111 protein-coding genes, 1 tRNA gene, 1 other RNA gene and 1 riboswitch (2 of these 114 running past the window's edge) are annotated in these 112,878 nt (G+C 66.5%); of the genes, 42 read left to right on the forward strand and 71 right to left on the reverse strand.

The genetic code is table 11. From position 1 onward, the window contains the following. From ACVT6V_RS23235 to ACVT6V_RS23245, 3 genes are all read right to left on the reverse strand, one after another. Positions 1–1,680: the 5' portion of a class I adenylate-forming enzyme family protein gene (locus ACVT6V_RS23235; protein WP_489896452.1), read on the reverse strand. Its footprint begins 48 nt before the window's first position; 1,680 of the gene's 1,728 nt are visible here — the first part of the coding sequence; its start codon is at positions 1,678–1,680; the stop codon falls past the left edge of the window. Positions 1,681–1,803: 123 nt separating this feature from the next. Continuing rightward, entirely contained in the window at positions 1,804–2,580 is a 777-nt protein-coding gene (locus ACVT6V_RS23240) for an SDR family NAD(P)-dependent oxidoreductase (RefSeq protein ID WP_489896453.1), read from the reverse strand. A gap of 48 nt (positions 2,581–2,628) precedes the next feature. Next, positions 2,629–3,291, reverse strand: coding sequence for a TetR/AcrR family transcriptional regulator (locus ACVT6V_RS23245; RefSeq protein WP_489896454.1), 663 nt, complete (start codon positions 3,289–3,291; stop codon positions 2,629–2,631). A gap of 107 nt (positions 3,292–3,398) precedes the next feature. Here ACVT6V_RS23245 and ACVT6V_RS23250 point away from each other — a divergent pair, with 107 nt between their 5' ends. Continuing rightward, positions 3,399–4,751: a cytochrome P450 gene (locus tag ACVT6V_RS23250; RefSeq protein WP_489896455.1), complete on the forward strand. Its 1,353-nt coding sequence runs from the start codon at positions 3,399–3,401 to the stop codon at positions 4,749–4,751. A gap of 11 nt (positions 4,752–4,762) precedes the next feature. Here ACVT6V_RS23250 and ACVT6V_RS23255 read toward each other — a convergent pair whose 3' ends face one another. Further along, entirely contained in the window at positions 4,763–7,027 is a 2,265-nt protein-coding gene (locus tag ACVT6V_RS23255; RefSeq protein WP_489896456.1) for a glycoside hydrolase family 3 C-terminal domain-containing protein, read from the reverse strand. Between the two features lie 109 nt (positions 7,028–7,136). On the opposite strand from ACVT6V_RS23255, the gene ACVT6V_RS23260 reads away from it, so the two are divergent. The 4 genes from ACVT6V_RS23260 (at position 7,137) to ACVT6V_RS23275 (ending at position 10,932) form a co-directional block, all read left to right on the forward strand. Beyond that, positions 7,137–9,437 (forward strand): carbon starvation CstA family protein, encoded by a 2,301-nt coding sequence (locus tag ACVT6V_RS23260; protein ID WP_489896457.1) that lies wholly within the window; start codon positions 7,137–7,139, stop codon positions 9,435–9,437. Beyond that, entirely contained in the window at positions 9,434–9,628 is a 195-nt protein-coding gene (locus ACVT6V_RS23265; RefSeq protein WP_489896458.1) for a YbdD/YjiX family protein, read from the forward strand. Before ACVT6V_RS23260 ends, ACVT6V_RS23265 begins: the two co-directional genes overlap by 4 nt. A gap of 72 nt (positions 9,629–9,700) precedes the next feature. Beyond that, entirely contained in the window at positions 9,701–10,336 is a 636-nt protein-coding gene (locus tag ACVT6V_RS23270) for an HhH-GDP family DNA glycosylase (protein WP_489896459.1), read from the forward strand. A 278-nt stretch (positions 10,337–10,614) separates the two neighbouring features. Next, positions 10,615–10,932, forward strand: a complete 318-nt coding sequence (locus ACVT6V_RS23275; RefSeq protein WP_489896460.1) for a transglycosylase family protein — start codon at positions 10,615–10,617, stop codon at positions 10,930–10,932. Between the two features lie 36 nt (positions 10,933–10,968). Here the strand turns inward: ACVT6V_RS23275 and ACVT6V_RS23280 are convergent, their stop codons facing one another. Further along, entirely contained in the window at positions 10,969–12,210 is a 1,242-nt protein-coding gene (locus ACVT6V_RS23280) for a cation:proton antiporter (RefSeq protein ID WP_489900971.1), read from the reverse strand. A gap of 107 nt (positions 12,211–12,317) precedes the next feature. Here ACVT6V_RS23280 and ACVT6V_RS23285 point away from each other — a divergent pair, with 107 nt between their 5' ends. Together ACVT6V_RS23285 and ACVT6V_RS23290 are read left to right on the forward strand one after the other, a co-directional pair. After that, complete coding sequence (locus tag ACVT6V_RS23285; RefSeq protein WP_489896461.1) at positions 12,318–13,052, forward strand: hypothetical protein; 735 nt, start codon at positions 12,318–12,320, stop codon at positions 13,050–13,052. A 79-nt stretch (positions 13,053–13,131) separates the two neighbouring features. Continuing rightward, positions 13,132–13,629, forward strand: a complete 498-nt coding sequence (locus tag ACVT6V_RS23290) for an acyl-CoA thioesterase (RefSeq protein WP_489896462.1) — start codon at positions 13,132–13,134, stop codon at positions 13,627–13,629. 93 nt (positions 13,630–13,722) lie between these two features. Here ACVT6V_RS23290 and ACVT6V_RS23295 read toward each other — a convergent pair whose 3' ends face one another. The 3 genes from ACVT6V_RS23295 to ACVT6V_RS23305 form a co-directional block, all read right to left on the reverse strand. Next, positions 13,723–14,109, reverse strand: a complete 387-nt coding sequence (locus ACVT6V_RS23295) for a hypothetical protein (RefSeq protein WP_489896463.1) — start codon at positions 14,107–14,109, stop codon at positions 13,723–13,725. Positions 14,110–14,264: 155 nt separating this feature from the next. Then, positions 14,265–15,317 (reverse strand): PHP domain-containing protein, encoded by a 1,053-nt coding sequence (locus ACVT6V_RS23300; protein WP_489896464.1) that lies wholly within the window; start codon positions 15,315–15,317, stop codon positions 14,265–14,267. Further along, entirely contained in the window at positions 15,314–15,499 is a 186-nt protein-coding gene (locus ACVT6V_RS23305; RefSeq protein WP_489896465.1) for a YtxH domain-containing protein, read from the reverse strand. Before ACVT6V_RS23305 ends, ACVT6V_RS23300 begins: the two co-directional genes overlap by 4 nt. A 39-nt stretch (positions 15,500–15,538) precedes the next feature. On the opposite strand from ACVT6V_RS23305, the gene ACVT6V_RS23310 reads away from it, so the two are divergent. After that, the gene (locus tag ACVT6V_RS23310) at positions 15,539–16,249 is read left to right on the forward strand and encodes a guanylate cyclase (RefSeq protein ID WP_489896466.1); all 711 of its coding nucleotides are present in this window, start codon (positions 15,539–15,541) and stop codon (positions 16,247–16,249) included. A 26-nt stretch (positions 16,250–16,275) separates the two neighbouring features. Here the strand turns inward: ACVT6V_RS23310 and ACVT6V_RS23315 are convergent, their stop codons facing one another. Continuing rightward, a complete protein-coding gene (locus tag ACVT6V_RS23315; RefSeq protein WP_489896467.1) occupies positions 16,276–17,334 on the reverse strand; it encodes an oxygenase MpaB family protein in 1,059 nt (352 codons plus the stop codon). A 110-nt stretch (positions 17,335–17,444) separates the two neighbouring features. On the opposite strand from ACVT6V_RS23315, the gene ACVT6V_RS23320 reads away from it, so the two are divergent. Further along, complete coding sequence (locus ACVT6V_RS23320) at positions 17,445–18,041, forward strand: TetR/AcrR family transcriptional regulator (RefSeq protein WP_489896468.1); 597 nt, start codon at positions 17,445–17,447, stop codon at positions 18,039–18,041. A 134-nt stretch (positions 18,042–18,175) separates the two neighbouring features. Beyond that, complete coding sequence (locus tag ACVT6V_RS23325; protein WP_489896469.1) at positions 18,176–19,492, forward strand: S1C family serine protease; 1,317 nt, start codon at positions 18,176–18,178, stop codon at positions 19,490–19,492. Positions 19,493–19,648: 156 nt separating this feature from the next. On the opposite strand, the gene ACVT6V_RS23330 is transcribed toward ACVT6V_RS23325, so the two are convergent. Beyond that, positions 19,649–20,620, reverse strand: coding sequence for an isopenicillin N synthase family dioxygenase (locus ACVT6V_RS23330; RefSeq protein ID WP_489896470.1), 972 nt, complete (start codon positions 20,618–20,620; stop codon positions 19,649–19,651). Then, positions 20,617–21,141 (reverse strand): nucleoside deaminase, encoded by a 525-nt coding sequence (locus ACVT6V_RS23335; protein WP_489896471.1) that lies wholly within the window; start codon positions 21,139–21,141, stop codon positions 20,617–20,619. Before ACVT6V_RS23335 ends, ACVT6V_RS23330 begins: the two co-directional genes overlap by 4 nt. Positions 21,142–21,227: 86 nt before the next feature. Between ACVT6V_RS23335 and ACVT6V_RS23340 the strand changes: the two genes are divergently transcribed. After that, positions 21,228–22,847: a PucR family transcriptional regulator gene (locus ACVT6V_RS23340; protein ID WP_489896472.1), complete on the forward strand. Its 1,620-nt coding sequence runs from the start codon at positions 21,228–21,230 to the stop codon at positions 22,845–22,847. A gap of 3 nt (positions 22,848–22,850) precedes the next feature. Here the strand turns inward: ACVT6V_RS23340 and ACVT6V_RS23345 are convergent, their stop codons facing one another. Both ACVT6V_RS23345 and cynS read right to left on the reverse strand, forming a co-directional pair. Next, positions 22,851–24,272 carry a purine-cytosine permease family protein gene (locus ACVT6V_RS23345; protein WP_489896473.1) on the reverse strand — a complete coding sequence of 474 codons (1,422 nt, stop codon included), beginning with the start codon at positions 24,270–24,272 and terminating at the stop codon, positions 22,851–22,853. A 102-nt stretch (positions 24,273–24,374) separates the two neighbouring features. After that, positions 24,375–24,827, reverse strand: coding sequence for a cyanase (gene cynS / locus ACVT6V_RS23350; protein WP_489896474.1), 453 nt, complete (start codon positions 24,825–24,827; stop codon positions 24,375–24,377). A gap of 117 nt (positions 24,828–24,944) precedes the next feature. Here cynS and ACVT6V_RS23355 point away from each other — a divergent pair, with 117 nt between their 5' ends. Next, positions 24,945–25,412, forward strand: a complete 468-nt coding sequence (locus ACVT6V_RS23355) for a PNPOx family protein (RefSeq protein ID WP_489896475.1) — start codon at positions 24,945–24,947, stop codon at positions 25,410–25,412. 15 nt (positions 25,413–25,427) lie between these two features. Continuing rightward, positions 25,428–26,804 carry a diacylglycerol/lipid kinase family protein gene (locus ACVT6V_RS23360; protein ID WP_489896476.1) on the forward strand — a complete coding sequence of 459 codons (1,377 nt, stop codon included), beginning with the start codon at positions 25,428–25,430 and terminating at the stop codon, positions 26,802–26,804. 18 nt (positions 26,805–26,822) lie between these two features. Here ACVT6V_RS23360 and ACVT6V_RS23365 read toward each other — a convergent pair whose 3' ends face one another. Beyond that, complete coding sequence (locus ACVT6V_RS23365) at positions 26,823–28,724, reverse strand: multicopper oxidase family protein (RefSeq protein WP_489896477.1); 1,902 nt, start codon at positions 28,722–28,724, stop codon at positions 26,823–26,825. 138 nt (positions 28,725–28,862) lie between these two features. Here ACVT6V_RS23365 and ACVT6V_RS23370 point away from each other — a divergent pair, with 138 nt between their 5' ends. Continuing rightward, entirely contained in the window at positions 28,863–29,216 is a 354-nt protein-coding gene (locus ACVT6V_RS23370; RefSeq protein WP_489896478.1) for a Fe-S protein, read from the forward strand. A gap of 38 nt (positions 29,217–29,254) precedes the next feature. Here ACVT6V_RS23370 and ACVT6V_RS23375 read toward each other — a convergent pair whose 3' ends face one another. Then, positions 29,255–29,869, reverse strand: a complete 615-nt coding sequence (locus tag ACVT6V_RS23375; RefSeq protein ID WP_489896479.1) for a TetR/AcrR family transcriptional regulator — start codon at positions 29,867–29,869, stop codon at positions 29,255–29,257. A 57-nt stretch (positions 29,870–29,926) separates the two neighbouring features. Between ACVT6V_RS23375 and ACVT6V_RS23380 the strand changes: the two genes are divergently transcribed. The 3 genes from ACVT6V_RS23380 (at position 29,927) to ACVT6V_RS23390 (ending at position 32,134) form a co-directional block, all read left to right on the forward strand. Continuing rightward, positions 29,927–30,310 carry a cytoplasmic protein gene (locus tag ACVT6V_RS23380; RefSeq protein ID WP_489896480.1) on the forward strand — a complete coding sequence of 128 codons (384 nt, stop codon included), beginning with the start codon at positions 29,927–29,929 and terminating at the stop codon, positions 30,308–30,310. A gap of 129 nt (positions 30,311–30,439) precedes the next feature. Continuing rightward, positions 30,440–31,330: a formate/nitrite transporter family protein gene (locus ACVT6V_RS23385; protein WP_489896481.1), complete on the forward strand. Its 891-nt coding sequence runs from the start codon at positions 30,440–30,442 to the stop codon at positions 31,328–31,330. Positions 31,331–31,351: 21 nt separating this feature from the next. Further along, positions 31,352–32,134: a maleylpyruvate isomerase family mycothiol-dependent enzyme gene (locus ACVT6V_RS23390; RefSeq protein WP_489896482.1), complete on the forward strand. Its 783-nt coding sequence runs from the start codon at positions 31,352–31,354 to the stop codon at positions 32,132–32,134. 15 nt (positions 32,135–32,149) lie between these two features. Here the strand turns inward: ACVT6V_RS23390 and ACVT6V_RS23395 are convergent, their stop codons facing one another. From ACVT6V_RS23395 to ACVT6V_RS23405, 3 genes are all read right to left on the reverse strand, one after another. Further along, the gene (locus ACVT6V_RS23395; RefSeq protein ID WP_489896483.1) at positions 32,150–33,163 is read right to left on the reverse strand and encodes a YihY/virulence factor BrkB family protein; all 1,014 of its coding nucleotides are present in this window, start codon (positions 33,161–33,163) and stop codon (positions 32,150–32,152) included. Positions 33,164–33,240: 77 nt separating this feature from the next. After that, positions 33,241–33,735, reverse strand: coding sequence for an HIT family protein (locus tag ACVT6V_RS23400; protein WP_489896484.1), 495 nt, complete (start codon positions 33,733–33,735; stop codon positions 33,241–33,243). Positions 33,736–33,742: 7 nt separating this feature from the next. Continuing rightward, positions 33,743–34,450, reverse strand: a complete 708-nt coding sequence (locus ACVT6V_RS23405; protein ID WP_489900972.1) for a class I SAM-dependent methyltransferase — start codon at positions 34,448–34,450, stop codon at positions 33,743–33,745. 318 nt (positions 34,451–34,768) lie between these two features. Here ACVT6V_RS23405 and ACVT6V_RS23410 point away from each other — a divergent pair, with 318 nt between their 5' ends. Next, on the forward strand, positions 34,769–35,638 hold the full coding sequence (locus ACVT6V_RS23410; RefSeq protein ID WP_489896485.1) for an IS5 family transposase: 870 nt from the start codon (positions 34,769–34,771) through the stop codon (positions 35,636–35,638). Between the two features lie 156 nt (positions 35,639–35,794). Here the strand turns inward: ACVT6V_RS23410 and ACVT6V_RS23415 are convergent, their stop codons facing one another. Together ACVT6V_RS23415 and ACVT6V_RS23420 are read right to left on the reverse strand one after the other, a co-directional pair. After that, entirely contained in the window at positions 35,795–36,679 is an 885-nt protein-coding gene (locus ACVT6V_RS23415; protein WP_489896486.1) for a M56 family metallopeptidase, read from the reverse strand. Next, on the reverse strand, positions 36,676–37,059 hold the full coding sequence (locus tag ACVT6V_RS23420) for a BlaI/MecI/CopY family transcriptional regulator (RefSeq protein WP_489896487.1): 384 nt from the start codon (positions 37,057–37,059) through the stop codon (positions 36,676–36,678). Before ACVT6V_RS23420 ends, ACVT6V_RS23415 begins: the two co-directional genes overlap by 4 nt. Before the next feature lie 670 nt (positions 37,060–37,729). Here ACVT6V_RS23420 and ACVT6V_RS23425 point away from each other — a divergent pair. The 3 genes from ACVT6V_RS23425 (at position 37,730) to ACVT6V_RS23435 (ending at position 43,456) form a co-directional block, all read left to right on the forward strand. Beyond that, the gene (locus tag ACVT6V_RS23425) at positions 37,730–38,494 is read left to right on the forward strand and encodes an amino acid hydroxylase (protein WP_489896488.1); all 765 of its coding nucleotides are present in this window, start codon (positions 37,730–37,732) and stop codon (positions 38,492–38,494) included. Between the two features lie 112 nt (positions 38,495–38,606). Beyond that, positions 38,607–42,500 carry an amino acid adenylation domain-containing protein gene (locus tag ACVT6V_RS23430; RefSeq protein ID WP_489896489.1) on the forward strand — a complete coding sequence of 1,298 codons (3,894 nt, stop codon included), beginning with the start codon at positions 38,607–38,609 and terminating at the stop codon, positions 42,498–42,500. A gap of 206 nt (positions 42,501–42,706) precedes the next feature. After that, complete coding sequence (locus ACVT6V_RS23435; RefSeq protein WP_489900974.1) at positions 42,707–43,456, forward strand: O-methyltransferase; 750 nt, start codon at positions 42,707–42,709, stop codon at positions 43,454–43,456. A 313-nt stretch (positions 43,457–43,769) separates the two neighbouring features. Here ACVT6V_RS23435 and ACVT6V_RS23440 read toward each other — a convergent pair whose 3' ends face one another. Both ACVT6V_RS23440 and ACVT6V_RS23445 read right to left on the reverse strand, forming a co-directional pair. Then, on the reverse strand, positions 43,770–44,744 hold the full coding sequence (locus ACVT6V_RS23440) for a glycoside hydrolase family protein (protein ID WP_489896490.1): 975 nt from the start codon (positions 44,742–44,744) through the stop codon (positions 43,770–43,772). A 103-nt stretch (positions 44,745–44,847) separates the two neighbouring features. Beyond that, positions 44,848–45,477, reverse strand: a complete 630-nt coding sequence (locus ACVT6V_RS23445) for a class I SAM-dependent methyltransferase (protein WP_489896491.1) — start codon at positions 45,475–45,477, stop codon at positions 44,848–44,850. Positions 45,478–45,570: 93 nt separating this feature from the next. Between ACVT6V_RS23445 and ACVT6V_RS23450 the strand changes: the two genes are divergently transcribed. Further along, positions 45,571–46,617: an alpha/beta fold hydrolase gene (locus tag ACVT6V_RS23450; protein ID WP_489896492.1), complete on the forward strand. Its 1,047-nt coding sequence runs from the start codon at positions 45,571–45,573 to the stop codon at positions 46,615–46,617. Positions 46,618–46,670: 53 nt separating this feature from the next. Here ACVT6V_RS23450 and ACVT6V_RS23455 read toward each other — a convergent pair whose 3' ends face one another. From ACVT6V_RS23455 to ACVT6V_RS23480, 6 genes are all read right to left on the reverse strand, one after another. Continuing rightward, positions 46,671–47,108 carry a VOC family protein gene (locus tag ACVT6V_RS23455; RefSeq protein ID WP_489896493.1) on the reverse strand — a complete coding sequence of 146 codons (438 nt, stop codon included), beginning with the start codon at positions 47,106–47,108 and terminating at the stop codon, positions 46,671–46,673. Positions 47,109–47,290: 182 nt separating this feature from the next. Further along, complete coding sequence (locus tag ACVT6V_RS23460) at positions 47,291–47,578, reverse strand: putative quinol monooxygenase (protein WP_489896494.1); 288 nt, start codon at positions 47,576–47,578, stop codon at positions 47,291–47,293. Next, the gene (locus tag ACVT6V_RS23465) at positions 47,575–47,886 is read right to left on the reverse strand and encodes a HigA family addiction module antitoxin (RefSeq protein WP_489896495.1); all 312 of its coding nucleotides are present in this window, start codon (positions 47,884–47,886) and stop codon (positions 47,575–47,577) included. Before ACVT6V_RS23465 ends, ACVT6V_RS23460 begins: the two co-directional genes overlap by 4 nt. Positions 47,887–47,954: 68 nt before the next feature. Beyond that, complete coding sequence (ychF, locus tag ACVT6V_RS23470; RefSeq protein WP_489896496.1) at positions 47,955–49,034, reverse strand: redox-regulated ATPase YchF; 1,080 nt, start codon at positions 49,032–49,034, stop codon at positions 47,955–47,957. A 312-nt stretch (positions 49,035–49,346) separates the two neighbouring features. Continuing rightward, complete coding sequence (locus ACVT6V_RS23475; RefSeq protein WP_489900976.1) at positions 49,347–50,510, reverse strand: AI-2E family transporter; 1,164 nt, start codon at positions 50,508–50,510, stop codon at positions 49,347–49,349. A 188-nt stretch (positions 50,511–50,698) separates the two neighbouring features. Beyond that, positions 50,699–51,016, reverse strand: a complete 318-nt coding sequence (locus tag ACVT6V_RS23480) for a hypothetical protein (RefSeq protein ID WP_489896497.1) — start codon at positions 51,014–51,016, stop codon at positions 50,699–50,701. A gap of 122 nt (positions 51,017–51,138) precedes the next feature. Between ACVT6V_RS23480 and ACVT6V_RS23485 the strand changes: the two genes are divergently transcribed. From ACVT6V_RS23485 to ACVT6V_RS23500, 4 genes are read left to right on the forward strand one after another with little or no spacing between them, the layout of a single operon-like run. After that, positions 51,139–52,842 carry a DNA-3-methyladenine glycosylase 2 family protein gene (locus ACVT6V_RS23485; protein WP_489896498.1) on the forward strand — a complete coding sequence of 568 codons (1,704 nt, stop codon included), beginning with the start codon at positions 51,139–51,141 and terminating at the stop codon, positions 52,840–52,842. Next, a complete protein-coding gene (locus ACVT6V_RS23490; RefSeq protein ID WP_489896499.1) occupies positions 52,839–53,438 on the forward strand; it encodes a methylated-DNA--[protein]-cysteine S-methyltransferase in 600 nt (199 codons plus the stop codon). Before ACVT6V_RS23485 ends, ACVT6V_RS23490 begins: the two co-directional genes overlap by 4 nt. A gap of 57 nt (positions 53,439–53,495) precedes the next feature. Next, a complete protein-coding gene (locus ACVT6V_RS23495; RefSeq protein WP_489896500.1) occupies positions 53,496–54,701 on the forward strand; it encodes a DNA recombination protein RmuC in 1,206 nt (401 codons plus the stop codon). Between the two features lie 34 nt (positions 54,702–54,735). Further along, positions 54,736–55,734, forward strand: coding sequence for a DUF6542 domain-containing protein (locus ACVT6V_RS23500; RefSeq protein ID WP_489896501.1), 999 nt, complete (start codon positions 54,736–54,738; stop codon positions 55,732–55,734). Positions 55,735–55,779: 45 nt separating this feature from the next. On the opposite strand, the gene ACVT6V_RS23505 is transcribed toward ACVT6V_RS23500, so the two are convergent. The 6 genes from ACVT6V_RS23505 to trhO all read right to left on the reverse strand — a co-directional run bounded on the left by ACVT6V_RS23505 (position 55,780) and on the right by trhO (position 61,309). Next, positions 55,780–56,346, reverse strand: a complete 567-nt coding sequence (locus ACVT6V_RS23505) for a nucleosidase (protein ID WP_489900978.1) — start codon at positions 56,344–56,346, stop codon at positions 55,780–55,782. A gap of 16 nt (positions 56,347–56,362) precedes the next feature. Further along, on the reverse strand, positions 56,363–57,136 hold the full coding sequence (locus ACVT6V_RS23510; protein ID WP_489896502.1) for a fructosamine kinase family protein: 774 nt from the start codon (positions 57,134–57,136) through the stop codon (positions 56,363–56,365). Beyond that, a complete protein-coding gene (locus ACVT6V_RS23515; protein ID WP_489896503.1) occupies positions 57,133–58,068 on the reverse strand; it encodes an SDR family oxidoreductase in 936 nt (311 codons plus the stop codon). The genes ACVT6V_RS23510 and ACVT6V_RS23515 overlap by 4 nt, the downstream gene beginning before the upstream one ends. A 45-nt stretch (positions 58,069–58,113) precedes the next feature. Beyond that, a complete protein-coding gene (locus ACVT6V_RS23520) occupies positions 58,114–59,235 on the reverse strand; it encodes an N-acetylmuramoyl-L-alanine amidase family protein (protein WP_489896504.1) in 1,122 nt (373 codons plus the stop codon). A 146-nt stretch (positions 59,236–59,381) separates the two neighbouring features. After that, positions 59,382–60,428, reverse strand: coding sequence for a CobW family GTP-binding protein (locus ACVT6V_RS23525; RefSeq protein ID WP_489896505.1), 1,047 nt, complete (start codon positions 60,426–60,428; stop codon positions 59,382–59,384). Continuing rightward, positions 60,425–61,309 (reverse strand): oxygen-dependent tRNA uridine(34) hydroxylase TrhO, encoded by an 885-nt coding sequence (trhO, locus tag ACVT6V_RS23530; RefSeq protein ID WP_489896506.1) that lies wholly within the window; start codon positions 61,307–61,309, stop codon positions 60,425–60,427. The genes ACVT6V_RS23525 and trhO overlap by 4 nt, the downstream gene beginning before the upstream one ends. Before the next feature lie 996 nt (positions 61,310–62,305). Between trhO and ACVT6V_RS23535 the strand changes: the two genes are divergently transcribed. The 4 genes from ACVT6V_RS23535 to ACVT6V_RS23550 all read left to right on the forward strand — a co-directional run bounded on the left by ACVT6V_RS23535 (position 62,306) and on the right by ACVT6V_RS23550 (position 66,164). After that, a complete protein-coding gene (locus tag ACVT6V_RS23535; protein ID WP_489896507.1) occupies positions 62,306–62,644 on the forward strand; it encodes a histone-like nucleoid-structuring protein Lsr2 in 339 nt (112 codons plus the stop codon). A gap of 21 nt (positions 62,645–62,665) precedes the next feature. Beyond that, positions 62,666–63,361 carry an alpha/beta fold hydrolase gene (locus tag ACVT6V_RS23540; protein WP_489896508.1) on the forward strand — a complete coding sequence of 232 codons (696 nt, stop codon included), beginning with the start codon at positions 62,666–62,668 and terminating at the stop codon, positions 63,359–63,361. Positions 63,362–63,456: 95 nt separating this feature from the next. Next, on the forward strand, positions 63,457–65,982 hold the full coding sequence (locus tag ACVT6V_RS23545; RefSeq protein WP_489896509.1) for a patatin-like protein: 2,526 nt from the start codon (positions 63,457–63,459) through the stop codon (positions 65,980–65,982). Then, positions 65,979–66,164, forward strand: coding sequence for a hypothetical protein (locus ACVT6V_RS23550; RefSeq protein ID WP_489896510.1), 186 nt, complete (start codon positions 65,979–65,981; stop codon positions 66,162–66,164). Before ACVT6V_RS23545 ends, ACVT6V_RS23550 begins: the two co-directional genes overlap by 4 nt. A gap of 67 nt (positions 66,165–66,231) precedes the next feature. On the opposite strand, the gene ACVT6V_RS23555 is transcribed toward ACVT6V_RS23550, so the two are convergent. The 4 genes from ACVT6V_RS23555 to pgm form a co-directional block, all read right to left on the reverse strand. After that, a tRNA-Ala gene (locus ACVT6V_RS23555) sits at positions 66,232–66,304 on the reverse strand. 92 nt (positions 66,305–66,396) lie between these two features. Continuing rightward, positions 66,397–67,143 (reverse strand): DsbA family protein, encoded by a 747-nt coding sequence (locus ACVT6V_RS23560; RefSeq protein WP_489896511.1) that lies wholly within the window; start codon positions 67,141–67,143, stop codon positions 66,397–66,399. Next, the gene (locus ACVT6V_RS23565) at positions 67,140–67,493 is read right to left on the reverse strand and encodes a hypothetical protein (RefSeq protein ID WP_489896512.1); all 354 of its coding nucleotides are present in this window, start codon (positions 67,491–67,493) and stop codon (positions 67,140–67,142) included. Before ACVT6V_RS23565 ends, ACVT6V_RS23560 begins: the two co-directional genes overlap by 4 nt. Before the next feature lie 48 nt (positions 67,494–67,541). Then, on the reverse strand, positions 67,542–69,182 hold the full coding sequence (gene pgm / locus ACVT6V_RS23570) for a phosphoglucomutase (alpha-D-glucose-1,6-bisphosphate-dependent) (RefSeq protein ID WP_489896513.1): 1,641 nt from the start codon (positions 69,180–69,182) through the stop codon (positions 67,542–67,544). 139 nt (positions 69,183–69,321) lie between these two features. Here pgm and ACVT6V_RS23575 point away from each other — a divergent pair, with 139 nt between their 5' ends. Continuing rightward, positions 69,322–70,005 (forward strand): alpha/beta fold hydrolase, encoded by a 684-nt coding sequence (locus ACVT6V_RS23575; RefSeq protein ID WP_489896514.1) that lies wholly within the window; start codon positions 69,322–69,324, stop codon positions 70,003–70,005. A gap of 79 nt (positions 70,006–70,084) precedes the next feature. Continuing rightward, positions 70,085–71,587, forward strand: a complete 1,503-nt coding sequence (locus tag ACVT6V_RS23580; protein ID WP_489896515.1) for a carboxylesterase/lipase family protein — start codon at positions 70,085–70,087, stop codon at positions 71,585–71,587. 68 nt (positions 71,588–71,655) lie between these two features. On the opposite strand, the gene ssrA is transcribed toward ACVT6V_RS23580, so the two are convergent. Next, positions 71,656–72,026: a transfer-messenger RNA gene (gene ssrA, locus ACVT6V_RS23585) on the reverse strand. An 87-nt stretch (positions 72,027–72,113) separates the two neighbouring features. Continuing rightward, positions 72,114–72,635, reverse strand: coding sequence for a TetR/AcrR family transcriptional regulator (locus ACVT6V_RS23590; protein ID WP_489900979.1), 522 nt, complete (start codon positions 72,633–72,635; stop codon positions 72,114–72,116). 186 nt (positions 72,636–72,821) lie between these two features. Between ACVT6V_RS23590 and ACVT6V_RS23595 the strand changes: the two genes are divergently transcribed. Further along, positions 72,822–73,142 (forward strand): hypothetical protein, encoded by a 321-nt coding sequence (locus ACVT6V_RS23595; RefSeq protein WP_489896516.1) that lies wholly within the window; start codon positions 72,822–72,824, stop codon positions 73,140–73,142. Between the two features lie 9 nt (positions 73,143–73,151). Here the strand turns inward: ACVT6V_RS23595 and ACVT6V_RS23600 are convergent, their stop codons facing one another. The 8 genes from ACVT6V_RS23600 to ACVT6V_RS23635 all read right to left on the reverse strand — a co-directional run bounded on the left by ACVT6V_RS23600 (position 73,152) and on the right by ACVT6V_RS23635 (position 79,685). Further along, positions 73,152–74,399 (reverse strand): glycoside hydrolase family 27 protein, encoded by a 1,248-nt coding sequence (locus ACVT6V_RS23600; RefSeq protein ID WP_489900980.1) that lies wholly within the window; start codon positions 74,397–74,399, stop codon positions 73,152–73,154. Between the two features lie 45 nt (positions 74,400–74,444). Beyond that, entirely contained in the window at positions 74,445–74,918 is a 474-nt protein-coding gene (smpB, locus tag ACVT6V_RS23605; RefSeq protein WP_489896517.1) for an SsrA-binding protein SmpB, read from the reverse strand. Between the two features lie 21 nt (positions 74,919–74,939). Continuing rightward, positions 74,940–75,848 (reverse strand): permease-like cell division protein FtsX, encoded by a 909-nt coding sequence (gene ftsX / locus ACVT6V_RS23610; RefSeq protein ID WP_489896518.1) that lies wholly within the window; start codon positions 75,846–75,848, stop codon positions 74,940–74,942. Positions 75,849–75,928: 80 nt separating this feature from the next. Next, entirely contained in the window at positions 75,929–76,615 is a 687-nt protein-coding gene (gene ftsE / locus ACVT6V_RS23615; RefSeq protein ID WP_489896519.1) for a cell division ATP-binding protein FtsE, read from the reverse strand. Between the two features lie 67 nt (positions 76,616–76,682). Beyond that, positions 76,683–77,147, reverse strand: a complete 465-nt coding sequence (locus tag ACVT6V_RS23620) for an Rv3103c transmembrane domain-containing protein (protein ID WP_489896520.1) — start codon at positions 77,145–77,147, stop codon at positions 76,683–76,685. Next, the gene (locus ACVT6V_RS23625; RefSeq protein WP_489896521.1) at positions 77,144–78,100 is read right to left on the reverse strand and encodes a mechanosensitive ion channel family protein; all 957 of its coding nucleotides are present in this window, start codon (positions 78,098–78,100) and stop codon (positions 77,144–77,146) included. The genes ACVT6V_RS23620 and ACVT6V_RS23625 overlap by 4 nt, the downstream gene beginning before the upstream one ends. 1 nt (position 78,101) lies before the next feature. Next, positions 78,102–79,217 (reverse strand): peptide chain release factor 2, encoded by a 1,116-nt coding sequence (prfB, locus tag ACVT6V_RS23630; protein WP_489900981.1) that lies wholly within the window; start codon positions 79,215–79,217, stop codon positions 78,102–78,104. 66 nt (positions 79,218–79,283) lie between these two features. After that, positions 79,284–79,685, reverse strand: a complete 402-nt coding sequence (locus ACVT6V_RS23635) for a hypothetical protein (protein WP_489896522.1) — start codon at positions 79,683–79,685, stop codon at positions 79,284–79,286. 96 nt (positions 79,686–79,781) lie between these two features. On the opposite strand from ACVT6V_RS23635, the gene hisN reads away from it, so the two are divergent. Next, positions 79,782–80,603 (forward strand): histidinol-phosphatase, encoded by an 822-nt coding sequence (gene hisN, locus ACVT6V_RS23640; RefSeq protein WP_489896523.1) that lies wholly within the window; start codon positions 79,782–79,784, stop codon positions 80,601–80,603. Between the two features lie 79 nt (positions 80,604–80,682). Next, entirely contained in the window at positions 80,683–81,081 is a 399-nt protein-coding gene (locus ACVT6V_RS23645) for a VOC family protein (RefSeq protein ID WP_489900983.1), read from the forward strand. Between the two features lie 371 nt (positions 81,082–81,452). On the opposite strand, the gene ACVT6V_RS23650 is transcribed toward ACVT6V_RS23645, so the two are convergent. From ACVT6V_RS23650 to ACVT6V_RS23690, 9 genes are all read right to left on the reverse strand, one after another. Beyond that, positions 81,453–82,112 carry an MBL fold metallo-hydrolase gene (locus tag ACVT6V_RS23650; protein WP_489896524.1) on the reverse strand — a complete coding sequence of 220 codons (660 nt, stop codon included), beginning with the start codon at positions 82,110–82,112 and terminating at the stop codon, positions 81,453–81,455. Between the two features lie 73 nt (positions 82,113–82,185). Next, entirely contained in the window at positions 82,186–82,671 is a 486-nt protein-coding gene (locus ACVT6V_RS23655) for a DUF2752 domain-containing protein (RefSeq protein ID WP_489896525.1), read from the reverse strand. Positions 82,672–82,818: 147 nt separating this feature from the next. Further along, positions 82,819–84,225 carry an aldehyde dehydrogenase family protein gene (locus tag ACVT6V_RS23660; RefSeq protein WP_489896526.1) on the reverse strand — a complete coding sequence of 469 codons (1,407 nt, stop codon included), beginning with the start codon at positions 84,223–84,225 and terminating at the stop codon, positions 82,819–82,821. Between the two features lie 50 nt (positions 84,226–84,275). Continuing rightward, entirely contained in the window at positions 84,276–85,079 is an 804-nt protein-coding gene (locus ACVT6V_RS23665) for an HpcH/HpaI aldolase family protein (RefSeq protein ID WP_489896527.1), read from the reverse strand. Further along, positions 85,064–85,849 (reverse strand): 2-oxo-hept-4-ene-1,7-dioate hydratase, encoded by a 786-nt coding sequence (gene hpaH, locus ACVT6V_RS23670; protein ID WP_489896528.1) that lies wholly within the window; start codon positions 85,847–85,849, stop codon positions 85,064–85,066. Before hpaH ends, ACVT6V_RS23665 begins: the two co-directional genes overlap by 16 nt. Before the next feature lie 260 nt (positions 85,850–86,109). After that, positions 86,110–87,273: a 3,4-dihydroxyphenylacetate 2,3-dioxygenase gene (gene hpaD, locus ACVT6V_RS23675; protein ID WP_489896529.1), complete on the reverse strand. Its 1,164-nt coding sequence runs from the start codon at positions 87,271–87,273 to the stop codon at positions 86,110–86,112. Between the two features lie 63 nt (positions 87,274–87,336). Continuing rightward, complete coding sequence (gene hpaE, locus ACVT6V_RS23680; protein ID WP_489896530.1) at positions 87,337–88,854, reverse strand: 5-carboxymethyl-2-hydroxymuconate semialdehyde dehydrogenase; 1,518 nt, start codon at positions 88,852–88,854, stop codon at positions 87,337–87,339. A 48-nt stretch (positions 88,855–88,902) separates the two neighbouring features. Next, positions 88,903–89,616, reverse strand: coding sequence for a GntR family transcriptional regulator (locus tag ACVT6V_RS23685; protein ID WP_489896531.1), 714 nt, complete (start codon positions 89,614–89,616; stop codon positions 88,903–88,905). Further along, positions 89,598–91,091 carry a fumarylacetoacetate hydrolase family protein gene (locus ACVT6V_RS23690; protein ID WP_489896532.1) on the reverse strand — a complete coding sequence of 498 codons (1,494 nt, stop codon included), beginning with the start codon at positions 91,089–91,091 and terminating at the stop codon, positions 89,598–89,600. Before ACVT6V_RS23690 ends, ACVT6V_RS23685 begins: the two co-directional genes overlap by 19 nt. A gap of 180 nt (positions 91,092–91,271) precedes the next feature. Between ACVT6V_RS23690 and ACVT6V_RS23695 the strand changes: the two genes are divergently transcribed. Both ACVT6V_RS23695 and ACVT6V_RS23700 read left to right on the forward strand, forming a co-directional pair. Next, a complete protein-coding gene (locus ACVT6V_RS23695; RefSeq protein WP_489896533.1) occupies positions 91,272–92,651 on the forward strand; it encodes an MFS transporter in 1,380 nt (459 codons plus the stop codon). Between the two features lie 3 nt (positions 92,652–92,654). Continuing rightward, the gene (locus ACVT6V_RS23700) at positions 92,655–94,592 is read left to right on the forward strand and encodes an FAD-binding monooxygenase (RefSeq protein ID WP_489896534.1); all 1,938 of its coding nucleotides are present in this window, start codon (positions 92,655–92,657) and stop codon (positions 94,590–94,592) included. Positions 94,593–94,697: 105 nt separating this feature from the next. Here ACVT6V_RS23700 and ACVT6V_RS23705 read toward each other — a convergent pair whose 3' ends face one another. Then, positions 94,698–95,702 carry a hypothetical protein gene (locus ACVT6V_RS23705; protein WP_489896535.1) on the reverse strand — a complete coding sequence of 335 codons (1,005 nt, stop codon included), beginning with the start codon at positions 95,700–95,702 and terminating at the stop codon, positions 94,698–94,700. A gap of 296 nt (positions 95,703–95,998) precedes the next feature. Between ACVT6V_RS23705 and ACVT6V_RS23710 the strand changes: the two genes are divergently transcribed. Together ACVT6V_RS23710 and ACVT6V_RS23715 are read left to right on the forward strand one after the other, a co-directional pair. Next, entirely contained in the window at positions 95,999–97,384 is a 1,386-nt protein-coding gene (locus tag ACVT6V_RS23710) for an acyl-CoA dehydrogenase family protein (protein ID WP_489896536.1), read from the forward strand. A 29-nt stretch (positions 97,385–97,413) separates the two neighbouring features. Then, positions 97,414–98,637 (forward strand): acyl-CoA dehydrogenase family protein, encoded by a 1,224-nt coding sequence (locus tag ACVT6V_RS23715; RefSeq protein WP_489896537.1) that lies wholly within the window; start codon positions 97,414–97,416, stop codon positions 98,635–98,637. Between the two features lie 293 nt (positions 98,638–98,930). On the opposite strand, the gene ACVT6V_RS23720 is transcribed toward ACVT6V_RS23715, so the two are convergent. The 13 genes from ACVT6V_RS23720 to ACVT6V_RS23780 form a co-directional block, all read right to left on the reverse strand. Continuing rightward, positions 98,931–99,473 carry a universal stress protein gene (locus ACVT6V_RS23720; RefSeq protein ID WP_489896538.1) on the reverse strand — a complete coding sequence of 181 codons (543 nt, stop codon included), beginning with the start codon at positions 99,471–99,473 and terminating at the stop codon, positions 98,931–98,933. 31 nt (positions 99,474–99,504) lie between these two features. Continuing rightward, entirely contained in the window at positions 99,505–99,873 is a 369-nt protein-coding gene (gene crcB / locus ACVT6V_RS23725; protein WP_489896539.1) for a fluoride efflux transporter CrcB, read from the reverse strand. Then, the gene (gene crcB, locus ACVT6V_RS23730; RefSeq protein WP_489896540.1) at positions 99,870–100,373 is read right to left on the reverse strand and encodes a fluoride efflux transporter CrcB; all 504 of its coding nucleotides are present in this window, start codon (positions 100,371–100,373) and stop codon (positions 99,870–99,872) included. The genes crcB (ACVT6V_RS23725) and crcB (ACVT6V_RS23730) overlap by 4 nt, the downstream gene beginning before the upstream one ends. A 19-nt stretch (positions 100,374–100,392) precedes the next feature. Then, positions 100,393–100,479: riboswitch (Fluoride riboswitch) on the reverse strand. A 72-nt stretch (positions 100,480–100,551) separates the two neighbouring features. Further along, entirely contained in the window at positions 100,552–101,619 is a 1,068-nt protein-coding gene (locus ACVT6V_RS23735) for an ABC transporter ATP-binding protein (protein WP_489896541.1), read from the reverse strand. A 21-nt stretch (positions 101,620–101,640) separates the two neighbouring features. After that, entirely contained in the window at positions 101,641–102,666 is a 1,026-nt protein-coding gene (locus ACVT6V_RS23740) for a LacI family DNA-binding transcriptional regulator (RefSeq protein WP_489896542.1), read from the reverse strand. Next, a complete protein-coding gene (locus ACVT6V_RS23745; protein ID WP_489896543.1) occupies positions 102,663–104,114 on the reverse strand; it encodes a GH1 family beta-glucosidase in 1,452 nt (483 codons plus the stop codon). The genes ACVT6V_RS23740 and ACVT6V_RS23745 overlap by 4 nt, the downstream gene beginning before the upstream one ends. After that, a complete protein-coding gene (locus tag ACVT6V_RS23750) occupies positions 104,111–104,941 on the reverse strand; it encodes a carbohydrate ABC transporter permease (protein ID WP_489896544.1) in 831 nt (276 codons plus the stop codon). Before ACVT6V_RS23750 ends, ACVT6V_RS23745 begins: the two co-directional genes overlap by 4 nt. Continuing rightward, positions 104,938–105,960, reverse strand: coding sequence for a carbohydrate ABC transporter permease (locus ACVT6V_RS23755; RefSeq protein WP_489896545.1), 1,023 nt, complete (start codon positions 105,958–105,960; stop codon positions 104,938–104,940). The genes ACVT6V_RS23750 and ACVT6V_RS23755 overlap by 4 nt, the downstream gene beginning before the upstream one ends. A 4-nt stretch (positions 105,961–105,964) precedes the next feature. Continuing rightward, positions 105,965–107,254 (reverse strand): ABC transporter substrate-binding protein, encoded by a 1,290-nt coding sequence (locus ACVT6V_RS23760; protein WP_489896546.1) that lies wholly within the window; start codon positions 107,252–107,254, stop codon positions 105,965–105,967. A gap of 198 nt (positions 107,255–107,452) precedes the next feature. Then, entirely contained in the window at positions 107,453–107,947 is a 495-nt protein-coding gene (locus ACVT6V_RS23765) for a DUF6790 family protein (protein ID WP_489896547.1), read from the reverse strand. A gap of 6 nt (positions 107,948–107,953) precedes the next feature. Next, entirely contained in the window at positions 107,954–109,834 is a 1,881-nt protein-coding gene (locus tag ACVT6V_RS23770) for a propionyl-CoA synthetase (RefSeq protein ID WP_489896548.1), read from the reverse strand. Positions 109,835–109,979: 145 nt separating this feature from the next. Beyond that, positions 109,980–110,228, reverse strand: a complete 249-nt coding sequence (locus ACVT6V_RS23775) for a DUF2630 family protein (RefSeq protein ID WP_489896549.1) — start codon at positions 110,226–110,228, stop codon at positions 109,980–109,982. Positions 110,229–110,269: 41 nt separating this feature from the next. Then, a complete protein-coding gene (locus tag ACVT6V_RS23780) occupies positions 110,270–110,881 on the reverse strand; it encodes an MSMEG_1061 family FMN-dependent PPOX-type flavoprotein (RefSeq protein WP_489896550.1) in 612 nt (203 codons plus the stop codon). A gap of 126 nt (positions 110,882–111,007) precedes the next feature. On the opposite strand from ACVT6V_RS23780, the gene ACVT6V_RS23785 reads away from it, so the two are divergent. From ACVT6V_RS23785 to ACVT6V_RS23795, 3 genes are all read left to right on the forward strand, one after another. Next, positions 111,008–111,460 carry an SRPBCC family protein gene (locus ACVT6V_RS23785; RefSeq protein ID WP_489896551.1) on the forward strand — a complete coding sequence of 151 codons (453 nt, stop codon included), beginning with the start codon at positions 111,008–111,010 and terminating at the stop codon, positions 111,458–111,460. A 77-nt stretch (positions 111,461–111,537) separates the two neighbouring features. Beyond that, positions 111,538–112,062, forward strand: a complete 525-nt coding sequence (locus ACVT6V_RS23790) for a hypothetical protein (protein WP_489896552.1) — start codon at positions 111,538–111,540, stop codon at positions 112,060–112,062. A 40-nt stretch (positions 112,063–112,102) separates the two neighbouring features. After that, positions 112,103–112,878, forward strand: the 5' portion of a protein-coding gene (locus ACVT6V_RS23795) for an alpha/beta hydrolase (RefSeq protein ID WP_489896553.1). 22 nt of this gene lie beyond the right edge of the window; only the first 776 of its 798 coding nucleotides appear in the window; its start codon is at positions 112,103–112,105; the stop codon falls past the right edge of the window.

Here is a 112,878-nt window from a genome sequence, read left to right on the forward strand (position 1 = left end):
CAACACCTTCTTCGCGACCTTTCCGGTCGCCGTTCGTGGCACGTCCACCGTGATATACAGCGCCTCCGGGCATTTGAAGGTCGCCAGACGAACATCGGCGAACGCACGGAGCTCGGCGAGGTCCGGCGTCGCACCGGGACGAGGCACCACCACCGCGCACACCCGCTCGCCCATCATCGCGTCGGGGAGTCCCACGGCGGCGACATCCAGCACGTCGGGGTGCTCGTACAGCACCGCCTCGACCTCGGCGCAGTAGACGTTCTCGCCACCACGGATGATGACGTCCTTGACCCGGTCGACGACGTAGATGAAGCCCTCGTTGTCGATGTAGCCGAGGTCGCCTGTCCGAAACCAGCCGTCCACGAACGACTCCGACGTGGCCTCGGGGTTGCGCCAGTAGCCCTTCGCCACCTGTGGCGACCGGAAACACAGTTGGCCCAGTTCGCCGACTCCGCACGGTTCGCCGGCCAGTCCCTCGATCCGGAGCTCGGCGGTCGGGTTGAGGCGGCCGACGCTGTCGGGGTGGGCCGCATATTCGTCGCCGACGTTGCTCACCACGGCCGAGGTCGTCTCGGTGAGCCCGTAGCCGTTGACGATCTGGACCGACTCACCGAGGACCGTCCGGGCCATGCGCGGCAATTCGGGCGGCACATTCGAGGCGCCGCAGGTGAATGATGCGACCCGGCCGGCGAACTCGCGAGATCGCGGATGTTCGAGGAACTCTCGCGCCTGTGTCGGTACGCCACCCAGGCCGGTGACGTGCTCGGCATGGGCGCACCGGATGAAGTCCTCGACATCCCATCTGGGCAAGAGCACGGTCTTCGTGCCGCCCATTCCGCTGCCGACCACCGCGGCGATGCCGCCGATGTGGAACAGCGGGGCCACCATGATCCCCGACATCTGTCCGGACAGCGGTGGGGTCTGCCGCGCGGAGATCATCTGCTCGCGCAGCGCCATGAAGCCCATGTTCATGACATTCGTGATGATGCCGCGGTGGGTGATCATCACCCCTTTGGGTCGTCCGGTCGTCCCCGACGTGTAGAGGATCGCGGCGACGTCGTCGGGATCGACCCGGGTGGCCGCCGGGCACCCGGTGGGCGCGTCATAGGCCAAGGCCGGATAGGGCGCGTCCCCGGCAACCGCCGTGCTCGCGGTGCGCACACCGATGATCGGGACCATCCGTGGACCGGCTGCGTCGAGGCGGGCGATCCGCTCGGCGTCGGCGATCACGACTGCCGCGTCGGCCTCCGCTATCGCCGCTCGCAGCTCGGTGCCCTTCCACCACGCGTTCATCGGCACACAGATCGCGCCGAGCACCATCGCGGCCCACCAGCCCGTGACGAACTCCGGGACGTTGCGCATCGCCAGGGCCACCCGATCACCCGGGCGCACGCCGAAGTCGGCGGCCAGATGCGCGGCCAGCGAGCGGGCCTGTGCGCGGACGTCATCGAATGTCAGTCGGTAGTCCCGATGGACCAGGTGCTCTCGGTCACCGTGTGCCGCCATGGCATCGAAGATGTCGGGAAGAGTTGCCGGAACGTTCGGATAGGTCCGGACCGGCGTGCCGTCAACCACGATCTCGGCGATCTCGAACGGACCACCGGGGCCCATGAACGGTTCCAGCAGCGGGTCATCGAGGTAGGTCGCGGCGAATGTACCGGCGGCAGGACTGAGGGTCACGGCAGTGCCTTTCAGGGGGTGATGCGCCACACCCTAGAGCACCCGCAGAGGACTTGTCATCGATATGGAGGGAATTATCAGAACAATTACTGTTGCGGCAACTGTAATGATTAGAAAGGCGGGTCAGAGGGCGAAGGAGTAGCCACCGTTCACGGGGATGGTCTGGCCGGTGATCCACGAGCCCTGGTCGCCGGCGAGCAGGACAGCGAGATGGGCGACGTCATCCGGGGTCCCCGGACGGCGGATCACGTAGTTCTGCAAGACGGCCTTCGCTCGCGGCGAGTCCGGTTCCGCCCAGAGGGACTCGGTGAGCGGTGTCCGCATGGTCCCCAGCGCGAGACTGTTGGCCGTGACACCGTGTCGGCCTCCTTCCATCGCGATCGAGCGCATGAACCCGGCGGCCCCGGCCTTTGCGGTCGCATAGACGGCGCCGTTGCGATCGCCGGTCCGCGCCGCATCGGACACGATGGTGATGATGCGGCCCCAGTTCTGCTCGATCATGCGGGGCAGGACGGCGTGCGTGCAGTGCAGCACCCCGTAGAGATTGACCTGCAGGAACGGCGCCCAATCGATCGGCGCCGTCTCATGGAAGCCGCGCGGAACCGTGAAGTCCGACGCGCCCGCATTGCCGGCGTTGTTGACCAGGATGTCCACCCGGCCTGCCGCCGTCACGGCATCGACGACCTCATCGTGCGCCGTGACATCGAAGGGAACGCTCTGCGCGGCACCGCCATTCGCCGTGATCTCCTCGACCACCTCGCGCGCCCGTTCGGCACGCAGATCGTTGACCACGACCTCGGCGCCGGCTTCGGCGAAGGCCAGTGCCAGCCCTCTGCCCACCCCCTGGCCACTTCCGGTGATCAGGACACGCCGCCCACCCAGGTGCAATCCGATACCCATCGGCGCCAATATAGTTGGCCGCTCGGTCGAGATCCAGAGATCGTCGGATCATCCGGTGATGTTGGCACCGATCAGGGCAATGCACGCGGCGACCGCCGGCTCGACGATGGTGTAGAGCGAGCGCTTCTGCTCGACGGCCGAGGCGGCCAGCTCGCGAATCCCGCCCCAGATCATCACGCCCGTCTCATAGGTCATCGGCGAGATTCCCGCGGCGCGCATCCGGGGCGTGTCCGTCAGCGGGACCAACACCGCGATCAGTGACTCCATCGCCTCGATCTGAACCTGCCGAGCCGACTCCCCCAACGCCGGCAACTCGCGAATCCAGCTCCAGGTGACCTCAGGATGCTCCTCACTGACCGCCACATAGGCCTGCACGGCCTGACGGATCTGCACCCGCCACTCCTCGTCGGGATTCACCTCGGCCGCGATCGCCGCGATCATCGCGTCGTTGGTGGTGGTGAGCAACGCGATGAAACACGACTGCTTGTCACTGAACTCGCGATAGAAGGAACGCCGCGATGTCCGCGCCACCCGCACCACGTCCGCGACGGTCGTCTCTCGGTAGCCGCGCTGCATCAGGCACGTGGCCATCGCGTCGAGCAGGCGTTGGCGAACGTCCGGCTCCGACACACCGGCGTCGGACTGGTCTGTCGCAACGTCGGACGAAGCAACGTCGGTGGAAGCAACGTCGGTGGAAGCACTGTGGGACACAAGTCAAAGATACGACGTGGTCCCCCTTGCCCGACCGCGGTACGCACGCGTACCGTCAGATTGGTACGGGCTTGTACCACGAGCTTCCACCGGGGAGGACGCAGGAGATGCACACCACACGACCAGTCGAGGATTCCGCCGGCACCACGGCCCGTGGCGGCCACAACCCGGTCGTACCACCTGGCCCGCACCTGCCGAGGATGCTGCTGGGCGCCGGCTTCATGACCCGCCGCCGGCAGATGGTCGCCGCCCTGGGCCGCAGGTACGGATCTGCGTTCACGATCCGTGTCCCGGTGTTCGGGGACGTGGTCGTCGTCTCCGACCCGGGATTGACCAAGCAACTCTTCACCACCCCGACCGATCAGGTCATCAACATCCAACCGAACCTCGGTCGTATCCTCGGGCCCGGTTCGATGTTCTCGCTGGAAGGCACCGATCACCGCCGACGCCGACGGCTGCTCACCCCGCCACTGCACGGGCGACGGATCAAACAATACGAAACCGTCGTCGCCGAGGAGTTCGCGGCGGAGTCACGGACGTGGCCGATCGGCACACCGTTTCGCACCCTCGAGCCGATGATGCGGGTGACGCTCAATGTCATCCTGCGCACGGTCTTCGGTGCGCAGGGCCAGGAACTGGCGACCTTGCGCGAGATCATCCCGCCGATGGTGACGGTCGGCTCACGCCTGGCAACGTTGCCCGACACGCGGGTGTCCTTCGGCCGATTCGATCCTCGCCGGCGGTTCGGTGCGCAGCGCGACACCTACGCCGCGGCGATCGACGCGCTGATCACGAAGGCCCGCAACGATCCCCGCCTCGCGGAACGCGACGACATCCTCGCGCTGATGCTGCAGAGTCGCTACGACGACGACTCGGTGATGACCGACGATGAGATCGCCGACGAACTGCTGACGCTGCTCGCCGCCGGACACGAGACCACGGCCACCACACTCGCGTGGGCGATCGAACGCCTGCAACGGAATCCCGCGGTGCTCCACGAACTCGTCGCCGAGCTCGATGCCGGTGGACACGATTTCCGGCTGGCCACCATCATGGAGACCCAGCGCAGCCGCCCGGTCATCGACTTCGCGGCCCGCCACGTCGTCGCCGCGGAGGTGGAGCTGGGACCCTATCGAATCCCCAAGGGGTACAACATTCTGGTCGCGATCTCGCTGCTCCACGATGACAGCCGCGAGTTCGCCGATCCCGAGCGATTCGATCCGTCCCGGTTCGTCGGAACCACCCCGTCCCCCGCGTGGTTGCCGTTCGGCGGGGGCACCCGGCGCTGTATCGGCGCGGCATTCGCCCACATGGAGATGGACGTCGTCCTGCGGGAAATGTTGCGCGACTTCACCATCGAGCCAACCAGGGCCAAGGGCGAGGCCTGGCACTCGCGCGGGGTCGCCTACTCCCCACGACGTGGCGGGATGGTCACGCTGCAACGGCGGCACGCACCCTGACAGTCGCCGGACTACTCCTGCAGACCGGCAAGGGTGGCCTCGTCGAGACCCAGCATCGGTGCGATCCGACCGATGGGGAACGACGACACGAGCATCAGCAACGTCGGGTCGAGGTCGTCGACGCCCATCGTCGCCGCCAGGCGGGACCGCAATTCGGGTCCCGCCGTCGGATGCTCGAGGATCTCACCGAGTGTCGATGACGGACCCACCGCGACAATGCGGTCATCGCCGACCACCTCGATCGTGGACCTCAGGCACAGGTCACGGCTGGATGCGCCGACCTCGACGCGATACACACCGCCCTCGACCACCCAGTCGTCCGCGACCCGATCCCAGTAGCCGAGTTCTGATCTCGGAATCTCGAGTTCGAGGCGTCGGTCGGTCCCGGGTTCGAGGTCGGCGATCCCGATCGCCTTCAGTTCCCGGTGCGGCCGCGCCACCGCGGACTCGTCGAGACCCAGGTAGACCTGGGCCAGCGCCCGTCCGGCCCGCTCACCGGTGTTGCACACCGTCACCCGAACCCTCAGCCCGCGCTCGGTGACCTCGACGTCGATGTCGCGGTAGTCGATCGTGGTGTAGGACAACCCGTGGCCGAAGGGATAGCGCACCGGTAGTGACCGTGCGTCATACCAGCGATACCCGACGAACACGCCCTCGCCGTACCGGACGTGCAACTGCTCGCCGGGAAAGTCCAGAAATGCGGGGCTGTCCTCGATACGCAGCGGAATCGTCTCGGCCAGACGTCCGCTGGGATCGGTACGGCCGTACAGGATGTCCGCGACGGCGCCACCGCCGGCCTGCCCCAGCAACCACGCTTCGAGCACGGCGGGCGCCTCGTCGACCGCCGCGAGGTCCACGACTCCGCCGTTCGAGAGGACCACCACGGTGCGCGGATTGACCTCCAGGATTCGCGCGATGAGCTCGCGCTGCGGTGCCGGCAGTCGCCAGTCGGCGCGATCGAAGCCCTCCGACTCGTCGTGATCACCGAGTCCGAGGAAGACCACGGCGACATCGGCGGCGCGTGCCGTCCGCGTCGCTTCGTCGACGAGCTGCGGGTCGGATTCGGTTGCGTCGACGGCGAATCCAGGAGCAAAGGTGACGGTGTCGGGAGCGGCGAGAGCGCGCATCTCGTCGAGGGCGTTGTCCACGCGGTACGCGTTGATCTTGGAACTCCCGCCGCCCTGGTATCGGGGAGTGCGAGCGAATTCGCCGATGACTGCGACCCGGGCCGCACCCGCCAGAGGCAGGACCGGGCCGCCGGCGCCGACCGCGTCGTTCTTCAGCAGCACCGGGCAACGCCGCGCCACCTCGCGGGCCAGCTGGTGGTGGGCATCCCGATCGTAGGTCGCATCCGCGGATCGGTTGTCGGAGGCGGCGAGGGCCATCGCGACGATTCGTCGAGCCGATTCGTCCAGCGCGGCCTGTGACAGCACCCCGTCGGTCACGGCGTCGCGCAGCGCACCCGGGCCGGTGTCACCGCTCGACGGCATCTCCAGATCGAGCCCGGCGGCCAGCGCCGCGACCCGGTCGTCGACGGCCATCCAGTCCGACACCACCAGACCTTCGAAACCCCACCGGTGACGCAATGTTTCGGTGAGCAGCCACGAGTTCTCGGTGGCGTACACCCCGTTGATCCTGTTGTAGGAGGCCATCACGGTCCAGGGCTGCTCGGTCGCGACGATGTGTTCGAACGCCCGCAGATAGATCTCGTGCAACGGCCGTGGGTCGATGTCCGCACTGACCCGCATCCGCTCGTGTTCCTGGTTGTTGACCGCGAAGTGTTTGATCGAGGTCCCCACGCCGTGACGCTGTACACCGCGGACCAATGCGGCGCCCAGACGGCCGGTGACATACGGATCCTCCGAGTAGTACTCGAAGTTGCGTCCGCCCAGAATCGATCGCTTGATGTTCAGGCCGGGACCGAGGATCACCGCGACCTGCTCGGCGAGGCATTCAGATCCGATCGCGTCTCCCACACGCTCCACCAGGCCCTCGTCGAAGGTCGATGCCATCGCCACCGCGGGCGGGAAGCACACCGCCGGAATCGAATCGTTGAGCCCCAGCGCGTCGGGATCGCCGCCCTGTTTGCGGATTCCGTGCGGGCCGTCGGTCAGCATGAGCGAGGCAACCCCGGCGTCGGCGAGTTCGGCGGTGTACCAGAAGGAAGCACCCGTGGTCAGCGATGATTTGTCGGCGGCCGACAGGCCGGCGACGATGTCGGCGGCCTCCCGCCGACGGTCCTCGGGACGTGACGGTGGCGGCGATGTATTCGGCATCACGTCAGATTGCCGCAGTCGACATCTCGATTCAATGTATCGCGCAAGGCCACCTCGAACCACGCGTATAGTGACCCGGGCCACACTCGAATCGAGGGAGGTAGCGCTGATGACGATGACCGACGATCGCGCCGACGATCCGAACATCGAGTACGTGAAGACCGACCCAGATCTGCCGCCCGTCGCGATCATCGATCGCTCGCCGATGACGACGCCGAAGAAGATCCTGTTCGCCGTCATCGGTGTCATCGGCGCGATCTCGTGGGCGATCGTCGCGTTCGTACGCGGCGAGAACGTGAACGCCGTCTGGTTCGTCCTGGCCGCGGTCTGCACCTACGTGATCGCCTACCGCTTCTATGCGCGGCTCATCGAGATGAAGGTCGTCAAACCCCGCGACGACCACGCCACCCCGGCCGAGGTCCTCGACAATGCGCAGGACTACATGCCCACCGATCGGCGAGTCCTCTTCGGTCATCATTTCGCGGCGATCGCCGGCGCCGGCCCGCTCGTGGGTCCGGTACTGGCCGCCCAGATGGGCTATCTGCCGGGCACGATCTGGATCATCATCGGCGCCGTACTCGCGGGCTGCGTGCAGGACTACCTGGTGCTGTCGATCTCCACCCGGCGACGCGGTCGAAGCCTCGGGCAGATGGCGCGTGACGAGTTGGGTGCGTTCGGTGGAATCGCCGCGATCGTCGCGGTGTTCGTGATCATGATCATCCTGATCGCGGTCCTGGCGCTGGTGGTCGTCAACGCCTTGGCCGACAGCCCGTGGGGTGTCTTCTCGATCGCGATGACCATTCCCATCGCGCTGTTCATGGGCGTCTACCTTCGCTTCCTCCGGCCCGGCCGGGTCAGCGAGGTGTCGGCCATCGGCGTGGTGCTGCTGCTCGCGGCCATCGTCGCCGGACGCTATGTCGGCGAATCCGGCTGGGGCCAGGACTGGTTCAGCCTATCGCCGGTGGTCCTGAGCTGGGCCATCATCATCTACGGCATGGCGGCCGCGATTCTGCCCGTCTGGCTGCTGTTGGCCCCCCGCGACTACCTGTCGACATTCATGAAGGTCGGCACGATCGCACTGTTGGCGTTGGGCATCCTGCTGGTCCGGCCGGTGATGCAAGCGCCGGCCGTCAGCGACTTCGCGTGGAATGGCCGGGGTCCCGCGTTCGCCGGAGCGCTGTTCCCGTTCCTGTTCATCACCATCGCCTGTGGGGCGCTGTCGGGTTTCCACTCGCTGATCGCCTCGGGCACCACACCCAAGATGCTCGCGAAGGAGGGCCAGGCGCGCATCATCGGCTACGGCGGCATGCTCACCGAGTCGTTCGTCGCGATCATGGCGCTGATCACCGCCTGCATCATCGACCAGCACCTCTACTTCGGGATGAACGCACCGAAATCGGTCACCGGCGGAACCCCCGACGGCGCAGCGGAATACGTCAACGGCCTGGGCCTGGGCGGAACACCGGTATCCGGCGAGTACTTCCAACAGGCCGCCGACGCGGTCGGTGAGCCCACCATCGTGTCCAAGACCGGTGGCGCACCGACACTCGCGATGGGGATGGCCGACACGCTGCAGGATGCGATCGGTGGCGAATCACTGCGCTCGTTCTGGTACCACTTCGCGATCATGTTCGAGGCGTTGTTCATCCTGACGACCGTCGACGCCGGCACGCGGGTCGCACGCTTCATGCTCTCCGACGGACTCGGCAATCTGCCCGGCGCCAAGCGGTTCAAGGATCCGTCGTGGCGTCCGGGCGCCTGGCTGTGCACCGTGATCGTGTGCGGGCTGTGGGGATCGATCCTGTTGATGGGAGTCACCGACCCGCTCGGCGGCATCAACACCTTGTTCCCGTTGTTCGGCATCGCCAATCAGCTCCTCGCCGCGGTCGCACTGACCGTGGTCACGGTGGTCCTCTTCAAGCGGGGGCAGGTCAAGTGGGCCTGGGTGCCGGGGCTCCCGTTGATCTGGGATCTCATCGTCACGATGTCGGCGTCGTGGCAGAAGATCTTCTCCGACAACGAGTCGATCGGATACTGGGCGCAACACAATGCCTTCGTCAACGCCAAGGATCAGGGCCTGACGACCTTCAAGACGGCGACGTCGACCGATGAGATAGACGCGGTGATCCGCAACACCTTCATCCAGGGCACCCTGTCGATCGTCTTCGCCGTGCTGGTGCTGATCGTCGCCGTCGTCGGCGCGGATATCTGTGTACAGGCGGTCCGCAAGGGCGGCCTGCCGACCACCGAGGACGAGGTCGTCGCGTCGCGAATCTTCGCACCCAAGGGATTGCTCACGACACCGGCGGAGCGCGAACTACAGAAGGAGTGGGACGCCTACCTCGCCGAGCAGCACGGGCCGCACCGTCGCGAACCCGCGGGGGCGAGTGGGGAGAGCGGATCGCCGTGATCCGCCGACTGCGTCGCGGCGCCGCCGCACTCTCCTGGTACGTCGGCAGCGTGATGGGTGACCGTGCCTATCGGGACTATGTCGATCACATGGCCAGGACGCACCCGGACCGGCCGATAGTGTCCGAACGCGAGTACTGGCGCCGGCGCTACGCCGAGCAGGATCGCAACCCCGGGGCGCGCTGCTGCTGATCGCCAGGCGGTTCGGCACGCAGGCGGGAAACAGTCACGACGAACGGCACTGTTCAGGACAATGGACAGGCGATGACGACGAAGCAGCAACGGATCGCGTCGACACTCGTCGAACGCGCCGGGCAGACCTATGCCGATGAAGCGGGTATCACGCTCAAGGACACCCCCGCGCCCCTGTTCCAGCTCCTCGTGCTGTCACTGCTGCTGAGTGCGCGCATATCCGCCGACATTGCCGTCGCCGCCGCCAGAGAACTCTTCGCGGCCGGCTACCGCACGCCGGAGAAGATGGCCGCGGCGCCCTGGCAGGACCTCGTCGACGCCCTCGGACGCGGTCACTACGTCCGCTACGACGAGAGCACGGCGACCCGCCTGGGTGAGGCCAGTCAGAAGGTCCTCGACGACTATCGAGGCGACCTTCGCCGATTGGCACGGAAGGCGGACCGGGACGTGAGCACAGCCGCTGACTTGCTGCAGGAATTCACCGGCATCGGCCCGGTCGGCGCGGACGTGTTCCTCCGCGAGGTACAGGACGTGTGGGAGTGGGTGCCGCCCTACTTCGACAGCCGCGCGCGGTCCGCCGCGACCGATGTCGGACTGCCCGACGACCCGGCCGAACTGGCCCGCCTGGCCCACGGCCGACCTGTCCTGCTGGCCGCCGCGCTGGTGCGCGCGTCGCGCGACGAGAGCCTGCGCGCGGATCTGGACTGAACGGATCACCTGCGGCCCGAAATGCTGTGACGGACCGCACTCTTTGGGTGTGTTCTTCGTCACCATGAATTCACTTTCAGCATGTGACGGTTTGCCGCCGACATAGCGCCATGCGCAGGGAATTCACAGGAATCTCATGCCTGTTATCCACCCGTGACAAAAATCCCGCAGGTCATCGACCTGGCGTGACCTTTCCGTTATCAGCTTGTACGGTCGCCACCGATCCACAGATCAGCCGCCCAGCCCGATACGGGGCGGCGAATGGAGGAACGAAGACCATGAGCATGAAGAAACTCGCAGTGCGTGCCGGCATCGTCGGCGCCCTGACCCTGGCCCCCCTCGCTGCCGTCGCCGGCACCGCTTCCGCTGCAGGCAACTGGGACGCAGTCGCCCAGTGCGAGAGCGGCGGCAACTGGGCCACCAACACCGGCAACGGCTACTACGGCGGCCTGCAGTTCTCGCAGAGCACCTGGGAGGCCAACGGCGGCTACGGCAACCCGGCCAACGCCTCGCGTGCCGAGCAGATCCGCGTCGCCGAGAACGTTCTGGCCAGCCAGGGCCCCGGCGCGTGGCCGACCTGTGGCGCCTACCTCTGAGGCACAGACCTCGTAGGCTTGGCACCGAACACGCGATCAACTGTGGCCGTTGCCCCCGCTCGTCGGGGGCAACGGCTGCACGCGTTCTCGGGGCGTGATGAGACGGGCCACGAGCGGGAAGACCAGCACCGTCGTCGCCCCGGCCGCCACGAGCGTGGAAGCGAGGCCGACCGACATCAGATCCGATGACGTGGCCACCTCGGTCACCGCGACGATGATCGGCAGGCCTGTCGCGGCATAGAGCGCGAGTTGAGCCCGCTCCCGCCGCTCCACCAGATTCGTCCCGTGCGGTATGTACCGTTCACTCAGCCACACCGGCAATCCACGCGCGACAGCGATCGCCGCGACGAGGCCCAGCCACAACCACGGTGTGCTGAGCACGGCCGAGATGTCGATTCCCATGCCGGAGCTGATGAAGAAGATCGGGATCATCACACCGAAACCGATCACCTCCAGTGACTTGCCGACCTCGTGATTCGCCGGCCCGATCAATCGCTGCAGGATGAGCCCGGCAGCGAACGCACCCAGCACGACGTCGAGATCGAAGACGGCGGCGACCGTCATCAACGCCACCAGCAACAGGAAGACCACACGGATCGGCAGCTGGAGCGTCCCTCCGCTCATGTCGTAGACGGCATAGCGCAGTCCGGGGATGCGCTCGAGAAGCCGCTGCGGCACCGCGCCGATCAGCAGGGCCGCGATCCCGAACAGTACGAGCACCACGACGGCGCCGCCGATGCTGCGGCTGGTGAGCAGCAGCGACATCGCCAGGATCGGACCCAACTCCCCCACCGCGCCGTGAGCCATCACCGACTTGCCGAGAGGTGAGTCGAGCAGCCCGTCCTGTTTGATGATCGGCAGCAAGGTGCCGAGGGCCGTCGACGTCAACGCGATCGCGACCGCGATGTGCGCCGCGAAGTCCTCGTCCGGGATGGCGAACGTCGCCGCGATCAGCGCGATGCCCAAACCGGTTATCCAGGTCAGTCGGGCCACCCGCCCGGACCTGCCGCCCAACAGTTTCGGGTCCAGCTCATAACCGGCGAGCAGGAACAACATCCCGAGCCCGAGTTCACTGAGGATCGCCACACTGTCCTGGGTGGCCCAGCCGAGCACATTGGGACCGATCGCCAGACCGAAGACGAGCAACACGACGACGTCCGGCACGTAACCGCGGAAGATGCGTGACACGATCGGCGCCACCGCGGCGGCAGCGGCGATCCAGAACAACGAGACGATCGCGTCGGTATCCGTGGCCGAGGAAGCCTCGGCGATCACCATCATGCGGTCATCGTGGCATACCCGTGTTCATCGGACCCATCCATGGTCACCTCCCACCCGAACCCCCAGTGCCAGTGAACTGTTCTCCAACGATCCGGAGGTAGAAGATGGGTACGCGCGCACAGGGACGACACCGCCACGTCACGCACAACCGAACGCGCATCGCGACGTGGGTCGCTGCGGGATCGGTGCCCGCGATACTCGCGTTCGCCGGCGCAGGAGTGGCGTCGGCGGCAAGCAGCCCGACGCCCCCTGCGCCGGGTGGTCTCGTGCATCCGGCTGCCGGGCAGGGCGATCACCGTGTCGGACCGGGTGTCCGCGAGCTGCCCCGCCACCGCCCACTCCCGCCGCTCGACGTCGGTGCGCTTCATGCGCCGGCGCCGACCGCGCCGGTCCGACCGATCACCGCGCCCACCGGCACCGTACGCTTCGGCGACGTCGAAGCTCCGGCGCCGCAATGGCTCTCACCACAGCAGAGCGGGCAGGTCAACACCGCGGCCGCGGGCGCCGAGGCGCAGATCGCGACCGCGGGCGATTCGGTCGGTCTGGACCCCGCGCGTTCTGACCGCGTCGCCGCGGCCACCGTCGGCGGCGCGACCGCGGGTGCTGCCATCGCCACCGCCACCGTGGGCGCACCGCTTGCCGTCGCCGGCGGCACGGTGGGCGCCGTCGCCGGCCTGGTGGCCGGCGTCCCCTTCCTGCCGGCGGGCCTGGTCGTCGGCCCCGTCGTGGGCGCGGCGATCGGGGCGGCGACGACCGCCGCACCGTTCACGGCCCTCGGCGCCGGGGTCGGTGCCGGTGTCGGACTTGCCCAGGGGTTGGCGGCACCGCCGCACGCGTGACCGATCTCGGTACATATCCGACATGACCGGCGGGTAGATGAAAGGGTGATAGCACAGGCCAGGCGGATGGGAGTTGCGGATGGAGACCCTCGACGACACGGGCGCGGTCTCACCGGCCGACGACACCGACGACGATCGGATCAGTCTGTCGATGTCGTTGCTGATGACACCGGACATGGCGAACTTCACCGGCAACGTGCACGGCGGAACGCTGCTGAAACTGCTCGATCAGGTCGCGTACGCCTGCGCCAGCCGATACTCGCGGCGCTATGCCGTCACGTTGTCGGTCGACCGGGTCATCTTCCGCGAACCCATCCGCGTGGGCGAGGTCCTCACGCTCTCCGCATCGGTGAACCACACCGGCCGGACGTCGATGGAGGTCGGGATCCGGGTGGAGACCGAAAATGTCCGCACCGGGGAACGTCGGCACACGAACAGCTGCTATTTCACGATGGTCGCCACCGACGACGACGGGCGGCCGCACCCGGTGCCGCCGCTCGAGCCGAAGACCGAGGTGCAGAAGCGTCGCTTCCGGGAGGCCCAGGACCGACGCGCCGCGCTGCGTTCCGCGCAGTAGAGGGACGCTGTCGCAGTTCTTCCCCCGCATCCCGCTTTGTCCCCCGACTGCCGTTGGGGGACAAAGCAATACCCGGGGGAAGAACCCGCGGAATCACTCGTCCACGTCTGGGGAATCGTCCTCGTCGAGTGCACTGACGGTGATCCCGTAGGGCAGGAACCGCACCTTCCGGCGCGGGTCGGTGTTGTGCTTGTTTGCCCGCAACGCATCGAGTTCGGTGGCATACACCTGCTCCACGCGAGCGCCGCCGTCGTCGCTCACGACGAAGACCGCCCACACCCCGGTTCCGGTCTCACCGGTGGTCTCCGGTTCGTGTCGGGTCCGTCGCCCGGCGTCGGAGAAGATCGCCGACCACGCACCCTGGCCGCCCGGGCTGGACATGAACTTGTCGACCATGTCCCGGACACCCTCGGTTGCCTCGCGGGCGAATCGGTCGAAATCCTCCGGATTGATCCCGAATGGTCCGTTGTAGTCCGCCATGGGGTCCTCCTGAGAAAGCGGGACGGCGTCGTATGCCGTGTGGCTTCCAGTGTCCACAGAATCCGACGTCTGTGCCACCACGCCACGGGAGCCGGCCCCTGACGGTGTCGAAACCGTCGTCGTGAACGCCGTCGGTCGTCAACCTGCCAGAGCCGTCACCGAATCGATGAGCCGGTCCACTCCAGCACCCGATCCAGCGGCCAGGTCGTGACGATCCGGTCCGCCTCGATACCGAGAGCGGCCGCTCGTTGCGCGCCGAGCACTTTGAAGTCCAGTTGGCCCGGCGCGTGCGCGTCGGAGTCGATGGTGAACAGACACCCGATGTCGCGGGCCAACTCGATCAGGTCGTCCGGCGGGTCGACTCGTTCCGGACGAGAGTTGATCTCGACCGCGGTGCCGTGTTCGGCACAGGCCTCGAACACCGAGCGGGCATCGAAACTCGACGGGGGACGTGCGCCGCGGCCGGTGACCACGCGCCGACCGGTGCAGTGCCCGAGAACGTTCACCCGTGGATCGGAGACCGCTGCGACCATCCGCCGTGTCATCGGGCCGGAATCCATCCGCAGCTTGGAATGCACGGACGCCGTCACGACGTCGAGGCGGTCGAGCATCGCCTCGGTCTGGTCGAGCGAGCCGTCGTCGAGGATGTCCACCTCGATCCCCGTGAGGATTCGGCACCCGAGGCCGGGGGTCTGGTCGAGCGTCTCGATCTCGGTGATCTGTCGTGCGAGCCGCTCGGCACTCAACCCGTTGGCCACGGTCAGTCGGGGTGAATGATCGGTGATCGCCAGCCATTCGTGTCCGAGAGCGTTCGCCGCGGAGGCCATCTCGTCCAGCGGCGCTCCGCCGTCACTCCAGTCGGTATGCGCGTGTAGATCGCCGACGATGGCGGTATAGAGGCCCAGTCCGTGCTCCGGCGAGTTGATTGCGGCGTCCTGCAGGTCGGCAAGGTAACCGGGCAGATCACCCGCAACCGCCTCCGCGATCACCGCTGCCGTGGTCTTGCCGACGCCGTCGAGGTCGGTGAGGGTGTGAGCGCCGGCGCGTCGCCGGAGTTCCTCTGCACCGGCGTCGGCGGCCGCTCGGGCGGCCCGACGGAATGCCTCGACCCGATAGGTGCTCTGCCGATCTCGCTCCAGCAGCCAGGAGATGCGTTGCAACGCGACGACCGCGTCCACCGGCGCGTCGAGCGGACGGAGCGGATTCACGGATGATCGCCGACGCCCTCGTCGGCCCTCTCCAACGCTTCGGCATGACGTTTGTGCAAGCGTTCGCGCACGTCGTCGGCGGTGTAGGAGTTGCGCTGACGCTGATCCCTTGCGATCAGCACGCCACTCGCGGCCACACCGACGGCACCGGCCAACCCCACCCATTTCCATGCGCTGTGCATGAGCCCGAGGATAGTTGCTGTCGCCTCTATGCTGCTCACGTGCGCAACAGAACCGAGCTCGGTGGTCGCCCGGGTGGCGTCCGCCTCGACGAGGCACTCGAGGAGACCCGTACCGGGGACATCTGGCTGTTCCGCGGCAGGTCCGGACCGGACCGCGCGATCCAGACCCTGACCAACTCGCCGGTCAACCATGTCGCGATGACCGTCGCCGTCGACGACCTCCCTCCTCTGCTGTGGCATGCGGAACTCGGGGACAAACTGCCCGACGTATGGACCGGCGGCAATCATCGGGGCGTGCAGCTCCACGATGCCCGCGCGGCGGTGGAACAGTGGATGAACCGATACGGTCAGGACTGCTGGCTGCGGCAACTCGGTCCGGACGTCACCACCGCGCAGGAAGACCGACTGCTCCAGGTGATCGCGCGGCTCGACGGCACCCCGTTCCCCGCCACCGCACGGCTGGCCGGCCGGTGGTTCCGCGGTCGGATGCCCAACAGCGTCGACATCGTCCGCGGCATCCCCTACCTCGACCGGGTCGTCCGCGATCGACGCGCGAAACGCCGGCAACATGATGCCGGGCTGCAGGCCGCGTACTGCGCAGAGGTCGTGGCCGTCACCTATCGCGACATGGGTCTGCTCTCGGCGGACAAGGACTCCAACTGGTTTGATCCGGGCCGGTTCTGGAGCGGCGACGTTCTACCGCTGGCTCCCGGTTACCGCCTCGGCGACGAGGTCGCTGTGCGCGGTTGAGCTTCTCGACGTCGACGGCGGTGCCCTCAGAGCGCCGCCTCCACCTCCGCGCGATCGAGCTGCGGATCGGTGCCGAGCACATAGCGTGGCTCCGTGTGCGCGACGGTCGTTCCCTGGGCGACGCGCGATCGCGCGGCGGCGAACTCGGCCGGCTCGCCCATCGTGGTGCGCAGACCGTTCAACGCCGTCCAGACGACACTGCGGCGTGCCCGGCGCTCGATCGGGTTCGGATGCCGATGCATCACGAGCTGACAGGCCCATTCCGGCATCGTGTCGCGGATCGCCCAGTCGACGGCCGCCTGTGCGGCGTTGGTCAGATTCGGTCCCGTCGCGACCGCATTGCCATGTGTCAGGGCCAGTTTCGGGAGGTACTCGGCCAGGCACGTGAGCGTGTCGGCCTTCGTGGCCGGTAGGTCGGTGCCACCGAGTGCATGGCCGACGCGTACGAATTCCCCGTAGTACCGGTCGAGTTCGGCACCCCGCAACGGCTTCGGGTGATAGATCTCGTGAGCGGTGGCGATCCCCCACACCACGGTCGCGTAGTTCCAGCGCAGCCACGACGGATCGTCGGCATCGTAGGCAAGACCGTCGGGGCGGGTGCCCTTGATCGTGTGGTGCATCGCCCGCACCGTCCGCGCCAGTCGCTCGGCGGTCTCGGTCGAGCCGTATGCCGTGCCGATGAAGAAGGCGACCGAGTGCCCCAGACGCACCGCGGCTCCCGCCGGGTCGATCCGGCCGGTCGGCTCACCGTTCTCGGCCTTCTCGACCAGGCGCGAGTGGTCGACGCCCATCCAGAAGATGCTCGGGTCGAGACGTTCCAGGTACGACGCGCACTGTAGGCCGAAGATCAGGGCGGGTAGGTGCGAATGCACATGCCAGGTGGCGCTGTCGGGACCGAACCATCCGGGATCACCCACGGGTTCGGCGAATTCCATGCCGCGGAAGTACTTTGCCCGGATGTTCTCGTCGAAGCGGTCGTTGAGCCACATCCCGGCGAGTTGATGCGGCAACGGGAACGGAAATGGCATGACATCCAGGCGGCGCACGGCATCCAGGCCTGGCAGGGCACCCAGTGAGAGTGACATCGCAATCGTCCTCGCGGTCAGTGTGGTCACGGTTGTGACCAGACTACAGTCTGGTCACAGTCGTTACCAGACTTGTTGGACGATCGCCCTCGCCGTCGTACGCTGGTCCGATGTCCAGCACCACCCGATGGGCCGGCGTATCGCTGACCGATCGCCGTGCGGAACGACGCGGCCTGCTCCTCGAGGCCGCTTTCACCCTGTTCGGTGTCGGCGGCGCAGCGGCACTCTCGGTCCGCTCGGTGTGCCGCGAAAGCGGACTGAACACGCGCTACTTCTACGAGAGTTTCACCGACACCGACGATGTGCTCGGCGCCCTGTACGACGACGTGGCGCGAGAACTGGGCACCGTCGTCGAGAACTCGATGGCGGAGGCGGATTCGACCATCCGCTCCCGCACCACCTCGGGGATTCGAGCGGTCCTCGGCTTCGGTTCCGAGGACTCACGACGAGGACGGCTGCTCTTCACCGAAGGCCGCGCCCACCCGGTGCTCGCCGCCCGCCGGGCACTCACCCAGGATCTGCTGATGGATCTCGTCCTCGCCGAGACCAGCGCGGCCCGGCGAAGCCCGGACCCGCTCGCCGGTCATGTCGGCGCGACGATGTTCACCGGTGCGATGGCCGAGCTCGCCCAACAGTGGCTGGCCGGCCATCTCGGTGACGATCTCGACGCCGTCGTCGATCGTGCCGTCGCCCTGTTACTGCGCTGATCCTCGGTTACTGCGCTGATCCTCGGTTACTGCGCTGATCATCGGAGTTTCCTGAGATTTCCGGCAGGAACTTGCCAGGAAACCCGTAGCCCGTTTCTTGCATTCCTCACATCCTCGCCCGGCATCGTGGTGACGTGAACGATTCTCAGCCGACCGACGGTGAAACCGGCCCGGTCACCGAACCCTTCAACCCGCAGTATGGGCAGATGCCACCGCATCAGCCGTGGGCAGCGCAGCCTGTCGGCACCTACCCGCCACCCACCCCCACCCGATCGCGCGGTGGGGTCACCAAGCCGATCATCGCGACCGCACTGCTCGCCGGGCTACTCGGCGGCGCGGTAGGCGTCGGCGGCAGCGCCCTGCTACGCAACGACTCGAACTCCGCTGCGCCCGTGCTGAACTCGGCTCCCGCGGCAACGGCGAACGCTGCCGACGTGAAGCCCGGGTCGGTCACCTATGCCGCCCAGGTCGCGTCCAAGTCGACCGCTGACATCAAGGTCGCCAGCAGCCAGGGCACGGCAGTCGGCAGTGGGATCGTGTTGTCGCCGGACGGCTACGTGTTGACGAACAACCACGTGGTGGCCGCGGCCGGCAACGGCAGCACCATGCAGGTCACCACCAGCGACGGCAAGACCTACGACGCGAAGGTCACCGGTACCTCGCCGTCATACGATCTCGCCGTCATCAAGCTCGACGGCGCGTCCGGGCTCACCCCCGCGACACTCGGCGACTCGAGCGGACTGCAGGTGGGCGAGCAGGTGGTCGCCGTGGGGAGCCCCGAGAACCTCTCCAACACAGTTACTTCGGGAATCGTCAGCGCATTGTCGCGCACCGTCACCGCAGGCGACGAAAGCGGATCCGGGGTCACCGTATACAACGGGCTGCAGACCGACACCCCCATCAACCCGGGCAACTCCGGCGGCCCGCTGGTGAATCTCAAGGGCCAGGTCGTCGGCGTCAACTCGGCGGTCGACACCGGGCAGAGCGCAAACGGCGGCGTGCAGGCCTATGGCCTCGGATTCGCCATCCCGATCAATGCGGCCAAGCGCATCGCCAACGAGCTGCTCCAGGACGGCCAGGCGACCAAACCTGTTCTGGGCGTGTCCGGTTCGCTGGCATCCTCCAGCGATGCGGTGACCGGGGCGAAGATCTCGTCGGTCCAGCAGGGCGGCCCCGCAGCCGACGCCGGGATCAAAGCGGGCGATGTCATCACCAAGATCGGCGACACGCCCATCAGCGACTACGCCGATCTGATGGCCCAGGTGCTGACGCACGCTCCCGGCGAGACCGTGCCGGTCACCGTGGGCTCGGGCAATGACGCGCGGACGGTCCAGGTGAAGCTGGGAAGCACCGTCGACAAGGAACAGACGACGATTCCCGAGTCGGGCGGCCAGTCCGACGGGCCTCGACTGCCCTTCGGTGGCGGCAGCCCCTTCGGCCTGGTCCCCTGAAACCCCTCAAACCCCCCGGGGAACGGGACGGCTCCGTCGATCACTTGATCGACGGAGCCGTTTTGATCAACGGCGCATTGTGATCAACGGGCCGTTTTGATGAACGGCGCGGTTTTGATCAACGGGGCCGTTGCGCCGCTCGATCGCCCCCCGACATCACCCGACGGTGATGGCGTCGAGTCGCTCCTTGATGAAGTCCCCGGCGGTGACCGGCGGCAGTTCCTCGCGACGGCCGATCGGCGGGCCGACGGGTGTCACCACGGCATCATGATTCAACTCGTAGAAGAAGATCAGTGACACCAGATCCTCCTCGGGTGCATCCGGTTGCGGCGGCAGGACGCGGTGTCGCCCGGCCGGCCATCGACCTCCGGACCAGTACTCCAGCAGGTCACCGATGTTGATGGTCAGGGCGTCCGGATCGTATGGCGCATCGGCCCATCCGCCCTCGGCGCTATACACCTGCAACCCGCCGGCGCCCGGTTCACGGTCGAGGACGGTCACGGTCCCGAAGTCGGTGTGCGGCCCGATCCGGAACTGCCCGGGCTCGGGCTCGCCCACCACCGCCATCGGCGGATAGTGATTGATGTTCGACGTCCAGGTCGCGTTGCCGGCCAGCCCCCGGAACGGGTTGGTGTCACCGGCAAATCCCAGCGACGCCGACATCAGCGCCAACAGATCGTCGGAGAGCGCCTTCACCTGAGCAGTCCAGGCGGTGAACAGCGAGGCCAGGCCGGGCGTCTCGGCCGGCCAGACGTCGGGCGCGAACCAGTAGTCGTCGATCTCCGGAACGCCCACCGGGGTCTGCGCGCCCGAGTTGTAGGTCTCCTTGAGGTCGGGCGGTGTGTCGGTGCCCTCGGCGTAGCCGTTGGCCTCCATGCCCGGACCGATCCATCCGCGCCCACCCACGCCGACGGAGTACTGCTGCTTGACCTCGGCGGGCATCGCGAAGAACTCGCGTGCCGCCGCCCGCAGCTGCGCAGGCAGCGCGGGCTCGATCCCGTGGCCGGTCACCAGTAGGAAACCTGCCTTCTGCAACGAGTCGTCAACCGCGGCGCAGACCTGATCGGCCGCCGCGCCGCCGGCCCGCCACTGCTCCAGGTCGACGGTGAGGATCGGGCTGTCGGTCATGCTGTCTCCTGAATCGCGTTCCCGGTGTGATCGGGGGTGCTGCCGGCGTCCGCGACGCCGATGTCCTCATTCCACAGGGTCGGGTGGGTGGAGATGAAATCAGACATCATCGCAACGCACCGGTCGTCGTCGACCAGGGTCACGGCGACACCGAGTTCCGCCAGCCACTCCTCACCGCCGCTGAAGGTCCGGTTCTCCCCGATCACCACGGCTCCGATCCCGAACTGCCGGATCAGCCCGCTGCAGTACCAGCACGGCGCCAGAGTGGTCACCATGATCGTCGAGGAGTAGTCGCGCTGGCGTCCGGCAGCCCGGAATGCGTCGGTTTCCCCGTGCACCGACGGATCGTCGTGCTGGACCCGGCGATTGCGACCTTCGCCGAGCAGGGTGCCGTCGGCAGCGAAGAGCGCCGCACCGATGGGGATGCCGCCTTCGTCGAGTCCGATACGGGCCTGACGGTAGGCGGTCTCGAGCAGAACGGCCGGATCGATGTCGGAGGCGGCGCCGGTACGGATCGTCATGAGACGAGCCTGCCGCGCCATCACCGCCCGGACAACTGACAGTTCGTCGCGCTGCACGCAGACTCTGGCGTGCATATCGTCATGGCATGTCTGCTGTTTTTGCGACCTCGCTCCGGTTGCGTGATGTCATCGAAAGCCATCTTCGCGAAGCCGACCCGCATGTGCTGACCGCGCACGATCGCCTCGACGAACCGGTCGGATGGGTGCACTCCAGTGAGATCTTCGAGATCGGACCGCTCCTGTCCGGCGGTGAGCTGCTGCTCACCACCGGCCTCGGGCTCAGCGGGCTGGACGCGGGCACCCGGCGGCACTATGTCCGGGACCTGGCCGAACGCGGCGTCGCCGGCCTCGCGTTCGAGGTCGGCCGGACCTTCGACGCGATCCCGGAGGAGATGGTCCGGGAAGGGTCCGCCGCCCGGCTGCCGATCATCGAGCTGCGGCGCGTCCTGCCGTTCATCGAGGTCTGCCGCAACGCCAACACCGCCATCGTCTCCGGTGAACTGGGCGAGCTGCGACTGCGCGCACGGCTCGACGAGGCGCTGCACGGCGACCTCGTCGCGTCCGGCGGCGTCGCCCGCATGCTCGAACATGTCGCCGAGGCGACCGGTCGGCCGATCGTGCTGATCGGCTCCGGCGGGGCGTTGCTCGCCGCGCACGGCGTGGACGACGATCGGTCGGCGTGGCGCATCGTCGACACCGCCGCGACATCGGTCCCGATCGTGGTGCGCGACCGCGAGATCGCCCGGCTCGTCGCCGGCGGCCTGGTCATGCCGAAAGCCCCCGTCACCGGAGACCCGGCCCCCGTCGGTTCACCCGCTCCGGCACTGCCGACGCGCGTCCTCACCGCCCTGCTCGAGGTGGCGTCCGGACCGGTCGCGGCGACACTCACCCGTTCCGGCACACGAGGTTCCGCGGTCGGCACCCGGCTCGTGGAAGAGATCGTCGGAGGCCGGGCGATCCGACGATCGGATCTGTTCGCCCGACTGGTCAGCTCCGGGATCCCCGTGGGGCAGTCGACCCGCCTCGTCACGGTCGCCGCCGAGGCCCCCGACCCGAGGATGGCCGAGGCGGCACTCGCCCGGGCCGGTTCGTCGTTGTCCGGTCTGGTCCAGGCAACCGTCGACGCCACCGTGTACGCCCTGGTGCTGTCGACGTCGGCCGACGATCCGGTGGCCGATGTGGCCTCGTCGATCCTCCGGGTCGGCCTACCACCCGGACGGCTGACCGTCGTGGTCGGCGACGGACATCGGTTGGACACGATGCCGGCCGGCAGCGAACTGTCGGCCGCGATCGCCCGATCACTTCGCCGTAGCGGTGAACGTCTCGAGATCGCCACCACGCTCATCCGCGATGGGGTCACCTCGCAGCGCGTGTTCACCGGCCGTGAGCTCGTCGCCGAGGCCGCCGCCCGAACCCTCGATCGGCAGATGCGCGATGAGCTCGTGGATCTGATCGCTCCCCTGGCCGCGCATGACCACAGCCAGTCGGCCCACCTGCTGACCACGCTGGAAACCCATCTCCGTCACGGTTGCAGCGCCACGCGGTCCGCCGGGATGCTGCACATCGGCAGGCAGAGCCTGTATCAGCGACTCGAGCGGATCCGCGGCCTGCTGGGCTTCGATCCAACCGACCCGGGCACCTACCCGTCGGTGCTGCTCGCGATCAGCGCGCTGCGCGCGCAGTCGGCGAGCTCGACCGACTGCTAGCGCTCAGCGGTACTCGCGCTGTGACTCCTCGACGCGTCGGCGGGCCAGGATCAGATAGCCGACGAACGCGATGACGAATCCGACGAACGCTCCGATGTCACCGAGCTCGGGCACCGCGCGTACCACGTACCCGACGAACTTCTCCTGGTTGCAGAACAGCAGGACCGACACGACCAGCGCGATGACGAAGGCGGCGACCCCACCCCAGTTGCGGTAGCGCGGATCGTAGAGCATCGCCAGCGAGGGCGGTTCCTTGCGAAGCAGCCGGTCGGCGAACACCACGCCGAGCCAGGGGCCGATCCAATAGGCGACCAGCAGCAGGAACGCCTCATACGAGGCGGCGGCGTCGGCGAGGGCCCACCAGGCGACGAGGAACCCGACCACGCCGAAGAAGACGGAGACCAGCGCGCGCTGGAGTCCGACGTGCAGCTTGAAGCCCATGGTCACGAACGCCATCGCGCCGGAATAGACGTTGATCGCATTGGCGGCGACCGCGCCGACGGCGATCGCCAACAGGGTCAGGTCGGCGACGGCGGACGGGAAGTTCGCGGTGAAGGCCTCGGTCGGATTGTCCGACGTGGGATCGCCGATGGTGACCGACGCGGCGCCGACGATCATCAGGAAGGTGCACGAGACGAACAGGCCGGCCGACGCGAAGAGCCCGGTCGCGCGCTTCGACACGGTCGGCGGCAGGTAACGGGTGTAGTCGGCCGCGTACGGCGTCCAGCCGGCCGTGTAGCCGAAGGCGGCGCCCATGGTCAGCAGGAACCCGGCGAGCGAGAACCCGCCGTCGGCCGACGGTGCGGAGACGTGTGACTTGCTGAAGATGATCACCGCACCGATGACGAAGACCACCGCCAGAACCGGCGCGGCCAGACGCTCGAACCGCTGCACGAGGTTGTGCCCGAAGAACGCGAACGCCGTCTGGGCGATGACGATCACGATCAGTCCGACCAGTGGGGTCATGCCGAAGAGAGTCGACAGGGCGAATGCGCCGCTCACACTGTTGGTCGCGAACCAGCCGACGCCGCACATGATCGCCATGAAGGTCGCCGGCAGCACGTTGCCCCGGTAGCCGAAGGCGAGCCGGCCGAGGACCATCTGCGGGACTCCGTGCAGCGGCCCCTCGGCGGAGAGCAGGAAGTGCGCGATGGCGCCCAACAGATTGCCGAGCGCCATCGCGGCGACGGCCTGCCAGAACGACAACCCGAAGTAGAGCACCGAGATCACACCGACGAAGATCGTCGCGAACTCGAGGTTCGGCGCGGTCCAGGTCCAGAACAGACCGCGCGGTTTGCCATGGCGCGCGTCGAGCGAGATCGGCTCGTTTCCACCCGGCTCGACAGCCAGGACCTTGTCGCCGTAGCCGGCCTGCGGAGCGGTCGGGGCCGCGTCGGAGTTGTCGGTGGGTGTGCCGATGGTCATGACGCCAACTCTGCTGCGCGGCGCCTCGCGGAGGCAACTGACGAAATGTCAGGCGCGCTGCCCGTTCGACACGACATAACGACGCGCCTCGACCTCTCGGATCTACCACCGATAGTCGAGGAATTTCCCGTCGAAGGTGACCACGACCCGGTCGCCGTCGGGATCGGCGCGGCGGGAGAAGTCGACCTTGAAATTGATCGCGCTCATGATCCCGTCGCCGAACTCCTCGTGGATGAGTTCCTTGAGGGCCGGACCGTAGACGGCGAGGGCCTCATGGAACCGGTAGATCGTCGGGTCCGACGACACCGAGTCGTCGGCGATCCGCATGGGCTGTCGCGCCAGGCTCTCGGCGACACCCTCCCCCAGTCCGAGCAGTTCGCATACGATCATGGCCTTGTCGATCGGGACCGGATGCTGACCGAGTAGTGCCGCCACCGTCCAGACCACCGGGGCGTCGATCCGTTCGGCGATCGCAGCCCACGAGAGCCCCTGTCGTGTGCGAGCGGCGATGATCAACTCGGCGGCGTCGGACTTGGGCATGATCGGTGCGGTCATCACAATCTCCTGGATATCTGGACAGCGGACGGACATCTCCACCTTGCGCCCACAGTTCCGCTCGCGCCACGCGAGAGATCAGCCGTACCGCCGTCTGACCTCGGGTAGCCTGACAGCGTGAGCGGCTCCACATCCCAACGGGCGCAGACGATGAAACTGCAGAACGTGGCCAACCATGTCGTTCGCGTCATGCTGGCCACTCCGTTGCTCAACCGCGCAGTCGGTTCCCGTCTGATCACGCTGTATGTCGTCGGCCGGAAGTCCGGTCGCCATTTCTCGGTACCTGTGGCGTACACCGAATACAGGGGGAAACTCCTGCTCGGCACCCCGTTCGCCTGGGGCAAGAACCTCCAGACCGGCACACCTGTGGAGATCAGGTTCCGGGGAGATCGCCGCACCGCGGACGTCGAGGTGTTCACCGACGAGGCGAGCGTCGTCGAGCACTACACCGTCATCTGTCGTGGCAACGAACAGTTCGCGAAGTTCAACACGATCGGGATCGATGCCGACGGGGAGCCGAATGCCGAGGATCTCCGTGCGACCTGGCAGGCGGGTGCGCGTTCATTTCTGCTCGAACCACGCTGAGCCGCTGGAATCACAGTGACGCAGACCTATCCGGCGTCTGACCGTCCCACCGCGACACCGGCACCCGCACGTCGGATCAGCGCGATCATGGCGCTCGGTGCAGTCGCCGTATCCGCTGTCATCATCTTGATGTTCCTGATCCACAGCGGCTTTCACATTCTCCTCGGCCTGGCCGGCCTGGGCATCGCGGCCGCGGGCGCGTGGTGGATGGTGACCGAACGCGCGCTTCGCCGACTCGGGGGTGCAGTTGCCGTTCTGGTCGGCCTCGTCGTCGTCGCGTTGTCTTTCGCGAACTCGTTTGCCGAGCCATCGACGCTGCTCCCCCGGCTCGTGACCACGATCGCGCTGATCGCACTCGCGACGGCTTGCACCCGGTACGCGCTGGTCCCCGATCTGCATGCACTGGAGCGCGAGCGGGCGCCGCGGCCACCATCCTCACCCGTGCTGATCTGCAATCCGAAGTCGGGCGACGGCAAGGTCGAGCGGTTCGGCCTGGTCGCCGCAGCCCGTGACATGGGTGTCGAGGTCATCGTTCTCGGACCCGACGATGATCTCGAACAACTCGCACGCGACGCCGTCGCCCGCGGCGCCGACTGTCTGGGCATGGCCGGTGGCGACGGATCGCAGGCTCTCGTCGCGTCGGTCGCCGTCGAACACGACCTGCCCTTCGTCTGCGTGAGCGCCGGTACCCGCAACCACTTCGCACTCGACCTCGGACTCGACCGCGCCGATCCACGTGACAACCTGCGCGCGTTTCGTGATGCCGCCGAGCGGCGGCTCGACTACGCGACGGTCAACGGCCGACTGTTCGTCAACAATGTCTCTCTCGGTGTGTACGCGACCATGGTGCAGCAGGAGTCCTACCGGGCCGGCAAGGCACAAACTGCCGTCGGCATGCTCCCCGATCTCATCGGCCGGACGTCGAAGCCCTTCGACCTCCAGTTCACTACGCCGACCGGGGAGGAACTCGACGGGGCATTCCTGATCCTGGTCTCGAACAATCCGTATGCGACGAGCGCATCGTTGGAGGCGGTGAGTCGGCCCGAACTCGATTCCGGCCTCCTCGGCGTCGTCGCCGTGTCGGCGACGACCGCCGCGGACGCCGCCCGCCTGATGACACTCTCCGCGGTCGGACTCCGCCGTTCGAGTCCGTCCTGGCACGAGTTCACCACGGACTCCTTCGAGGTTCGATCCCGCGGCGGCCGCGCGTTCGCCGGGATCGACGGCGAGGCCGTCGATCTGATCACACCCCTGCGGTTTCGCTGCCATCCGAGCGGGCTGCGCGTGCTCGTTCCGGCCGACAACGACGCGGTCAACGCAGCACGCCGCGCGCGGGGCGTACATCTGCGCGCACTCGTCGACGTGGCGGCCGGCCGGACACCGAGACTGTGACTGATCGGGCCCAAAATGTCAGTGATGCGATCGGCCCCGCTCCGGCGGCCTCATGTCCGGCCGGCGCCCCGGGTCTGCACCTCGAGGTGACCGGGGCCGTCCAGCCGCGACCACCCGCATCCGCTGCATCATCTCGTTGTCCTCATGATCGGTCAGATGACAGTGCCACACATAGCCTTGCAGGCGTTCACCATCGAGGCCATCGAACTCCGCGTCGGGGTCGAAGCCCAGTTCACCCTCCGTGGGCCATCGCACCAGAATCCGAGTGACCTGATCGGGCGGGCACCGCACCGTGTCCTTCCAGCCCACCTCGTAGGGTGCCGGGGCGAACAGTCGACTCGTCACGTACGGCGTCGGTGTGGGAGTCCAGCGCGTTCCGAAGGCCGGCGGCGGATTGTCGGCCAGGTAGCGCACTCTGTCGAAGTCCCAACGACCCACGACGCGGAATTGAACGAGGTGCAGATGCATCGCGTGGGTCTGCATCGTCACATCGGCATTCACCAGATCCCAGTACTCGACGGCACCCTGTTCGGGGTGTGCGAACTCGGTGGTGTGAAACGGCAGATTGTCGATGTTCATCGCGAGAACACCCAGCCACGTCGGATTGTCCGAATTGACGGTCACGTTGAGCGTGGCCACTCTGATCTTCGGGGTCGCATCGCCTCGGACACGTGGCAGCGCGGGCGGGCACCCGAGTTGCCCACGGAGACGAGTCGGCAGCCTCCGGTGGGCACCGCGACGCGGCCCGACGTCGAACCGCATCACCGGCCGCACCACCGCAGCGCCGATCGCTTGGCCCACCCACGAGATCTGCATCGTGTTGATCATCTGAATCTGCTCGCCGGGACGCCGGTCGCTGAAATCGATCAGGATGTCGTAGCGCTCGGCGGGTGAGATGTCCAGCGCGCGAACCGGTACCGGCGCATCCAGAAGCCCGCCGTCACTCCCGATCACCCAGAACGGTGCGCCGTCGGACAGTGCCAGCCGGTAGTCGCTGAGTTGACTCGCGCTCAGGACCCGGAATCGATAGATGCCACGGTCGACCGACATACGCGGCCAGACCGTGCCGTTGACCACCATCGTGTCGCCGGCCATACCGCCCGTTGCATGCCCTGCTGCCACCATCGGGGTGTTGCCGTAGCGGAGGTGCCCGTCGGGATGGAAAAGCTTGTCGCACAGGGTCAGTGCAACCTCGTACTCCTCGGCGGGCAATCCGAGCGGGTTGTCGCGCGCACCGGTGTCCCAGGGGTCGCGGACATGATAGTGCGCCGACAGCCCGGCATAGATACTGAGCCGTGTCGTGCCCATCGAATGATCGTGGTACCACAGCGGTGCGGCCTCGTCGGGATTCCCGAACCGGTAGGCCACCGACCGTCCGGGCCGGAACGGCGATGTCGGATAACCGTCGTCGGCAGGCCGATTGGGCGCTCCGTGCAGATGGATGACCAGCGGCGGCCGGCGCCTGTCGAGCTCGGAGGCCCCGTGCAGCGTCGGGTCCACGTCGGCGGCCAGCGGGTGATACGCCATCTCGTTGACGAACGTGATCCGCGGTTGCTCGCCGGCCTGCGTCTCGATCGTCGGGCCGTGGTGATTCAGTCCGCCGAAGCCGAGGCTTGGCGATGGATTCAGGTCACGGTGAAACTGGTGCATCGCGGTGGCGACCACGATCCGTTCCGGCGCCGCGATCACCGGGAGCCGCGGCAGATCGTCGACGAAGGGCGCGAGAGCCGGCGAGCGGTAGGTCAGGAAAGGGACGCCGGGAACAGTCGGTTGCTCGTGGTCGCGCGGCGGTGCGTACGGTCTCGGCGCCGCCGCGGCAGCACCCGGGGTGACTGCCAACGCTCCGGCGATTCCGGCCGCCCGCAGGAAGATTCGCCGCGTCATCGGGCCTGAGCCGCCGTCCCGCGGAATGTCGGGCATGTGTTCCCCACCTCCGGTGCCCTCGGCACTGCCTGCGTGCGCCGGACACCGAGAGTCTAGTCTCGTGGCCCTGCGTTCGTAGTCGACATCGGCACGCCCGGATGGGGCGGTGCGACTCTCGGGGATATCCTCGGCGGCGTGGATGTACTACGCAACGTCATAGTTCTCGTGCACATCGCGGCATTCGCTGTGACGTTCGGCGCGTGGGCTGCCCAAGCCGCGGCCCGCCAGTATCGATTCACCCGTCTGATGGACTACGGTCTGCTGCTGTCGCTGATCACCGGCGCCGTGCTGGCCGCACCGTGGCCGGCCGGCATCGAACTCGACTACGTCAAGATCGGCGTGAAGCTGGCGATCCTGGTGGTCCTCGGAGGAGTGCTGGGGATGGGCAGCGCGCGACAACGTCGCACCGGCGAGGCCGTCCCTCGTCCGATGTTCGTCGCCGCCGGTGTGTTGTCGCTGTCCGCGGCGGGGGTGGCGGTGATCTGGTAGGCCCACCCGGATCGGCCGCCACATCGCTCCGCTGTGGATCAGCGTCCATCGAGTGCCGCTCGCAGCACGGCGGTCGCGTTGGCCCTCAGTACATCCTTCGCTTCGGCCGGCTCGAGCCCGGCGACATCGACCAGCCACACCCACGGTTCGATCCCGACAGTCGCGCGCAGGCGGACGGCCACTCGGCGGATCCGGTCCTCGGTCCACTCGCCCACCTGCGGTCGGAGGGCTTCTTCGAACCAACCGATCGCCCGTCCCGCGCGCAACGGGGCCCCCGCGGCGTCCGGCAGCAGTGACGACCAGAGGGCGGAGCGCAACTGCGCCGACCACCTCTCGATGAGTTCGATCTGGAACTCCACAACCCTCGCCACCCTGTCCTCAACCCGGTCGGGTACGTCGTCGGTGAACAGCTGCGGCTCGTCGATCTGTGGATACGCGGCTCGGATCAACGCCGCACGATCGGGAAAGTACCGGTACGCCGTGGTCCGGGACACTCCGGCCGACTCGGCGACCTCCTCGATCGACGGTGATCCGTCCTGCGCCATGAGCTCATGCAGCGCCGCCACGAGCGCGTCACGCGTCCGCTGCTTCTGACGTACACGACCCCGCGTTTCGTAGTGGCCCGAGGGCTGTTCGGGTCTGGCCGAAGTCATGCCTTCACGGTACACTGATCCCATCGTGGTACTTCAGTCCCATATAAGGAGCCCGCCATGACCGACACGCGCAGCGCGGATGGGATGACCACACGTCGTCTCACCGACCCTCTCGCGACCGACCCGGACCTGTATCACCTCGTCTTCGAGAACGACCGTGTCCGGGTGCTGGAATACCGAGACCAACCGGGCGATGCAACCCACATGCACACCCATCCCGACAGCGTGATGATCCCGTTGGCGAACTTTCGTCGTCGCCTCACCACAGACGGACGGGAGGCACACGTAGAACTCCAGCCGTTCACCGCTCGATGGCTCGATGCACAGAGCCATCGAGGTGAGAATGTGGGCTCGACGCCGAGTCATGCGATCTTCGTGGAACTGAAAGATCCACACGGGGCGCGGGACGTCTCCGACGATGCCCTGGGTCCGAGCGCGTAGGGCGCCTGCGCCTCACACGCTCGTTCACGCATGAGAGAAGGTCGTAACAGCGGGTTCCGCAAATGACACAAATACGACATGTCGTCTCGGTTGACTGGCGCGCGTTCACTGTCTACCTGAGGAGCTCTCATGTCGTATGTGAAGCCGGCCGAGTTCGTGACCGCAATGGTCGATGCGGGCGAGGCCAAGGCGTTCATGTCCACGCGCGACACCCTGATCCGCGCCTACATGGCGGGCGCCATACTCGCTCTGGCCGCAGCGTTCGCGGTGACCATCACCGTTCGGACCGGCGAGCCCTTACTGGGCGCGGTGTTGTTCCCGGTAGGTTTCTGCCTGTTGTACCTGATGGGCTTCGACCTGTTGACCGGTGTCTTCACCCTGGTTCCCCTCGCGCTCATCGACCGACGACGAGGCGTGACGGTCAAGAGCATGTTGCGCAACTTCGGCCTGGTGTTCGTCGGCAACTTCTTGGGTGCGTTCACCGTTGCGGTGATGATGGCGATCATCGTCACCTACGGCTTCAGCGTGGATCCCGACGCCGTGGGACAACAGCTGGGCCAGATCGGCGAAGCCCGAACCCTCGGTTATGCCGAGCACGGCGCCGCGGGAATGCTCACGCTCTTCGTGCGCGGTGTGCTCTGCAACTGGATGGTCTCCACCGGAGTCGTCGCCGCGATGATGTCGACGTCGGTGCCGGGCAAGGTGATCGCGATGTGGATGCCGATCATGTTGTTCTTCTACATGGGATTCGAACATTCGATCGTCAACATGTTCCTCTTCCCTTCCGGGTTGATGCTGGGAGGCGAGTTCTCCATCGGCGACTACCTCATGTGGAACGAGATCCCCACGGTTGTGGGCAATCTGGTCGGCGGTATCACCTTCGTCGGGTTGACCCTCTACATCACCCACGGGCGCACCGGTGCGTCGCGAAAGGTTCCCGAAGGCACCACGGAACTCGATGTACACAGCGTCGATGAGGACAAGGCCGGTGCGAACGGCCTGGCGGTCGTCTCCGACTGACAGTTCTGGCACGATGGTCGCATGGACCGGCTCGCCGTCATCGCGCGCGAATCGCAGCGATTGGCCGATGTGTTGTCCGCGATCGATCCGCAGACTCGTTGCCCGACCTGCCCGGACTGGAATGCCTCGGCTCTCCTGTGGCATCTGACCAATGTCCACTTCTTCTGGGCCGGCATTCTCGAGCGCGGCATTCTCGACGCGGCCGAGCTCGGCGCCGTCGAGCAGGCCAAACCCCGGCGCCCGGACACGATGGAGGACATGCTGGCGCTGCGTGAGCAGGCGACGTCGGCGCTCATCGACCAATTGGCGAATCGAGCCGACTCCGAGCCGTGCTGGTCGTGGTTTCCGCCCGACCGGACCGTGGGGTTCACGCGCCGCATGCAGACCTACGAGGCCACGATGCACCGTGTCGATGCAGAGCTGGCCGCCGCCGCGCGGCCGGGCGCGATCGGCACGGATGTGGCGGCCGGCGCCGTGGATCATGCCGTCGACGTCATGTGGGGCTGGATGCCCGCCGGCGCGCGCTACCAGCCCGACAGCGTGGTGGAGTTCGTCGCCACCGACACCGAACAGACCTGGTTGGTCGAGGTCGGTTCGTGGTCCGCTCCGGCGCACGACTCGGGCGAACTACTCGAGGGCCGCCGAGCCGTCCGTGCGACCGGAGGCAACCCGACCGCGACTGCAGGCGCACCGGTCGAGGACCTGGCCCTGTGGTCATGGACCCGGGGCGGATCGGTCGCGGTGAGTGGTGATCCGGCGGCCCGAGCCGCGCTGGACGCCCTTGTGACGCAAGGGATGCCGTAGCCGAGCAGAACACTTCTAGCGAAGCTCGTCGGGCGTCTCGTCATCCGCACCACGTCCGGCTGCCCGGCGCACGCGCCGAAATGATGACCGCCCGATCTCGACTGCGGTACGACGGCGTGGCGGTGGCCAGCCATTGGCGGGATGGGCCTTTTCGATCTCGGCATTCACCTCGGCCCCGAACAGCAGGGCGATCGCGACAAGCCACACCCAGACCAGGATCGCGAGCGGCGCCGCGACGGGGGCATACACGGCGTCCCCACCGAAGGCGGTGTCGGTGTAGTGGCGCAGGACCGCACTGAACCCCAGGCCGCCCGCGGTGGCCAACAGCGCACCGGGAAGGTCGCGGTGGAAAGGTGTCCGGCGCGGCGTCGCCCAATGGAACAGCGCCGCCACGGTCAGGGTGAGCCCCACAACGGCCACCGGCCAATAGGCAAGCCTCCAGACCTCCCCCAGCGGCAACGCCTCGAGACCCCAACGGCGCTCGACGATGTACCCGAGCTGCGGACCAGCGACGACCAGCGGCACCAGCAGCACACCGATGACGAGCCCGACCAGCGAGAACAACAGACCGAGAACCCGAGCCGTCCACGTGGGGCGGTCTTCCTCCAGGTCATAGGCGATGGTGATGGCCAGGACCACGACGCGCAGGATACGGCTGGCCGAGAAGACCGCGACGACGAAGGAGATCGAGAACAGCGACGGTGAACCCTCGATGAGCAGACGATCCAGCATCGCGGCAATCACGTCGTCGACGGTCTGTTGCCGAAATACCTGGGCGGCAATCTCTTCGATCCGTTCGACCAACTGCACGCGGGCGTCTGATCCCAGCACCGGGTCCAACAGACCCGCGAGTGAGACGACGGTGAGCATCACTGCAGGCAGGCTCAGCAGCACCCAGAACGCGATCTCGCTGGCGAGGCCGGTGATGCGGTCGTCGCCGGAATCCTTGACCGTTGCGACCGCGAGGTCGATCGCCACCCGGAGACGTCGAGGCAGGCGGGACCTCAGCCGCTCTGCCACCACACGCATCGCTGAAACGGTAGCAAGCTGACACGAGGATGATCGGCGCCATGCCGATCATCTCCGACGCCGTCGCCGTGCGTGGTCTACACGTCGAAGCGGAAATCGGGTGATCGCCGCAACCGGTCGACCTCTGCAGCCAACGCAGCACGCAGATCATCGTGCTGCGGCCCGAGTGCGACATCCGGGCTCTGCCGCTGCTCCGACGGGTAGAGCCAGACCGGCATCCCGACCCGATCGGCGGGCTCCCAGTCATAGCGAGGCCAGACATGGGCGTGCAGGAACGCATGAGTGTTGCCGAGTATCTCCACATTGACCCGTCGATAACCGTGGTCCCTCGATGCGCACACGGCCTCTACGGAAGCGGCGAGCAGATCGACGTCGGCCAGGAATCGCAGCCGGTCGGCGCGTCCGAGATCCGTCAGGCGGTCGGCCCCGATCACCTTGCTGAGTGCGAGCGAATACCCGGGCAACAACTGCGTATCCCCGATCACCGCGAAGGTGGCGTCGAGTTCGGCGAGAACCGTCGGATTGCGGCCCTGCACAGCCGAACCGACCCGATCTACCCGCCAGTCGTCCACGTCGTGGTCACACCGTCCCGCGGGCGGCCCAGGCACATGCGGTCACCGCGAACGGTCCGTCCCCCAGACGTTCGCGAGCCACCGATTCGAGCCGGTCACGTCCCTCTTCGTCGAGTTGTCGCACGTATTCGCCGGCCGGGCCGACACCGAACGTGTACGGCTGCCACCACTGCCCGAAAGTCGGGTGGGCGACCGTGACCGAGATCGAAGTCTCTGTCACATCATGCAGGCCGGCGGCATCGAATATCTCGGTCAGGTGCCCCTTCTGCGCACCGGAGAGCAGCGCCTCATCTTCAGCGTCGGGGTCGATGGCATGCACCGCGTCCCAGAACGGCGCCAACGCACCGGTCGGTCCGTCCCATACGCATGCCGCGACGATCCCCCCGCGACGCGTCACCCGCGCCATCTGGGTGATTCCGGCGACGGGATCGGTCATGAAGTGGACCACGAGTTGAGCCAGGGCTGCGTCGAAAGTGTCGGTGGTGTAGGGCAATTGCTCCGCCGTTCCGAGACGTACCTCGACGTCCGGGAAGCTCGCGCGGGCCGCCTCCACGAACGGTGGCGAGGGGTCGATCGCCGCCACCTCGAGACCCGTCGCCCGCAGATGACCGGTCAGTGCGCCCGTTCCGCAACCGACGTCGAGCACCTTGTCGGCGCCGGCCACCCCGGCGAATTCCGCGAAGACCTCCGCGAGCGGCTCTGCGTACCGCCCCATGAAACGTGCGTAGTCCCTGGCCGGGACGGCAAAGCTCACGCCGCCATTCTACGTCGCGGCCCGCCTCGGAACTCCAGGCTGCAGAAAAATTGGCGTCCTGAGAAACGGCGCCAGCCGAGCATCACACCGGTCCCTGAGGAACGAGGCGCCCGCCGAGCATCACACCGGTCCCTGAGGAACGAGGCGCCCGCCGAGCATCACACCGGTCCCTGAGAGCGTGTTTGAAAACTCGGATGTGCGGCGTGTGACGGATGGGATTTGAGTGAACTCCTGGTAGGTCAGTGAGTGCTAACAACACGTACTCACCAGGAGTTCACCATGCCATCATCACCCATCGGTGCGTGCCCGTCCTGCCCGACCCCCACCCACGGGTCTGGTCATCGGTGCGAGGTATATCCGTCCTCCAGTGTCACCGATGCCCAGTGGGCGGTCCTCGAACCGCTCCTGCCACCGGCCGGGAACACCGCAGGACGCGGTGGCCGACCCGAGAAATGGTGTCGCCGAACCGTTCTCGACGCCGTTTTCTATGTTGTCCGCGGCGGTATCGCCTGGCGACAACTCCCCTCGGAGTTCCCACCCGCGATGACCGTCTACGCGATCTTCCACCGCTGGGTCACCAGTGGAGCGTGGCGCCGCATCCACAACTGCCTCCGCGACATGCTGCGCGTGGCCGACGGCCGCAACCCGCTGCCGACCGCGGCGATCATCGACGCTCAATCGATCCCCGGCGCCGATACCGTGCCCGGTGCCAGTCGCAGCTACGACGCCGGCAAGAAGGTCAACGGACGCAAACGCCACATCGCCGTCGACACCACCGGTCTGCTGCTGGCGATCGTGGTCCACGTCGCCAACATCCAGGACGCCGACGGTGGTGCCCGAGTGTTGGCCGCGCTGCGCGCCCAGTTCTCCACCATCACTATGGTCTGGGCTGACGGCGGCTACCGCGGCAGACTGCTTATCTGGGCGAAAAACGTTCTGGCACTAACCGTTACGATCGTCAAACGCACCGACGACATGACTGGATTCCACGTCCTACCGCGCAGGTGGGTCGTCGAACGCACCTTCGGTTGGATCGTCAAACACCGCCGCTGCGTCCGCGACTACGAAACCCGACCCGACCACCACGAAAACATGGTGTACATCGCCCTCATCGCTACCATGTCACGACGACTGGCCAAACTTGCCTGAGTTTTCAAACACGCTCTGAGGAACGAGGCGCCAGCCGAGTGTCACGAAGGGCGGCCCCTGCCGAACACTCAATTCGCTTGAAGAGGCCATGATCTGGTCTGATCCAGCGTCATGTGTCGCGGATTCGAGTTCCGATGCGACACGCTCGCAGGCGAATCAACGGAAGACCGCAGTCGCGGGCTCTCCGGGCTCGGGTGTCACACAGTCCTCGACCACGTCACCGAGGGCCACGGTCAGGGCGACGGTGACAAGTGCGACCATCGCGAGAGCGGCCAACGCACGCTTGGGTGTCGGTGAGGGCGATGGCTCGGTGAGTGCCCGAACCCGCTGTACGACGCTTCCGCCGCTGCTGTGCAGCGCGCCTGCGTTCGATGATCGACGGTGTGCCGACTGTGCGAGCGAGGCACGGGCCAACGCACGGACAAGCGGACCGGGGCCGGCCATCGCCGCGACCTCGTCGGCGTGGCGCTCGGCCGCGTGACGGACCGTGCGTGTGATCGGTATGGCGATCGGGTTGATCCGTGCTGCGCACTCGCACAACTGAATCCATGCGTAATGCCGGTGACGCAGATGTGCGCGTTCGTGGCGGATCAGCGCCGACAGCTCGTCCGCGTGCAATGCCCGGCACATCCCGGCCGTGATCACGACGACGCCGTTACGGGTAGGGGCAGCGAAGGCGTCCGGTTCCGGATCGTCGATGACGAGCAGGTCGCTGCCATGCGGCACAGCATGTTCGAACAACGCATTGGCGCGACGGCCGGCCCGGACACGTTGCGCGTGTCGGGCCAACACCGCGAGGCGCCAGGCGACGACACCCACCAGGGTGGCACCCAGGATCCGAGCCGGCACCGAGTTCGATGCGAGCGCGACAGCGGCCAGTGCGGTCACCGATGTGGCAGTGGCGATTGCCAGCGCGGCGATCGTCCCGGGAACGGCGACGGTGAAAGCGTGGGGCGTCAGCGCACGCTCGAGCCACGGCGCCAGCGCGACACAGATGACCAACAGCACCCAGGGCGCGGCCACCGTGAGGGCAAAACTCATCCGCGGTCCTCACTCTGGTCCGTGTCGGCGGTGAGCAGACGTGCCAAGATCGCCTCGTCGTCAGAATCGAGTGTCGCAACGAAGTTGGCCAGCACATCGGCGCGGTTGGCCCGCTCGTCCAGTGCGCTGCGCATCCGGAGGGCAGCACGCAATGCCGGCAACGACTCCACCGGTGCATTGAGCCGGTAGTTGAAGGCACGACCTCGACGTTCCCGGCTCACCAATCCCTTTTCGGTCAATCGCACCAATGCGGTCATAACGGTGGTGTGGGCCAACGGTTTCGACAGCCCTGCAGACACTTGCGCAACCGACATCCAGTCGCTGCCACCGAGGACGCGGATCACCTCGTTCTCGAGTTCACCGGATCGCCGTCGCTTCATTCGTCGATCCCCCGATTGTGCCGTGGAGCCACCTGGCGAAACGACCGGCGGCGTGTCCAGCACTCTACCGGGATTCCGGAACTGCTACCGTTCTTGTAGTAGGTTAGCGGACACCGACCCTGCAACGCGTAGGATCAAGGTCGGTGCTGTCCGTCGCACGGACACGGCATCAGCAGTTGCTGACAAGAACGCGAATATGTGTTGGTGTTGGCGGGTCGGGCCAGCTACTCCACCGACTGGGAGCACGACGATCCAGCGCAGGGTCGAACCGGTGGGCGACGTTTCTGACCAGGGAGCTGCCGTTGGCGATCGATGCGAAACCTTGCACAAGTGGATGTGATGGGGCTGTTGGACCATTCATGAGGACCCAGACCGTTGCCCCTCCCGCCGTTCGCGCACCGGGCCCGCCTCGCACGAGGGCGTCCGACCGCGATGGTGCGCGGACGAGCGATCCGGCGACAATGCTCCACCCGAGACCATCGGGCCGACAGATCCGGACGCGTCTTCGGACCGGTCTCGATCTGAGCGCGCCGGCCCGTGTACGACCTACGCTGATGATGCACGAGATCGGCAGGACCACGGCAATCAGAGGATTACTCAGAGTCAGACGTATCGATTCGAGCGGTGATGACCTGCGCCGCACACGCAGCGCGAGGAAGGACACATTGCGATGACGGTTGATCCCGATGTCCGCACCCAGCGTGAGCGCGTTTCCGTCGCGTATCGCCCGGGGCGGCCCTTGCCCGAATTCGTCTACAGCAGCGATGAGGATGCGATGTGGGCGCGTGTCTTCTCGACGCTGCGCGATATGCATGAGCAGTTCGGCTGCGCGCATTATCGGGCCGCCGCGGGCCGGGTGCGGCTGCCCGCGAGCCGCGTACCGCAACTCGGCGAGGTCTCACGCACGCTGCGGTCGTTGACCGGCTTCGAACTCGCGCCGGCCATCGGAAGCCTTCCGGGTCGGCTTTTTTACGGACCCCTGGCACAGGGCATCCTCCACGCGACCCCGGATATGCGCCCCGTTGCCGAACAAGCGTTTTCGCCCGAACCAGACGTCATCCACGAACTGGTCGGACACGCTGTGATGCTGGGCGATCCGGAGTTCGCAGAGCTGTATCGCTGGTTCGGACGAGCAACCAACGAGGCCGACTCCGCGGAGTTGCGCACGGCGATCGCACGGATGTTCTGGTTCACCATGGAGGTCGGCCTGGTCGTCGAGAATGGTCACCCGCGAGCGTACGGTGCCGCGATCCTGTCGTCGGTCGCCGAGATGGAGTCTTTCGCTCATGCAGAGCTGCGGGATTTCCGGGTCGAGGATGTCCTGTCCAGCGACATCGATGACGGCATCTGCCAGCCCATCCTCTACGTCGCCGACTCGGCCGAGTACATGATGGACGAGGTAAGGCGTTTTCTCACGACCAACGTCCGCCTGTGACATCGCGAACGGTCGTGGCCGGCCTGGTCGGCATTCGCGACACCGTCGCTGTCCAGAACCGTAAGGAATTGTGTTGGTAGATCTCTCGAGCACCATGCGTCGACACCACGCCGTGGCACCGACCACGGACATGTTCGATTTGTCGGCAGCACAGTCGGATTTGTGGCTGGCCCAACAACTTCACCCGACGGTGCCGTTCTCGATCTCTCAATACATCGAACTCCGGGGACCCATCGACTCCGGATTACTCGAGCATTGCACCCGCCAGGCCGGTCGCGAACTGCAGTCGCCCCACGTGCGATTCGCGACGTCCGGGGGCCAACCGCGCCAGTACCTGGACCAGGACGTGGACACCGGATACGACCGCATCGACCTGCGCGATCACCCCGATCCCGAGCACGCCGCGCGCGCGTGGATGAACCACGACCAGCAGCGCGGCACCGACCTACTGGGTGACGACGTCAACAAGGCCGTGATGTTCACCCTCGGGCCCGATCGATACCTGTGCTACGGACGCAGCCATCACATCGCGGTCGACGGCTACGGGGCGGGTCAGTTGCTGGCGCGGACCGCCGAATTGTATTCGGCCGCAAACAACAACATGCCCACACCACCGTGCCGGGCGATGGCATTGACCGACATCGTGGAGGCCGATCGCCGATACCGGTCCTCGCCGCGATTCGCGAAGGACCGCGAGTATTGGGGAAAGAATCTCGCCGGCCTGAATCACGTGACTCGACTGAGCGATCGGTACGCTGCGCCGTCGGCGTACCCGCATGTCGCCCATACGACCATCGATGCGGGCGCGATGGCGCAGGTCGATGCCACAGCCGCCCGGGCGGGCACCGGCATCGCCGAGGTCCTGGTCGCCACCGTGACCGCTTTCCTCGCGCAGATGACCGGGGACACCGACATCACGGTGTCGCTGCCGGTTGCCGCTCGCACCACATCCGAGCTGCGGCGATCTGCCGGTATGGTCTCCAACGTGGTGCCGTTGCGGGTGCGCGACGTCGCCGGGAGCACCCTCGACCAGCTGGTGCGGCAGATCCGCCTGAATGTGATCGGCGCCTTGCGCCATCAGCTGTACCGACACGAGGACCTGCTCCGCGACCTCGGTGTGGGTCTGGCGGGGCGCAACGGCTACGGCCCGCTGATCAACGTCCTGACGTTTCCCGACCACATCGAGTTCGGCGCGGCGCACGGTCGGGCGCACCTGATCTCGGCCGGGCCCGTCGATGATGTGACGATCAACTGCTATCGATTCGGCTCCGGGCCCCTCAACATCGACTTCTTCGCCAACCCGGCTCTGTACAGCGCGGACGAACTCGAACGATATCTGGCGCAGTTCATGACCTGCCTGTCCCGCATCCTGCCGGCGTCCGGCGAACAGAGGCTGTTCGATGTCATCGCGGGCACACGAACCATCGCGACACACCGCCACGAGCGCCGACAGCGGCTGCTCCCCGAGTTGCTGGCGGCCGGTGTCGGCACCGGTGACGGGATAGCGATGCGCGGGCGAGAGGGGCCGGTGACCTATCGCGAACTCGATGAGCGCAGCGCCCAGTGGGCGCGCGAGCTGATCGCACACGGAGCGGGCCCGGAAGTCGTGGTCGCGGTGGCGTTGCCGAGGTCATTGCAGGCGATCACGGCGTTGTGGGCGGTTGCCCGGGCCGGTGCGGTGTTCTTCCCGGTGGACCCGAGTGGACCACCGGAGCGGGTGTCGAAGCTGCTCGCCGATTCGCGGGCGACTCTGGGACTCACCACCAGCAGCCGGCGCGCATCGCTGGGCACGCCCGGTCTGGATTGGCTTGTCGTGGATGGTGACGAGTTCACCTCTGCCGCCGCGTCACGCCCGGTCACCGCGGTGACCGACGCGGACCGGACACGACCACTGCGTGCCGCCCACCCGGCCTACCTGATCTACACCTCCGGGTCCACCGGAGAGCCCAAGGGTGTGCTGAGCACTCACGAAGGCCTGGCGACGCTGAGCGACGATCTGGTGGCCCGTTACCGGATCAGCACGGAATCAGTTGTGGCCCAATCACATTCTCCCTTTTGCGACGCGTCGATGCTCGAGTACTTCTCCGCCTTCGCGGCAGGGGCGGAACTGGTGGTCCCGGCACCGGACATCGTTGCCGGGGAACGCCTCTCGCGGGTCCTCGAAGACCATGCGGTCACGCACCTGCTGGTGACACCAACCATTCTCACCACCCTGGAATCGGATCGCCTGCCGTCGCTGCAGGTCGTGGCCGTCGGCGGTGACAAGTGCCCACCCGCAGTGGCCGCGCACTGGGCTCGCAAGGCCGACATGTTCAATTCGTACGGGCCGACCGAGGCGACCGTCGTGGTCACCCAGACCGATGCGCTCGATCCGGATTCGGAGATCGTCACGATCGGCGGAGCGCTGCCGGGTGTGCAGTTGTGCGTACTCGATGCCCGGCTACGGCCGGCGCCGCGTGGTGCGCGCGGTGAACTCTATCTCGCCGGCGATGCCCTGGCGCGAGGATATCTGGGCCGACCCGCCATGACCGCGCAATGTTTTGTGGCGAATCCGTACGGGCCCGAGGGCAGCAGGATGTACCGCACCGGCGACGTCGTGCGCGAGCGGCCGGACGGCACCCTGGAGTACCTCGGACGCAGCGATGTCCAGATCTCGTTGCGGGGCCAGCGCATCGAACCATCCGAGGTCGAGCGGGCGCTCGCTGCCGACGAAGCGGTCGATCAGGCCGTGGTGCGGATGTGGACGTCGGAAAAGCTCGGTGATCGATTGATCGGCTACATCGTCGCGGTGGACGAGGAGACCATCGACCGCACAGCGGTGCTGACACGGCTACGGAAGGTCCTGCCGCCCGCCATGATTCCGGCGATGGTGGTGGTGTTGCCCGAGATACCCATCAACCCGAGCAGCGGCAAGGCCGACCGGTCCGCGTTGCCGGACCCGCAGACACTGGCGCGCCCTGTTTTCCGGGCTCCGACCTCCGCCGTCGAACACACGGTGGCGAATGCGATCGCCGAGGTCACCGGGCAGTCGCAGATCGGTTTGGACGACAACTTCTTCGAACTCGGCGGCAACTCCCTGCTTGGCGTCGAGTTGTGTCAGCGGCTGTCGGAGCAGACCGGCACGACCGTCGCGATGTCATTGCTGTTCACCCCGACCGTGGAAACCCTGTCCTCCGCCATCGAGGCGGCGGCGATCGGCGCAGACCACGATGTTGTCGTGGGCAATTCGGCCCTGGATACGATTCTTCCGTTACGCGCCAACGGTTCTGGCACACCGCTGATCTGTCTGCCCTCGGCCGTGCCGTTGTCCTGGTGTTATACGGGGTTGGTGTCCTTTGTCGGCGACCGGCCGATCTACGGCCTGCAGTCGCCGACGATCGGACCGGGGGCGCATCGATGCCGCACCGTCGAGGAGCTGGCCGACATCTACCGGCGTGAACTGACGCGGGTGCAACCGCACGGGCCATATCACCTGCTGGGCTGGTCTCTGGGCGGGCAACTCGCCCACGCGCTGGCCATCGCGCTGCGCGCCGACGGGCTCGACGTCGATCTGGTGATCATGCTCGACACCGTGGCATTCGGAGACGGGACACCGCCGCCGCAACCGCCGACCGTGCGCGATCTGATCACCCACCTGGAGGGCAACGAGTCGGAGACTCCCGATACGCGGCCACTGTCACTCGACGGAGCGGTAGACCTCCTCGCCCACACCACCGGACCGGGTCGAGGACTGACCCGCGCGCAGCTCGAAGGCCTGCACCAGGGATACGTCGACTGCGTCGGGATGTCCGCAACCTATCGGCCGGCCCGACATGACGGGGACCTGATGTACTTCTCGGCAACCAGGGGCGTCACCGGCGCCCTCACCAGCGAGATGTGGCGGCCGTATGTCACCGGACAGATCATCGAGCACACGGTCGACGTGACACACGCCCAGATGACCAATCCCGAGGCGCTCGCCGTCATCGGACCGCTCCTCGACGCCGAACTGAACCGGCGCCGATGATGGCCCACGGTGAGGATTCGGCCGCCGGCTCGAACACAGAAGGATTCATGACCAGGTACTCCGCGACGATCGTCGCGATCATGGTGTCGCTCGCCTCGTCGATCCTGTTGACCGTCCGTCGGCCCAGCCTGTTCAGGCGGCGACTGGCTCGGTTGGCGCTGGCCGGCATCACCGCGTTGGGCCTGGCGGTCGCCGCCAACGAATCGATGGGCAAACCGGTCCTGTTCCTGCGGTGGTCGTTTGTGCGGTTCATCTTCTCGCTACGCCACATGGGCGCCTTCTGGCAGGTCGGCGACGGTCGCGAAGCCGCGCTGGCCGACTATGTCTGCGAGCACGCACGCCAGGGTGACATCGACGACGCCATCCGGGCGATCGACGAATATTGCTACAGCAAGCAGTATCTGATCAATGTCGGCGACGAGAAGGGGAAGCTGCTCGACGACGCGGTGTCCGTTGCACATCCGCATCGACTGCTGGAACTCGGCACCTACTGCGGATACAGCGCGCTGCGCATCGCACGGGCGATGCCCGCCGATGCCGTTCTGTACTCGATCGAGTTCAATGCGGCGAATGCAGAGGTCGCGCGACGAATCTGGGATCACGCGGGTATCGGCGAGCGCATCGTCGTCGTCGTCGGAACGCTGAGCGACGACGGAAAGACCATCACCGCGCTATGCGACGACCACGGATTCACGCCCGGAACACTCGATTTCGTGTTCATCGACCACGAGAAGAGCGAGTATCTGCCCGACCTGCACCGAATCCTGGCACAGAGTTGGCTGCACCCCGGCTCGGTCGTCGTCGCCGACAACGTGAAATATCCTGGCGCCCCGGAGTATCGGGACTTCATGCGCCGGCAGGAAGGCGTGAACTGGCACACCCGGGAACACGAGACGCACGCCGAGTATCAGAAACTCATCAAGGACCTCGTCTTCGAGTCGACCTACCTCGGCTGACCGGGCGGTGCGCTGGACAGCGCCGGTTTTTGAGCCACGAGCCCGCCAACATCCCCCTGGGTTAGGCGAGATGGCGGGCCCGCCAAGATCCCCTGGGTGAGGTGAGGTGACCCGAGCCGCGCCAACACCCCCTGAGGTGAGGCGAGGTGACGCGAGCTCACCATCATCCCCGCCCCCTGAGGTGAGGTGACGCGAGCTCACCATCATCCCCGCCCCCTGAGGAGCCTCCGAGCTTGCGAGGATGCGTCACGAAGGGCCCGTCGTGACGGCCCTCCGCCAGGCTCCGGACCTCCTCAGGGATCGTGAGCTGAGGTCACGCCGGCTCACGCATCACGCCGACGTGTCGCACCTTTCCGGACAGGCCGGGAAGCTCTTTCACCGATGACCAGGTGCGCAACCCGTCCCGGCTGTCGGAGTACACATACTTTCCTCTGGTGTAGGCGTCGAGGTACATCCGCCACGTTCCGTTCGGCAACTGGATCACCGCCGGGCCCTCCACGTGGGAGCCCCAATTTCCCGGCGGGACAAATCGATATGGTCCGGCCGGCGACAGTGCGACAGCGTGCTCGATGACCTTCTTCGTCTCGTTCTTGGTGAACGCGTGATAGGTCGCGCCGACCTTGACCACCGTCGTGTCGATGTGGTCCGCACCGATGCCCGCGAGCGGAACGGGCGGGCTCCAGAGCCGGAGATCGGGCGTGAGTGCCGTCATCAGATACGGCACAAAGCCACCGCCGGTCGACATCGACAAGATGACGTTGACCCGTCCGCCGTCCACAAACCATTCGGGTGCCCAGGCTTTGGTGGTGAACGGTGAGAGCGACGGGCCGTCGCTGGATCCAGCCGAGCCGGAGGAGCCCGGCCCGCTCGACGAGCCGAGGCCCTTACCGTCCCCGGTGCCCGGCAGAAAGGCGCAGCAGAACGGGACCGGCCAGTTCTCGATGAACGTCCAGGTGACGCGGTCACGGCTGCGTGCGAAGCCGATGTTCGCGCCGTCGACCGTCGTATAGGTGAGGTAGTACCAGCCGTCCGTGTTCCGGAAGATGCTGGCGTCGCGCACGCGCCCCGATGGCGGCCGATAGGCCGACTTTCGGACGAGCTGGAACGTGGTGCCGTCCGGCGACTGGTAGACGTCCATGTCGCGGTCGCTGGCGCTGCTGAACGCCACCATCGTGTACCGCCAGCCGGACGACGGCGCCGCACCACTGCTGCCTGGTACCGAGACCATCAGACCCGCGACGGCCACCACTACTGATACGACGGAGACGGTGGTCCGCTTGATACGCATCACCGGTGCAGTATCACTGACAGCCGGTCATCACGCGCAACTTTGGCCACAGTTCGTGTCGGCGATTCCGAGCGAGCCCGGATGGACCGCGCGTTCACATCGATCAGGTCCTTCGGGCACTACCCACGACGAGCGGGACGATCGTGGGCATGAGGGTCGGCATACGGAGGTGGCGGATCTCATCGACATGGAGTGCACTCGCCCGCAGTTCGCCCTCGAAGTCCCGGTTTGCGTGGCAGCCATCCGCGAGCCGCCGCTGCACAGGGGTCAGGATGTCCTGCACCACTGCGCGCACACCGGTGCCGCGGACGTGCTCGTGAAAGAGGAACACGCCGCCCACCCGCAGCACGCGATGCACCTCGGCGAGCACGCGCGCCGGATCGGCCACCGAGCAGAACAGCAGCGATGCGGTCACGGTGTCGAACGAGGCGTCGGGATAGTCCAGCGAGTGCGCGTCGCCGTCACGGATGGTCACCGGCACTGCGGGCAGGTCGCGCTCTGCCAACCGTGCCCGCATCGCCGGATTCGGTTCGATGAGCACGAGTTCCTCGAGCTCGGCCTCGGGATAGTGCGAGACGGAGAACCCGTTCCCGACGCCGATCTCGAGCGTCCTGCCGTGTGCACGGGAGAGGTTGTCCGCCCGGATGGCGGCCTGACCCGACCTCTCCACACGACTCATGAACAGGGGATACCATTTGGCGAAGAAGCGTTGATCGAGACTGTTTGTTGTCATGTCCGTCAGCATCGCCTCATCACAGCGCGTGAACATGGCCGGTCAGTGCCATCCGTGAATGGCCCGAATCGGCCATGTGACGGGAGAACGCCGATGCTCCGAGCCGAGGATCAACTCATCCGCCGCCTCACGACCACGGCCGGCGACATCGCGTACTCCGAGATCGGGAACGGACCGCCGCTGCTCGTCGGCGGATGGTGGTGCAGCCACCTCGCTCTCAATTGGGCGGACCCGCTGTTCCGCGGGTACATGAGTCGCCTGGCCGAGCATTTCACCGTGATCCGATACGACCAGCCCGGTCGCGGCGCGTCGGGTCCCGGGGACGGACAGCCACTCGACCTCGACGGCGAGGTCGAGGTGATGACCGAACTCGTCGACGCACTGCAGTTCGACCGCTTCGGCCTCCTCGGCGGCTCGTCGGGCGGCGCGGCCGCTGCCGGCCTCGCGGCCCGCATGCCCCGACGTGTGCACCATCTCGTCCTGTACGGGGCGTATGCCCGAGGCGCCGACATCGCCCCCGAGAGTGCCCGCCGCGCAATGGTGGAGGCCGTCGCAGCACACTGGGGCCTCGGGTCGCGACTGTTGGCCGACGTCTTCCTCCCGGGGGCGAGCAGCACCGAACGGGAACGGTTCGCACGATTTCAGCGTCAGTCCGCCACCGCCGATCAGGCGGCAGCGTCGCTCGCGGCCAGCTATGCCCTCGATGCGACGGAACACCTGGCCGCTGTGACGGTTCCGACAGTGGTGATCCACCGCCGCAGCGACCGCGCGGTCCCGTTGGCGCTCGGTGTCGACGTCGCGCGACGGGTGCGCCGAGCGGTCCTGGTCGAACTACCCGGCGACGACCATTTCCCGTGGCGTGGCGATGCCGAGGCCGTCGCCGATGCGACTGTGTCCGGGCTCGGCCATCCGGTGCCACGCCGGCCCGGCGACATCGGCCGCGGGGAGGTCACCGACCGCGAACGCGAGGTCCTCGAGCTGGTCGCACAGGGGTTGACCGATGTGGAGATCGCGCGACGACTCACGTTGAGTCCACACACCGTGCACCGGCATGTGGCCAACGCTCGATCCAAGCTGGGCGTCCGGTCTCGGGCGGCGGCCGCCGCCGCGATACGTGATCGGCCCGCCGCACCGAACTGACGCTCGGTGGCGATCGTCTCCGAACCCGACCGGACGATGGCACGGATCAGACGTCAGTCCTTCGTCAGCTCTTCTGCGAGCATCACGATGATCCCGCTGGGACCACGCACATAGGTGAGTTTGTAGATGTCCTGGTAGTTGGCCACGCCGCGGAGCGGATGGCAGCCATGTTTCGCGGCGACGTCCAGAGCCTGGTCGATGTCGTCGACGGAGAAGGCGACGCGGTGCATGCCGATCTCGTTCGGAAGCGTCGGGGTCGTCTCGATCGCGTCAGGATGGATGTACTCGAAGAGCTCGAGACGACCAATGCCGTCGGGGGTCTGCAGCATCGCGATCTTGGCGTGGTTGCCGTCGAGTCCCACGGCGGTGTCGGTCCATTCGCCGCTGACCGTGTCACGTCCGACGACTGTGAGACCCAAGTCGGTGAAAAAGGCGATTGTCGCTTCGAGGTCCTCTACAGCGATGCCGACGTTCTCGAGTTTGATGGCCATACGGTAGACGCTAGTGGTGTGTCACGCAGATAGGTGGCCCGTATCCGGTGGAGCGGACGCCGAAACGAGTTGCCTGATTCCGGGACGCACCACCGGCGAGTCGACCACAACTGACGATGGCCCGCCGGCACCCTCGCGGGTCCGCAACTCCGCAGGATTGCGCGAGCGGGACACGGATGCCGTCAGCCTTCGCCGATCGTGATCGCGTACCGGCGTTGTATGCCGGCGGTGGCGCGGCCCCACTCACTGTCCAGGACTCGCCGCTGGTGGAAGGCGAACGCAGCCTCGTCGGCAAATTTCTCGTCGACCCGCCACACCAACGGATCGTCGGTCCGGTCGACGTCGAAGGACAAGCAGCCCGGCTCGGCGCGTGTCAGGTCGACGTGGCGCGTCAGGAGCCGTTCGACAATGTCGGCCTCGTCGGCGTTCGCGCAGACCAGGTGTCCCCCAACGACGACCTCGACCGTCATGCGGGCTCCGGTGGCGAGATCGCATCAAGCTGCTCACGCAACGCACGGCGTGCGATCCGCAATTCGTACTGCGACTGCGGATTCATCCAGCACTCGGCGGACGTGCCGACGTACTTGCCCAGCCGCACGGCTGTGTCAGCCGTGATCCCCCGATTGCCGTGCACGATCTCGTTGATGCGTCGTGGCGGCACACCAATCGCAACGGCGAGCTTGTTCTCCGTGATCCCGAAGCCCTCGATGAAGTCCTCCATGAGTACTTCATCCGGGTGGATCGGCTCGATCACGTCGCCTTCAGTGGCATCAGACATACGTCCGGTGATCTTGTCGCCGAACGTAACTGATCACCGAACCAGCCTAACGCGGTGCGCTAACAGCGCTATACGTTAAACCGGAACTCGACCACGTCGCCGTCGGCCATGACGTAGTCCTTGCCCTCCATCCGGACCTTGCCCGCCGCCTTTGCCGCGGCCATCGAACCGTTGGCGTCGAGGTCGTCGAACGAGACGATCTCGGCCTTGATGAAGCCCTTCTCGAAGTCGGTGTGGATCACCCCGGCCGCCTTGGGGGCGGTGTCGCCGCGGTGGATCGTCCACGCCCGCGACTCCTTGGGACCTGCGGTCAGATAGGTCTGCAGGCCCAGGGTGTGGAAACCGGCGCGCGCGAGAGACCGCAACCCGGGCTCGGTCTGCCCGATCGAGTCGAGGAGTTCCTGCGCATCCTCCTCGTCGAGCTCGAGGAGCTCGCTCTCCACCTTGGCGTCGAGGAACACCGCGTCGGCCGGCGCGATGGCGTCACGCAACTCCTGCTTACGGGCTTCGTCGGTGAGCACCGATTCGTCGGCGTTGAACACGTAGAGGAACGGCTTCGCCGTCATCAGGTGCAAGTCCCGTACCGCCGAGAGGTCGAACGAATCCTTTTGCGAGAAAAGGGTTTTGCCGGAGTTGAGGATCTCTTGCGCCTTGTGCGTCGCAGCGACGGTCTCGGCGAGATCCTTGTTCTTGCGCGCGTCCTTCTCCAGGCGCGGCAGGGCCTTCTCGATCGTCTGCAGATCGGCGAGGATCAGCTCGGTCTCGATCACGCCGATGTCGGAGAGCGGGTCGACGCGACCGTCGACATGCACCACGTCGTCGTCGGCGAACACGCGGACCACTTGGCAGATCGCGTCGGCCTCGCGGATGTTGGCGAGGAACTGGTTGCCCATCCCCTCCCCCTCGGACGCACCTTTGACGATTCCGGCGATGTCGACGAAGGACACGGTGGCCGGCAGGATTCGCTCGCTGGAGAAGATCTCGGCGAGGCGGTTCAGGCGGGTGTCCGGCAGCTCGACGACGCCGATGTTCGGCTCGATCGTGGCGAACGGGTAGTTGGCCGCCAGCACGTCGTTGCGGGTCAGCGCGTTGAAGAGGGTGGACTTCCCGACGTTGGGAAGGCCGACGATTCCGAGGGTGAGACTCACGGGCGTCCAGTGTATCGGCAGGTGCGTTCCGAGCGGCGGCCGCACGGCCCTGACGCCGAAACGGAGGGTTCTCTCGGCGTGATCCTGGGTTCTGTCGGCGTGATCGCGGGTTCTCTCGGCGTGATCCTGGGTTCTGTCGGCGTGATCGCGGGTTCTGTCGGCGTGATCCTGGGTTCTGTCGGCGTGATCCTGGGTTCTGTCGGCGTGATCCTGGGTTCTGTCGGCGGGATCGCGGGTTCTGTCGGCGTCATCGCGGGTTCTCTCGGCGCGATCGCGGGTTGTCTCGGCGCGATCGCGGGTTCTCTCGGCGGGTCAGGCGGACGACGTACCCGGATCCGCCGAGGGATCGGCGCCCTCGGGCGGCTCGTCGTCGGTGACCCCGCCGGCATGCGCGCTCACCGGTGTGCCCTGATCGGGCAGTGTCTCACCGGCGCGCTCGGCGATCTGTTCGTTCAGGTAGCGGAGCACGACGGCGATGGCGGCCGCGGTGGGCACCGCGAGGAACGCGCCGGTGATGCCGAACAACGTGCCCCCGAGCGTCACCGAGAGCAACACGATGACCGCGTGCAGATCCATCGACTTCGATTGCAGCCACGGCTGCAATACGTTGCCCTCGAGTTGCTGCACGCCGATGATGATCCCGAGCACGATGAGCGCGGTGGTCAGTCCGTTTGACACCAGCGCGATCAGGACAGCGAGCGCACCGGCGACGAACGCACCGACGATCGGGATGAAGCCGCCGAGAAACGTGATCACCACGAGGACCCCGGCGAGCGGGACTTTCAGGATGAACAGCCCGGCGCCGATGAGGCTGGCATCGACGAAGCTGACGATCGCCTGCGTCCGGATGAAGCCGCCGAGACTGCTCCACATCCGGAGCAGCACCTCGCCGATGTGGGTTCCCGACGGCCGACCAACGGTGCGGTCGAGCCACGGAACGAACTTGGGCCCGTCCTTGAGGAAGAAGAACACCAGGATCAGCGCGGTGAACAGCGTGATCACGATCGACGTCGCGGTCCCGACGCCACTGAACACACCTGCGGCGATCGTGGATGCGCTCGACTGCATCTTCTGGGTGACCGTGTCGACGATGTTGTCGAGTTGCTCATCCCGAACATTGAGCGGTGGGCCCTGAATCCAGTCCTGCAAAGTGTGCACGCCATCGGTCGCGCGCGATGCCAGTTCCGGCGCCTGCCGCACGATCGACGGCACGATCAGACTGATCACTCCCGCCACCGCGCCGATCCCGATCAACATCATCACCAGCGACGCCGCCGCCGCCGGGACGCCTCGATTGCGCATCCACCGCACCGGTGGCCACAACACCGTGCACGCGATGATCGCGACAACCGCGGGCAGCAGGACGACCCAGAATTTGCCGAGTACCCACAGCACGACCCAGACGGCCGCGACGACCAACACGAGCTGAAGGCTGACGATCGAGGAGGATCGCAAGCCCGCGAGCACCACCTGCATGCGAGTCGGAAATCCGGTCGTCTCATTCGCGGACCCGGAGGAGTCCGACACGTCCGGGATGCCGGGCACGCCCGATTGATCAGTCACGCTCAGATCGTCACACATTCACCGCATGTGTCGCGGGAACTGACGCATCGCGTATCCGTGCCGCGAGCGTCGATGACGCCTCGGCTGCGCTGATGGAGCGGCTAATGACGCTTCAGCTTGCGTTCCACGTACTTGACGAGTTCGTTGATGGCCTCGAGTTCCACGACGATGGGCGACAGTGGTTCGCCCGTCGGGGCCGCCGGCGGAGTCTCCGCCGCGGGCACGGGCGCGACAACTTTCCGACCTTCGCCGACCGACGGGGATGTGAGCGAGGTGACGGCCCGATCGTGGATACAGGCACCCTCGATCGTCTCGGGTCCGTACAGACCCATCATGATCTCGAGCGCCCAGGCGGGGTACTCCGACAGGGGCAGTTCGTGGTTCCGTCCTCGTTGACGGCCACCGAACGGTGTGTTCATGACGAACATGTTGCCAGGAAATGTAATCTGCGTCACTCCGTTCGGCGATTCGCGTGAACCACCTTCCCGGAGATGTCCGATTTCCGCCAGGAATCCCTCGGTCCTGATGCCACAGTGGAGGGGTGACCATCGTTCGCGACACCACCGACTCGCTCGACTTCGACCGCTGCTATCGCGCCGTGTCGTCCCGCGACACCCGATTCGACGGCCAGTTCTTCGTCGCCGTGCACACCACCGGGATCTACTGCCGGCCATCGTGTCCCGCCCAGACTCCCCGTCCGCAGAACCTGCACTTCGTGCTCACCGCGGCCGCCGCCCAGCAACAAGGCTTCCGGGCCTGCCGACGGTGCTCACCGGACGCCGTTCCGGGTTCTCCGCTCTGGAACACCGGCGCCGACCTCTCGTCGCGGGCCATGCGGTTGATCGCCGACGGTGTGGTGCAGCGTGATGGTGTCGAAGGACTGGCCGGGCAACTCGGCTACACCCCGCGACATCTCAACCGGGTACTGACCGACCACCTCGGCGCCGGCCCTCTGGCGTTGGCGCGGGCCCACCGCGCGGGCACCGCGCGCGTGCTGATCCAGTGCACGTCGATGCCGATGGCCGAGATCGCCTTCGCCGCCGGGTTCCGAAGTATTCGCCAATTCAACGACACGATCAGGGAGATCTTCGGCACGACGCCGACCCGGCTGCGCACCCTTCCGTCACCCTCGAGATCAAAACCTGCTCGCGCTGCGCCATCCGAGTCCGGCGGCGCGCTCGGCGAGGTCACGCTCCGCCTCGCGCACCGGCACCCACTCGACCACCGCTGGCTGCACTGGTTCCTCGCCGCACACGCGGTCGAGGGCACCGAGCGCGTGGACGACACGGACACCCCGGGCGGCTGGCGTTATCGACGCACCGTCGCCCTTCCACACGGACCGGCCCTGGTGACCGTCGAACCGACACGGGGACATGTCACCGCCCGTATCGCGCACCTCGACATGCGTGACCTGGGGGTCGCGGTCAACCGGGTGCGCCGACTGCTCGACCTCGACGCCGACCCGGTGAGCACCGACGCCGCACTCGCCGCCGACCCGGCTCTGGCACCGCTCGTCGCGCGCGCCCCGGGCCTGCGCGTCCCCGGGACGATGGACCCCTCCGAGACGCTCATCCGGACCATGATCGGCCAGCAGATCAGCGTGAAGGCCGCCCGCCATCACGTCAGCCGACTCGTGGCCGAACTCGGTCGTCCGGCGCCGTGGCATCCCATCCCGGACCCCGGCCACATCGGCACCGAGGATGCGGGTCCCGGCGCCACGGCGAGGGGATGGAAGCTGTTCCCCGACCCGGCAACCATCGCCGAACACGGTCACCGGGTCCTCACCGGGCCGCAGCGGCGGATCGACGCGATCATCTCCGCCGCAGGTGCGCTCGCCGACGGCAGCGTGGAGATGCACGCGGGTTGTGATGCGTCGGCCTTGCGCGCCGATCTGCGCTCCCTGGCGGGTGTCGGCCAGTGGACCGCCGACTACGTGGCGATGAGGGTCACCGGTGACCCGGACATCATGCTCGACCGGGATCTGGTGGTGGCCCGGGCCGCCGCCGACCTGGGCATCGACCTCGCTTCGGCATCGGTTGCGTGGTCGCCGTGGCGCTCGTACGCGTCCATGCATCTGTGGCGTCATCGGTTGTCGGAGACCGAGGCCATACTGGTCGACGAGATTCCGATCGAGCCGATGTCGACGAAGCATTCCACGCGGGCCCCATCACCACGATCGCCCATCACGCGATCGACCTCATCTCGTCGCGAACACAGCGGCGAGCCTGCAGAAGGAGCACGATGACATCCACCATCTCCACCCCGGCAACCTCCGCCGCCACCATCGCGACCCCGGCGAGCACAACCTCCGCGTCCACCTCACCGACCGCGGGTGCTGCGGCCCAGTGGACGTCGGTGCACACACCCGACGGGACCTTCACCGTCATCGCGGACAGCACTGAGCAGGTCCTCGCATCCGGCTGGACCGATGATCCGAACTACCTGACCGCCCTCGTCCACCCGTCCCTCCGGCCCGACAGCGTCGCGCAGACCTCCGGGCTCGAGTCGATCCGGGCAGCGGTCGAGTCCTACTACGAAGGCATGTTCTCGGCCGTCGACTCGGTCGCCGTCCGCCAGCGCTCGGGCCCGTTCCTCGAACGCGCGTGGTCGACTCTGCGGACGGTGACGCCGGGTGACCCGGTCACCTACACCGAGTTCGCCGCCCTGTCGGGCAACCCGGCGGCCGTGCGCGGGGCGGCGTCAGCGTGTTCACGTAACGCAGCAGCTCTGTTCGTGCCGTGCCACCGTGTGCTGCGCAGCGACGGGTCGCTCGGCGGGTTCCGTTACGGTCTGCCGATCAAGCAGTCGCTGCTCGACCGGGAAGGCCATCGGCCCGACTGACCGGCATCGACCGCCCGGCGGTCGGGTGACGATCTGTTGTCGTACCCGTCGAGCACGATGACGCCCATGAACATCTCAGTGCTCATCGCCGTGATCGCCGGCCTGGCGGTAGGACTCGTCATCGGCTGGCTCGCGCATGCGTCGCGGGTCGCCGCGACGGTCGCGGCCGCCCGCGCCGAACGGGACGCCATGCGTGCCGCCCATGAGATGGCCGCGCGGTCGTTGTCCTCGGCCACCGAGGACGCGGCCCGCCGGCAGTCGACGGCCATCGGCTCGCAGGTCGCCCACATCGTCGACCCGCTGCGTGGGGTACTGACCCAGCTGTCCGAAGAGTTGCGCCGCACCGAGCATCACCGGGTCAGCGCCTACGCCGGGCTGAGCGAACAGGTGCGCGGAATGCATCAGATGTCGGCGCAACTCAACGACCAGACGCGGCAGCTGACCAATGCGCTGCACACCCCGCAGGTGCGGGGCCGGTGGGGCGAACTGCAGCTCGAACGGGTCGTCGAGCTCGCCGGGATGTCGCGCCACTGCGACTTCTCGACGCAGGTCACCGCGGAGGGCGCGTCCGGGACGGTCCGTCCGGACATGGTGGTGCACCTTGCCGGCGGCCGAGACATCATCGTGGATGCAAAGGTTCCGCTGCACGCCTACCTGGGCGCGATCGAATCCGACGACCCGGAGGCGTCGGCGCGGCTGATGGCCGACCATGCACGTGCGGTTCGGGCGCACATCACTCACCTGTCGTCGAAGGCGTATTGGTCGGCCTTCGACAACACCCCGGAGATGGTGGTGCTCTTTCTCCCCAGCGACCCGGTCCTCGAAGGGGCGGTGCGGGCCGACTCGGACCTGATCGAGTTCGGGTTCACCAAGAACATCGTGCTGACCACACCGGCAACCCTCGTCGCCCTGCTGCGCACCGTCGCGCTGGGCTGGCGCCATGACGCCATGGCGCGCGACGCGGCGGTCATTCATCAGCTCGGGACCGAACTCCACCATCGCCTCGGCGGCGTCCTCGGACATCTCGACCGGCTGGGTGGGTCTTTGCGACGTGCGGTCGAGTCGTTCAACTCGACTGTCGGCGCAGTCGATGCACGGGTGGGGGTCACCGCACGCAAGCTGGCCGAACTGGATGCGCTGCAGGGTGAGCCAGAACACACGACGGCCACGCCGATCGACATCACGGTCCGTACGGCCGGAGGCATTCGGACCAGTGACGATGTCGTCGACGACGGACAATGGGCAACATCACCCGGCGGTTAACGGAAATCGACGGATCACCCGGTACCGTCTAGATGTGTCTTCTGCCCAACAGCGTTCAGCGGTGCCGCTGGATCAGCAGTCCGTGCTGCCGACGGTCCGCGGTGTTCCCTGGTGGGGCGCGGTGCTGGTGGCCACGGTGATCACCGGGATAGGTGCGGCGATCGACGCGAGCAACTCCGACTCACTCGGTGCCGTGTTCAAGTTCTGCTACCTGGTCGGATGTGTGGCGGCTGCATTGGCCGTCCGCCGTCGCGCTCTCTTCACCGCCGCAGCTCAGCCCCCTTTGATCGCGTTCCTCGTCGGCGTCATCGCGCTCTACGGACTCAACGCGGATCAGGCATCGTCCGGCCTCAAGAGCCTGATCTTCAAGGTCCTGCTGCCGATCGCCAACGACTTCCCGTGGATGGCGTTGACCTTCGTCGTGACGCTGGGCCTGGTGCTCGCACGCTGGTACCTGACCCGCACGCCGTCCGGTGGCGGGTCGAGGCGAGCTGCGGCCCCGGCCAAGAAGGCCGCGATGAAGAACGGCTCCAAACCGGGCACATCCAAGCCGGGCATGGCCAAACCGGGACCGTCCGCCACCGGGGTGAAGGCCAAGGCCGGCGATTCCGAGAGCGCCGCCGCGCCCACGACGGCCAAGAAAACAGCACGTCGAGCAAAGCCGGGCCCTCGGCCGACGTCGGCCGCCGAACGACCGGACACGCCGACCTCCGCCGATGGATCGCCGCCGCGCCGAACGCCGACGAAACGGCCGAAAGAAGACAGCGGCACCGCGACCGCTGCGCCGCCGACACGTCGCCGCTCCACCGCCGGCGCTGTCTACCGCGCCGGTGCGGGCGAGCAGATCGACGCGATCGATCAGCCGTCTCGCCCGGTCACGGCCCCCACACCCTCCGCCGACGCCGGTGCACCGGCCGGCGGGGCACGACGGGCCACACCCTCGTCGGCCGTCGACCATGACCGTTACGAATCGGTCGCACGCAAGGTGGCAACGCCCAGCTACCAGTCGATCAGGTCACGCAACCGGGCGTGATCGGGTGGTCAAGCCGACCGGGTTCGGACCGACGGCGAAGCGGGATCAGCCGACCGGAACTCCGTCGAACCACTCTCCCAGCTGCCGCGCACAGGTATCCACCAGCGATGGCCAATCCATCGCACGCTCGTCCGCCGAGTCGCTGACGATCTTCACCATGCGACAGGCGATACCGAATTCGGCGCTGACATGAGCGATCGCACATCCCTCCATGTCGACGAGGTCGGCGTACCCCCCGAGCGTGGCGCGCCGGGCCGGATCTGCGACGAAGGTGTCGCCGGAGGCCAATACGGTGCCGTCGCCGTCGGGCAGCTCCCAACGGTCGACGACCGGATATCCCATGGACCGCAGCGCGGAACTGCTGATGTCGTGTTCGATGACCGCCGACGGCAGAAAGATGCCGGAGTGATGATCATGGAGTGCGCCTGCCGTGCCCACATTCACCACACAACTGATCGGTTCGGTCACCCCGTGCCGGGCGTCGCAGAGCGCTTGTGTCAGGGCCGTCGCGGCACGAACCTTGCCGATGCCGGTGATCAGCACGCGGGCATCGGCCGGTAGGTAGCGGGCCTCGGCACGAGTCGCGGCCACGATCAGGGCCGATCGATCGATTCTCACGCCACAGAAGTTAGCGCCCACGCTCGGCCAGCGCGAGACAGGCCCTCGCTGCGCGACCCAGCGCCGCACCATAGGACGGTCCGTGCCCGGCGGCATGCACGGCCAGGGGATGTAGCTGATGGACCGGGATGCGCTCGTCCCGGCCTGGCGGCAGCGGGTGCTCGGATTCGTAGGCGACGACGATCTCGGCCAGCAGCGGGCAGCCGAACAGCTCGAGCATGGCCAGGTCGGTCTCCCGATGACCGCCGTGGGCCGCCGGGTCGATGAGAACGACCCCGCCCGGCGTCCACAGGACGTTGCCGCTCCAGAGGTCGCCGTGGATGCGCGCCGGGGCCGCCCCGTCGTCGAAGACCCCGTCCGCGATGAGCGCACATGCTTGGCGCGTCGCCGCAGCGTCGGCGGTGCCCAGATTTCCCGCATCGATGGCCGGTCCGAGGTACGGCAGCACGCGTTCGGCCGCGTAGAACTCTCCCCAGCTCTCATGGACGGTCGAACTCAGGCCGCGTTCACCGATGTACTGCTTGCCCGCGTGGCCATCGGGCCGACTCCCGAAGCCGGCGGCACCGGAATCATGCATCCGGGCCAGCGCCACACCGAAGTCGTGTGCGGCCTCGGCCGACGGCCGTGCCGACGAAAGTCTCTCCAGTTCGATGAAGTCGTCGCCGACGTCGATCACCTCGACGACCGGGCCACCTCCGTCGCGCAGCCAGCGCAGACCTGCCGCCTCGGCACGGAAGAAGTCCGGATCGACGTCGCGCCGCTGCTTACGGAAGGTCGGGGTCATCCGTGCGTGACGTCGTGACCGTCTGGTGTGTCGCTGGTGTGGGGAGACGACCGTGTGGTGGCGCGCGCCAGGCGGTCGAACTGGTCGTTGGCGACCCGCATCGCGATCTCGTACGGCAGCGCGAACTTGCGCGCCCACCAGTATCCGAAGCGGACATCGAAGGAGGTGTAGACGAGAAAGTGGTTCTTGCGGACGCCGGTGAGGATCGCGGCCGCGGCTTTCTCCGGGGTCACCGCCACCTTGTGGAACTGCGCGATCTGCGCTTTGACGCGCGGGTCGTCGCGGTTCACGCCGACGATGTCCACGGTGTCGACCAGCGGGGTGTCCACACCTCCGGGGCAGACCAGCGTGACGCCGATGCCGTGGCGGCGAAGATCGAACCGCAACACCTCCGACACGCCGCGGACACCGAACTTGCTGGCGCTGTACGCCGCATGCCAGGGGAAGGCCAGCAGGCCCGCCGCCGACGACACGTTCACCAACTGACCGCCCTGACCCCGACGGATCATCTGCGGCACGAAGCATTCGATCACATGGATCGGGCCCATCAGATTCACCTCGACCATGGACCGCCAATGTCGGTGCTCGAGGTTCTCGACGGTCCCCCACGCCGAGATGCCGGCGATGTTCATCACCACATCCATCACACCGACCTCGGCATCGACCTGATTCGAGAAAGAGCGAACCCACTCGTAGTCGGAGATGTCACCGGCCTGGTGATAGACCACCTCGCCGCCCGATCCGTTGATGTCGGCCACCACCGCGTCGAGGGCGTCGCCACGGACGTCGGTCAGCACCAGTTGAGCACCGTCGCGCGCCGCGGCGACCGCGGTGGCCCGACCGATCCCGCTCGCCGCACCGGTGATCAGAACCGTGCGGCCGCGGAGGGTGGGTACCGGCGTCTTCATCAGGATCAGATCCTTGAGGCCCATGGCCCCACCCTAGTTGCCTGCGGCCCCAGCCGACCGAAGACGCGATCAGCCGATCGGCAACTTGCCGCCGAACAGCCCGTAGACCACCGTCAACATCGCCTTCAACACCTGGGCCGACACATCCTGTCCCTGACCGAGCAGCAATTGCACGATCGCCGCGGGGTCCTCGGTGGCCAGCAACTGCTGGACGAACGGGATCACGATCGACAACCCCTGGTCGCCGTCACCGTCGGGGGCCGGAGTCGTGGTGGTGGGCGGGGCTCCGGTGTTGCTGTTGGGGGTGTTGCTGTTGGGGGTGTTGCTGTTGGGGGTGTTGCTGTTGGGCGTGACGGCGTTGGGGGCGGGCGCCGGACCACGGACGTAGTTCATGATCCCGTCCGTGATCGTCATCGCGTACTTCAACTGGCCGTCCTTGCCGGACAGCGCGGCGGCCTCGGCCGGGTTGGACAGGTTGCCCATCTCGATGAAGACCGCGGGCACCTTGGTGAGGTTCACCGCCGCGATGTCCGAGCGGGTCTGCAGCCCGTCCCTCACACCGGCGTAGTTGGCCTCGGGGAATCCGGCCTTGACGAAGGAGTCCCGCATCGTCGTCGATGCCTTGCGCCCCTCACCACCCTGGACCTGATTGACCGTCGCGTCGGGCACCGGCAGCGCCGGCACGATCATGTGGAAGCCCTTCTTCGACGCGTCGGCACCGGCGGCCGTCGAATCGGCGTGGACGCTCACCGCGACCGCGGCACCCGAACGGCTCGCCGCCGCGGCACGCTGGTCGATACAGCCGCCCCAGCCGGTGTCGTCGGGCCTGCTGAGCACCACCCGCGCGCCCTGACTCTCCAGTCCGGCCTTGACGAGTTGGGTGATCTGCCAGTTGACCGTGTGTTCCTTGGCACCGTTCACTGCGGTGGCGCCGCTGGTCTGGCACGGCTTCTTTCCCCCGCGCCCGTCCGGTACCTGGGCGTTCAGGTCATGGCCTGCGGAACTGCCCTGGTGGCCCGGGTCCAGGAACACCGTCTTTCCGGCGAGAGTGTTGCCGGCCGGGGCCGGCGCCGCGAAGGCGCCGGGCGCCGAGATCGTGGTCATCGTCACCGAGCCGAGGGTCAGAGCAGCAGCGGCGATCGCCGCGACCACCATCCGTCGCCGACCGGTCATCATGCGTCGTTGGGTCATCACACATCGGGCGCCGCCGACCGCAGGCCGGCTCTGGCGCCACACTCCCTTCCAAGATGCAACACTGGCCACATTAGTCACATTCGTAACAAGTGAAACAGGCCGCCGATCATTTGGAAAATTCGCGACCTGGGCCGACGAAAACGTTAGGGAGCTGTGACCACGTACCGCGTGATGCTCAGGATGCCGTGCTCGTCCGGCTGTCCGTCGTCGACGGCGGCCTCCAGCGCCTTCTCGACCGCGTTCGGATCGATACCGGAACCGATCACGACGATGCTGGTCGTTCGTGGCATACCCGACCACGCGTGCCGCTCGACCCGCACGAACCCACCCACCGCATGGACGACGTAGCGCTGTCGGTGCCCCGGCACATCGAAGGCCACCACACCCTTGATCCGATAGCAGCCGGCCGGCGGGCGCTCCAGAAATCCCGCGAGCCGACGGGGGCTCATGGGCCTGTCCGTGACGAAGTCGACCGACTGATAGGCGTCGTGCAGATGCCGGTGATCATGCGCACCGTGCTCGTGACCGTCACAGTCGGCGAACAGTTCGTCGAGGGCCAACTGGCCGCCACGGGCCTCGGCCCGGTGCGGGCGCTGCGGGGCGTCGAACAACAGCGTGACGTCGACGACGCCGTCGGCAGTCGTCACCGTGGGTGCGGTGTCGTTGACGCGGGATGTGGATGCACGCACCGCCGACAGTTCGGCCTCGGTGGCCAGGTCGGCTTTGTTGATGATGACCAGGTCCGCGATCTCGACATGCCGATCGATCTCGGGATGCCGCTCCCGCAGATCCGGAAACGCTGCCGCATCGACCACGTAGACGAGTCCGCCGTAGCGCATCCGAGGGTCGGTGAACCCGGTGATCATCCGGACCAACGACCTCGGCTCCGCGATACCGCTCGCCTCGACGACGATCGCGTCGATGCGCGCCGACGGCCGCAGCAGTCGGGACAGCGCGGCTTCCACACCGTCGGCGTCCACGCTGCAGCACATGCAGCCGTTCGACAGGCTGACCGAACCGTCGGCCTGCCCGGCGATGAGCAGGGCGTCGATGTTGATCGCGCCGAAGTCGTTGACCAGGACGCCGATCCGTGCGCCGGACGCAGTGCGCAGGAGATGGTTGAGCAAGGTGGTCTTGCCGGAGCCGAGAAATCCGGCGACCACGATCACCGGGACGGTTCCGCGCGTCACGACACCGATGACCGGTCGGCGTCGTCGGCACCGACCGCCTGCTGACACGCGTCACAGAGCACCGCGAGTTCGCGTCCGAGTGCGTCCGGGTAGTTGGCCAGGGCGCTGGTGGGGGCCCCGCACCGTGAGCAGGCACCGATGACGGCGGCGTGGTCGGAGAAATCGACGGTCATGCGGTTGTCGAAGACATAGAGAGACCCCTGCCAGAGGCCGTCGTCGCCGAATTCCTCGCCGTAGCGGACGATCCCGCCGTCGAGCTGGTAGACCTCCCGGAACCCTCGTGCGCGCATCAACGACGAGAGGACCTCGCATCGCACGCCTCCGGTGCAATAGGTGACGACCGGCCGCTCCTTGAGGTGATCGAACGCCCCACTGTCGAGAAGAGGCACGAAGTCGCGGGTGGTCTCCGCCTGAGGCACCACCGCGCCGGTGAATCGGCCGACCTCGGCCTCGACGCGGTTGCGTCCGTCGAAGAAGACGACCTCGTCGCCGCGGTCGGCGACCAACTCGTGAATCTGCTGCGGCGTCAGGTGGGTTCCTCCGCCGACGACGCCGTCGGCATCCACCCGGACCTCGTCGGGTACACCGAATGTGACGATCTCCGGGCGCACCCGCACGGTGAGTCGCGGGAAGTCGTCACCGAGGCCGTCGGACCATTTGATGTCGGCATCCTTGAACGCCGGATACGACCGGGTGGCCCTGACGTACCGTTTCACCTGACGTATGTCACCGCCGACGGTGCTGTTGATGCCATGGGGTGACACGATGATCCTGCCGCGCAGTCCATTCTGTTCGCAGACGGCCTGCTGCCACAGGCGAATGGCCTCGGGGTCGGCCAGCGGCGTGAACACGTAGAACAACACGATCTTGGGGGTCGACACAGTGCAAGGGTACGGACACCTGCGCCGTGGTTCGGTACGCGTATCGCTGGCCGCGGTGCTGGTCACACTCGTCGGCGCGACGTTCGTCGCATGCTCGATATCACCCGATACCGCACCGTCGGGCATCGTCCTGCCCCCGACCGACGCACTCTCCACGGAGTCCGTCGTCGACTCCTCGACCACGACCACCCGCGTGTCCGTCGACGACACCGCGGCCTCGTTACCCGATTGGACGTTCGGTCGAGTTGTCGCGCTGGCGCCGCGAGTCGACAATGCCCGCTATCACCAAGGCTCGGTAACACCCGAATCCCCGCTCGAGGACACCTCGGGTTTTCACTTCTCGACTCCGGACAGAGCAGTGAACTGTTCTACGGGGACGAATGGCTCGGCGACGTTGGCCTGCCGGCTCAACGGACAGCCGAAAGGCATCTCGCGATCAGCTCCGAGCGCGACATGCGATTGGACCAAGAATCTTGTGACCTTGAGCACGGAAGGTACAGAAGCGGGAGCATGTGCCAATCGGTATCCCGTGCTATACCGCAGCACAATCGTCGATTACGGGTACACGATTTCGATTTCACGGTTTTCCTGCCTGGTCGAAACTGCCGGACTGTTCTGCATCGAATCAAGCTCTGAGTCCGGATTCGCCGTCACCCCAACGGGTTACCGATCGATCACGGCATCCGAGCGCGCCCCTTCGGCGCTCATCGGAATACCTGAATCGGGAGCCGCCGACACCGCATCCACGGAGTCCGACATCGCCCCGGAAACCACCGCCACCGCGTCGCCGACAGCCTAATCTTCATTCACTTCCTACGTCATTTAACGCATACCCCGTCGAATGGTCGATTTCTCAGGAACTCTTTAGATTTTTCCGTATACGATGACCAGCACAACCTGACGGAAACAATGGGGTAGTTGCCTTTGCGCACGATCCATTGGTCGTTAGTTCAACTCGGGAACAGTTCGGCACAACGAAGGCACAGGGAGTTCACTATGGCGAAGAAGGAAATTGTTCAAGTAATTGATGACATCGATGGCAAGGTTCTCGAGGACTACGAGACCGTCCGCTGGGCCCTGGATGGAAAGACTTATGAATTCGACACGTCGTCGAAGCATGCCGCCCAGTTCCGCGATTCCGTCGCGAAGTACATTTCCGTTTCGCGGGTGACTTCGTCCTCGCGTGGCATCAAGCGCTCGACGCCGATGTCATCGAGTCGCAGCAAGGAACAGACGAAAGCCATCCGCGAGTGGGCGAACAAGAACGGGTATGAGGTCAGCGATCGCGGCCGCATTCCGTTGACCGTCATCGAGGCATTCGAAGCCGCGCACTGACTCGACATTCTGCCCGAGTAGATGGCGACGTTCGTTCTCATTCCCGGGGCGGGCGGTAGCGCCTGGTACTGGCATCGCGTGGTCGCTGAGTTGGCCGCCCGGGGACACGATGCGGTTGCGGTGGCATTGCCCGCAGGCGACCCGGATGCCGACTTCGTCGCCTACGCCGACGCGTGCGTCGGACAACTCGTGGCCTCGGGCCACACGCCGTCATCACTCACCGGTGATGAGGTCGTGGTGGTCGCCCAATCTCTCGGGGGATTCACCGCCCCTGTCGTCGCCGGCCGTCTCGATCCCCGGCGCGTGGTGCTGGTCAACGCGATGATCCCACTGCCACACGAGACACCGGGCCACTGGTTTACGACCAGCGGAGCGGGCACGGCGCGCGCCGCGGCCGCCGCCGCGGACGGCCGGCCCCCGGCCGAGGGCATCGACCCGATGCAGGATTTCTTCCACGATGTCCCCGAGGCCGTCGTCGCCGAGGCGATGCGTCCGGGTGAGCCCGAACAGTCGGACGGCATCATGTCCTGCGAGAGCCCGTTCGATGAGTGGCCGACGGATGTCAGGGTCATCACGGGCCGCGATGATCGGTTCTTTCCCGCCGATTTCCAGCGACGTATCGCGCGCGAGCGATTGGGCGTCGACGTCACTGTCATCCCGGGCGGCCATCTGGTTGCTTTGAGTCAGCCGACTGCATTGGCCGATGCCCTGACCTGAACAATCGATTACGCTCGTCCCTTTCCGGTCACACGAAACAATTGTTGGTGGATAATTCCAGTCGGCCTTTCCATCGGTGACCGGAGCGCACTCACATGCCGCCTGACGATTCGTCCGACCACTCCCCTGACGACAAACACGAGACCGTCACCGAACTTCGGCTGGCGCTGGTTTGTTATGGCGGGGTGTCACTCGCCGTATACATGCACGGCGTGACCAAGGAACTACACAAACTCGTCGTCGCCGCCCGCGCCTTCGACCGCGCCGGCAATCGACCTGATGCCGACAACCCGTTCACCCACCCGAGCAGTTCGGCCACGGACGTCCATCGCGACACCGAGGCGGTCTACTTCGAGACACTGAAGGATCTCGCCGCGGCCGGGCATCCGTTGTCGGTGGTCATCGACATCATCGGCGGAACGTCGGCGGGCGGGATCAACGGTGTGGTGCTGGCCAAGGCATTGGCCGTCAATGCCGGCCAGGACGCGTTGCGTGACCTGTGGATCAAGGACGGGGACCTCCGGAAGCTGTTGCGCGGCCCGACATTCGCCGGCCTCGCCGTTCAGGCCGGGATGGCTGCGATCTGGGCGGCCGCCACCGCCTGGCGCTCGACATCCCTGTTGCGCTCGGACGTGATGTCGCGCAATCTGCTGAACGCGCTCACGACGATGGACACCGAGGTCGAGCGGCGAACATCGGCCGACCATTCCGGCGAACTCAACTCGCTGATACCCGACGGTCGGCGCGTGCAACTGTTCGTCACGACGACGGATCAGAACGGCTTCGACGTCGTCGTCCCGTCCGGTGCCGGCGGCGTCGGCCAGCGCGACAGAGCGTACGCACAGGTGATGGAGTTCCGCAGCAAGAACGCGGACCCGGGGAGCACCCCGGTTGGTCTCGGACCGGAAAGCACTCCGGCACTGACCTTTGCCGCGCGCGCGACGTCGGCATTTCCGGCGGCCTTCTTGCCGGTCTCCCGAAGCGGGTTCCTGTCCGAGGTCAAGAAGGCCATCACCCTCGACGCGACGGCGCTCGAGGAGGTGTTCCGGTTCCGCTATCCCAACACGCCCGGGGTTCGAGACAAGAAGGCTCCCGAGCAGGCCTTCGTCGACGGCGGCCTCATCGACAACGCGCCGTTCGACCTCGTCATCGACGCCATCGCACGGGAGTCCGCGCAGAGCCGGGTCATCCGCCGTCTGGTCTATATCGAGCCGGATCCGGGAGCCGCACTCACCGATCCGGTCAAGCGTCGCGGCGGCGGCTCACAATCGTTCGCCGCCGACCTCCTCGGGATCAAGGCTCCGCTGACCAGTCATTCGATCCTGAAAGACCTACTCCGGCTGCGGGACATGAATGCGCGAATCGATGAGATCGGTGCCGTGGCCGAACAGCAGAACACAGAGATCGAGCACAATCTGCGGGAGCGGGTCGAAGAGACCGTCGCAGCGCAGATGAAACGGCAGTCGGACGGCGGCACGATGCCGGAGACCTTCCTCGGCCAACTCAGGGCACTCGAGTCGGCGCAGAAGATCTCCGACACCTTCTACGCGCAGGCCAAGACAACACTGAGGGCGACCTGGAGCACCTACGAACGGATGAAGGCGCTGGCGATCGCGGACCGGGTCGCGACCGCGATCCTCACCTGTCACCGGCTCCCCAACGAGTCCTCGACGGCCGCCTACATCAGGTCAGCGCTCTCGCAGTACGTCCGTGGGCTGCCGGAGTGGGACGACGAGCGGTCGGGTGACCCCGACACCGACAATGAAGGCTCCGCCCTCGCGAAGACGTTCTTGAAACCCCACGACACGCCATACAGCGAGCGACGATTCCTGTTCATCATCGACGGCATCAACAGCCTGTACCGGAGCGGAGGTCCACCCCGGGCACAGGTCGACGCGCTCAAGGCGAAGGTATGGGCCGAGCTGAGCGCTACACAGGCCGCGCCCGAGGCGGCGTTCACGGACAAGCGGATCGACGTCGAATTCCTGATCGCCGCCGCCGAGCAATCGACACCTGGCGAAGGGCTCTCCGCCGACCTCGTCAGGCGGATCAAGGCACTTTTCACCGAGTACGCCGCATTCCTCGAGTCCGAACTGCACAACGACAACGAAGCCATCTGGAAGATCTTCACCGAGACCGTCGACGCCGCGCAGGACAGTGGCAGCGTCGCCGATTCCGAATCACGTCCCGGCGGTTGGGGCGACGGCGACTTCCGTCTGCTGGCGTCGCGTTACCTCGGGTTCCCGAAGTGGGACGCCATCCTCTTCCCGATCATGGCGCTGTCCAAGATCCCGCAGTTCTCGCCGATCCCCGTCAGCCAGTTCAGCCCGCGGGAGGCCACCACCCTGTCCCAGAAAGAATCTGAACGCCCTGAGCTGTGTGGCAACGGGCTCGCCCATTTCAGTGCCTTTCTGAAACCGGGGTACCGGGAGAACGACTATCTCTTCGGTCGCCTCGACGGCGCCGACCTGATCATCCGGCTGCTCGGCAACACGGCCGCCGGGGTCGACACCACCGAACGCGCCTGGGAGGCGATGCGAGCGATCTACGATGCCGAACAGGGTCTGAAGAACATCCCGGACAAATCGCGCGCGTGGCTGAAGGACTGCTTCGAATCATGAGCAACAATTCCAATGCCGGTGCGGCCGGCGGTGGCGCCATCTACGGGCTCGGCATCCTCGGCGCCTGGGTCTATTTCTGGCAGCAGGTCGACGGTGGCTTCTGGCACTACGTGTGGGCCATCATCGAAGGCTTGTTCTGGCCCGCGTTCATGGTCTATGACGCCTTCGTTGCGCTCAACTGAGCACGGGTCCGCCCGCCCACAAACCAGAGAAGTCCGTCCCGACTCGGTCGGAACGGACTTCTCGCGGTGGAGCTAAGGGGACTCGAACCCCTGACCCCCACACTGCCAGTGTGGTGCGCTACCAGCTGCGCCATAGCCCCGTATTCTGTTGTTCACCCGTTTCAAGGGCAAAGGCGAAACTACACCATCGTCGTCACTGCGGCCAAATCCGCTGGACGCGGGCCGGGACACCTCAGCCGTTGTCGGCCAGCAGCTGATCGAGCCACCCGGAGCCGTTCATGATGCCGTCGACAGGTTCGCCGCCCGAGAGGACCGTCGGGGTGGCGACCTGACCGCCGTTGGCCTTGGCGAGCTGGGTCTGCGACTGCTCGGCCGCGGTGTTCGCCTCGTCCACCTTGGCGCCATCTGAGATGCATTTCTGCGTTGCGGCCGAGGCCCCCTGTTCGCCGGCTATTCGCGCGATGTCGGCATTGCTCAGGTCGGTGCTCCCCCCTTCCTTCGGCTGGTCGGCGAACAGCGCGGTGTGGAACTTGAGGAACACCTCCTTGTCCTCATTCGAACCCACACACTGCGCTGCGCCGGCCGCTCGGGACGAATAGTCGCCGGATGACGACTCGTCGTTGAGGAACGTCAGCATGTGATAGCGCACCCGCAGCGAGCCGTCCTGGACGGCCTTGGTGATGGCCGCACCCGACTGCTGCTCGAACTCGTGGCAGACCGGACACATGAAGTCCTCGAAGACGTCGATGGTCTGCGGCGCGGACGGCGCGCCGATGATCAGGGCGGCGTTGTCACTGAGGACTGCCTCGTCGACGCCGCCCCTGTCGCGCTTGCTGTTCCACACCACGCCGCCGACGATGAGAGCCGCGATGATCGCGATCGCGACTCCTGCCAAGATGTAGGTCGTGCGGCTCGAGTTGGCTCGCGGCTGATACTTCGACGTCGCCGCGGATCCGGCCGGCTTGCGCTTGTCGCTCACACCTTTTCCTTCTGATCATTCGATTCCGTACGTGTGAGGTGCCCGTTCGGTCTCGCCTCGATGTCGGCGACCTCCACGCCATCGACCTCGGCGCATGCGCCGGACCCGACGAAGCGGCGCGAACGGTGCCCGAGTGACGCGGGCGTGCGCGGATAAACGACGAGCCGCGCGGCATGCGCCAGGAAGCCGGTGTCACGAGTGACCTCGATCGCGTCGTGCCGCCGGGTCACCGTCGCGTCCCGATCGTCCGTGCCGGAACACCCGCAGTCGATCGTGTAGCCACGATTCGCCGATGCGCGAGTCACGCCGGCAGCGGTGATCACGCGGCCACGGGTCTGTCCTCGGCACACGCAGACGACTCTAACCGGCACCGAATAGGAGCAACCTGAGACGACAGGTCAGACGAGCACGGAGTCGACCAGCTCCTGGGCCTGCGCCTGCACGATGGCGAGGTGATCGGCTCCCTTGAACGACTCGGCGTAGATCTTGTAGACGTCCTCGGTTCCCGACGGCCGCGCCGCGAACCACGCGTTCTCGGTCGTCACCTTGAGGCCGCCGATCGGCGCGCCGTTGCCCGGTGCCTCGGTGAGGATGGCGGTGATTTGTTCACCGGCCAGTTCCTCGGCCTTCACCTGATCCGCGGACAGCTTTGCCAGCAGCGCCTTCTGCGCGCGCGTCGCCGGTGCGTCGATGCGCGCGTACGCGGTCTCGCCGTAACGCCCGGCGAGTTCGCGATAACGCTCCGACGGTGTCTGGCCCGTCTTCGCGAGCATCTCCGAGGCGAGCAGCGCCATGATGATGCCGTCCTTGTCGGTCGACCACGGCTTGCCGTCGAAGGTGAGGAACGACGCCCCGGCGCTCTCCTCCCCACCGAATGCGATGCTGCCGTCGAGCAATCCGTCGACGAACCACTTGAACCCCACCGGGACCTCGAGGAGGCGACGACCGATGCCGGCGACCACCCGATCGATCAGGGACGAGCTCACCAGCGTCTTGCCCACCGCCGCGCCCTCTTTCCATCCCGGACGGTGCGTGAACAGGTAGTCGATCGCCACGGCCAGATAGTGGTTGGGGTTCATCAGACCGGCATCGGGCGTGACGATCCCGTGGCGGTCGGAATCGGCGTCGTTGCCTGTCGCTATGTCGTAGCTGTCGCGGGCGGAGATGAGCGAGGCCATCGCGTTCGGCGAGGAGCAGTCCATCCGGATCTTGCCGTCGGTGTCCAGGGTCATGAACCGGAACGTCGGATCGACGGTCGGATTCACGACGGTGAGGTTCTCCAAGCTGTAACGGAAACCGATCTCCGCCCAGTACCCCACCGATGCACCGCCGAGGGGATCCGCCCCGATCCGGACTCCCGCATCGCGAATGGCGGCCATGTCGATGACCTCGTGCAGGTGATCGACATAGGTGGCCGTGTAGGGGAAGTCGTGGATGAACTCGCTGCGACGTGCCCGCTCGAACGGGATCCGCTTGACGCCATCGAGCTTGTTCGCGAGCAGTTCGTTGGCGCGGCGTGCCACGACCGAGGTGATCGACGTGTCGGCCGGACCACCACTGGGCGGGTTGTATTTGAATCCACCGTCGCGCGGCGGGTTGTGCGACGGCGTCACGACGATCCCGTCGGCCTGCACGCCGGGATTCGCCTGGTTGAACCGCAGAATCGCGAAGCTGACCGCAGGGGTCGGGGTGAACTTCTCGTTCTCGGCGATGTAGACGTCCACCTCGTTGGCGGTCAGCACCTCGAGCGCGCTGCGCCACGCCGGGATCGATAGCGCATGGGTGTCGAAACCGATGAACAACGGGCCGGTGATGCCGGCCGACTTCCGGTATTCGACGATCGCCTGAGTGGTTGCGAGGATGTGCGCCTCGTTGAAGGCGGCATCGAGACTCGATCCGCGATGCCCGGACGTCCCGAACAGGACCTGCTGCATCGGATCGTCGGGGTCAGGCGACTTGTCGTAGTAGGCGCGTTCCACCGCGGCCACGTCGATCAGATCCTCGGGGAGCGCTGGTGTACCTGCTCTCGGATGTGCCATGGCGCAATTCTGCCACTGGAACCGATCCGGACGTCGACAACGGACGAACAGCTACTGTGAGCCAAAATCAGCTGTCGCCCCACCGGACCGTTGTCACAGAGGACCCTGTCATGAACCCATCCGTCCCGATCGGACCGCCGTGCTGAAACGCGCACCCGACCCGTGCGAACTGCTGGTGCTGGTGCTCCCCGGCGGCACGGATCACAGCTACCGACCGTTCAGCCCGCGCCAGGCCTCGGCGCTGCGGATGTACCCCTTCACCTGGTCGATCCGCGCTCGTTTTCCGCGCACGGTGCGAGTGCACCAGGTCCGCTATCGCGTGTACGGCTGGAACGGCGAGCAGAACAGCCCGATGCCGTACGCCCAGAAGGCCCTCGACGATCTCGCCCACAAACACCCCGGTGTCCCGATCGTGGTCGTCGGCCATTCGATGGGCGGCCGGGTCGGGGCCCGACTGGCCGCCGATCCGCGCGTGGTGGGCCTGCTCGCGCTCGCACCGTGGTGGCAGCACGCCGATTGGCGATTTATCAACGACGATGTTCGCGTGGTCGCCATCCACGGCACCGCCGACGAGCGGACCTACCCGCGGCGGACCGAGAAGGGCGTTCGTGAACTCGTGGCCCGCGGCGTGGACGCCACCTTCGTCGCGGTCCCCGGCGGAGACCACGCGATGCTCGACCACATCGGGCTCTGGCAGCGCGCCGCACTCGATTTCGTGGGTGCTGCCCTCGCCCGTCCTCCAGAAGGCGTCAGCGCACCTACTCGCGTTGATGCGCGCGGTACCGCCGAGACGGCCATCGTCGCGAGGCGTCCCGGCCGGTAGGACTCATCGGCGCCGCCGCCGTAGGCCAGGCCTCCTCGATGCTACTGTGACGAAGCTCACACAAGCATCGAGGAGTGCCATGTCCGCTGAACCCGGCCGTCCCGTCGTCACCACCGCTTCCGGCCCGGTCCGCGGCCGCGAACTCGCCGACGGCGTCCTTCGCTTCCTCGGAATCCCTTATGCGGCAGCACCCTTCGGCCCCAACCGGATGCGCCCGCCTGCGCCGGCGGAGAAATGGGGTGAGCCGCGCGACTGCGGCGAGTTCGGCCCGACAGTGCCCAAGGGGAACTACCCACCGCACTTCGCGCCCCTCTTCGCGGAGGTGACCATCGACGGAGACGAATGCCTCAACGTCAACGTCTGGTCGCCGGGACTCGAGGGCGCACGTCCGGTGCTGGTGTGGATACACGGCGGTTCGTTCATGAACGGGTCGAACTCGGTGGCCGAGTACGACGGCGCCGCCTTCGCGCGGGACGGCGTGGTGGTGGTGTCGATCAACTACCGACTGGCCGCGGAAGGATTCCTCTATCTCGACGACGGTGTCGCCAACCTAGGACTACTGGACCAGATCGCCGCGTTGCGCTGGGTCCGGGAGAACATCGCGGCTTTCGGTGGCGATCCGGATCAGGTGACGGTCGCAGGCGAGTCCGCCGGGGCGATGAGCGTGTCGACGCTGCTGACGATGCCATCCGCACAGGGGTTGTTCTCCCGCGCGATCACGCAGTCCGGCGCCACCGCGCACACGATCAGCCCAGAACAGGGGCTGATGGTGAGCCGATTCCTCGCCGAATCGCTCGGTGTGGAGCCGACCCGGGCGGCCATTGCCGGTGTCGACCTGGACACATTGGTCACGGCCGCCGCAGATTTGGTGACCGAGGTCCAGACCAGTCCGGACCCGGAGAAGTGGGGACCCCTGGCGATGAGCCTGCTGCCGTTTGCGCCCGTCGTCGACGGAGATGTACTACCCCGCCACCCTCTCGAGGCAATGGCCGACGGCGTCGGCGCCGAGGTGACGATGCTGACCGGCTCGACGCGGGACGAAGCCAGACTGTTCCTGGTGGCGCCGCAGACCATCGGCCTCATCGACGAACCCACCTTCACCGCGACCGCACAGGCATACGGACTGGACGAGCGTGCGATCGAGACGTACCGGCAGAATCGGCCGGACGCGAGCCCGGGCGATCTCGTGGCGGCGGTCGTCACCGACTGGTTCTTCGGGATTCCGGCATTGCGTGTCGCGGAGACACGGGTGAAGGCCGGTGGCGCGCCGACCTGGCTGTACCGATTCGACTATCCGGATCCCTCGGAGAGCCGCGGGTTCGGTGCCGCACACGCCGCCGAGATCCCGTTCGTCTTCGACAACCTCCGGGAGAAGACGGTGGCGCCACGCCTCGGCGACCACCCGTCGCAGGCGGTCGCCGACACCGCCCATCGCGTCTGGGTCGACTTCGTCACCAGCGGCTCGCCGGGCTGGACGTCGTATGACCTCAGTGCCCGGCACGTGGGACTGATCGCCGACATCGTGGCCGACGTCTCCGATCCCGCCAAAGACGAACGCGAGACCTGGGAGGGCGTGCGCTGATCCGAGCGCCGCGCTCGTCCACCGTCAACAAAACGGCCCCCGAACCATTGCGGTTCAGGGGCCGTCTGCCGTGGAGCTGCCGGGAATTGAACCCGGGTCCTCCGTCGTGTCAGTAGGGCTTCTCCGTGTGCAGTCCGCTATGCCTCTACTCGGATCTCCCGGTCACGCGAACAAGCCGAGATGACGATCCCAGTCGCTGTTGGTTGTCCCGCCCCCACCCGCGACCGGCGAGGACGGTGAGCTCCCGAAGATGATGCCGGGACCCGGGCTGGGAGCAGACCCGGGCCGACAGACTAGCCGTGCTGCTCAGGCAGCGAGGGCGTAGTCGCGCTGATTCTTATCGGCGCTTAATTGGTTGCTACGACGCTTACGGTGGTCTCTAGCCTGCACCGACACGCTTCCCCTACCTCGACGCACGCAGTCGAAACCGATCAGCCCCGAGACAGGTACTCACCAGAATTCGATGAGCACTTCAGTCTAACAACGTCTGCAGTCGAAATCATCCGGGTATCCGTTCGGCGACGATTCACACGAGAACCACGGAACCGAACAGTGCGTAGGCCCGGTCCTCCCAATCGGGCGCGATCGTCCCGGTGCGCGCCTGCTCTGCCACGAGCATCCCGACCACACCGTCGACGAGGCCGTCGGGCTCGAGGTCCGCGCGCATCACACCGGCGGATATCCCGTCCCGCAGGGCCGCCTCGAGAATCTCGCGATGCATCGTGAGCACCCGCCGGAACAATTCGCTGAACGACGGGTCACTGTCGGTCAGCAAAGCCGCCATGCCCCCGAATCCGATGCCGTCGAACACCATCGCCGCCGACTGCCGGATGACCCACCGCATTCGCTGCTCGGCGGTCAGATCCCCGGAGGGGGACTCCGGGACGCCGACCGCGACGAGCGCATCGGTCAGCATCTCCTCACGATTGCGGTAGCGGCGGTAGATCGTGGTCCGGGCCACGCCCGAATGGGCCGCCACCGCCTCGATCGTGACCGCGGCGGGCCCACGCGATCGGAGAAGCTCGAGCGTCGACCCCACGATCTTCATCCCACTGTCGGTCGTCGGCGCCACCGATCAGGAATACCACGGCCGGCCTGTCGATACACGGACCGTTTCGATACACAGCATGTTGCGATACACATGGCGTATCGCTACAGTGAACGTATCGATACAGTGTGTGTATCGCTGTGGCTCGGGTCCACGAGCACGAACTCGCGAGAAAGGACTCTCACGATGCGCGACCTCGTCAGGTCGATATCGTTCTCCTACATCGGCTACCTGCTGCTTCTGATCGGCTTCACCCTGCTCGGTCTGTTCGTGGCGGCGCTCGCCCTCGGTGCCACCGCCGGCGCGTGGGGATGCGGCGTGGGGGCGGCTGCCGCCTACGCGCTCTCGGTCGCGGCATTCCGCTTTCAGATGCGCGAAAGCGCCGAGACGACCAGCAACGACGCCCTCATCCTGCACGGCGACCCGCTCATGCCCGCGGTCGAGCGTGACCGGATCGATCGGTACGAGGACAGCTACCGCGACGTCACACTCTCGGACGCGGCATGAGACAACCGCTCACACGATCTGCAGCAACGCCGTGTCGTTGACGCCGACGTCCACCGACAACTCGCCTCCCGACGCCTGATACCGCCGACCGGTCCAGGCGTCGATGGCGCTGACCGTGTGATCACCGACCAGCCCGAGGCTGGCCAACGACACCGTCATCGTCCGCGAATGGTCGCCGCGGTTGGTCAGGGACACCACGAGTCCCTTCTCCCCGATCGCCCGGGCCCAGATCTCCGGATCGTCGTCCACCGGCGCCCCCGCGCTGACCCGGTCATCCTGGTCGACCTGGATGATCGCCCGGTTGCGCAACATCGCGCGCGTCTCCGGCGACATCCGCGTCAGATCGTTGCCGGCGATCAGCGGCGCAGCCATCATCGCCCACATCGACATCTGGGTCCGCTGCTGCGCCACCGTGAGGCCGGGCTTCCCGTCGACGCCCACGACGAGCATGTCCGGGTCGTTGAACGAGCCGGCCCGGACACGGGCCGCCAGCGGCGCGACGGCGTCGGTGATGTCGACGATGCCCTGAGAACCCGAGGCATCGGCGTTGGTCGACCACACGGGCGTGATGTCATTGGTGATCCGAGTCATCGTCGCCACACCACCCCAGTCGTACTCGCTGCCCGGTACCGAGCCGGCGACGCCGCTGTTGGGGTTGATGCTGTAGACGATGGGCCGGCCGGTGTCCCGGATCGCGTCCCGCATCGCGGTGAACGCCTCGACCTGATCGTCGTGATCGGAATCGCTTGAGCACCAGTCGTATTTCAGATAGTCGACCTGCCAGTCCGCGAATGTCGCGGCATCCTGGGACTCGTGGCCGCGACTGCCGGTGGACCCCGGTGCGGAACCGAGGAACTGGGTGCAGGTCTGCTTGCTCGCCCCGGAGTAGAGGCCGAACTTCAGACCCCGCTCGTGCAGATACTCCCCGAGGGCGGCCATTCCGGAGGGAAAGCGCTTCGGGTCGGCCTGCAACGAGCCGTCCGCGGCACGCTGATCGGCCGCCCAGCAGTCGTCGACGACCACGTACCGATAACCCGCGTCCCGCAAACCGGTATCGACCAGCGCGTCCGCCTGTTCCCGCACGATCTGCTCGGTGATGTTGCAGCCGAAGGTGTTCCAGCTGTTCCAACCCATCGGCGGCGTCGCCGGCAGGCCGTCGACGGCGACGCCGTCACCGCCGATCCGCCCCTCGGGGTCCGGCGTACAGGCGGAGACAACGACCAGCGCGAGGAGTACGGAGAATACTGCCGCGACGATCCGGAGTGGATGAGGAAGTCCGTGCGGACGGGCTACATCCACCGGTCACATCCCCTTGACGCGACGACCAATCTCACGCTCGACCTCACGCTGCGCGGTGCGCCGCGCGAGGTCCTGTCGCTTGTCGTGGGCCTGTTTGCCGCGCGCGAGTGCGAGTTCCACCTTGACCTTGCCGTCGTTGAAGTACAGCGACAGCGGAACCAGCGTCAGGTTGCCATCGCGGATCTTGCCGATGAGGTTGTCGATCTCACGGCGGTGCAGCAATAACTTCCGGTTGCGTCGCGGGGCGTGATTGGTCCACGATCCGCTGCCGTATTCGGCGATGTGCAAGGCCCTCAGCCAGATCTCACCGTCGTCGACGGTCGCGAAGGCGTCGACGAGTGAGGCCTTGCCCTCGCGGAGACTCTTGACCTCGGTGCCGAGCAGCGCGATGCCGGCCTCGTAGGTGTCGAGGATGGTGTAGTTGTGTCGTGCCTTGCGATTGGTCGCGATGACATTGCGACCCTTCTCTTTCACCATGCCCACACCTCCTTTTCTAAACTATTCGCGAACATAGACACGCAGCGTCACATACGCGGTGACCCCCGACAACAGAATTCCGCCGATGATCAGCCACGGCGATACGAACAGCACGTCAGACACCCCGATACGCGCCAGGATGTTCACACCGTACAGATCGCTCAGTGCCTTGTCGAAGAACAGCACCTTCGCCGTGAAAAGTCCCCCGATGGCCAAGAAGGCGCCGATCAGCGCGGCGACCACCGCCTCGAGCAGGAACGGTAACTGCGTGTACCAACGCGTCGCGCCGACCAACCGCATGATCGACACCTCCGTCCGCCGCGTGAACGCAGCGACCTGCACGGTGTTCGCGATCAGGAGTATCGCGGCGATCGCCAACACCATCGCGACCGCGAACGCCGCGTTGCGGGTCCCGTCGAGCACGCTGAAGATACGTTTGACCAGTTCACGCTGATCGAGAGCCCCGTCCACGCCGAGGTCCTTGCGATCCTTGAACTTGTCGAGGACCGGCCCGAACTGCGACGGGTCGGACATGCGGACCTTGAGCGACGCCGGGATGGTTCCCTCGCGGATGTTGTCGGCGATGTCCGGGTTGTCCTTGAAGGTCTGCTTGGCCTGCTCGTAGGCCTCCTTGCGGTCGATGAACGTCACCGAGCCGACGCCGGGCTCGTTCTCGATCTGTGTCCGCAGCACCGAACACGGCGCCTGCTGGCAGTTGGGGTCCGCATCGGAGACGGCGTCGTTGATGAAGAACTGCATCTCGACCCGGTCGAGGAAGATCTTCTGACTCTTGTCGGCCATCTGGATCACCAACAGTCCGCCGCCGAACATGCCCAGGGTGATCGCCGTGGTCAGGATCATGGCGATGGTCATGGTCACGTTGCGACGAAGACCGTTGAGGACCTCGCTGATGATGAAGTTGGCTCGCATGGGTCTGTGCGCAGTCCTAACAGAAGTCGAGGGCGGAGGCGGTCGGCCTCACGCGGTCGTGTCACGGTCGCGGAATCGGCTCAGCCGATGCCGTAGACCCCTTGCGGATCGTTACGGACCAGCCGGCCGTTGTCGAACTCGAGGACGCGACGCCGCATGGCGTCGACGATGTGGCGATCGTGGGTGGCCATGACCACCGTGGTGCCGCGCCGGTTGACGCGGTCGAGCACGTCGACGATCTCCTCGCTGGTCTCCGGGTCCAGGTTTCCGGTGGGCTCGTCGGCGAGCAGCAGCAGCGGCCGGTTCACGATCGCGCGCGCGATCGCCACGCGCTGCATCTCGCCGCCGGACAGCTCGTACGGCATCCGGTCGGCCTTGCCCGACAGCCCGACATAGTCGAGAACCTCCGGCACGATCCGCCCGATCGTCGACGGCGACTTGCCGATGACCTCCAGCGCGAACGCCACGTTGTCGGACACGGACTTCTGTTGCAGCAACCGGAAGTCCTGGAACACGCAGCCGATCGATTGGCGCAGTTTCGGCACCGTGCGCCCCTTGAGGGTGTTGACGTGGAACTCACCCACATACACGTCGCCCGACGTCGGCTTGTCCTCCTTCAGCAGCAGGCGGAAGAAGGTGGACTTGCCCGAGCCGGATGGGCCGATGAGAAACGCGAACTCGCCCTTGTCGACCTCGAGGCTCAGGTCGGACAGCGCCGGCCTCGTCGCAGCCTTGTACTTCATCGTGACGTTCTCCAGCTTGATCACGAGAAGCCAGTGTAGCCACGGCCTCTGAGACGGCCGCTCAGGTTTGTCGCGTCACAGACGTGCCTGGTCACCGCGTCGGCACGGACGTGGTCTGCGGAGTCTGCTGATCGAAACCCGGGATGCGGATACCGGGCAGCCCCGGAATCGTCTGCTCGGTCGTCGTGGTTGTCGACTGCTCCTCGCCGGTGCCGAAGCCGCCCTCGGTGCCGCTGTCCGTCGTTTCCGTCGTCGTCGTGGTGGAACTCGGCGCGATACTCGACGACGGGGTCGAGGTCCAGGTCGGCTCCGTCGTGGTCGTGTGTGATGTCGTCACCCGAGCAGGCGGCGGTGCGACCACGCCGTACCGCTGGGACGTGTAGCCGTAGAGCACGACCGAACCGAAAAAGGCGATCAGCAGCACAGCAGTGCTGGTCCGCATCCGCGTCTTGTAGACGTGACCCCAGTCCCGGAGGCGGGGCGGAATGACCCCTCCGCTCGACTCCGAGCTCTGATCGGTGTCGGGAGATGTGCGATGCTTCCCGTCGCGGGTCATGGATTGCGCTCCTTCCCGACCTCGTCGGCCAGCGTGGCCGGTGGCCCGCTCGCGGCCTGGACGTCCCGGCCCGGGGCAACGGTGATGCCCTCGCGGGCCAGGGCGCGCACGATCTCGATGCGCAGCGCCCGGCTGACGTCGAACTGTTTGCCGGGCAGGGTTCGTGCGACCATGCGCACCGTGATCGAGTCGAGTTCGAGGTCGATCACCCCGAGTGGCGACGGCGAGTCCAGCAACAGGTCATGCCACCGCTTGCGGTTGTAGAAGTCGTCGCCCACCCGGTCGAGGGTCTCGTTGACGAGCGCGATGTCCGAGTCGGCGGGAACCGGGACGTCCACCACGGCCCGCGCCCAGTCCTTGGAGAGGTTGGTCGCCTTGATGATCTGCCCGTTGGGCACGGTGACGACCTCACCGTCGCCCGTGCGCAGCTTGGTCACCCGCAGGGTGACGTCCTCGACCGTGCCCTCGGCGACGCCGTTGCCGGTCGTGGTCAGGTTGACCACGTCGCCGTAGCCGTACTGCTTCTCGGCCACTACGAAGAAGCCCGCCAGAATGTCCTGCACCACCCGCTGTGCGCCGAAGCCGAGTGCGGCACCGAGCACCGCACCCGGACCTGCCAGACCACTTATCGGCACGCCGAGAATCACCAGGATGGTGATCGTCACGACGATGCCCACCAGGACGATCATGGTCCACGCGACGACATCGACGAGCGCGCGCCGATGTTTGGCGTCCTCGGTCTGCACGATGAGGTCGCTGTTGTCGAACTGGGCCTTGACGCGCGCGGCGTACTTGTCCGCCGACCATCGGATGCATCGGATGAGCAACAGTCCGCCCAGGATCCAGATCAGGATCTCCAGGCCGTCCGTGGCGGCCCACACATAGAACCGGCCGATCACCGACTCGGTCGCACCGGGCGCGAATGCGAGCGGTGTCACCTGGGGCAACGGCATGTCAGGCGTCTGCGGCGGCCATACGCCACCGAATCCCGGCCTCGATGAATTTGTCGATGTCACCGTCGAGGATCGCCGACGGGTTGTTGTCCTCGACGTTGGTGCGCAGATCCTTCACCATCTGGTACGGGTGCAGCACATAAGAACGCATCTGATTCCCCCAGCTCGAACCGCCATCCCCCTTGAGCGCGTCGAGCTCGGCCCGCTCCTCCTGACGCTTGCGCTCGAGCAGCTTCGCCTGGAGAACACGCATAGCCGACGCCTTGTTCTGGAGTTGGCTCTTCTCGTTCTGACAGGTTACGACGATCCCGGTCGGGATGTGGGTCAGGCGAACCGCGGAGTCGGTCGTGTTGACCGACTGCCCGCCGGGACCCGACGAGCGGTAGACGTCGACCTTCACGTCGTTCTCGTCGACGTCGATGTGGTCGGTCGTCTCGACCACCGGCAGCACCTCGACCTCGGCGAACGAGGTCTGGCGTCGACCCTGATTGTCGAACGGGCTGATCCGCACCAATCGGTGAGTGCCCTGTTCGACCGACAGTGTGCCGTACATGTACGGCGCCTTGACGGCGAACGTCGCGCTCTTGATCCCCGCCTCCTCGGCGTAGGACGTGTCGTACACCTCGACGCCGTAGTTGTGCTTCTCGGCCCACCGGATGTACATCCGCATCAACATCTGGGCCCAGTCCGCGGCGTCGACACCACCGGCACCGGATCGGATGTTGACCAGTGCGTCACGCGAGTCGTACTCGCCGGCGAGCATGGTCTTGACCTCCATCGCCTCGACGTCGGTCCTCAGCGAGGCACGCTCGGCGTCCGCGTCGGCCAGAGCCGACGCGCGGTCGTCGCCCTCCTCGGCCTCGGCGAGCTCATAGTGGACCGGCAGATCGTCGAGACGCTGGCGCAGCTCGGACACCCTGCGGAACTCGGTCTGCGCGTGGGACAGCTCACTGGTCACCTTCTGCGCGTGCTCCTGGTCGTTCCAGAGGTCCGGATCGGACGCCTGCATCTCCAGCTCGTCGATCCGACGACGCAGCTCGTCGAGGTCGAGCACCTTCTCGACCGTGGTCAAGGTGGTGCCGATGGATTCGAGGTCTGCGATTACGTCGGGATGCACGGTCATCAAGCCTACCGCCGCGAATCGGTCACGGTACGTCCGCGCCCACTACCAGCACGAAATGACTCAGGCCGGCGGTGGAGCGCCAGGAGGAAAGGCGGTGTCCATCGGCGGCAGCTCGCCGAATCGCCACGTGGAGGTGGCCTTGCCGGGCTTGTAGACGACCGGGAGATCCGCACCGACCTGCGGCCAGGGATCGTGGTCACCCAGCACAAGGGTCCCGTACACCTCGGCCGGATCGGTGCCGGGTCCGACGATCGTGCCGGACACGGTGCAGAACCGCTCCCCCTTGGCGTCGCCCTGATCTGGTCTGTCACTCACGCCGGTGACCGTCAGGGTGCCCTGCACGAACTGGGTCGCCCGGGACGCGCCGAGCGGTCGCGGGTTGCGGCCTCGCTGCCATTGGACGACGAAGGCCACCAGAACCGCGGCCAAGATCACGACGAAACCCACAGCCAGCAAGGACATGGCGCCAGCCTACCGGCCGGGGCCGGACAATCCGGACGTTCACCGCTTCGCCGCGTCCGGGTCATTCGCAGGCCCGCGTGGCGCTAACCTACCGGCATGCCAAACGACCGTGGGCCCACCGCGCTCAACGATGACCTCGAACTCGCGTTGTCCCTCGCGGATTCGGCCGACGCGCTCACCATGGAGCGCTTCGGGGCCGTCGACCTGAAAGTCGATGACAAACCGGACCTGACTCCGGTGTCCGACGCCGACATCGCCTGCGAAACGATGGTTCGCAGGCGACTTTCGGCCCGCCGCGCCGACGACGCGGTTCTCGGCGAGGAGTTCGGCGGCGATGCCGTGCTCAGTGGCCGCCAATGGGTGGTCGACCCGATCGACGGTACGAAGAATTTCGTTCGAGGTGTGCCGGTATGGGCGACCCTGATCGCATTGCTGGTCGACGGCGTGCCGCGCGTCGGAGTGGTGTCGGCGCCGGCGCTACGCCGGCGCTGGTGGGCCGCCGAGGGACACGGCGCGTTCACCGTCTTCGACGGCCAGGAGATGCCGAGACGGCTCGCGGTGTCCGGGGTGTCGACGCTGCCGTCGGCGAGCCTTGCGTTCTCGAGCCTCTCCGGCTGGGCCGACCGTGGGATCCGCGACGAGTTCATCGCGCTGACCGACGAGGTCTGGCGCGTGCGGGGCTACGGCGACTTCTACAACTACTGCCTCGTGGCCGAAGGGGCGGTCGACATCGCCGCAGAGCCCGAGGTCTCGCTCTGGGACCTCGCACCGCTTGACATCCTCGTCCGTGAGGCCGGCGGACAGTTCACCGCACTCGACGGTACCGAGGGACCCGCCGGCGGCAGCGCAGTGGCGACCAACGGACTGCTGCACGCTGCGACACTCGGGGCACTTTCGGGTGGCATGCCGACCGGCTGAAGCGCCGCATTCGTATCGCGTCGGGCGCAGCAGTCCGGGGCGTACCGTACGAAAGGGGGCTCGGCACCAAAGGAGTTGCATCATGTCGTTCCCCGCCCTCACCCACGTGGCGATCACGGTGACGGATCTCGCGGCCAGTACACGGTGGTACTCCGCATTGTTCGACGCTGAACCAGTCCTCGACGAAGACGAGGAGTCGGGCACTTTTCACCACACCGTCTTCGCACTCGACGGCGGAACGCTTTTCGGCCTGCACACCCACACGAGCCCCGGACCCGACGACTCCTTCGACGAGCGCCGCACAGGTCTCGATCACATAGCCTTCGGGACCACCCAGGACGAACTGGAGACCTGGACCAAGAAGCTCGACAGCCTCGGGATAGGCCACAGCGGGATCAAGCATGCCCACTACGGCTCAGGCATCTCGTTCCGCGATCCCGACAACATCGCTCTCGAGTTCTTCGCTCCGCCTGCGTGATCGCCCCTTGCCGGCGCGACCTCCGCTCTACCATTATCGAACATACGTTCGACGCAACAGATCGGAGGCCCCGCGTGACCCGCACCTCCCCCCAAGTCCGCCAAGCGACCGACCCGCACCTCCCCCCAGACCGCCAAGCGACCGACCCGCACCTCCCCCCAGACCGCCAAGCGACCGACCCGCACCTCCCCCAGACCGCCAGACGACCGACCCGCACCTCCCGCGGATCGAGTAGGCGCCGAGCCGCTAGGCGAGGCGCCGTATCGAGATCCCTTCCAGTGCAAGAGAACCGGGTCTCGATACGGCGCCTCGCCCCTACTCGACCACCGGCATGGGCGCGTAATCGGCACGGGCGCTGCCCGGCCGTCCGATCAGAGCTGGGTGGCCGATTCCTTGTCCAGCACCACGAACTCGGTTGCGGCGGCCTTCATCTCGGACAACCGTCCGTAGTGGATGCCCGACCCCGCGTCGGACAGGATCGCCTGGTGGATCGGTACCGCGATCCGCGGGGCCATCGCCCGAAGGTAATCGACCGACTCGCTCAGCTTCATCCACGGCGCAGCGGACGGCAGCGCCAGCACGTCGATCTTCTCGAACGGGATGTAGAACGAGTCCCCGGGATGCATGAACCGGCCCGTCATCGACTTCGTGTCCAGCACGTAGGCGACATTGTCAATCACCGGGATCTCGGGATGGATCACCGCATGACGGCCGCCGGTGAAGCGCGCCGTGACCGCACCGATCTGTACGTGCGAGCCGGCGTTCGCGGTCTGCCAGGGTCCTGCGACGTCGTCGTCGTTGAGCTGGGCGGCGGTCTGCGGGTCCGCGTAGCGCACGGCCTGCGGGTTTGCCGCGACGAGGTCGGGCAGCCGCGCGGGGTCGCAATGGTCTGGATGCTGGTGGGTGATGAGGATGGCGTCGAGATCGGTGACGCCCTCGAAGCCATGGGAGAAGTTCCCCGGATCGAACAGGACCCTGGTTCCGTCGATCTCCACCAGGACGCACGAGTGACCGAAGTGTGTGATCTGCATGAGTACCACTCTGCTCCGATCGACCGCCGACGTCACGTCGCCGCGGCGGGTCGAGGACGATCGGACCGACGTATCACACGACGAGTTGGAAGATGCCCCAGCCGAACCCGGCGTCGAGCATCCGCACGAGGCCATAGCCAAACCAGACGGCCACCAGCGCCAACGCAGCCCGGCTCGTGAGGACGCGACGGACCCGCTCCACCGATGACCCGCCGGTGATCGCCGTCCACATCGCGACACCGGTGACCACCACAGTCACCACCATGAACAGTGGTCCGAACCAGTTGAAGTTCACCGAACCGACCAGGTCACCGTGGCCGAGGGCAACCCAGCTGCGGGTGAGTCCGCAGGCCGGGCACGGCAGGCCGGTCATCCGCGCGAACGGGCACAGCCCCGGGCCACGGGCCACGGTGGCCGGCGACAAGCTCACCGCAACCGTCGTCGCGGTCAGACCGACCATGGTGACGGCTGCCGCCGTGACACGCGCGCCGCCGCCGGATGCATGCGGAGTCCTCGACGACGATGTCGCCCGGGACGAGATCTGATCACCCGCGGTCACCCGACCAGCTTAGGTACAGAAGGCCGCCGTTGACACGCGCCCGGTACGAGACCCTCGGCGCGGCGTATCCAGGGCGCGCTGGCCTGCGGCGTTAGTACATGGGCGAGCCCGCGACAGGCATCACGAACGCGATTGCCTCGCAGACGATCAGCCGTTGATAACCTGAGGCACGGAGACTCCCTTGAGGCCTTCGACACCGAACTCGAGTCCGTAACCCGACTTCTTCACACCGCCGAACGGGATCATCGGGTGCACGCCACCGTGCGAGTTGATCCACACGGTACCGGCCTCCAGCCGCGCGGCGACCTCGCGAGCCTTGTCGCGGTCACTGCTCCACACCGATGCACCCAGGCCCACATCGAGACCATTCGCCCACGTCACGACGTCGTCGAGCTCGGTGTATCGGATGATCGGCAGTGCGGGGCCGAACTGCTCTTCGGCGACGAGCGGATTGTCGTTGTCGATGTCGGCAACCAGGGTGGTCGGGTAGAAGTTGCCGGCCGCACCGGTGTCGGGGTCACCGCCGGTGAGGATCTTGGCACCCGACTCCTTGGCCGCGTCCACCAACCGAGTAACGATGTCGAACTGCCTGCGGTTCTGCAGCGGTCCGAGGACGTTTCGTTCGTCGAGCCCGCGACCCATCGGCATGGTGCCGGCGACCTCGAGAAGTGCGTCGCACACCTGGTCGTAGACATCGGTGTGAACGTAGAGTCGCTTCATCGCCGCACAGGTCTGCCCGGTGTTGATGAAGGCACCCCAGAACAGATCCTGCGCAATGGCTTTCGCGTCGACGTCGGACAGCACGATACCGGCGTCGTTGCCGCCGAGCTCGAGGGTGAGCCGCTTGACCGTGTCGGCGGAGCTCTTGATGATGGACTGGCCGGTCGTGGTGGAGCCGGTGAACATCACCTTGTCGATGTCGGGGTGGCTGGAGATCCGGGCACCGACTTCACGGTCGCCGACGACGGGGATCAGCAGGTCGGCGGGCAGCACGCTGTTCATCACGGTGATGAGCGCGAGGACGCTGAGCGGGGTGAACTCCGACGGCTTCACCACGGCGGTGTTGCCCATGCGGAGCGCCGGGGCGACCTGCCAGATGGTGATCATCATCGGCCAGTTCCATGGTCCGATCGCACCGACGACGCCGACGGGGCGGTAGTGCAGCTCGGCATGGGTCTCGTCGTCGTCGACAACGGTCTGTCCGGGCAGCTGAGTGGCGGCGGTGGCGCGAAGCCAGGCCGAGCAGCCACCCAGTTCGAAGCGAGCGTTGGGGCCGTTGAGCGGTTTGCCCTGTTCCCGTGACAGCAGCTCGGCCAGCGGTTCGGCGGCGGCGTCGATCGCATCGGCGACCGTCATCAGCAGGTCGACCCGTTCGGAATCGGTCCGCGCTGCCCATGCCGGCTGGGCCGCCCGCGCACGGGCGATGGCCTCGTCGAGCTCGTCGACGGACTGGAAGCGGACCTTGCCGACGACCTCATCGGTCGCCGGATCGGTGATCTCCCGACCGTCGGGATCGGTGATCTCGGCCAGGAGGGAGTCGTAGGTGACACTCATGACGGGATTCCTTCGATATCGGTCCGGCCTCATTGCCGGATGTTTGGGTGTCAGTAGCTGCTACGACCGGCCTCAGGCCGGTCGGTGACAAATCGTGCGGCGAGTGCCTCCGAGCCACGCGCCAGTAGCGCGACGTCGGCGCCGACGAGTAGGAAAGTGGCCCCGGCTGCGGCGTAGCTGTCGGCCTGTTCGGGGACAAACGCATTGACTCCCACCGGCTTTCCAGCCGACCGGACCCCGGCGAACGCCTTCTCAACCTGCGCGACGACGTCCGGGTGGGTCTGCTGCCCGAGCAGTCCCATCGACGCCGCGAGGTCGCTGGGCCCGACGAACACTCCATCGATGCCCGGGGTCTCGGCGATGGCACGGGCGTTCTCGACCCCCTCAGCCGTCTCGATCTGGACGAATACCGACACATGATCGGCCGCACCCTCCAGGTAGCCGTCGACACGATTCCAGCGCGCCGAGCGGGCCAGCGCACTGCCCACTCCCCGACGACCGATCGGCGGATACTGAGCCGCAGCCGCAACCTCGCGGGCCTCGCCGGCGGTCGAGACCATCGGGACCAGGATGGTCTGCGCCCCGAGGTCGAGCACCTGTTTGACGATGACCGGGTCGGCCGCCGGCACCCGCACGACCGGCACGGCGTCGTAGCCCGACATCGCATAGAGTTGCGCGAGAACCGATTCCAACCCGTTCGGGGCATGTTCCATGTCGATGAGCACCCAGTCGAGCCCGGAGCCCGCCATGATCTCCGCCGACACCGGCGAGCCGAGACAGATCCAGCCGCCGAACAGCGGCCGGTCGGTGTTCGACAAGGCCTCGCGCAGGGTGGGTTTCAGACGAATCGACATGACACCGTACCCATCGGCCCGTAGTCGGCGAGCACGGTGTCGCCCTTCTCCACCCACATCGGGCGGGTGAACGAACCGGCGAGCACGATCTCTCCCGCCTCGAGTCGATCACCATGTTGTGCGAGCTTGTTCGCCAGCCAGGCAACACCGGTCGCCGGATGGTTGAGTACCGCTGCGGCGACCCCGGATTCCTCGATCGTCTCGTTGCGGTAGAGCAGCGCAGCCACCCAGCGCAGGTCGATCTCGTTGATATTCTTCGGGTTTCCGCCATAGACGATCCCGCCCATGGCGGCGTTGTCGCTGATCGTGTCGACGATGGTGCGGCCGGCCATCTCGATCCGCGAGCTGAGGATCTCGAGCGCCGGCACCACATAGTCGGTGGCCCGCAGCACATCGAACACGGTCACATTCGGACCTTTGAGCGGCTCGGCGAGGACGAACGCCAGCTCCACCTCGATACGCACGTTCGAGAACCGGCCGTGCTCGATGACCGATCCGTTCTCGAACACCATGTCGTCGAAGATCGCCCCGTAATCGGGTTCGGTGATGCCGGTCGCGGCCTGCATCACCTTGCTGGTGAGCCCGATCTTGCGGCCGACCGGACGGCGGCCGGATTCGACTCCGCGACGACGCCATTCGTTCTGGACCGCGTAGGAGTCCTCGACGGTCATATCCGGATACCGCGCGGTCAACAACGGCACCATGGTGCGGTCACGTTCGGCCGCCGCCAGCTCGTCGGCGATGTCAGTGATCGTCTGGGCGGGAAGCATTGTGTCCTCCTTCTGAGTGGTTTCGATCTCGACAAGCTCGATCCGGCGGATACGCGTCGGGCTCGCTCCGCTCGCCCTCGAAGCGAAACGCGGCGAACGGACGCCTCCACCGCTGATCGAGTAAGCCGAGGAGCGCTGGCGACGAGGCGCATCGAGATCGGGTGGCGGCGGGTCTCGATGCGCTCGGCTCCTTCGTCGCCGGGCTTACTCGACCAGCGGGGCGGCGGCGGCTCTCGACCAGCCGGGGGTGCAAACGGTTCCTACAGCTGGGCGCCGAGTTTGTACTCGCCCTTCTTCCAGTCGGGCATCTGTTCGTCGTCAGCCTTGCGGGTGTAGGAGAATCCGTCGGCCCCGATGGTCACCGCCATCTCCGAGTCGTCGGTACGGGTCACCACTGGCTGCGGGTTGCCGTCGAGGTCGAGCACGAGCGACGCATCGGTGTACCAACTGGGGACCACCGGATTGCCCCACCAGTCACGGCGCTGATTGTCGTGTACGTCCCAGGTGACGACCGGATTGTCCGGGTCGCCGGTGTAGTAGTCCTGCGTATAGATCTCGACGCGGTGCCCGTCGGGGTCGCGAAGATAGAGGTAGAACGCATTGGACACACCGTGCCGGCCGGGACCGCGCTCGATGGCATCCGAACGGCGCAGCGCACCGAGCTTGTCGCAGATCGCGAGGATGTTGTGCTTCTCGTGAGTCGCGAACGCCACATGGTGCATGCGCGGTCCGTCGCCGCCGGTTGTCGCGGTGTCGTGCACGGTGGGCTTTCGACGCATCCACGCGGCGTAGACGGTGCCGTGCTCGTCCTGGATGTCCTCCGTGACCCGGAAGCCGAGGTCTTGGTAATGCCGAACGGCGCGGGGCACATCCGGGGTGACCTGATTGAAGTGATCCAGGCGCACCAACTCGCCCGGCGTGTGCAGGTCGTAGCGCCACGACAACCGCTCGACGTGGTCGGTCTGGTAGAAGAACTCGTACGGGAACCCGAGTGGGTCCTCCACGCGTACCGAGTCGCCGATGCCCTTCACGAAGCCCTCCTCCCGACGTTCCACGCGGCAGCCGATCTCGGTGTAGAAGGCGACGGCTTTGTCCAGGTCTTCAGGGGTGCGGACCCGGTAGGAGAACGCAGCGACGGCGGCGACCGGACCCTTGCGCAGCACGAGGTTGTGGTGGATGAACTCCTCGGTCGAGCGCAGGTAGATCGCCTCGTCGTCCTCTTCGGTGACGTAGAGGCCCAGGACGTCGACGTAGAACTCGCGCGATGCCGCCAGATCGGTGACGACGATCTCCATGTAGGCGCACCGCAGGATGTCGGGGGGCGATGCCTGCGGCGTCGCGACGGGGTTGTCGGAATGGATCGGTGCTTCCTGCGAGACGTAGTAGCCCGACGAGGTCAGGGTCATCTCTTCGCGGTTGGTCATATCAGCGTCCTTGGTGATGAAAATGATTGTGGAATAAAGGGACTGGATGGGAACTGAAGGTGATCACTGCTTGCCGAAGGTGGGGTTGTGCACCTTGCCGAGGGTGATGTGCACAGCCTGCTGGTCGGTGTAGAAGTCGATGGACCGGTAGCCGCCCTCGTGCCCGAGACCCGACGCCTTCACACCGCCGAACGGGGTCCGCAGGTCGCGGACATTGTTGGAGTTCAGCCACACCATGCCGGCCTCGACGGACTGCGAGAAGTTGTGCGCGCGCTTGAGATCATTCGTCCAGATGTAGGCGGCCAGACCGTATTTCACGCCGTTGGCCAGCTCGAGGGCCTCTTCGTCGGTGTCGAAGGGGGTGATGGCGACGACGGGTCCGAAGATCTCCTCCTGGAAGATCCGGGCGTCCGGCTTGACGTCGGCGAACACCGTCGGGGCGACGAAGTTGCCGGTCTCGAAACCGTCGGGACGGCCACCGCCGGCGACGAGCCGGCCTTCGGTCTTGCCGATCTCGACGTAGCTCATCACCTTCTCATAGTGCTCGGGGTGCACGAGCGCCCCGACCTCGGTGTTCTTCTCGTGCGGGTACCCCACCACCACGCGCTTGGCCTGCGCCGCATAGCGTTCGACGAACTCGTCGTAGACCGGACGTTCGACGAGGATGCGACTCCCGGCGGTACAGCGCTCGCCGTTGAGGGAGAACACGCCGAAGATCGTGGCGTCGATGGCTGCATCGAGGTCGGCATCGGCGAACACGACCGCCGGGCTCTTGCCACCGAGTTCCATCGAAAGACCCTTGAGGAACGGTGCGGCGTTGCCGAAGATGATCTGGCCGGTGCGGCTCTCCCCGGTGAACGAGATCAGCGGTACATCAGGGTGTTTCACCAGTGCGTCGCCGGCATCTTCACCAAGGCCGTTGACGAGGTTGAACACACCATCGGGCAGGCCGGCCTCCTCGAAGATGCCGGCCCACAGGGACGCCGACAGAGGGGTGAATTCGGCCGGCTTGAGTACGACGGTGTTGCCGGTGGCGAGCGCGGGACCCAGCTTCCAGGATTCGAGCATGAACGGTGTGTTCCACGGCGTGATCAGGCCCGCCACACCGATCGGTTTGCGGTTGACGTAGTTGATCTGACGGCCGGGCACCTTGTAGGTGTCGTCGGCCTGCGCGACGATCAGGTCGGCGAAGAAGCGGAAGTTCTCCGCGGCCCGGCGTGCCTGCCCGAGCGCCTGGGTGATCGGCAGGCCCGAGTCGAACGACTCGAGCTCGGCCAGTCGCGCGTCACGGGACTCGACGATGTCGGCGATGCGGTGCAGGATGCGAGAACGCTCACGGGGCAGCGTCTTCGGCCACGGCCCCTCGGTGAAGGCCTTGGTGGCGGCCGCGACGGCGAGGTCGATGTCGGCCTTCTTACCGGCCGCCGCCTGCACATAGGTCTCGTTGGACACCGGATCCAGGACGCCGAAGGTGTCGCCGTCGATCGAGTCGACGAATTTGCCGCCGATGTAGTGCTGGATGCGCGTGGGCAGATCCGCGGGGACGTGTCGGGCGGCGGTTGCACTCACCGTATTCGTCATGGTTACTCCGTTTCTTGAGGGTCTGGAGGGGTCAGGAGGTTCCGAGGGTCAGTAGGTCGGGAGGCCCAGCGTTTCGTCGGGGTGTTCGTGGACCACGTATGCGTCCAGCGTCGCGGCGCGGTGGCGCCGCGCGACCTTCTCGATCTCGCCGAGCGGCGCACCGATCTCGATGAGCCGCACGATGTTCTCGTGTTCGCGCACCGACTCCTGGGCACGTCCGGGAACGAAGGAGAACGTCGACGCGCGCAGGTGACCGAGGCGCGCCCATTCGGCCTCGACGAGGGTGATCATCCGTGGATTGGTGCACCGGGTGAACAGGGTCGCGTGGAACTCCTGGTTCAGGGCGGTGAACAGGCTCGGATCGAAATGGTCGAGCGAGGCGATCATGCGTTCGTTGATGTCACGGGCCTTGCGCAGGTCCTCCTCCGTCAGACGGCGCGCGGCCAGTGCGGTGGCCGCACCCTCGAGGATCGAGAGGGCCTGCATACTGTGCCGGTACTGCGAGTCGTCGACCATCGACACCTGCGCACCGACGTTGCGCTCGAAGGTCACGAGGCCTTCCGCCTCGAGCTGCCGGATCGCCTCACGGACGGGCACCACGCTCATGTCGAGACTCTTCGCGATGGTGCTCAACACCAGGCGGTAGCCCGGTGTGTACTCCTGCCGCGCGATCCGGTCCTTGATCCAGTGGTAGGCGATCTGCGACTTACTCTGTGTCGGTTGCTGGTTCGCCACGATGTCGCTCATCGGTTGTTGCGCCATTCGAGATACTTCGCCTTCCACTCGGCATTCGGTGGGAACAAACCGTCGACCGGGTGACCTGCGGCCACCTGATCCGCCACCCAGGCGTCCTGTTCTTCTTGTTCGAGAGCAGCGTCGGCAACCTCGTCGGCGAGGCCCGGCGGTATGACGATCACGCCGTCGTCGTCACCGACGATGATGTCGCCGGGCTGCACGGTGGCGCCGCCACACGCGATGGTGAGGTCGAAGTCCCACGGCACATGCTTGCGGCCGAGCACGGCGGGATGCGACCCGGCGGTGAACACCGGGAGGCCGATCTCGGCGACCGCATCGTAGTCGCGGACACCGCCGTCGGTCACGATTCCCTCCGCACCAAGGGTTTTCGCACGGATGGCCAGGATGTCCCCGAGCGTGCCAGAGCCAGTCTCACCGCGGGCCTCGATGACGATGACCTCACCGGGGCCGACGGCGTCGAAGGTCCGTTTCTGTGCGTTGTAGCCGCCGCCGTGGGAGGTGAACAGGTCCTCACGGTTGGGCACGAAGCGGAGTGTCTTGGCGGTGCCGACGATCTTCGTGCCACGCGTCTGCGCGTGCACACCGTCGATCGAGACATTGTTGAGTCCACGCTTGCGGAGCTGCGCGGAGAGCCCGGCGACGGGGACGCGCGTCAGCTTGTCACGCAGGACGTCGGTGAGGGTGGATGCGGCGGCTTTCGGCAAGCCCGCCGCCTCGCGCGATCCCCACGCCTCGGCGCGCTGGGTGTCGTCCACCGCGGGAAGGGACCCCAGGTCGGAGTCGAATCCACTGGTGCCGGCGACCACCGTCGTGACCAGTCGTCCCGACGTCGGCGCGTCGGACGACGTCGGTGCGTCGACCTCGACCTCGACGACATCGCCGGGCACTACGACCGACGACCCGGCCGGGGTGCCGGTGAGGATCACGTCGCCTGTTTCCAGGGTGAAGTGTTGCGACAGATCGGCCACCAGTTGGGTCAGCGGGAAGATCATCCCGGCTGTCGTGTCTTCCTGCGCCAGAACGCCGTTCACCCAGGTGCGCAGCCGGAGTGCGTTCGGATCGACTGAGCGGGCGTCGATCAGGCCGGGGCCCAGCGGTGTGAATCCGTCACCGCCCTTGGAACGCACGTTGGAGCCCTTGTCGTTGGCTCGCAGGTCATAGAGCCCGAAATCGTTGGCCGCGGTCACGGCCGCGACATGGTCCCAGGCGGTCTCAATCGACACGCGGCGGGCGCGATCACCGATGACCAGTGCGACCTCCCCCTCGAAGGCGAGCAATTCGGTACCTGCGGGGCGTTCGATCGCACCACCGCTCTCGGCGACCGAACTCGACGGCTTGAAGAAGTACGACGGATGCGCCGGGCGACGTCCACGTTGGTCGGCACGCGAGGCGTAGCTCAGATGAACCGCGACGATCTTGCCCGGCCGGCCGATCCTGGCCACGGGCTTCGCCTCGACTGCCGGCTCGTACTCGGTCGTCATGCAGCCCTCCTTCTCAAAGTCGTATATGAAAACATATCTTGCATCGGGTATACGAGATCGTATATGTTCTCTCACAGAGATTGCAAGTGACCTAGATCGCATGATCCCGGGTCGGTGAGCCCCACCACCACCGCAGTCCCTTGCACCGACAGGCATCGCCTGCACCACAAAGGAGCTTCGATGAATGCACCTCCCCGAGCCCTCGCGGCAAATTCCCCGATAGTCACCGAGACCGATCGCCGTCGAGTCGTTTTCGCCACCATCGTCGGCACGACCGTCGAGTGGTACGACTTCTTCGTCTATGCGGCCGCGGCCGGACTGGTCTTCGGCAACCTGTTCTTCCACCCGGCCGGCGATTCGATCGCGACGATCCTGTCGTTCCTCACCGTCGGCATCAGTTTCCTGTTCCGTCCGCTCGGCGCCTTTCTCGCGGGACATTTCGGCGACAAGTACGGTCGCCGCATCGTCCTGATGGTGACCCTCGTGACGATGGGTGTGGCCACGACGCTCGTCGGACTCCTGCCGACGTACGAGGCGATCGGCATCGCCGCCCCGATCCTGTTGATCGCGCTGCGGATATTGCAGGGCATCTCGGCCGGCGGCGAATGGGGCGGTGCGGTGCTGATGGCCGTCGAGCACGCACCCGACCGCAGACGCGGTGTGTTCGGTGCCTCCCCGCAGATCGGTGTTCCTCTCGGACTCCTGCTCGCCTCCGGCGTGATGGCGCTGATGACCGTGATCGCCCCGGGCGACGCCTTCATGGCGTGGGGGTGGCGCGTCCCGTTCCTGCTGTCGATCGTGCTGATCCTCATCGGCCACTTCATCCGACGTCGCGTCGAGGAGAGCCCGGTCTTCCTGGAGATCGCCGAACGCAAGGAAGAGACCAGGACCCCGATCGCCGAATTGTTCCGCAAGCACTGGCTGCTGGTACTGGTCGCCGCGCTGATGTTCGCCGGTAACAGCGCCGTCGGCTACATGACCACGGGCGGCTACATCCAGAGCTATGCAACCAACCCCGACGGTCCCGTCGGCCTCGCGCGCGGCCCGGTGCTGTGGGCCGTCGCCGCATCCGCGGTGACCTGGCTGATCTTCACCGCCGTCGGGGCGGCGATCAGCGACCGGATCGGCCGTCGCACCACCTACATCATCGGCTGGGTCCTGTTGCTGGCCGCCCTGATCCCGCTCTTCCCGCTGGTGCGGGCCGGCAACGTGTGGCTGTTGTTCGTCGGACTCGCCCTGCTGACTGTCGGCCTCGGCTTCACCTACGGCCCGCAGGCCGCGCTCTACTCCGAACTCTTCCCGGCGTCGATCCGATTCTCCGGCGTCTCCATCTCCTACGCGCTCGGCGCCATCCTCGGCGGCGCGTTCGCTCCGATGATCGCCGCAGCGCTGGTCCGCGCGACCGGCACTACCACATCGGTGGTGCTCTATCTGGGCGGCGTGGTGCTGATCAGCCTGATCGCCACCCTCACGTTGCGCGACCGCAGCGGTATCCCGCTGGGTCCCGACCACGAGGCAGAACAATCAACCAGTCCGATCAGAGGAATGACGAGGGCCTGAACAATGCAGTTCCATCACCACGGCTACGTTTCCGGTGACCCGCGGGTGCAGCCTGCCGCGGGTGTGGGTCTCGACCGCTCGGACGAACTCCCCGACGAGGTCGACGTCCTCATCGTCGGCACCGGGCCCGCCGGCATGATCACCGCGGCCCAACTGTCCCAGTTCCCGACCGTCACCACCCGCATCGTCGAACGGCGCCCCGGCCGCCTGGCGATCGGTCAGGCGGACGGCATCCAGGCACGCAGCGTCGAGACGTTCCAGGCCTTCGGGTTCGCCGAGCACATCATCGCCGAGGCCTACCGGATCACCGAGATGGCTTTCTGGAAGCCGGATCCCGACGATCCGACACGGATCGTCCGTGCCGCGCGGGCCGAGGACGATCCGGCGGGCATAAGCGAGTTCCCCCACCTGATCGTCAACCAGGCGCGCGTGCTCGACTACTTCGCCGAGTTCATGGCGAACTCGCCCACCCGGATGACCCCGGACTACGGTTACGAGTTCGTCGGGCTCGAGATCGGCCGGGGCAGCGAGTATCCCGTCACCGTGACGCTCAAACACACCGTCGGCAAACACGAGGGCGCCACCCGGACCGTGCGCGCGAAGTACGTCGTCGGCGCCGACGGCGCGCACAGTGGAGTCCGCGACGCCATCGGGTGTACCCCACACGGGGACAAGGCCAATCACGCGTGGGGTGTCATGGACGTCCTCGCCGTGACCGATTTCCCGGACATCCGCACCAAGTGCGCGATCCAGTCCGGCTCCGGCGGCAGCATCCTGCTCATCCCGCGCGAGGGCGGCTACCTGTTCCGCATGTACGTCGATCTCGGGGTGGTGCCCGAGAACGACCGCGGCAGCATCCGCAAGACCAGCATCGACGAGATCGTCAAGCAGGCCAACGAGATCTTGCACCCGTACACCCTTGACGTGAAGAACGTCGCCTGGCACAGCGTGTACGAGGTCGGCCACCGGGTGACCGACCGGTTCGACGACGTCCCCATCGAGCAGGCCGGGACCCGCACGCCGCGGGTGTTCATCACCGGCGACGCCTGCCACACCCACAGTGCGAAGGCCGGCCAGGGCATGAACGTCTCGATGCAGGACGGCTTCAACATCGGCTGGAAACTCGGCCATGTGCTCGACGGCCGTAGCCCCGAGAGCCTGCTGGCGACCTACTCGGCCGAACGGCAGGTGATCGCACAGAACCTGATCGACTTCGACCGCGAGTGGTCATCGATGATGGCCAAACGCCCCGAGGAGTTCGATTCACCGTCGGAGCTCGAGGACTTCTACGTCAAGACCGCCGAATTCCCGGCCGGTTTCATGACCGAGTACCAGCCGTCGATGATCGTCGGTGCGGGCATTCACCAGGACCTGGCATCCGGCTACCCCATCGGCAAGCGGTTCAAGTCGGCGCCGGTGGTCCGGGTCTGCGACGCCAATCCGGTGCAACTCGGCCACCACCACCGAGCCGACGGGCGTTGGCGCATCTACGCATTCGCCGCGGATCCGGCCGCGCCTCACAACGCTGGGGCGCCGGGCGACTCATCGCTCGACGACTGGGCCGACTGGCTGGCACACGATCGCGAGTCGCCGATCGTCCGCTACACCCCCGAGGGCGTCGACGTCGACGCGATCTTCGACGTCAAGGTGATCTATCGGCAGGATCACACCGGAGTCGATCTCGGTACCGTGCCGTCGATCTTCCTGCCCAGGGTCGGGCCGTTCGAGGTAATCGACTACGAGAAGGTGTACGCCACCGACCCCGGCGTCGACATCTTCGCCGAACGCGGCATCGACCGGCGCGGCGCCGTGGTCGTCGTCCGACCGGATCAGTACGTCGCGCAGGTTCTTCCGCTGGCAGCGACCGATGAGCTCACCGCCTTCTTCGCGCAGAACCTCCTCCCCCACAACGCCGCGTCCCTCACCAAGGAGTCCGTGTGACCCTCGCAGCCGCTCGGCTGAGCCTCTGAGGCGGTTCTTCCGCCCGTTCCCGGTTCGTCCGCCCCTTGCACGGGGCGGACGAACCGGGAACGGGCGGAGGAACTATCACTGAACCAGGCCGACCAGCCGCAGTGCGGACTCCACCTTGGCGTGGAGGATCCTGGGCCGCATCGAGTCCGCCCAGACCCAGCGGACGACATGCGGGCCTGTCGCGCGGATCGCATCCTCCCGGAGCTTCTCGGCAAAGATGACCTCCTCGGGTAATTCGTCGCTGAACGGGTTGGATCGGTGATACTTCACCCGCCCATCGAATTCCCCGACGAGTCGGAGTGTGCCCGACGTGTCGCGCCACCCGAAGTCCCCGTACACGTGTTTGCCGCCGTCGAGGTCGATCCGGATCGGGACCTGAAGTTCGGGCACAGGGATGAGCGGATGGTCGGCAAGCACGAGTCTGCTCACTGTTTCGCCGATGCTCTCGGCGCGACCGTCGGCGAGGGTGAGGGCCGCACGCAGGGTCGGTGCGCCGTGGTAGCGGCGGAGTCGTCGTGCCTGGTCGTCGATCTCTTGCCGTGGCACACCCAGGTGCAGGCCTGAGTCGACGACGCACACCGCCTGTTCCAGGGTCGCGAGCCTGGCCACGTCGCACACGGTACGCGCCGGCGAGGTCGTCGGTATGCCGTCGAGGAGCACAACTTCGGAGTGCTGGAGTGTCGCCTGGTGGGTGATCCCGTGAGCTGTGCGTTTGCCTGTTGTGGCGGCAGTGAAATGAACGACGGTCAGGTCGGGTCGCAACATCGGAATGCCGTGCAGCACAGCGGCCGACGTGTGGCTGACGACTCGTCCGGGTCCACCGTTGCGGGCGGCCGCGACGATCATGGCGCGGTAGTGATCGAGCTGGCGACGGTATCGCGACGATGTCGCGTCGGAGTTGCCGGTGTCGGATGTGGCAGTGTCGGTCGGCAGATAGGCGCCACGCCAGACGCGGGTCTTGCGTCGTCCTCGCACATCGGCACTCAACATCTCGTCGGTGATGCCCTGCTCGATCGCGGCGGATCGAAACAGGAGGTGCTCTGCACCAAACCCCGGCCGGTCGTCCATGGTGACGATCATGCCGCCGATGCGCTCAACCGCCAGAAATCCATCCACAGGGCCCCGGCCACGTCCACACTCACCTGGCCACGTCGATCCTCCGCCGCCGGTTCCTCCCCCTCAATTCCGTTCGTCCGCCCCGTGCACGGGGCGGACGAACGGGGAACGGGCGGAGGAACGGACCTACGGATCGGCAAGCACAACCGAATGCGTGACATCTTCCTTACCGGATAGTAAGGTCTCTACTTACTACCGAGTAAGATATGGGTCGAGCCAGCGATGGCCCTGCCCTACCGCCCGAGAACAGGCTGGTGAACATGACCTCACAAACCGAAGCGCGGCACACCGAACCGCGCGACACCTCCGCTGTCGGCAAGAACCCACACCCCCGCAACTTCATCGGTACCGCGATGCGCGTACTGACCACCGTCACCGGGTCCGAGTTCGCCGAGAAGTACAAGATCCGCGAACCCATCAATCGGATCGCCTATCAGGGCACCAAGACCGGCTTCCAGACCCTCGGTGCGGCGAATCGCGCCTTCAAGGCCGCCCAGGGCGGCTCGGGCCAGGCCAAGCGGCTCACCACGTCGCCCAAGGGTTACTTCGACCTGAACCCCGACGACGAGCAGCAGATGATCGCCGAGACGGTGAAGGATTTCGCGGTCGAGATCCTGCGTCCGGCGGCCTACGACGCCGACAACGCCGCCGCGGCGCCCGAGGAGATCCTCAAGCGTTCCGCCGAGCTCGGCATCACCATGATCAACGTCCCCGAGGAGTTCGAGGGTGCCGCATCCGAACGCGGTGTGGTGACCAACGCCCTCGTCGCCGAGGCGATGGCCTATGGCGACATGGGTCTGGCGTTGCCGCTGCTGGCGCCGAGCGGTGTCGCGACCACGCTTACCAACTTCGGCACCGACGAGCAGCAACGCACCTACCTCCCCGACTTCGCCGGCGAGAACGTGCCGCAGTCGGCCGTGGTGATCGCCGAGCCGAAGCCGCTGTTCGACGCCTTCGACCTGTCCACCAAGGCCACCCGCGTACCCAGCGGCTACCGCCTCAACGGCGTGAAATCGTTTGTGCCCGCAGCGGGCTCCTCCGAGCTCTTCATCGTCGGCGCTCAGCTCGACGGCCGCCCGGCGCTGTTCATCGTCGAGTCCGACACCAAGGGACTGATCGTCGAGGCGGATCCGGGGATGGGTGTCCGTGCGGCCGGCATGGGACGCCTGCTGCTGCAGGATGTGGCCGTGCCGTCGTCGGCGCTGGTCGGCGGGGCCGACGGTGACGCGGCCGCATCCGCCTACCGTGACGTGGTGCGCCTGTCGCGCCTCGGCTGGTCGGCGCTGGCCGCCGGAACTGCGCGGGCGGTCCTCGACTACGTGATCCCCTACGTGAACGAGCGTGAGGCGTTCGGCGAGCCCATCTCCAACCGCCAGGCGGTCGCCTTCATGGTCGCCACCATCGCGACCGAGGTTGATTCGATCCGCCTGGTGACGCTGCGCGGTGCAGCACGTGCCGAACAAGGCCTGTCGTTCGCGCGCGAGGCAGCACTGGCACGCAAGCTGACCATCGACAAGGGCCTGCAGATCGGGCTCGACGGTATCCAACTGCTCGGCGGCCACGGCTTCACCAAGGAACACCCGGTGGAGCGGTGGTATCGCGATCTGCGCGGTGCCGGTATCGGCGAGGGCGTCGTCGTCCTGTAGACGGCCGGATCTGGTGAGGAACAACTGACATGAGCATCAATCTCGAACTGCCCAAGAAACTGAACGTCACGATCGATCAGGCGCATCAGGCCGCCGCGGAGATCTTCCGACCGATCTCGCGCAAGTACGATCTGCGCGAGCACGACTATCCCGTCGAGCTCGACACTCTCGCAAGCCTGTACGACGGTCTCGCCGAGGCCGGCCAGGCCGGCGCCGGCGCCGACGGCGGACGCAGCCAGCAGAAGTCGGACAAGCCCAGGGCCGAGGGCGCGGTGATCAACGGCGGCAACATGCAGTCGGTGATCAACACGATGGAGACCAGCTGGGGCGATGTCGGCCTCATGCTGACCATCCCGTACCAGGGTCTGGGCAATGCGGCGATCGCCGCGGTCGCCACCGACGACCAGCTCAAACGGTTCGGCAAGGTGTGGGCTGCGATGGCCATCACCGAGCCCAGCTTCGGCTCGGACTCCGCAGCGGTCTCGACCACCGCGACTCTCGACGGCGACGAGTACATCCTCAACGGTGAGAAGATCTTCGTCACCGCCGGTTCGCGGGCGACCCACATCGTGGTGTGGGCGTCGGTCGACAAGAGCCTCGGCCGTGCGGCGATCAAGAGCTTCGTGGTGCCACGTGAGCACCCGGGCGTAGAGGTCGCGCGTCTTGAGCACAAGCTCGGGATCCGGGTGTCGGACACCGCGGTGATCCGCTTCGAGAACTGCCGCATTCCCAAGGACAATCTGCTCGGTTCGCCTGAGGTCGACACCAAGAAGGGGTTCGGCGGTGTCATGCAGACCTTCGACAACACGCGGCCGATGGTTGCGGGCATGGCGGTCGGCGTCGCCCGCGCGGCGCTCGAGGAGATGCGACGAATTCTCGAAGAGGCCGGCATCGAGATCGACTACGATCGCCCGGCCGCCGACCAGCACGCCGCCGCCGCCGAGTTCATCCGGATGGAAGCCGATTTCGAGGCCGCGTATCTGCACACGATGCGTGCGGCGTGGATGGCCGACAACAAGGAGCCGAACTCACTCGAGGCGTCGATGTCGAAGGCCAAGGCGGGCCGCACGGGCACCGACATCACCAACAAGGTGGTGGAACTGACCGGCACGCTGGGCTATTCGGAACGACTCCTGGTGGAGAAGTGGGCCCGGGATTCGAAGATCCTCGACATCTTCGAAGGCACCCAGCAGATCCAGCAGCTCATCATCGCCCGTCGTGTCCTCAACAAGAGCAGCGCCGAGCTGAAGTAGCAGTGGCTGTCGAGTAGCGTCAAGCCGACCCGACCGCTGGCCGAGTAGCCGTCAAGCCGACCCGACCGCTGGCCGAGTAGCCGTCAAGCCGACCCGACCGCTGGCCGAGTAGCCGTCAAGCCGACCCGACCGCTGGCCGAGTAGCCGTCAAGCCGACCCGACCGCTGGCCGAGTAGCCGTCAAGCCGACCCGACCGCTGGTCGAGTAGCCGTCGAGCCGCCAGGCGAGACAGCGTATCGAGACCACCCGCATGTCACGAGGTCTCGATACGGCCCTCGCCTACCGGCGAGGGTCTACTCGACCGCCGGAGTGCGGCCCTCGAAGTCCGCCGGCACCAGTAGCAGCGGCGTCTTGCGGTGACCGATCATCTGCTGGGCGACGGACTGTCGGAGCATGGAGTCCAGATACGACAGGAGCCCTCCGCGCGGACTGCCGATCACCACCATGAGTGCCGAGTAGCGGTCGGCGACCGTGGACAACAACTGCGCCGGGTCTCCGTGGCCGCTGTGGTAGGTCCACGAAGCGGCCAGTGCGTCGAGCAGTTCCTTCGCCTGGGCCGCCTCGCCGACGACGGCGGCGCGAATCTGCTCCCCCCAGTCCGGGGCGTCGGGATCGACGGGCATGTCATCGATGTCGACGACGTGCACCACATGTACGTGCGCGGTCAGGCGATGAGCCAGATCCACCGAGTACCGCACGGCCGCACTACTTGCCTGTTTGCCGTCCCATCCGACGACGAGGCTCGCCTCGGCACGACGACTCGGCTCCGGCCCACGGACCCGCCGACGCAACGGCGCGTCGCCGTCGAGGTGGCCGTAATCGGTGTCCTTCGTCATCGCGATCCCTCTCGTCCCATCATCCCCCGCCTCACAGCGACCACGCCAGCACCAGACCGAGGCCGCACATCGCCGCGCTCCCGACCAGGGAGGCGACCGCATTGCCGAGCGCGAGCACCGAGCGCCGCTTCTCGGCCAATCGGACGGTCTCGAAGCTCGCCGTACTGAAAGTGGTGTAACCGCCGCAGAACCCGGTTCCGACGATGGTCTGGACGTCGGGTTGGAGGGTGTGGAACATGACCGCGCCGGCGAGCACACCCAGCAGAAGCGAACCGCTCAGGTTGATCGCCAGCGTCGCCCAGGGGAAGGTCGTGGACCGCCACTGTTTGATGGCCCCGTCGAGCACGAACCGGGCGGCCGCGCCGAGGGCCCCGGCGGCCATCACCGCGAGGACGATCACGACACCTCCCCCGCTCGATGACGCAACGCCGCACCCGCAGCGGCGATCCCGAGCCACGCGCAGACCACGCCGGCGACGACGGCGGCCAGCCCATAGCCGACCGCCACCGGCAGGGCGTCCCGATGCGTCAGCAGCGACATCTCGAGCGCGAAACTGCTGTAGGTGGTGAACGACCCGCACAGGCCGGTGCCCAGGAGCAGACGTCCCCGACGTCGCCACCCGTCGTCCTCCCCTGACAGCGCAAGACCTTCCAGGAGCGCCCCGAGTGCGAAGGCCCCGACGAGGTTGACCAGAAACGTGCCCCACGGCCAGTCGGTGCCATGGGCGGGGAGCAGCTCCTCCACCCAATAGCGCAGACCGGTGCCACATGCACCGCCGAGCAGGACCCACAGGATCGCCGTCGGCCGCAGATGCAGGGGCCGAACGGCGTCGGGGTCGGTGGGCAACTCGGCGTGCGAGTCCGCAGGCGCGGTGTCGCGCGGAATGTGATCAGAACCCATGCGTCAGCCCCATCCGTCAATCGGACCAGGAACTATCAGCCGGTGGCGGCGGTTCGGACAGCGACACCGGTCGCGTATCCGGGCGAGATCCATCACCCATCGACACCTTACAGCGCTCGCCCCGCCACACGTCTGACCGACATCTCGGTCGCTTCGACGTTGCGCGCCGACAAACCGCTCAGTTGATTCGGCGTCCGGTCGCGGGGTCGAAGAGGTGCAGGCGCTCCGGGTCCGGGATCAGTCGAAGGAGATCGCCTTTCGCCGTGCTGCCGCGCGCAGGGGTCCGCACCACCACCGTTCGGCGCTGACCGTCGACCTCGGTGGCGGCGTAGACGTAGCTGTCGGAGCCGAGCTTCTCGACGAGGGTCGCCTGCGCGCCGATACCCCGTGACACGTCGGCGACCACCTGCCAGTCCTCGGGACGGACACCGACGGTGACCGGGCCGCGCGCAATGGTCTGGATCGGGAGCAGTTCGCCCGCGATGCGAACCCCGCTCTCGGTCGCGACTCCGGGCAGCAAACTCATCTGCGGCGAGCCGATGAAGCTCGCGACGAACTCGTTCGCCGGGCGGTCGTACAGGGCCAGCGGTGTGTCGACCTGCTGGATGACGCCGTCGCGCATCACTGCCACACGCGATCCCAGCGTCATGGCCTCGACCTGGTCATGTGTGACGTAGACAGTGGTGACACCCAGTTCTGCCTGTAGTGCTGCGATGTCGGTGCGGGTGCGTACGCGCATCTTCGCATCGAGGTTGGACAAGGGTTCGTCCATGCAGAACACCTGGGGTGAGCGCACGATGGCCCGGCCCATCGCGACCCGCTGCCGTTGTCCACCCGACAGCGCCTTCGGCTTCCGATCGAGGTAAGCGGTGAGGTCGAGCATCTCGGCCGCTTGCGCGACCCGGGCATCTCGTTCTGCCTTGCTCACCTTCGCCAGGCGGAGCGCGAAGGCCATGTTGTCGGCGACGTTCATGTGCGGGTAGAGCGCATAGTTCTGGAAAACCATTGCGATGTCACGATCTTTGGGCGGCACCTCGGTCACATCACGGTCGCCGATGAGGATTCGGCCGTCGTCATTGCGGTCCAGGCCCGCGAGCATCCGCAGAGTGGTCGACTTCCCGCAGCCGGACGGCCCGACGAGGACGAGGAGTTCGCCGTCGGCGATGTGCAGGTTCAGACCGGCAACCGCAGGTCGATCGGTGCCCGGGTAGCTGCGTCGGACATTGTCGAAGGTGACGGTGGTCATCGTGATTGCTCCAATGGACTTTCAGGCCGATTCACGGCGGACGAGGGTGGGGGCGAAGACGACTCGACGTGGTGCGACCGATCCACCGTCGAGCTGCCCGAGTAACAGCGCGACTGCCTCGGCGGCCATCTCCGCCAGGGGGTTTCGCAGTGTGGTCAGTGGCGGGTCGGTACGCTCGGCGACCCCGAGGTCGTCGGCGCCGGTGATGGCGACATCGTCGGGCACGCGGCGACCTTCCGCGCCAAGCACGTCCAACGCCCCGACCGCCATCAGGTCCGAGGCGATGACGATGCCGTCGATGTCGGGATAGGAATCGAGCAACTGGCGGCAGGCATACGCACCGCCATCCGGGGTGAAATCCCCGTAGCCGATGGCGTCGGCCCGTCGACCCGCCGAGGTCATGGCCTGCTTCCACCCTTCCAGACGGTCGACGCCGGCGGTCATGTCGGTCGGCCCGGCGATGGTGGCTATGCGGCGACAGCCACGGTCCAGGAGGCGCCGGGTGGCTTCGAGACCACCGGCGACATTGTCGGTGTCGACCCACGACAAGCGATCGCTGTTGCTCCACGGGCGGCCGATGAACGCGCTGGGCAGACCGAGTTCGGCAAGGTGATCGGGCAGGCTGTCGCCGCGATGGTGTGAGACGACGATGGCGCCGTCGACCTGCCGGTTGCCCAGGAAACGCAGCATCCGGGCTTCCTGGTCGTCGCCACCGGCAAGGAGGAGCACGACCTGGAAGTCATGCTTCGAAAGTTCTCTGGTGACGATGTGGACCGTACGGGCGAAGAACGGGTCGGAGAACACACGCTCGTCGGGCTCGGGGACCACCAGCGCGACCGACTGTGTTCGACGGGTCACCAGCGACCGGGCCGCCTGATTCGGTGTGTAGCCGAGACGATGGACAGCCTCGTCGACCGCTTTCTGGGCACGTGGGCTGACGCGGCTGCCCCCGTTGACCGCGCGCGAGGCCGTCGCTCGGCTGACTCCCGCCAGTCGCGCGACCTCGTCGAGCGTGGGTGATGCGTTGCGCGGTTCCGAGCCGGTCACGAGTCGTCCCCCCAGCGGTCGGGCACGGCGTTGGATGCTGCCACCCGGGCGAACCACAGCGCGCTGTCCTTGGGCGTCCTGACCTGGGTGGCGTAGTCAACGTGCACGATGCCGAATCTCTGCGTATAGCCCCACGCCCACTCGAAGTTGTCCAGCAGGGTCCAGACGAAGTAACCGCGAACATCGACACCCTGCGCGATGGCGTCGTGGACCGCGCGGACATGGAGATCGATGAATTGCCTGCGCTTCTCGTCGTGGACGGCCCCCTCGGGGGTGACGATGTCGGTGTAGGCCGCACCGTTCTCGGTGATGTAGACCGGCGGCACCCCGTAGTCGTCGCGTAGCCGCACGAGCAGTTCGGTCAATGCCGCCGGCTGAACCTCCCAGCCCATGTCGGTGACCGGATATCCCCGTCGCGGGAAGGTGATCCGTCGCCCATCCGGTTGTGCCGGGGCGGCCACGCGTGCGGGTGCCACCACACCGTCGCCGAGGAGGTCGGTGCGCACGCTGCTGCTGGCACCATCGCCATGGTAGAAATTCACGCCCAGCGCATCGATCGGCTGCGCGATGAGGTCCAGATCTCCATCGAGGACCCAGTCGTGCCACGCTCTGCCCTCAAAAGTCAGACCTGCCACGTCGTCCGCGATGTCGTCGGGGTAGCGGCCGCGGAACAGCGGGTCGAGAAAGACCCGGTTGCTGAAGACGTCGAGGCGCCGGGCTGCGTCGACGTCATCGGCACTGCCGGGATCGAACGGCGTTGCGACGGTGAGGTTCAGCGTGATCCCCACCTGTTTACCACGATCCGGAGTCGCGCCTCGTCGCCGCAGTTCGTCGACGACGAGACCGTGACCGAGCAGCAAGTGATGGGCGGCGACCAGGCCGGCCACTCCCTCCTGCCTACCGGGCGCGTGCTGACCACTGGTGTAGCCCAGGAAGGCCGAACACCAGGGCTCGTTGAGCGTGGTCCAGTGATCCACCCGGTCGGCCAGCGAGTCATACACGCTCAACGCGTAGTCGACGAAGCGGTACGCGGTGTCGCGGTTGGTCCACCCGCCGGCGTCTTCCAGTGTCTGGGGAAGATCCCAGTGATAGAGGGTCAGCCAGGGCGTGATCCCCGCGTCGAGCAACTCGTCGGCGAGTCGGGCGTAGAAGTCGATGCCCTTCTGGTTCGCGCTGCCCGCGTCGGGACGGACCCGCGGCCACGCCACCGAGAATCGGTACGCATTCAGCTCGAGGCGCTGCATCAGCGCCACGTCGGCCGCCATCCGGTGGTAGTGATCGCACGCGACATCGCCGTTGTCGCCGTTGAGGATTGCGCCCGGAACGCGTGCGAAGGTATCCCAGATCGACGGTGTTCGACCGTCGAGGTCGTGTGCGCCTTCGATCTGATACGACGCGGTCGCCGCGCCCCAGAGAAATCCATCGGGGAAGTGCAGTGCGGAGTTCATCCTTTTACGGCTCCTTGCATGATGCCGGTCACCAGGTGGCGACCGGTCGCGACGAACAGGAGAAGCAGTGGCACGGTCGCGAGGATGGTGCCGGCCTGCAGGAGCGCCATGTCGCTCAGCCCATGACCGGGTGCGATCTTGAGCTGATCGAGCGCGGTCTGCAGGGTCTGCACGTCAGATCCCTGGAGGATCAGCAGTGGCCACATGAAGTCGGTCCACGCCTGCATGAACGTGAACAGACCCAGGATCGCCATCGCGGGCCGAGCGGCCGGAACGGCCACGGTCCAGAAGGTCCGGAGCATGGAACACCCGTCGACGCGTGCTGCGTCGATCAGCTCGTCGGGAATCGCCGTGCTCAGGTACTGGCGCATGAAGAAGACTCCGAAAGCGGTGACCAGCCATGGAAGTGCGACCGCGAATCGGGTACCGGTCAGCCCGAGATTGCTGAACTCCTTCAACAGGGGGATGAGCGCTAGCTGTGGTGGGATCGCCATCGTGAGCACCACGAAGACCATCAGCGCGTTGCTCCCACGAAAGCTCAACTTGGCGAACGAATAACCCGCCAGGGTGGAGAACAGCACCACCGAGATCGCCGCCACGCTGGACACGATGATCGAGTTGCCCAGCGCAGCCCAGAAGTCGATCCGGTCGAAGACGCGCTGCGCGTTCTCGAGGAAGTGGCCACCGGGAAGCAGTGGTGGCGGTGTCTGATTCGCACGCTGCGACGTGACCGAGCCGATGACGAACGACCAGTACAGCGGAAAGACAGATCCGAGCACGAAGGCGGCCAGCAGGCCATAGACGATGAATCCGGGACGGCGGGTCATCGTGACGACCTCCTCTGTACGGCACGGGTGACGAAGAAGTTCACCAGCGCGAACACGACGATGAGCAAGAACAGCAGCCAGGCCGCCGACGCCGCGCGGGGATATGGGTCCGTGGCGCTGTTGGCGGTGTTGAACACGTACATCGTGAGCGTCAGGTACTCGTGGTTCGCGCCCCCCTGGTGCTGCAGATTCGTGTCGAAAAGCCGCGGCTCGGTGAAGATCTGGAGTCCGCCGATGGTCGAGGTGACGATGACGAAGATCATCGTCGCGCGGATCGACGGCAGGGTGATGTGCAGGAACTTCCGGATGCTCCCGGCTCCGTCGATCGCCGCCGCCTCGTACAGATCGCGCGGGATGGCCTGCATCGCGGCGAGCAGGATCAGCGTGTTGTATCCGGTCCAGCGCCAGTTGATCATGGTGGCGATCGCAGTCCAGCTTGCCAGTCGATCCCCGTGCCAGGCGACCTGCGGAAGCCCGACGCCGCTGAGCACATCGTTGACGAGGCCGGATTTGTCCGCGAACAACGAACCGAAGATCAACGCCGCGGCCGCCGGTGCGACCACGAACGGGATCAGCACACTCATCCGCCACCACGAGCGACCCCGCAGACCGGTGTCGAGCAGTGCCGCGACGATCGTCGCGATGATGATCTGCGGGATCGACGACAACAGGAAGATCCCGATCGTGTTCACGAGCGCTTTGTGAAAGACCGGATCGGTCAACACATGCCGGTAGTTGTCCAACCCCACCGCGCCGCCGTGCTGCGCCGCGAATCGCGGCCACGAGAAGAAGGAGAGATACCCCGTGTACAGCATGGGGTACAGCCCGATGACGGCGAAGACGAGGAAGAACGGTACGATGTACAGGTAGGGCGAAGCCGAGCGATCGAGACGGGAAATACGCTGCCGCCGAGTCGGTTTCGAGGAAGTTCCGGACGGGTCGGAGTCGGCCGGAGCCGACGGCTCCGGCCGCTGGGCATCTCCGGCCGATCTCCGGGTCTCGTTGGGGACCAAGGTCATGTCATCAATCCAGGTTGCCCACGGCCTGGGTGAAGGTGGCCCAGGAGGCCTCCGGCGACTGGCCTTCGTCGACGCGCTGGATCGCGGTCTGGAACAGCCCGAGAATGTCGGAGTACTTGTCGCCCTTGTACGGCACTCCCACCGGCACCGCTTTCGCCCGATCGGCCAGGATCTGCGCGGTCGGCGCGTCGGCGAAGTAGGGGTCCGGCTTGTTGGCCGAACTCAGCTCCTGTTCGGCGGCCAGATTCGCCGGATACGCGCCGGCGGCGTCGAACGCACCCACCTCCTGCTTGGTGTCGGTGAGCCAGTTGGCGAATTGCTTGGCCTGCTCTTGATGGGCAGACTGCGCGGGAACGGCCAAGAACGACCCGCCCCAGTTGCCACCGCCACCGGGGAACGCATCGGCGATGTCCCAACCGGTCACCGACGGCGCGGATTCCTTGATGTTGGCGAACATCCAACCAGGGCACGGCATGGTCGCAAATCCGTTGTTGGTGAAGTTGGCAGTCCAGTCGTCACTCCATTGCACCGCCCGGGTGGACAGTGTCGGGGCGAACTCGGCCACCGTGGAATACACCTTCTTGAGTCCCGCATTGTCGACGTCGACGGTGTTGTCGCTCGTCTGGAACGGATACTCGACCTGATTGAGCATGGCCTGGGCGATGGATCCGCTGGAGTCATACCACTTGGTCGCGGGTACCTTCTTCACGAACTCCTGACCGAGATCGAAGTAGCTGTCCCATGTTCGGAACATCTTCGCCACCGATTCCCGGTTAGCGGGCAATCCCGCCTGACGGAAGAGATCGGCCCGGTAGCAGATCGCCTCGGGCCCGGCATCGGTCGGATAACCGATCTGTGTGCCGTCGGCGGTCTGGCCGTCCTTGTACTTGTAGGAGACCCATCGATTGTCCAGCGCAGGGTCGGTCAGGTCCGCGAACTGGTCCGATGCACCGTCGGTGAGGAATTGCGGCATTGCGTCGCCTTCGATCGCGACCACGTCGGTCAGACCGGTTCCGGCCTGCAGGTTCGAGGTCAGGGTCTGTTTCCAGGTATCCCACTGCGCGATCTTGGTTTCCTTCACCTTGAACGGACTTGCCGGGTCGCTGTTCCACTGGTCGATCAGGTCGCCGTACCCGAAGTCGCCGAAGGTGGTGATCGTGAGCGTGTCATCTTTTCCGAGCGATGTCTGGGCACCGTCGCCGGCTCCACCGCAGCCGGCCAACAATGCGCCGACGACGCCGACGGTGACTCCCACCGCCATCGCCCCGCGCCACGAATTCGTCTTCCTGGTCACCTGTGTGCCTCTCGCCCGGCGGACTTATGACGACCCCCACGGCGCCGCTTCTTCCGCCAGGGTGTGAGAGCGCTTCCACTCTCGTGACAAAGTCACTATGGTCCAGATCACATTCACATGTCAAGCCCAGCGCAAATCACAGCTCAGCTGTTTGAGAGCGCTTCCATAGGCGTGGCCCTTACGGTCAAGCGGTTGCGCCTACGTCACCACCGCGTACAGCACCAGCAGGTACACCGGCACGATCACATCGAAGAAGAAGATGGGACCGGCATTCCCGGGCGCGAAGTTGCGACGCACCACCATCTCTCGGATATGACCGACGGCCGCACCGAGATAGAACACCGCGAACGCGATGATCGTGGCGAGCCAGAACTCCTTGCCGAAGCCCGGTGCGATGACGCCGAGGACGCCGGTGGCGAGGCTGGCCAGCCCGACCTCCCACTGCCACGGGGTCTTCGCGGGCCACCCGATCGACTCCGCGATCGGCTCACCGAAGAACATGTGTCCGCAACCGGTCATCCAGCCCTGGACTCCGATCATCCATACGATCGAGTTCAACAGCAGGTCTCGGCCGAGGTCTCCGCCCGGTGTCACCACGTCGACGATGGTCGCGATGACCGTTCCCACCAGGCCGACGAACGGCACCAGCCGGATCGAGAACCGCAGCACATGATCGACGCCCGATATCGCCATGGTCGATCAGCCGCCGAGCTGCTTGGCCAGATCCGTCAACACGTCGACGTCCTCGATCGTCGACGGCACCGTGTACTCCTCGTGGTCGGCGATCTGCCGCATCGTCTTGCGCAGGATCTTGCCGGACCGCGTCTTCGGTAGTGCGGGGACCACGGTGACGTCGCGGAAGGTGGCGACGGCCCCGATCTCGTTGCGCACCATCGCCACCAACTCGTCACGCAGCGTGTCCGCCTCGATCTCGACGCCCGCTTTGAGGACCACGTAGCCGCTCGGCCGCTGTCCCTTGAGATCATCGTGGATACCGATGACAGCACATTCCGCCACGGCCGGGTGCGATGCGACGACCGCTTCGATACTTCCCGTCGAAAGGCGGTGCCCGGCAACGTTGATGACGTCGTCGGAGCGCCCGAGCACGAAGACGTAGCCGTCGGCATCCACGTAGCCGGAATCGCCGGTGAGGTAGTAGCCGTCGAAGGCCGACAGGTAGGACTTGCGGTAGCGGTCCTCGTCACGCCACAACCCGGCGAGTGTTCCCGGCGGCAGCGGCAGCGCGATGACGATGTTGCCCTCCTCCCCCGCCCCGAGTTCGTGTCCCTCGGCGTCGAGGACGCCGACGTGGTAGCCCGGGACAGGTACCGTCGGCGACCCGGCCTTGATCGGCATCGGTTCGAGTCCACGCAGATTCGCCGCGATCGCCCACCCGGTCTCGGTCTGCCACCAATGATCGACGACCGGCACGTCCAGGGTCGCGCTCGCCCACTCGAAGGTGTCGGGGTCCAATCGCTCGCCCGCCGCGAAAAGGGTTCGTAGGGACGAGATGTCGTACTTCGCCAGTTCGGCGGCCTCGGGGTCGGTCTTGCGGATCGCCCGAATCGCGGTGGGAGCGGTGAACAGGGCGTTGGCCTTGTGGTCGGCGATCACCCGCCAGAACGCGCCCGCATCCGGTGTGCCCACCGGCTTTCCCTCGTACATCACCGTGGTCGCCCCGATCAGCAAGGGGCCGTAGACGATGTAGGAATGTCCGACGACCCACCCGACGTCGGAGGCCGTCCACCACACATCGCCGGGTTCGATGCCATAGATGTTGCCCATCGACCAGGTGAGCGCCACGGCGTGCCCACCGTTGTCGCGGACGACGCCCTTGGGCTTGCCGGTGGTACCCGAGGTGTAGAGGATGTACAGCGGGTCGGTGGCTGCGACGGGCGTCGGCGCGACCGGCGCGGCATCGGCCATCTGCTCGTCCCAGTCCAACCAACCGTCGTGGTCGGCCGCCGCCCCCGCGACCTGCGGCCGGTTCTTCACGATGACGGTGGCCGGCGGCGACGCCGCCAGCTCGACGGCCTTCGCGACCATCGGGAGGTACTCCACCGTCCGGCCGGGCTCCAGACCACCCGACGCGGTCACGATGGCCACCGGCTCGGCGTCGTCGATACGGGTCGCCAGCTCCGGGGCCGCGAATCCGCCGAACACCACCGAGTGCACCGCGCCGATGCGGGCGCAGGCGAGCATCGCGATGGCCGCCTCGGGGATCATCGGCATGTAGATGATCACCCGGTCGCCGGCCGCCACGCCGGTCCCGGCCAACACGCCCGCGAAACGGGAGACCTCGTCGAGCAGATCTGCGTAGGTGTAGGTCCGTTTCTGCCCGACCATCGCCGAGTCCCAGATCAGGGCGGCGCGGTCGCCGTTGCCCCCCTCGACGTGCCGGTCGAGGGCGTTGTACGACGTGTTGAGCGTGGCGTCGGGAAACCACCGGTACATCGGGGCCGTCGTGTCGTCGAGCGCCCGGGTCGGGGGCGACACCCAGTCGACCGCCTCGGCGGCGCCGAGCCAGAAGGCCTCCCGGTCATCCCACGCCTGTGCGAATGCCTCGTCGTATCGACCCATCGCCATCCCTCTCGCTCGACCCTCTGTCCCACGACTGTGCGGTGTCCCGGTTCGAGGTTAGCGATGTGATGGTTGCCACGGAGTTGCTTGGACGACTGTGCGCCGACCGGTCACCAGCGGGCGTCGAGCGGCACGGTTCGCTCCATCACTCCAGATACTTCTCGACGACGTCCGCCGGCCGAACCGCGGCATCGTCCGGGTTCTCCCCCGCATCCCGCATGCCCTGGCGCTGCCGGAGCAGGTCCCAGCACTGGTCCAACGACACCTCGAGCTCACGTAACCGCTTGTTCTCCTCGTCACGGGAGATCTCGCCACGCCCGAGTTTCGCGCGGAGGTCGTGTTCTTCGGCGATGAGGTCGGTGATGTGCTCGTGGATCGACTTGTCCGTGGCCATGATTCCGACAGTAGACGGCGCGAGGCCGGCGGGCGAGCGACTCAGTACAAGCGCCGACGGACCGCTGACTCCGCGTATGCCCTGTCGAGCTCGGTTTCATCGAGCTCCGGCATCAGTGCCTTGTAGATCGCGGCCGCACTCGGCAGTGCGTCGGGGTTCCAGGTCTCCGGCTTCCACAGTTCCGATCGCAGGAATGCCTTGGCACAGTGGAAGAACACCTCCTCGACGGCGATCTCGACGGCGAGGATCGGCCGCTTGGCCCGGATGGCCAGGTCGTCGAAATACGGACCGTCGTCGACGATCCGCGCCGACCCGTTGATACGCAGGGTGTCGCCGCGCCCGGGAATCACCGACAGCGTGCCGACGCGCCTGTTCTCCACGATGTTCAGATACCCGTCGACGCGTCGGTTCCCGGGACGCTCAGGGATCGCGATATGCGACTCGTCGATGACATGAACCACCTTGCCGGGCGGGTCTCCCTTCGGCGACACGTCGAGTCGCCCGCTCCGGTCCGTGGTCGCGAGAAAGATCATCGGTGTCGCGGCGAGCCAGTCGACGTGCACCTGTCGCAACGATGGCCGGACCTTCTTGGCGACCATCTCGTTCGGGTGGCCGACGATCGCGCGCAGTTGCTCGGCGCTGGTGATCTCCACCCCGCCATCGTCGCATCGACCATCGTCACCGCACCAGTCGATTTCCGGCCGACGATTCACCGAATGAACGCGATCGCGACTCGCGACGGGCGACAATACCCATGTCACAGCACAATCGCACCGAACATGGGAACCACGATGGTCGATGTCGTCACCCGAATCGTGATCGATCGCCCGACCGCACAGGTGGCCGAGTACGCCCGCGACCCGGCGAACGCAACGCACTGGTACCAGAACATCGTCTCCTCCACCTTGGTCACGCCACCCCCGCTTCGGGTGGGCAGCGAGATCGCGTTCGTGGCGCACTTTCTCGGGCGACGACTCGAATACACCTACGAAGTGGCCGAGGTTGCCGACGACCGACGGTTCGTCATGCGCACGAGCGACGGTCCGTTCGCGATGGAAACGATCTACGAATGGGAACCGGTCACCGAGGGTACGACCCGGATGACGCTGCGTAACCGCGGCGACCCCAGCGGATTCTCGGCGATCATCGCACCGTTCATGTCCATCGCGATGCGTCGGGCGAACCGAAACGACCTGCGCCGGATCAAGCAGCTGCTCGAACGACAGCGATGACGCGATCGCGGTCAGAAACCGCCGTGAGCTGCGTGAACCTTCGAACACGGCCGGTCGCACGGGACTATCGTCGACACATGGACCAGTCGGCGTTCTACGGGGTCGTCGCCGCGACCAATTTCACCCTCCTGGGTCTGTGGTGGGTGGCCATCAAGGACCGTGACGACCTCGGCGGTCCCACCGGCACCGGAGCGCGCATGGCTTATCTGGTGTCGCTGCAATTCGCCATCCCGGCCGCCATGTCGTTGCTCGCTCAAGTCGCACCCGAGATCCCCGCGGTCTGGCGCATCTCGTTCGCGCTGTCCGGAATCCTCGGCGCGATCGGGATCGCCCTGCTGGCGTATCAGTTCGCTCGGCGCACCGACACCACGGTGCTGCCGTGGGTCTTCGGCGTGATCGGCGTACCGCTGTACCTGGCCGTCGTTCTGGTGGCCCTGTGGCCCGGAGTCGCCGCCGCGGTGGGACTCGCCCTCACCTCGATCGAGCTCGAGGGCCTGATCGTCAGCCTCATCGTCGTCCTGGGAGTACAGGAGGCCTGGTTCGTGGCAATGACGCCGCGGCATGTCGACCCGATCGAGGTCGACCGCACGATCCGCAGTTAGCAAGGTCCCGAACACGTTCACCCCCAACGCAAGGAGCACCATGTCCGACGTCGTCTTCATCCATGGCCTCTGGGTCTCCCAGACGGCCTGGCAGCCGTGGATCGACCGTTTCGCCGAGCACGGACACCGTGGCGTCGCGCCCGCGTGGCCCGGCGAGGCGGACACGGTCGAGGCCACCCGCAAGGATCCGGGGGCGCAAGCGGGTGTCGGCATCGACGACATCACCGCGCATTTCGCCGACGCAGCGGGACAGTTCTCGAGTCCACCCATCGTGATCGGCCACTCGTTCGGTGGGTTGATCGCACAGAAGCTCCTGAGCCAGAACAAGGCCGCCGCCGCCGTGGCCATCGATCCGGCCCCGATCAAGGGCGTCAAACCCCTACCGTTGTCACAGCTTCGCTCCGCGTCGCCGGTGCTGGGGAACCCGTTGAACAGGGGACGCGCAAAAGCCCTGTCGGTCAGCCAGTTCCGCTACGCGTTCGGCAACACGTTGAGCGCCGAGGAGTCCGACGCGCTGTGGGAGAAGTGGGCGATCCCGTCGCCGGGCAAGCCGCTCTTCGAAGCCGCCGTCGCGAACTTCGCCCCTCATTCACCCGCCGCCGTCGACACGAAGAACGCCTCGCGCGGGCCGTTGCTGATCACATCGGGCACCGAGGATCACACCGTTCCGGATGTCAGTGCGCATGCCGCGTACAAGCGGTATGCGAAGTCGGCGGCAGTCACCGATTTCCATCGATTCGAGGGCCGCGGGCATTCGCTGACCATCGACCACGGTTGGCCGGAAGTGGCCGATGTGGTCCTCGCCTGGCTCGCCGA

The sequence above is a fragment of the Gordonia sp. LMA167 genome (assembly GCF_058130025.1).

What these genes read in the sequence shown, in the direction of transcription:
- ACVT6V_RS23240 (WP_489896453.1), bottom strand. Translation starts at nt 2,580, where the DNA reads ATGGGTATCGGATTGCACCTGGGTGGGCGGCGTGTCCTGATCACCGGA.
- ACVT6V_RS23250 (WP_489896455.1), top strand. Translation starts at nt 3,399, where the DNA reads ATGCACACCACACGACCAGTCGAGGATTCCGCCGGCACCACGGCCCGT.
- ACVT6V_RS23255 (WP_489896456.1), bottom strand. Translation starts at nt 7,027, where the DNA reads ATGCCGAATACATCGCCGCCACCGTCACGTCCCGAGGACCGTCGGCGG.
- ACVT6V_RS23260 (WP_489896457.1), top strand. Translation starts at nt 7,137, where the DNA reads ATGACGATGACCGACGATCGCGCCGACGATCCGAACATCGAGTACGTG.
- ACVT6V_RS23270 (WP_489896459.1), top strand. Translation starts at nt 9,701, where the DNA reads ATGACGACGAAGCAGCAACGGATCGCGTCGACACTCGTCGAACGCGCC.
- ACVT6V_RS23275 (WP_489896460.1), top strand. Translation starts at nt 10,615, where the DNA reads ATGAGCATGAAGAAACTCGCAGTGCGTGCCGGCATCGTCGGCGCCCTG.
- ACVT6V_RS23280 (WP_489900971.1), bottom strand. Translation starts at nt 12,210, where the DNA reads ATGGTGATCGCCGAGGCTTCCTCGGCCACGGATACCGACGCGATCGTC.
- ACVT6V_RS23285 (WP_489896461.1), top strand. Translation starts at nt 12,318, where the DNA reads ATGGGTACGCGCGCACAGGGACGACACCGCCACGTCACGCACAACCGA.
- ACVT6V_RS23290 (WP_489896462.1), top strand. Translation starts at nt 13,132, where the DNA reads ATGGAGACCCTCGACGACACGGGCGCGGTCTCACCGGCCGACGACACC.
- ACVT6V_RS23295 (WP_489896463.1), bottom strand. Translation starts at nt 14,109, where the DNA reads ATGGCGGACTACAACGGACCATTCGGGATCAATCCGGAGGATTTCGAC.
- ACVT6V_RS23305 (WP_489896465.1), bottom strand. Translation starts at nt 15,499, where the DNA reads ATGCACAGCGCATGGAAATGGGTGGGGTTGGCCGGTGCCGTCGGTGTG.
- ACVT6V_RS23315 (WP_489896467.1), bottom strand. Translation starts at nt 17,334, where the DNA reads ATGTCACTCTCACTGGGTGCCCTGCCAGGCCTGGATGCCGTGCGCCGC.
- ACVT6V_RS23320 (WP_489896468.1), top strand. Translation starts at nt 17,445, where the DNA reads ATGTCCAGCACCACCCGATGGGCCGGCGTATCGCTGACCGATCGCCGT.
- ACVT6V_RS23330 (WP_489896470.1), bottom strand. Translation starts at nt 20,620, where the DNA reads ATGACCGACAGCCCGATCCTCACCGTCGACCTGGAGCAGTGGCGGGCC.
- ACVT6V_RS23335 (WP_489896471.1), bottom strand. Translation starts at nt 21,141, where the DNA reads ATGACGATCCGTACCGGCGCCGCCTCCGACATCGATCCGGCCGTTCTG.
- ACVT6V_RS23340 (WP_489896472.1), top strand. Translation starts at nt 21,228, where the DNA reads ATGTCTGCTGTTTTTGCGACCTCGCTCCGGTTGCGTGATGTCATCGAA.
- ACVT6V_RS23345 (WP_489896473.1), bottom strand. Translation starts at nt 24,272, where the DNA reads ATGACCATCGGCACACCCACCGACAACTCCGACGCGGCCCCGACCGCT.
- cynS (WP_489896474.1), bottom strand. Translation starts at nt 24,827, where the DNA reads ATGACCGCACCGATCATGCCCAAGTCCGACGCCGCCGAGTTGATCATC.
- ACVT6V_RS23365 (WP_489896477.1), bottom strand. Translation starts at nt 28,724, where the DNA reads ATGCCCGACATTCCGCGGGACGGCGGCTCAGGCCCGATGACGCGGCGA.
- ACVT6V_RS23375 (WP_489896479.1), bottom strand. Translation starts at nt 29,869, where the DNA reads ATGACTTCGGCCAGACCCGAACAGCCCTCGGGCCACTACGAAACGCGG.
- ACVT6V_RS23380 (WP_489896480.1), top strand. Translation starts at nt 29,927, where the DNA reads ATGACCGACACGCGCAGCGCGGATGGGATGACCACACGTCGTCTCACC.
- ACVT6V_RS23385 (WP_489896481.1), top strand. Translation starts at nt 30,440, where the DNA reads ATGTCGTATGTGAAGCCGGCCGAGTTCGTGACCGCAATGGTCGATGCG.
- ACVT6V_RS23390 (WP_489896482.1), top strand. Translation starts at nt 31,352, where the DNA reads ATGGACCGGCTCGCCGTCATCGCGCGCGAATCGCAGCGATTGGCCGAT.
- ACVT6V_RS23395 (WP_489896483.1), bottom strand. Translation starts at nt 33,163, where the DNA reads ATGCGTGTGGTGGCAGAGCGGCTGAGGTCCCGCCTGCCTCGACGTCTC.
- ACVT6V_RS23405 (WP_489900972.1), bottom strand. Translation starts at nt 34,450, where the DNA reads ATGGGGCGGTACGCAGAGCCGCTCGCGGAGGTCTTCGCGGAATTCGCC.
- ACVT6V_RS23410 (WP_489896485.1), top strand. Translation starts at nt 34,769, where the DNA reads ATGCCATCATCACCCATCGGTGCGTGCCCGTCCTGCCCGACCCCCACC.
- ACVT6V_RS23415 (WP_489896486.1), bottom strand. Translation starts at nt 36,679, where the DNA reads ATGAGTTTTGCCCTCACGGTGGCCGCGCCCTGGGTGCTGTTGGTCATC.
- ACVT6V_RS23420 (WP_489896487.1), bottom strand. Translation starts at nt 37,059, where the DNA reads ATGAAGCGACGGCGATCCGGTGAACTCGAGAACGAGGTGATCCGCGTC.
- ACVT6V_RS23425 (WP_489896488.1), top strand. Translation starts at nt 37,730, where the DNA reads ATGACGGTTGATCCCGATGTCCGCACCCAGCGTGAGCGCGTTTCCGTC.
- ACVT6V_RS23435 (WP_489900974.1), top strand. Translation starts at nt 42,707, where the DNA reads ATGGGCAAACCGGTCCTGTTCCTGCGGTGGTCGTTTGTGCGGTTCATC.
- ACVT6V_RS23440 (WP_489896490.1), bottom strand. Translation starts at nt 44,744, where the DNA reads ATGCGTATCAAGCGGACCACCGTCTCCGTCGTATCAGTAGTGGTGGCC.
- ACVT6V_RS23445 (WP_489896491.1), bottom strand. Translation starts at nt 45,477, where the DNA reads ATGACAACAAACAGTCTCGATCAACGCTTCTTCGCCAAATGGTATCCC.
- ACVT6V_RS23450 (WP_489896492.1), top strand. Translation starts at nt 45,571, where the DNA reads ATGCTCCGAGCCGAGGATCAACTCATCCGCCGCCTCACGACCACGGCC.
- ACVT6V_RS23455 (WP_489896493.1), bottom strand. Translation starts at nt 47,108, where the DNA reads ATGGCCATCAAACTCGAGAACGTCGGCATCGCTGTAGAGGACCTCGAA.
- ACVT6V_RS23460 (WP_489896494.1), bottom strand. Translation starts at nt 47,578, where the DNA reads ATGACGGTCGAGGTCGTCGTTGGGGGACACCTGGTCTGCGCGAACGCC.
- ACVT6V_RS23465 (WP_489896495.1), bottom strand. Translation starts at nt 47,886, where the DNA reads ATGTCTGATGCCACTGAAGGCGACGTGATCGAGCCGATCCACCCGGAT.
- ACVT6V_RS23475 (WP_489900976.1), bottom strand. Translation starts at nt 50,510, where the DNA reads ATGCAGGTGGTGCTCGCGGGCTTGCGATCCTCCTCGATCGTCAGCCTT.
- ACVT6V_RS23480 (WP_489896497.1), bottom strand. Translation starts at nt 51,016, where the DNA reads ATGAACACACCGTTCGGTGGCCGTCAACGAGGACGGAACCACGAACTG.
- ACVT6V_RS23490 (WP_489896499.1), top strand. Translation starts at nt 52,839, where the DNA reads ATGACATCCACCATCTCCACCCCGGCAACCTCCGCCGCCACCATCGCG.
- ACVT6V_RS23495 (WP_489896500.1), top strand. Translation starts at nt 53,496, where the DNA reads ATGACGCCCATGAACATCTCAGTGCTCATCGCCGTGATCGCCGGCCTG.
- ACVT6V_RS23510 (WP_489896502.1), bottom strand. Translation starts at nt 57,136, where the DNA reads ATGACCCCGACCTTCCGTAAGCAGCGGCGCGACGTCGATCCGGACTTC.
- ACVT6V_RS23515 (WP_489896503.1), bottom strand. Translation starts at nt 58,068, where the DNA reads ATGGGCCTCAAGGATCTGATCCTGATGAAGACGCCGGTACCCACCCTC.
- ACVT6V_RS23520 (WP_489896504.1), bottom strand. Translation starts at nt 59,235, where the DNA reads ATGACCCAACGACGCATGATGACCGGTCGGCGACGGATGGTGGTCGCG.
- ACVT6V_RS23535 (WP_489896507.1), top strand. Translation starts at nt 62,306, where the DNA reads ATGGCGAAGAAGGAAATTGTTCAAGTAATTGATGACATCGATGGCAAG.
- ACVT6V_RS23540 (WP_489896508.1), top strand. Translation starts at nt 62,666, where the DNA reads ATGGCGACGTTCGTTCTCATTCCCGGGGCGGGCGGTAGCGCCTGGTAC.
- ACVT6V_RS23545 (WP_489896509.1), top strand. Translation starts at nt 63,457, where the DNA reads ATGCCGCCTGACGATTCGTCCGACCACTCCCCTGACGACAAACACGAG.
- ACVT6V_RS23550 (WP_489896510.1), top strand. Translation starts at nt 65,979, where the DNA reads ATGAGCAACAATTCCAATGCCGGTGCGGCCGGCGGTGGCGCCATCTAC.
- pgm (WP_489896513.1), bottom strand. Translation starts at nt 69,182, where the DNA reads ATGGCACATCCGAGAGCAGGTACACCAGCGCTCCCCGAGGATCTGATC.
- ACVT6V_RS23580 (WP_489896515.1), top strand. Translation starts at nt 70,085, where the DNA reads ATGTCCGCTGAACCCGGCCGTCCCGTCGTCACCACCGCTTCCGGCCCG.
- ACVT6V_RS23590 (WP_489900979.1), bottom strand. Translation starts at nt 72,635, where the DNA reads ATGAAGATCGTGGGGTCGACGCTCGAGCTTCTCCGATCGCGTGGGCCC.
- ACVT6V_RS23595 (WP_489896516.1), top strand. Translation starts at nt 72,822, where the DNA reads ATGCGCGACCTCGTCAGGTCGATATCGTTCTCCTACATCGGCTACCTG.
- smpB (WP_489896517.1), bottom strand. Translation starts at nt 74,918, where the DNA reads ATGGTGAAAGAGAAGGGTCGCAATGTCATCGCGACCAATCGCAAGGCA.
- ftsX (WP_489896518.1), bottom strand. Translation starts at nt 75,848, where the DNA reads ATGCGAGCCAACTTCATCATCAGCGAGGTCCTCAACGGTCTTCGTCGC.
- ACVT6V_RS23620 (WP_489896520.1), bottom strand. Translation starts at nt 77,147, where the DNA reads ATGACCCGCGACGGGAAGCATCGCACATCTCCCGACACCGATCAGAGC.
- ACVT6V_RS23625 (WP_489896521.1), bottom strand. Translation starts at nt 78,100, where the DNA reads ATGCCGTTGCCCCAGGTGACACCGCTCGCATTCGCGCCCGGTGCGACC.
- ACVT6V_RS23635 (WP_489896522.1), bottom strand. Translation starts at nt 79,685, where the DNA reads ATGTCCTTGCTGGCTGTGGGTTTCGTCGTGATCTTGGCCGCGGTTCTG.
- hisN (WP_489896523.1), top strand. Translation starts at nt 79,782, where the DNA reads ATGCCAAACGACCGTGGGCCCACCGCGCTCAACGATGACCTCGAACTC.
- ACVT6V_RS23650 (WP_489896524.1), bottom strand. Translation starts at nt 82,112, where the DNA reads ATGCAGATCACACACTTCGGTCACTCGTGCGTCCTGGTGGAGATCGAC.
- ACVT6V_RS23660 (WP_489896526.1), bottom strand. Translation starts at nt 84,225, where the DNA reads ATGAGTGTCACCTACGACTCCCTCCTGGCCGAGATCACCGATCCCGAC.
- ACVT6V_RS23665 (WP_489896527.1), bottom strand. Translation starts at nt 85,079, where the DNA reads ATGTCGATTCGTCTGAAACCCACCCTGCGCGAGGCCTTGTCGAACACC.
- hpaH (WP_489896528.1), bottom strand. Translation starts at nt 85,849, where the DNA reads ATGCTTCCCGCCCAGACGATCACTGACATCGCCGACGAGCTGGCGGCG.
- hpaD (WP_489896529.1), bottom strand. Translation starts at nt 87,273, where the DNA reads ATGACCAACCGCGAAGAGATGACCCTGACCTCGTCGGGCTACTACGTC.
- hpaE (WP_489896530.1), bottom strand. Translation starts at nt 88,854, where the DNA reads ATGACGAATACGGTGAGTGCAACCGCCGCCCGACACGTCCCCGCGGAT.
- ACVT6V_RS23685 (WP_489896531.1), bottom strand. Translation starts at nt 89,616, where the DNA reads ATGGCGCAACAACCGATGAGCGACATCGTGGCGAACCAGCAACCGACA.
- ACVT6V_RS23690 (WP_489896532.1), bottom strand. Translation starts at nt 91,091, where the DNA reads ATGACGACCGAGTACGAGCCGGCAGTCGAGGCGAAGCCCGTGGCCAGG.
- ACVT6V_RS23695 (WP_489896533.1), top strand. Translation starts at nt 91,272, where the DNA reads ATGAATGCACCTCCCCGAGCCCTCGCGGCAAATTCCCCGATAGTCACC.
- ACVT6V_RS23700 (WP_489896534.1), top strand. Translation starts at nt 92,655, where the DNA reads ATGCAGTTCCATCACCACGGCTACGTTTCCGGTGACCCGCGGGTGCAG.
- ACVT6V_RS23705 (WP_489896535.1), bottom strand. Translation starts at nt 95,702, where the DNA reads ATGATCGTCACCATGGACGACCGGCCGGGGTTTGGTGCAGAGCACCTC.
- ACVT6V_RS23710 (WP_489896536.1), top strand. Translation starts at nt 95,999, where the DNA reads ATGACCTCACAAACCGAAGCGCGGCACACCGAACCGCGCGACACCTCC.
- ACVT6V_RS23715 (WP_489896537.1), top strand. Translation starts at nt 97,414, where the DNA reads ATGAGCATCAATCTCGAACTGCCCAAGAAACTGAACGTCACGATCGAT.
- ACVT6V_RS23720 (WP_489896538.1), bottom strand. Translation starts at nt 99,473, where the DNA reads ATGACGAAGGACACCGATTACGGCCACCTCGACGGCGACGCGCCGTTG.
- crcB (WP_489896540.1), bottom strand. Translation starts at nt 100,373, where the DNA reads ATGGGTTCTGATCACATTCCGCGCGACACCGCGCCTGCGGACTCGCAC.
- ACVT6V_RS23735 (WP_489896541.1), bottom strand. Translation starts at nt 101,619, where the DNA reads ATGACCACCGTCACCTTCGACAATGTCCGACGCAGCTACCCGGGCACC.
- ACVT6V_RS23745 (WP_489896543.1), bottom strand. Translation starts at nt 104,114, where the DNA reads ATGAACTCCGCACTGCACTTCCCCGATGGATTTCTCTGGGGCGCGGCG.
- ACVT6V_RS23750 (WP_489896544.1), bottom strand. Translation starts at nt 104,941, where the DNA reads ATGACCCGCCGTCCCGGATTCATCGTCTATGGCCTGCTGGCCGCCTTC.
- ACVT6V_RS23755 (WP_489896545.1), bottom strand. Translation starts at nt 105,960, where the DNA reads ATGACCTTGGTCCCCAACGAGACCCGGAGATCGGCCGGAGATGCCCAG.
- ACVT6V_RS23765 (WP_489896547.1), bottom strand. Translation starts at nt 107,947, where the DNA reads ATGGCGATATCGGGCGTCGATCATGTGCTGCGGTTCTCGATCCGGCTG.
- ACVT6V_RS23770 (WP_489896548.1), bottom strand. Translation starts at nt 109,834, where the DNA reads ATGGGTCGATACGACGAGGCATTCGCACAGGCGTGGGATGACCGGGAG.
- ACVT6V_RS23775 (WP_489896549.1), bottom strand. Translation starts at nt 110,228, where the DNA reads ATGGCCACGGACAAGTCGATCCACGAGCACATCACCGACCTCATCGCC.
- ACVT6V_RS23785 (WP_489896551.1), top strand. Translation starts at nt 111,008, where the DNA reads ATGGGAACCACGATGGTCGATGTCGTCACCCGAATCGTGATCGATCGC.
- ACVT6V_RS23790 (WP_489896552.1), top strand. Translation starts at nt 111,538, where the DNA reads ATGGACCAGTCGGCGTTCTACGGGGTCGTCGCCGCGACCAATTTCACC.